The sequence below is a fragment of the Janthinobacterium sp. BCJ23 genome (assembly GCF_059617945.1).
Genome location: NZ_JCAQAW010000003.1, coordinates 281,349 through 396,691, shown reverse-complemented (window position 1 = coordinate 396,691; position 115,343 = coordinate 281,349). Strand labels below are relative to the sequence as shown.

At 60.4% G+C, this 115,343-nt stretch carries 101 protein-coding genes and 1 pseudogene (2 of these 102 cut by a window edge); 61 read left to right on the top strand and 41 right to left on the bottom strand.

Going from position 1 to position 115,343, the window contains the following annotated elements:
* Both AC54AG_RS13420 and AC54AG_RS13415 read left to right on the top strand, forming a co-directional pair.
* Positions 1–399 carry the 3' portion of a tyrosine-type recombinase/integrase gene (locus AC54AG_RS13420; protein WP_496630615.1) on the top strand. The gene continues 924 nt to the left of window position 1, outside the view, so the window shows 399 of its 1,323 coding nt (coding positions 925–1,323); its start codon lies off the left edge, out of view; its stop codon occupies positions 397–399.
* 11 nt (positions 400–410) lie between these two features.
* Positions 411–1,034 (top strand): Arm DNA-binding domain-containing protein, encoded by a 624-nt coding sequence (locus AC54AG_RS13415; RefSeq protein ID WP_065307303.1) that lies wholly within the window; start codon positions 411–413, stop codon positions 1,032–1,034.
* Positions 1,035–1,073: 39 nt separating this feature from the next.
* Here AC54AG_RS13415 and AC54AG_RS13410 read toward each other — a convergent pair whose 3' ends face one another.
* Positions 1,074–1,391: a helix-turn-helix transcriptional regulator gene (locus AC54AG_RS13410; RefSeq protein WP_496630614.1), complete on the bottom strand. Its 318-nt coding sequence runs from the start codon at positions 1,389–1,391 to the stop codon at positions 1,074–1,076.
* Positions 1,392–2,378: 987 nt separating this feature from the next.
* Positions 2,379–2,540: a hypothetical protein gene (locus tag AC54AG_RS13405; RefSeq protein ID WP_496630712.1), complete on the bottom strand. Its 162-nt coding sequence runs from the start codon at positions 2,538–2,540 to the stop codon at positions 2,379–2,381.
* A gap of 519 nt (positions 2,541–3,059) precedes the next feature.
* Between AC54AG_RS13405 and AC54AG_RS13400 the strand changes: the two genes are divergently transcribed.
* From AC54AG_RS13400 to AC54AG_RS13380, 5 genes are all read left to right on the top strand, one after another.
* Entirely contained in the window at positions 3,060–5,864 is a 2,805-nt protein-coding gene (locus AC54AG_RS13400; protein WP_496630613.1) for a metallophosphoesterase family protein, read from the top strand.
* Between the two features lie 296 nt (positions 5,865–6,160).
* Positions 6,161–7,513, top strand: a complete 1,353-nt coding sequence (locus AC54AG_RS13395; protein WP_496630612.1) for a DnaB-like helicase C-terminal domain-containing protein — start codon at positions 6,161–6,163, stop codon at positions 7,511–7,513.
* Between the two features lie 967 nt (positions 7,514–8,480).
* The gene (locus AC54AG_RS13390; RefSeq protein ID WP_496630611.1) at positions 8,481–9,278 is read left to right on the top strand and encodes a phosphoribosyltransferase-like protein; all 798 of its coding nucleotides are present in this window, start codon (positions 8,481–8,483) and stop codon (positions 9,276–9,278) included.
* Complete coding sequence (locus AC54AG_RS13385; RefSeq protein ID WP_496630610.1) at positions 9,275–9,643, top strand: hypothetical protein; 369 nt, start codon at positions 9,275–9,277, stop codon at positions 9,641–9,643. Before AC54AG_RS13390 ends, AC54AG_RS13385 begins: the two co-directional genes overlap by 4 nt.
* Before the next feature lie 218 nt (positions 9,644–9,861).
* Positions 9,862–10,911 carry a reverse transcriptase domain-containing protein gene (locus AC54AG_RS13380; protein WP_496630609.1) on the top strand — a complete coding sequence of 350 codons (1,050 nt, stop codon included), beginning with the start codon at positions 9,862–9,864 and terminating at the stop codon, positions 10,909–10,911.
* A gap of 649 nt (positions 10,912–11,560) precedes the next feature.
* On the opposite strand, the gene AC54AG_RS13375 is transcribed toward AC54AG_RS13380, so the two are convergent.
* The 5 genes from AC54AG_RS13375 to AC54AG_RS13355 form a co-directional block, all read right to left on the bottom strand.
* Positions 11,561–13,294 carry an MAG1210 family protein gene (locus AC54AG_RS13375; protein ID WP_496630608.1) on the bottom strand — a complete coding sequence of 578 codons (1,734 nt, stop codon included), beginning with the start codon at positions 13,292–13,294 and terminating at the stop codon, positions 11,561–11,563.
* Positions 13,291–14,028 (bottom strand): LemA family protein, encoded by a 738-nt coding sequence (locus AC54AG_RS13370; RefSeq protein ID WP_046685382.1) that lies wholly within the window; start codon positions 14,026–14,028, stop codon positions 13,291–13,293. The genes AC54AG_RS13375 and AC54AG_RS13370 overlap by 4 nt, the downstream gene beginning before the upstream one ends.
* A gap of 717 nt (positions 14,029–14,745) precedes the next feature.
* Positions 14,746–16,326, bottom strand: coding sequence for an isocitrate lyase (locus AC54AG_RS13365; protein WP_034760061.1), 1,581 nt, complete (start codon positions 16,324–16,326; stop codon positions 14,746–14,748).
* A gap of 425 nt (positions 16,327–16,751) precedes the next feature.
* Positions 16,752–17,315 (bottom strand): cysteine hydrolase family protein, encoded by a 564-nt coding sequence (locus tag AC54AG_RS13360; protein ID WP_496630607.1) that lies wholly within the window; start codon positions 17,313–17,315, stop codon positions 16,752–16,754.
* Between the two features lie 83 nt (positions 17,316–17,398).
* Entirely contained in the window at positions 17,399–18,703 is a 1,305-nt protein-coding gene (locus tag AC54AG_RS13355; RefSeq protein ID WP_139090201.1) for an MFS transporter, read from the bottom strand.
* 163 nt (positions 18,704–18,866) lie between these two features.
* On the opposite strand from AC54AG_RS13355, the gene AC54AG_RS13350 reads away from it, so the two are divergent.
* A complete protein-coding gene (locus AC54AG_RS13350; protein ID WP_496630606.1) occupies positions 18,867–19,583 on the top strand; it encodes an SDR family oxidoreductase in 717 nt (238 codons plus the stop codon).
* Between the two features lie 66 nt (positions 19,584–19,649).
* On the opposite strand, the pseudogene AC54AG_RS13345 reads toward AC54AG_RS13350, so the two are convergent.
* Positions 19,650–19,826 (bottom strand): annotated as a pseudogene (locus tag AC54AG_RS13345) (DUF1993 family protein); the annotation flags it as partial.
* 172 nt (positions 19,827–19,998) lie between these two features.
* On the opposite strand from AC54AG_RS13345, the gene AC54AG_RS13340 reads away from it, so the two are divergent.
* From AC54AG_RS13340 to AC54AG_RS13305, 8 genes are all read left to right on the top strand, one after another.
* Positions 19,999–20,421: a hypothetical protein gene (locus tag AC54AG_RS13340; protein ID WP_496630605.1), complete on the top strand. Its 423-nt coding sequence runs from the start codon at positions 19,999–20,001 to the stop codon at positions 20,419–20,421.
* A gap of 74 nt (positions 20,422–20,495) precedes the next feature.
* Complete coding sequence (locus tag AC54AG_RS13335; protein ID WP_496630604.1) at positions 20,496–21,452, top strand: bifunctional helix-turn-helix transcriptional regulator/GNAT family N-acetyltransferase; 957 nt, start codon at positions 20,496–20,498, stop codon at positions 21,450–21,452.
* 94 nt (positions 21,453–21,546) lie between these two features.
* A complete protein-coding gene (locus AC54AG_RS13330; protein WP_034760036.1) occupies positions 21,547–22,185 on the top strand; it encodes a TetR/AcrR family transcriptional regulator in 639 nt (212 codons plus the stop codon).
* A gap of 116 nt (positions 22,186–22,301) precedes the next feature.
* Positions 22,302–23,123 (top strand): alpha/beta fold hydrolase, encoded by an 822-nt coding sequence (locus AC54AG_RS13325; RefSeq protein WP_496630603.1) that lies wholly within the window; start codon positions 22,302–22,304, stop codon positions 23,121–23,123.
* Between the two features lie 148 nt (positions 23,124–23,271).
* Entirely contained in the window at positions 23,272–25,482 is a 2,211-nt protein-coding gene (locus tag AC54AG_RS13320; RefSeq protein ID WP_496630602.1) for a TonB-dependent receptor, read from the top strand.
* A gap of 84 nt (positions 25,483–25,566) precedes the next feature.
* Complete coding sequence (locus AC54AG_RS13315; RefSeq protein WP_319992389.1) at positions 25,567–26,562, top strand: extracellular catalytic domain type 1 short-chain-length polyhydroxyalkanoate depolymerase; 996 nt, start codon at positions 25,567–25,569, stop codon at positions 26,560–26,562.
* A 200-nt stretch (positions 26,563–26,762) separates the two neighbouring features.
* Positions 26,763–27,437, top strand: coding sequence for a hypothetical protein (locus AC54AG_RS13310; protein ID WP_496630601.1), 675 nt, complete (start codon positions 26,763–26,765; stop codon positions 27,435–27,437).
* A 39-nt stretch (positions 27,438–27,476) separates the two neighbouring features.
* Complete coding sequence (locus tag AC54AG_RS13305) at positions 27,477–27,911, top strand: DUF695 domain-containing protein (protein ID WP_051992096.1); 435 nt, start codon at positions 27,477–27,479, stop codon at positions 27,909–27,911.
* On the opposite strand, the gene bla is transcribed toward AC54AG_RS13305, so the two are convergent.
* Entirely contained in the window at positions 27,912–28,805 is an 894-nt protein-coding gene (gene bla, locus AC54AG_RS13300; protein WP_496630600.1) for a class A beta-lactamase, read from the bottom strand.
* Positions 28,798–31,473, bottom strand: coding sequence for a hybrid sensor histidine kinase/response regulator (locus AC54AG_RS13295; protein ID WP_496630599.1), 2,676 nt, complete (start codon positions 31,471–31,473; stop codon positions 28,798–28,800). Before AC54AG_RS13295 ends, bla begins: the two co-directional genes overlap by 8 nt.
* A gap of 510 nt (positions 31,474–31,983) precedes the next feature.
* On the opposite strand from AC54AG_RS13295, the gene AC54AG_RS13290 reads away from it, so the two are divergent.
* Positions 31,984–34,215: a TonB-dependent receptor gene (locus tag AC54AG_RS13290; RefSeq protein WP_496630598.1), complete on the top strand. Its 2,232-nt coding sequence runs from the start codon at positions 31,984–31,986 to the stop codon at positions 34,213–34,215.
* 78 nt (positions 34,216–34,293) lie between these two features.
* Here the strand turns inward: AC54AG_RS13290 and gluQRS are convergent, their stop codons facing one another.
* Both gluQRS and AC54AG_RS13280 read right to left on the bottom strand, forming a co-directional pair.
* Positions 34,294–35,271, bottom strand: a complete 978-nt coding sequence (gene gluQRS, locus AC54AG_RS13285) for a tRNA glutamyl-Q(34) synthetase GluQRS (protein ID WP_496630596.1) — start codon at positions 35,269–35,271, stop codon at positions 34,294–34,296.
* A gap of 166 nt (positions 35,272–35,437) precedes the next feature.
* Complete coding sequence (locus tag AC54AG_RS13280) at positions 35,438–36,301, bottom strand: outer envelope protein (RefSeq protein ID WP_496630595.1); 864 nt, start codon at positions 36,299–36,301, stop codon at positions 35,438–35,440.
* Positions 36,302–36,689: 388 nt separating this feature from the next.
* Between AC54AG_RS13280 and AC54AG_RS13275 the strand changes: the two genes are divergently transcribed.
* The 6 genes from AC54AG_RS13275 to AC54AG_RS13250 all read left to right on the top strand — a co-directional run bounded on the left by AC54AG_RS13275 (position 36,690) and on the right by AC54AG_RS13250 (position 44,005).
* The gene (locus AC54AG_RS13275) at positions 36,690–38,204 is read left to right on the top strand and encodes an ABC transporter ATP-binding protein (protein ID WP_331777519.1); all 1,515 of its coding nucleotides are present in this window, start codon (positions 36,690–36,692) and stop codon (positions 38,202–38,204) included.
* Positions 38,197–39,273: an ABC transporter permease gene (locus AC54AG_RS13270; protein ID WP_331777518.1), complete on the top strand. Its 1,077-nt coding sequence runs from the start codon at positions 38,197–38,199 to the stop codon at positions 39,271–39,273. The genes AC54AG_RS13275 and AC54AG_RS13270 overlap by 8 nt, the downstream gene beginning before the upstream one ends.
* Positions 39,266–40,195: an ABC transporter permease gene (locus AC54AG_RS13265; RefSeq protein WP_070303295.1), complete on the top strand. Its 930-nt coding sequence runs from the start codon at positions 39,266–39,268 to the stop codon at positions 40,193–40,195. Before AC54AG_RS13270 ends, AC54AG_RS13265 begins: the two co-directional genes overlap by 8 nt.
* Before the next feature lie 21 nt (positions 40,196–40,216).
* Positions 40,217–41,302 carry a BMP family ABC transporter substrate-binding protein gene (locus tag AC54AG_RS13260; protein ID WP_331777517.1) on the top strand — a complete coding sequence of 362 codons (1,086 nt, stop codon included), beginning with the start codon at positions 40,217–40,219 and terminating at the stop codon, positions 41,300–41,302.
* Positions 41,303–41,417: 115 nt separating this feature from the next.
* On the top strand, positions 41,418–42,254 hold the full coding sequence (locus AC54AG_RS13255; protein WP_128140386.1) for an HDOD domain-containing protein: 837 nt from the start codon (positions 41,418–41,420) through the stop codon (positions 42,252–42,254).
* Positions 42,255–42,391: 137 nt separating this feature from the next.
* Positions 42,392–44,005, top strand: a complete 1,614-nt coding sequence (locus AC54AG_RS13250; protein WP_496630594.1) for a M28 family peptidase — start codon at positions 42,392–42,394, stop codon at positions 44,003–44,005.
* Between the two features lie 144 nt (positions 44,006–44,149).
* Here AC54AG_RS13250 and AC54AG_RS13245 read toward each other — a convergent pair whose 3' ends face one another.
* Positions 44,150–45,364, bottom strand: a complete 1,215-nt coding sequence (locus AC54AG_RS13245) for an MFS transporter (protein WP_496630592.1) — start codon at positions 45,362–45,364, stop codon at positions 44,150–44,152.
* Positions 45,365–45,514: 150 nt separating this feature from the next.
* On the bottom strand, positions 45,515–46,513 hold the full coding sequence (locus tag AC54AG_RS13240) for an LLM class flavin-dependent oxidoreductase (protein WP_319992400.1): 999 nt from the start codon (positions 46,511–46,513) through the stop codon (positions 45,515–45,517).
* A gap of 260 nt (positions 46,514–46,773) precedes the next feature.
* On the opposite strand from AC54AG_RS13240, the gene galT reads away from it, so the two are divergent.
* The 5 genes from galT to AC54AG_RS13215 all read left to right on the top strand — a co-directional run bounded on the left by galT (position 46,774) and on the right by AC54AG_RS13215 (position 55,853).
* Positions 46,774–47,877, top strand: a complete 1,104-nt coding sequence (galT, locus tag AC54AG_RS13235) for a galactose-1-phosphate uridylyltransferase (RefSeq protein WP_331777514.1) — start codon at positions 46,774–46,776, stop codon at positions 47,875–47,877.
* Positions 47,874–48,980, top strand: coding sequence for a peptidase M24 (locus AC54AG_RS13230; RefSeq protein WP_331777513.1), 1,107 nt, complete (start codon positions 47,874–47,876; stop codon positions 48,978–48,980). The genes galT and AC54AG_RS13230 overlap by 4 nt, the downstream gene beginning before the upstream one ends.
* Positions 48,977–50,044 (top strand): galactokinase, encoded by a 1,068-nt coding sequence (gene galK, locus AC54AG_RS13225; RefSeq protein WP_319992402.1) that lies wholly within the window; start codon positions 48,977–48,979, stop codon positions 50,042–50,044. Before AC54AG_RS13230 ends, galK begins: the two co-directional genes overlap by 4 nt.
* A gap of 177 nt (positions 50,045–50,221) precedes the next feature.
* Positions 50,222–51,961, top strand: a complete 1,740-nt coding sequence (locus AC54AG_RS13220; protein ID WP_496630710.1) for a glycoside hydrolase family 2 protein — start codon at positions 50,222–50,224, stop codon at positions 51,959–51,961.
* Between the two features lie 55 nt (positions 51,962–52,016).
* Positions 52,017–55,853 (top strand): NAD(P)-binding protein, encoded by a 3,837-nt coding sequence (locus AC54AG_RS13215; RefSeq protein WP_331777511.1) that lies wholly within the window; start codon positions 52,017–52,019, stop codon positions 55,851–55,853.
* A 345-nt stretch (positions 55,854–56,198) separates the two neighbouring features.
* Here the strand turns inward: AC54AG_RS13215 and AC54AG_RS13210 are convergent, their stop codons facing one another.
* Entirely contained in the window at positions 56,199–56,729 is a 531-nt protein-coding gene (locus AC54AG_RS13210; RefSeq protein WP_161781531.1) for a hypothetical protein, read from the bottom strand.
* Between the two features lie 262 nt (positions 56,730–56,991).
* Between AC54AG_RS13210 and AC54AG_RS13205 the strand changes: the two genes are divergently transcribed.
* Positions 56,992–57,291 (top strand): hypothetical protein, encoded by a 300-nt coding sequence (locus tag AC54AG_RS13205; protein ID WP_331777510.1) that lies wholly within the window; start codon positions 56,992–56,994, stop codon positions 57,289–57,291.
* On the opposite strand, the gene AC54AG_RS13200 is transcribed toward AC54AG_RS13205, so the two are convergent.
* From AC54AG_RS13200 to AC54AG_RS13180, 5 genes are all read right to left on the bottom strand, one after another.
* Positions 57,292–57,705, bottom strand: a complete 414-nt coding sequence (locus tag AC54AG_RS13200; RefSeq protein WP_070303285.1) for a VanZ family protein — start codon at positions 57,703–57,705, stop codon at positions 57,292–57,294.
* Positions 57,706–58,253: 548 nt separating this feature from the next.
* Positions 58,254–59,018 carry an SDR family NAD(P)-dependent oxidoreductase gene (locus AC54AG_RS13195; protein WP_331777509.1) on the bottom strand — a complete coding sequence of 255 codons (765 nt, stop codon included), beginning with the start codon at positions 59,016–59,018 and terminating at the stop codon, positions 58,254–58,256.
* A gap of 85 nt (positions 59,019–59,103) precedes the next feature.
* A complete protein-coding gene (locus AC54AG_RS13190) occupies positions 59,104–59,625 on the bottom strand; it encodes a TPM domain-containing protein (RefSeq protein ID WP_070303283.1) in 522 nt (173 codons plus the stop codon).
* Positions 59,625–60,455: a TPM domain-containing protein gene (locus AC54AG_RS13185; protein WP_331777508.1), complete on the bottom strand. Its 831-nt coding sequence runs from the start codon at positions 60,453–60,455 to the stop codon at positions 59,625–59,627. The genes AC54AG_RS13190 and AC54AG_RS13185 overlap by 1 nt, the downstream gene beginning before the upstream one ends.
* 1 nt (position 60,456) lies before the next feature.
* A complete protein-coding gene (locus AC54AG_RS13180) occupies positions 60,457–61,071 on the bottom strand; it encodes a LemA family protein (RefSeq protein WP_331777507.1) in 615 nt (204 codons plus the stop codon).
* 157 nt (positions 61,072–61,228) lie between these two features.
* Between AC54AG_RS13180 and pyrF the strand changes: the two genes are divergently transcribed.
* Positions 61,229–62,053, top strand: coding sequence for an orotidine-5'-phosphate decarboxylase (gene pyrF, locus AC54AG_RS13175; RefSeq protein ID WP_496630590.1), 825 nt, complete (start codon positions 61,229–61,231; stop codon positions 62,051–62,053).
* Between the two features lie 133 nt (positions 62,054–62,186).
* On the opposite strand, the gene sbcB is transcribed toward pyrF, so the two are convergent.
* The gene (gene sbcB / locus AC54AG_RS13170) at positions 62,187–63,635 is read right to left on the bottom strand and encodes an exodeoxyribonuclease I (protein WP_072454351.1); all 1,449 of its coding nucleotides are present in this window, start codon (positions 63,633–63,635) and stop codon (positions 62,187–62,189) included.
* 153 nt (positions 63,636–63,788) lie between these two features.
* Here sbcB and AC54AG_RS13165 point away from each other — a divergent pair, with 153 nt between their 5' ends.
* Positions 63,789–64,418: a DUF5610 domain-containing protein gene (locus AC54AG_RS13165; RefSeq protein ID WP_496630589.1), complete on the top strand. Its 630-nt coding sequence runs from the start codon at positions 63,789–63,791 to the stop codon at positions 64,416–64,418.
* Between the two features lies 1 nt (position 64,419).
* On the opposite strand, the gene AC54AG_RS13160 is transcribed toward AC54AG_RS13165, so the two are convergent.
* The 5 genes from AC54AG_RS13160 to AC54AG_RS13140 all read right to left on the bottom strand — a co-directional run bounded on the left by AC54AG_RS13160 (position 64,420) and on the right by AC54AG_RS13140 (position 69,296).
* On the bottom strand, positions 64,420–65,385 hold the full coding sequence (locus AC54AG_RS13160) for a GGDEF domain-containing protein (protein ID WP_496630588.1): 966 nt from the start codon (positions 65,383–65,385) through the stop codon (positions 64,420–64,422).
* A gap of 261 nt (positions 65,386–65,646) precedes the next feature.
* Positions 65,647–66,024 (bottom strand): HPF/RaiA family ribosome-associated protein, encoded by a 378-nt coding sequence (locus AC54AG_RS13155; RefSeq protein WP_070221366.1) that lies wholly within the window; start codon positions 66,022–66,024, stop codon positions 65,647–65,649.
* A 185-nt stretch (positions 66,025–66,209) separates the two neighbouring features.
* On the bottom strand, positions 66,210–66,875 hold the full coding sequence (locus AC54AG_RS13150; protein WP_034760363.1) for a DUF1345 domain-containing protein: 666 nt from the start codon (positions 66,873–66,875) through the stop codon (positions 66,210–66,212).
* A gap of 40 nt (positions 66,876–66,915) precedes the next feature.
* The gene (locus AC54AG_RS13145; protein WP_496630587.1) at positions 66,916–68,187 is read right to left on the bottom strand and encodes an MFS transporter; all 1,272 of its coding nucleotides are present in this window, start codon (positions 68,185–68,187) and stop codon (positions 66,916–66,918) included.
* 83 nt (positions 68,188–68,270) lie between these two features.
* Positions 68,271–69,296, bottom strand: a complete 1,026-nt coding sequence (locus AC54AG_RS13140; RefSeq protein WP_496630585.1) for a CDP-6-deoxy-delta-3,4-glucoseen reductase — start codon at positions 69,294–69,296, stop codon at positions 68,271–68,273.
* Positions 69,297–69,308: 12 nt separating this feature from the next.
* Between AC54AG_RS13140 and AC54AG_RS13135 the strand changes: the two genes are divergently transcribed.
* The 4 genes from AC54AG_RS13135 (at position 69,309) to AC54AG_RS13120 (ending at position 71,509) form a co-directional block, all read left to right on the top strand.
* Positions 69,309–70,226, top strand: coding sequence for an SDR family oxidoreductase (locus AC54AG_RS13135; protein ID WP_072454354.1), 918 nt, complete (start codon positions 69,309–69,311; stop codon positions 70,224–70,226).
* Positions 70,227–70,309: 83 nt separating this feature from the next.
* Positions 70,310–70,570: a hypothetical protein gene (locus AC54AG_RS13130; RefSeq protein WP_034759943.1), complete on the top strand. Its 261-nt coding sequence runs from the start codon at positions 70,310–70,312 to the stop codon at positions 70,568–70,570.
* Positions 70,571–70,757: 187 nt separating this feature from the next.
* The gene (locus AC54AG_RS13125; protein ID WP_139248363.1) at positions 70,758–71,027 is read left to right on the top strand and encodes a hypothetical protein; all 270 of its coding nucleotides are present in this window, start codon (positions 70,758–70,760) and stop codon (positions 71,025–71,027) included.
* A gap of 242 nt (positions 71,028–71,269) precedes the next feature.
* On the top strand, positions 71,270–71,509 hold the full coding sequence (locus tag AC54AG_RS13120) for a hypothetical protein (RefSeq protein ID WP_029496207.1): 240 nt from the start codon (positions 71,270–71,272) through the stop codon (positions 71,507–71,509).
* An 87-nt stretch (positions 71,510–71,596) separates the two neighbouring features.
* Here AC54AG_RS13120 and AC54AG_RS13115 read toward each other — a convergent pair whose 3' ends face one another.
* The 3 genes from AC54AG_RS13115 to AC54AG_RS13105 all read right to left on the bottom strand — a co-directional run bounded on the left by AC54AG_RS13115 (position 71,597) and on the right by AC54AG_RS13105 (position 76,312).
* Positions 71,597–72,409 carry a glycine-rich domain-containing protein gene (locus AC54AG_RS13115; protein WP_307788916.1) on the bottom strand — a complete coding sequence of 271 codons (813 nt, stop codon included), beginning with the start codon at positions 72,407–72,409 and terminating at the stop codon, positions 71,597–71,599.
* Between the two features lie 89 nt (positions 72,410–72,498).
* A complete protein-coding gene (locus AC54AG_RS13110) occupies positions 72,499–74,346 on the bottom strand; it encodes a CHASE domain-containing protein (RefSeq protein WP_496630584.1) in 1,848 nt (615 codons plus the stop codon).
* Between the two features lie 199 nt (positions 74,347–74,545).
* Complete coding sequence (locus AC54AG_RS13105) at positions 74,546–76,312, bottom strand: glutamine--tRNA ligase/YqeY domain fusion protein (RefSeq protein WP_496630582.1); 1,767 nt, start codon at positions 76,310–76,312, stop codon at positions 74,546–74,548.
* Positions 76,313–76,473: 161 nt separating this feature from the next.
* Here AC54AG_RS13105 and AC54AG_RS13100 point away from each other — a divergent pair, with 161 nt between their 5' ends.
* From AC54AG_RS13100 to AC54AG_RS13085, 4 genes are all read left to right on the top strand, one after another.
* On the top strand, positions 76,474–76,767 hold the full coding sequence (locus tag AC54AG_RS13100; protein ID WP_010395442.1) for a DnaJ domain-containing protein: 294 nt from the start codon (positions 76,474–76,476) through the stop codon (positions 76,765–76,767).
* Between the two features lie 93 nt (positions 76,768–76,860).
* Positions 76,861–77,373: a hypothetical protein gene (locus AC54AG_RS13095; RefSeq protein WP_034759931.1), complete on the top strand. Its 513-nt coding sequence runs from the start codon at positions 76,861–76,863 to the stop codon at positions 77,371–77,373.
* Complete coding sequence (locus AC54AG_RS13090; protein WP_046685338.1) at positions 77,363–78,151, top strand: hypothetical protein; 789 nt, start codon at positions 77,363–77,365, stop codon at positions 78,149–78,151. The genes AC54AG_RS13095 and AC54AG_RS13090 overlap by 11 nt, the downstream gene beginning before the upstream one ends.
* Before the next feature lie 19 nt (positions 78,152–78,170).
* Positions 78,171–79,043 carry a hypothetical protein gene (locus AC54AG_RS13085; protein ID WP_034759925.1) on the top strand — a complete coding sequence of 291 codons (873 nt, stop codon included), beginning with the start codon at positions 78,171–78,173 and terminating at the stop codon, positions 79,041–79,043.
* A gap of 119 nt (positions 79,044–79,162) precedes the next feature.
* Here AC54AG_RS13085 and AC54AG_RS13080 read toward each other — a convergent pair whose 3' ends face one another.
* Positions 79,163–80,065 (bottom strand): LysR substrate-binding domain-containing protein, encoded by a 903-nt coding sequence (locus AC54AG_RS13080; RefSeq protein ID WP_496630581.1) that lies wholly within the window; start codon positions 80,063–80,065, stop codon positions 79,163–79,165.
* A 103-nt stretch (positions 80,066–80,168) separates the two neighbouring features.
* Here AC54AG_RS13080 and AC54AG_RS13075 point away from each other — a divergent pair, with 103 nt between their 5' ends.
* A complete protein-coding gene (locus tag AC54AG_RS13075; protein ID WP_319992415.1) occupies positions 80,169–81,443 on the top strand; it encodes an MFS transporter in 1,275 nt (424 codons plus the stop codon).
* Positions 81,444–81,449: 6 nt separating this feature from the next.
* Here the strand turns inward: AC54AG_RS13075 and AC54AG_RS13070 are convergent, their stop codons facing one another.
* Complete coding sequence (locus tag AC54AG_RS13070; protein ID WP_496630580.1) at positions 81,450–82,100, bottom strand: hypothetical protein; 651 nt, start codon at positions 82,098–82,100, stop codon at positions 81,450–81,452.
* A gap of 164 nt (positions 82,101–82,264) precedes the next feature.
* Here AC54AG_RS13070 and AC54AG_RS13065 point away from each other — a divergent pair, with 164 nt between their 5' ends.
* On the top strand, positions 82,265–82,591 hold the full coding sequence (locus AC54AG_RS13065; protein ID WP_034759909.1) for a hypothetical protein: 327 nt from the start codon (positions 82,265–82,267) through the stop codon (positions 82,589–82,591).
* 19 nt (positions 82,592–82,610) lie between these two features.
* Here the strand turns inward: AC54AG_RS13065 and AC54AG_RS13060 are convergent, their stop codons facing one another.
* Both AC54AG_RS13060 and AC54AG_RS13055 read right to left on the bottom strand, forming a co-directional pair.
* Positions 82,611–83,534 (bottom strand): LytR/AlgR family response regulator transcription factor, encoded by a 924-nt coding sequence (locus tag AC54AG_RS13060; RefSeq protein WP_496630578.1) that lies wholly within the window; start codon positions 83,532–83,534, stop codon positions 82,611–82,613.
* On the bottom strand, positions 83,531–84,646 hold the full coding sequence (locus AC54AG_RS13055; RefSeq protein ID WP_338681008.1) for a sensor histidine kinase: 1,116 nt from the start codon (positions 84,644–84,646) through the stop codon (positions 83,531–83,533). The genes AC54AG_RS13060 and AC54AG_RS13055 overlap by 4 nt, the downstream gene beginning before the upstream one ends.
* A gap of 197 nt (positions 84,647–84,843) precedes the next feature.
* On the opposite strand from AC54AG_RS13055, the gene ugpQ reads away from it, so the two are divergent.
* Positions 84,844–85,587 (top strand): glycerophosphodiester phosphodiesterase, encoded by a 744-nt coding sequence (gene ugpQ / locus AC54AG_RS13050; protein ID WP_072454362.1) that lies wholly within the window; start codon positions 84,844–84,846, stop codon positions 85,585–85,587.
* Positions 85,588–85,690: 103 nt separating this feature from the next.
* On the opposite strand, the gene AC54AG_RS13045 is transcribed toward ugpQ, so the two are convergent.
* A complete protein-coding gene (locus AC54AG_RS13045) occupies positions 85,691–87,748 on the bottom strand; it encodes a TonB-dependent receptor domain-containing protein (protein WP_496630576.1) in 2,058 nt (685 codons plus the stop codon).
* Between the two features lie 157 nt (positions 87,749–87,905).
* Here AC54AG_RS13045 and AC54AG_RS13040 point away from each other — a divergent pair, with 157 nt between their 5' ends.
* The 6 genes from AC54AG_RS13040 to AC54AG_RS13015 all read left to right on the top strand — a co-directional run bounded on the left by AC54AG_RS13040 (position 87,906) and on the right by AC54AG_RS13015 (position 95,450).
* Positions 87,906–88,361 carry a Fur family transcriptional regulator gene (locus AC54AG_RS13040; protein ID WP_034759891.1) on the top strand — a complete coding sequence of 152 codons (456 nt, stop codon included), beginning with the start codon at positions 87,906–87,908 and terminating at the stop codon, positions 88,359–88,361.
* Positions 88,362–88,482: 121 nt separating this feature from the next.
* On the top strand, positions 88,483–91,095 hold the full coding sequence (alaS, locus tag AC54AG_RS13035; RefSeq protein ID WP_496630575.1) for an alanine--tRNA ligase: 2,613 nt from the start codon (positions 88,483–88,485) through the stop codon (positions 91,093–91,095).
* Positions 91,096–91,332: 237 nt separating this feature from the next.
* A complete protein-coding gene (locus AC54AG_RS13030) occupies positions 91,333–91,560 on the top strand; it encodes a sulfurtransferase TusA family protein (protein ID WP_010395510.1) in 228 nt (75 codons plus the stop codon).
* A 243-nt stretch (positions 91,561–91,803) separates the two neighbouring features.
* The gene (locus AC54AG_RS13025) at positions 91,804–92,553 is read left to right on the top strand and encodes an electron transfer flavoprotein subunit beta/FixA family protein (RefSeq protein WP_034759884.1); all 750 of its coding nucleotides are present in this window, start codon (positions 91,804–91,806) and stop codon (positions 92,551–92,553) included.
* A gap of 81 nt (positions 92,554–92,634) precedes the next feature.
* Positions 92,635–93,567 (top strand): electron transfer flavoprotein subunit alpha/FixB family protein, encoded by a 933-nt coding sequence (locus tag AC54AG_RS13020; protein WP_034759881.1) that lies wholly within the window; start codon positions 92,635–92,637, stop codon positions 93,565–93,567.
* 92 nt (positions 93,568–93,659) lie between these two features.
* Positions 93,660–95,450, top strand: a complete 1,791-nt coding sequence (locus AC54AG_RS13015) for an acyl-CoA dehydrogenase (protein WP_034759877.1) — start codon at positions 93,660–93,662, stop codon at positions 95,448–95,450.
* Positions 95,451–95,586: 136 nt separating this feature from the next.
* On the opposite strand, the gene AC54AG_RS13010 is transcribed toward AC54AG_RS13015, so the two are convergent.
* Together AC54AG_RS13010 and AC54AG_RS13005 are read right to left on the bottom strand one after the other, a co-directional pair.
* Positions 95,587–96,210, bottom strand: coding sequence for a glycine zipper 2TM domain-containing protein (locus AC54AG_RS13010; protein WP_070303695.1), 624 nt, complete (start codon positions 96,208–96,210; stop codon positions 95,587–95,589).
* 136 nt (positions 96,211–96,346) lie between these two features.
* Positions 96,347–96,781, bottom strand: coding sequence for an NINE protein (locus AC54AG_RS13005; RefSeq protein WP_034759870.1), 435 nt, complete (start codon positions 96,779–96,781; stop codon positions 96,347–96,349).
* A 278-nt stretch (positions 96,782–97,059) separates the two neighbouring features.
* Between AC54AG_RS13005 and rpsP the strand changes: the two genes are divergently transcribed.
* The 10 genes from rpsP to AC54AG_RS12955 all read left to right on the top strand — a co-directional run bounded on the left by rpsP (position 97,060) and on the right by AC54AG_RS12955 (position 104,554).
* On the top strand, positions 97,060–97,311 hold the full coding sequence (rpsP, locus tag AC54AG_RS13000; RefSeq protein WP_010395524.1) for a 30S ribosomal protein S16: 252 nt from the start codon (positions 97,060–97,062) through the stop codon (positions 97,309–97,311).
* Between the two features lie 13 nt (positions 97,312–97,324).
* Positions 97,325–97,882: a ribosome maturation factor RimM gene (gene rimM, locus AC54AG_RS12995; RefSeq protein ID WP_034759867.1), complete on the top strand. Its 558-nt coding sequence runs from the start codon at positions 97,325–97,327 to the stop codon at positions 97,880–97,882.
* A 50-nt stretch (positions 97,883–97,932) separates the two neighbouring features.
* Positions 97,933–98,679, top strand: a complete 747-nt coding sequence (trmD, locus tag AC54AG_RS12990; protein WP_046685326.1) for a tRNA (guanosine(37)-N1)-methyltransferase TrmD — start codon at positions 97,933–97,935, stop codon at positions 98,677–98,679.
* A gap of 131 nt (positions 98,680–98,810) precedes the next feature.
* Entirely contained in the window at positions 98,811–99,194 is a 384-nt protein-coding gene (rplS, locus tag AC54AG_RS12985) for a 50S ribosomal protein L19 (protein WP_010395528.1), read from the top strand.
* Positions 99,195–99,389: 195 nt separating this feature from the next.
* Complete coding sequence (locus tag AC54AG_RS12980; protein ID WP_128140350.1) at positions 99,390–100,049, top strand: CoA pyrophosphatase; 660 nt, start codon at positions 99,390–99,392, stop codon at positions 100,047–100,049.
* A 97-nt stretch (positions 100,050–100,146) separates the two neighbouring features.
* Entirely contained in the window at positions 100,147–101,106 is a 960-nt protein-coding gene (locus tag AC54AG_RS12975; protein ID WP_034759859.1) for a CobD/CbiB family protein, read from the top strand.
* Positions 101,107–101,331: 225 nt separating this feature from the next.
* Positions 101,332–101,667 carry a DUF3579 domain-containing protein gene (locus tag AC54AG_RS12970; protein WP_029496213.1) on the top strand — a complete coding sequence of 112 codons (336 nt, stop codon included), beginning with the start codon at positions 101,332–101,334 and terminating at the stop codon, positions 101,665–101,667.
* An 80-nt stretch (positions 101,668–101,747) separates the two neighbouring features.
* Positions 101,748–102,197 (top strand): CBS domain-containing protein, encoded by a 450-nt coding sequence (locus AC54AG_RS12965; RefSeq protein WP_070303693.1) that lies wholly within the window; start codon positions 101,748–101,750, stop codon positions 102,195–102,197.
* Between the two features lie 78 nt (positions 102,198–102,275).
* Positions 102,276–103,094, top strand: a complete 819-nt coding sequence (locus AC54AG_RS12960; RefSeq protein WP_496630572.1) for a GyrI-like domain-containing protein — start codon at positions 102,276–102,278, stop codon at positions 103,092–103,094.
* Positions 103,091–104,554 carry a nitrilase-related carbon-nitrogen hydrolase gene (locus AC54AG_RS12955; RefSeq protein ID WP_496630571.1) on the top strand — a complete coding sequence of 488 codons (1,464 nt, stop codon included), beginning with the start codon at positions 103,091–103,093 and terminating at the stop codon, positions 104,552–104,554. Before AC54AG_RS12960 ends, AC54AG_RS12955 begins: the two co-directional genes overlap by 4 nt.
* A 192-nt stretch (positions 104,555–104,746) precedes the next feature.
* Here AC54AG_RS12955 and AC54AG_RS12950 read toward each other — a convergent pair whose 3' ends face one another.
* Positions 104,747–105,487, bottom strand: a complete 741-nt coding sequence (locus AC54AG_RS12950) for a GntR family transcriptional regulator (protein WP_034759852.1) — start codon at positions 105,485–105,487, stop codon at positions 104,747–104,749.
* A 459-nt stretch (positions 105,488–105,946) separates the two neighbouring features.
* On the opposite strand from AC54AG_RS12950, the gene AC54AG_RS12945 reads away from it, so the two are divergent.
* The 3 genes from AC54AG_RS12945 (at position 105,947) to AC54AG_RS12935 (ending at position 111,144) form a co-directional block, all read left to right on the top strand.
* Entirely contained in the window at positions 105,947–108,598 is a 2,652-nt protein-coding gene (locus AC54AG_RS12945) for a TonB-dependent receptor (protein WP_219329558.1), read from the top strand.
* A 123-nt stretch (positions 108,599–108,721) separates the two neighbouring features.
* Positions 108,722–110,035: a glycoside hydrolase family 18 protein gene (locus AC54AG_RS12940; RefSeq protein WP_496630570.1), complete on the top strand. Its 1,314-nt coding sequence runs from the start codon at positions 108,722–108,724 to the stop codon at positions 110,033–110,035.
* Positions 110,032–111,144, top strand: a complete 1,113-nt coding sequence (locus AC54AG_RS12935) for an acyltransferase family protein (RefSeq protein WP_496630569.1) — start codon at positions 110,032–110,034, stop codon at positions 111,142–111,144. The genes AC54AG_RS12940 and AC54AG_RS12935 overlap by 4 nt, the downstream gene beginning before the upstream one ends.
* Here the strand turns inward: AC54AG_RS12935 and AC54AG_RS12930 are convergent.
* From AC54AG_RS12930 to AC54AG_RS12915, 4 genes are all read right to left on the bottom strand, one after another.
* Positions 111,141–112,331, bottom strand: coding sequence for a DUF5009 domain-containing protein (locus AC54AG_RS12930; protein WP_496630568.1), 1,191 nt, complete (start codon positions 112,329–112,331; stop codon positions 111,141–111,143). The genes AC54AG_RS12935 and AC54AG_RS12930 overlap by 4 nt on opposite strands.
* An 80-nt stretch (positions 112,332–112,411) precedes the next feature.
* Positions 112,412–113,719: a tetratricopeptide repeat protein gene (locus AC54AG_RS12925; RefSeq protein ID WP_070303687.1), complete on the bottom strand. Its 1,308-nt coding sequence runs from the start codon at positions 113,717–113,719 to the stop codon at positions 112,412–112,414.
* Between the two features lie 160 nt (positions 113,720–113,879).
* The gene (locus AC54AG_RS12920) at positions 113,880–115,013 is read right to left on the bottom strand and encodes an ABC transporter ATP-binding protein (protein ID WP_496630567.1); all 1,134 of its coding nucleotides are present in this window, start codon (positions 115,011–115,013) and stop codon (positions 113,880–113,882) included.
* A gap of 14 nt (positions 115,014–115,027) precedes the next feature.
* Positions 115,028–115,343 carry the 3' portion of an MFS transporter gene (locus tag AC54AG_RS12915; RefSeq protein ID WP_496630566.1) on the bottom strand. 1,013 nt of this gene lie beyond the right edge of the window, so only the last 316 of its 1,329 coding nucleotides appear in the window; the start codon falls outside the window, past its right edge — the gene reads right to left on this strand; it ends in the stop codon at positions 115,028–115,030.

The window sequence follows — 115,343 nt, the reverse complement described above, 5'->3', positions numbered from 1 at the left end:
CTGGCCTTGCTGCGCCAGCTGCACACCATTACGGGCCATGGTATTTATCTGTTTCCAAACCAGCGCGACCACGACAAGCCTCTGAGCAACAACACGCTGCTGGTGGCGCTGGCCCGCATGGGGTACAAGGGCCGCATGACCGGCCACGGCTTCCGCGCACTGGCCATGAGCACCATCAAGGAGCGCCTGGGCTACCGCCATGAAGTGGTGGACCGCCAACTGGCGCATGCGCCGAAGGACAAGGTCGCCAGCGCCTACGACCGCGCCCAATTCCTGACGGAGCGCCGCAAGATGATGCAGGAGTGGGCCGACTACCTGGAAGCGGTAGAGCGCGGTGATACGCCGCAGCCAGGCCATCATGGATCGCTGGAGCTGGTCTGGCCAGCGCCGCATCGTTAAGGGAGGCCGCCATGGCAAAACTGATTGCTTGTCTTACCGAACAACAAGTGGCCGAGGCGGAGCCTCGAAGCAAGTCTCACAAATTGTTCGATGGTTCAGGGCTGTATCTTCAAGTCATGCCAACCGGAACAAAGGTGTGGCGGATGAAATTTCGTCAGCTAAATAACAAGGAACAGACGTTGACCTTCGGCCACTACCCGGAAGTTTCTCTGGCGCTTGCGCGGAGCCGCCGCTCAGTTGCTCGCAAGATGCTTGAGGAGGGAAAGGACCCACGCCCAGAGTTCAAGGTCGTGCATACGTGCCCGCCAAAGCGGCTTCGGCAAAATCGCCCGTTGCCTCCTGCCATGAATGCCAGAAAAGTGGAGCGCTGCGCAACCCACATTGGTACGCAGGCGGTGGAGTGGATGTGGGCGCTGGTCTTCCCTGCACTGAGCCGCGTCTCCGCGGACGAAAGAGTGCGAAGCGACATGCTTGCCATGGTGGAGAAAATCCAGAAAGAGCGTGCCAACGAGGTGATTGAAATGCTGTATGGCTACTGCGCCGACATCATCTTCAGTTGCCTCGAATTTGGAATGGATGAAGATGCATTAATCGAAGCCATGACGGACGCCAGGGTGATGCAACGGCGCAGGTGAGCGTATCTATGCCGCAGGTATCCGGGTATTTTCCCGGCTTCATTCGGCTCGGGTTCCTTTGTTGCCGATGTGCCTGCTGCCCGAAGAATGCTCGATTGCTGAGGATGCCGTGCTTGTTGGTCTGCTCGCCTCGATACACGCTTGCATCCAACGTAGCACTTCGCTTCTGAGCCAAGCAGAGGAACGTCCCTGCAGCTTGACAGGGGCGGGGAAGGTGCCTTCCTTGATGCCCGCATAGACACTGCTGCGCGATTTGCCGCAAGTCGCCAGCACTTCGCCCAAGCGGATGAAGCGTTCCTCACCTATGCGAGGTTCAACGCGGCGCTCTTTCAGGTATTCAACTATTGCTGGTTTCATGGCGTCCCCTCCTGAATCAAAAATGCCAGCGGCAACACCGAGGCGAATAGCACAGACTGCAGGCCTTGCCCTGCCGCCGATTCGTCCATCGTTCGATCAAGCTCGCAATCATTATTTCGAAAACACGAGTCCAGTATCGAATGCTGGAATCACTGGCGCAACAGGAATCAACCTGCTATGCCAGCTGGATCAAGCGTGCCGCGCACTATGTGTGAGATCAATGGTGTACACAGGAGCGGTTCCGTGGAAGCTTTAGCGGCTAAAAAATGGGCGTATCTGGCAGGGCATCAGACCTGCCAAATCTGCTCTCGTACCGGCTAAAAAAGGGGTTCAGTCGAAGTTCTTGCCGACGATTTAATGGCTCAGTCGCTGAAAAATGCAGGGCAGGATAGGTGAAGTTAGCTAACCTTCGGTTAGCTAACTTCACACCTGCTTATTCGCACTTTGTGCTCAACGGTAACCAAAGAGCACAAGCCCAGTGAGCAATCACCTGGACAGTGGTATGGTGGATAATCCCCCAGCAAATGGTGACCTTTGATCCATTTGCAAAATCAGAACTAAACAATTTCTTCGAACAGTTGTTGACGAAGTTGATTGCTGAGGGGCGAGGCCAGCTGAAGGCTGAACTGACGAACAACGCTACTGAGGCCGCGTTGATGTAGTGCCATGGCCTAAGGGCTGTGTTTTTTATGTAATCTCGATCCCGCGTTCGCTATTGTTCTAGCACTTCAAGCTAGAGTGGACAAATGAGAAAAGCATCGGGATCTACCTTCCGAACGATAAGGTAGCCGGTATTCGTCATGCCGAAATAGTAACCTGGACTGGGCAAGCACTTGTATGTCCTCGCTAGTTCGTTTGCTCGCAGAAGTGACCCACTCTGTTTGCCCCGTCTTCCACTGCCTGGCAAACGCTGCCACACGGTTGTATGACCCTGCGTAGCATAGCTCTTTCAGATCCTCATGGATATGCTTGAAATTGCGCCGCTGCTTACGCGCCTTTAGTCGTATCGGCCTTGATCCACCCAGATAGCGGCACTGAGTATTTGTCTAATCCGCTAACTGATCGCCGCTCCGCGTAGGAGGGCTCAGTGGTTTCCGATCGTAGGTAACGTTGGACGGTATTGCGTGAGATGTCCAGTCGTCTAGCGATTTCTCGTATTGGAATCTGGTCACGAAGGTGCCATCGTCAAATGATGCCGAGTAGAGCCACGTGGATCACTCCGGTTTCCTGCCGAAAAGACAGGTGGAATTGTGCTACTAACGTGGGTCATATTCCGTTGCAAAGTCGTGGGGCAAGTGGGTCAATTTTCAACGCAACTTAACAGCCCCCACTGTGGACGCAATCACAGGTAGGTCAGAAGGTTTGAATGCCGCTGATGCGAGAGAAATCACTGACCGTAAAAGGCCCAACTCCACTAATTCAAAATGTTTGAGGTGTCAAGCTATTTTATAAATTTATATTAATGAATAAACATGCATTCTCAGCGGCGCTTAGCCGGCAACATTTCGCCTCTCCAATGTGAGAATCTGAGTATATTCCGTTATGACAACATGTTATGCTGTACTGTTAAGTTCCTTTTATTTTCAGTCTCATTATCCATTCAAGGAAATATTGTTCAGTTAGTAATTTCACCGCATAAATTTTCAAAAAAATTTAATAAAATATAATATGAATAGAAAAATTAATTGGCTGCACCTATCAGATTTTCATTTTGGAAAGAGTTTATATGATCAGCAATTTTCCGCAAGAAAACTGATTGAGCATATTGAACAGAAAAAAAATGCCGGAATTTATCCCGACTTTATTTTTATTACTGGAGATATTGCAAATTCTGGGCGTTTGTCAGAATATGATTTATTTGATAGCTTAGTGGTAAAGAAACTGTTGCAAATTTTCGGGGACGATTTTATTAATCGAATTTTTACTGTTCCAGGTAATCATGATTTAGACAGAGAAATTAATCCTGGATTTAGTAAAGAAAAATTCTTGAGGGATGATGCTGGGGCATTTTTACCAACGTCGGAATCTTTTAGAAAAAGAAAAATGCTTGCAGATCGTTTTGAAAATTATATCTTTGGCGTAGGCAACGATAATTTAGTCAGTTTCGGAAACGAAGAGGGTGGTTATATACAGGAATTTTTAATAGACGGTATGGAAATTAGTGTTGTTGGGATAAATACTGCTTGGCTATGTGATGGCGAGGGTGATTTTGGAAATGTTACACCTGGGCTGCAAATTCTTCGTGATAATTTGGCGAAAACAAAAACATCCTCAACAAAAATCGTTCTTGGCCATCATCCGCTATCATGGTTTCATGAACGTATAATTCAACCAATAGAAGTCATATTTGGTGAGCATAATGTTATTTATCTTCACGGCCATATGCATAAATCCTGGGCTAAGCCCGCATTAAGCGCGACTGGAGATTTTATTTGTATTCAGAGTGGTGCCGCTTGGCAAGCACCTGAGGGTAGCAAATGGAAAAATGGATTTCTCTGGGCAGAATTATCAGATGACCGCAAAAATATTGATTTAGAACCTTTTACATGGAGTTTTAGCAACCAGTGCTGGACATTAAGCGGCGAGACATTTCATGAAAATAATCGTATTGGTGGAATATGGAGATTTTTAGCCCCTACAAATAAAATAAAAGTTGATTACACTCCCAGAAAGAGGGTGGATCCACCAACAGGTTGGATAGTAAAAAGTCTTGAGGAGTTAGAAAAATGCAGAATATTTCTTGAGAAGGACCAAGCATTGCGTTATTTCGACGGGGCGACACCTACTTGGAATACGGTTCTTTCTGAGTCAATACCCCGTCGGGAAATTGTTGCAAAAATAACTAACCAGTTCTCATCAATTACTAATGATCCGATAGTTTCTGCTTTAGTCGGTGCAGGATGTGAGGGAAAAACTACAGCTTTATTTCAGGCATGTTTAGAAATTTTGCAAATTGATCAAGAGAAAAAAGCGCTTATTAGAACTAATCATGTTCGTCCATTTTCTGTAAATGATTTACTACCGATTTTGAAAACTCATCATAGCTGGTTGATGGTGATCGATGAGGCTGACCAATCTGCAAAAGAAATACTTCGGTTTATCGATAACGGTTTCGACGGTTACGATGGAAAAATTAGTTTTATCTTAGCCAGTCGCGATTCGGATTGGTTTTCTTCTGGAGCAAGTGGGCTAGCATGGGACTACACCGCTAAGTATAAAGAAATAATATTAAAGGACCTAAGTACCCGTGACGCGGAATTTATTGTTGCGGCGTGGGCCGCTCATGGGGAAGATGGGCTTGGTACCGAATTATCTGAGTTAGATGAGTCAAAACGTGCCGACAAACTTAAATATTATGCAAAGAAGGAGGCGAAAGGTAATTATGGAGCTTTCTTTGGTGCTCTTCTTGTCGCACGACACGGAAACGATTTACTTGAGCACGCTGAAAAGATGCTTGCTAGACTTGAAGGACATAATTTAAATAGTGATCAAAGTCTGATGGACGCATTAGGCTATATCGCTGCTATGCATTCAGAAGGGTTTGATAAGCTTAGTTTTGCGACGTTAGCTGCTGTTTTGGACCTTCCAATCTCCAAGATGGTAGCAAAAGTAATACGTCCACTTGGTCGAGAAGCTGCTGCCGCGACAACTGCCAATTTTATTTTTACCCGACATAAATATATTGCAAACGCGATTGTAGAAGTATTGGAAAGTCGTTTTAATAAAGATGTGGCACGATATTTTATTGAATTAGCATTATCTGAACAACGGAGATCAGAAACTGAACAAGTTCTAAATAAAAATTTTTGGTCTTTTGAACTATCGGAAGGTCTTTTTAAATCCGGTAAAACTGGTTTGGCTATTGATGTGGCAAGAAATTTATACGAGAACGACGAGGGAAATTTCTATTTGTTGACGAAACTTGCATCTTTGTATCGTCGAGAAAATAATGCGGCGGAGTCGATAAGACTATTTCGAGAGGCATCCTATTATCCGGCTCATCGCGGATTTTATTTCGAATGGGGTGTGTGTGAAGGAAAGGAAAGGAATTTTACTGAGAACGCACTACTAATAGCATATGCAATGAGCGATGATATCGAGAAAACTGCAATCACTCTGGAATCATGCTGTAAAATGCTTAATGCATTATCGCAATGTTATAATCAACTTTATAATCGTTACGTCGATCCAATATTTGAACAAGCTTCGCATGCTGCCAGTTCACTACTTTCTATTTTTGAAATTAAAATATCAATAAAAGAAAGGTCAGGATATAATACAAATGAGTTTTTAAAATTGGTAGCTAAAAAAAGAGCAACACTCTTTAAAAGTAAAGATGCCATTAGTAAAATAAAAGCTGCCACTGGCCGGTTGAAAAATTACGGAGTAAGTGACAACGTGTCATCATCATTGAATATGTCTTTCGAGGATTATTCAGGGGTTCAGCAACTTGCTGAGAATATTCAATCATAAAATTTTTACTATATATTCATTGAATTTTTTATTTATAGCGCCACGTGTAATTTTTTAATTATTAATTGCGCTATAAAATTTATAATATATTTAATGGGCGCAGCTTGGTGGCTGAGAAAAATATTTACTTATTTTTTCTTGCGTTAAAGAATATTCAATTATTTTCAATTTTTTTTGACGAAATTTTTCTATTGTTAGCTCGTTCATATAAAATGCATAATCTTTGAAAGAATTTCTGCATCTTTGAGATAAATATCAAGTAAATAATAAATTAAAAATTATTCCAGACTAAAAACATGAGCTCTAAAAAATCAAAAATCCGAGTATTTTATAGTTATTCTCATAAAGATGAAATTTTCCGTGAACAATTGGAAGAGCACTTGACAATTTTTCATCGCACTGGATTGATTCAGGAATGGAGTGATCGAAAGATATTGCCAGGAAGCGATTGGAAAAATGAAATAAACGAAAATTTACTGGCAGCGGATCTGATTTTGCTTTTAATTAGTAGTAGCTTTATCGCTTCAGACTATTGTTTCGAGAAAGAAATGAGTATAGCGATATCTCTACATGAATCAGGAAAAGCTCGAGTTGTTCCAATATTTATAAGGCCTTCAGATTTTAGCGGTGCCCCTTTTGCTGGATTACAGGGATTGCCTAAAGATGCAGTTTCAGTTTCCGAATGGGGCAATGTGGATCTTGCTTGGAAAAATGTAGCGATCAATCTTCGAAATTTATTAGAAGAAATCCAAGAACAAAAAGAACGTGCATTTGAATTATCTTCAATGAAGACAATAAGAGAAACACTGGTTGAGGAGGTGACTCGAATAGATGAAATTTATGGAAGGGAGAGTTTATCACAGTCAGATGGCATTCCTACCGGTTTGATAGATCTGGATAGATTGATAAATGGATTAGGCACCGAAGATTTAGTTGTTATCGCATCGCGTCCGTCGATGGGCAAAACAAACCTATCTCTACAAATAGCTGCTGAAGTCGTTTGTCTAGATTTGCCGGTGTTGATTTTTAGCTTGAAATCTAAAGCGTCGGAAATTTCAAATAGAATATTGGCATCACGTGCTCGCATTGATTTTTGGAATTTAGGAACCGGCCACCTTGTGGCAGAAGATTGGACTCGACTTACTGCGACAATTACAGATCTAATAGATAGGCCATTACTAATAGACGATAGCCCAACTTTAACCTTTGAATCGTTGCGAACAAAATGCCTCAAAGAGAAAGTGGCTTTCGGGAAATTGGCTCTAATAGTAATCGATTCTCTAGACTACGTAGAATTCGAAAAAGAATTATCTAACATGGGGCGTGCATTAAAGTCATTGGCACGCGAGCTCAATGCCAATATTTTGGTGACCGCAAATTTACCACGAGTTATTGAGACTCGCCCCAGCAAACGTCCTGTACTTAGTGATTTAAAAAGGCCGGATGATTTAGCAGACGAAGCCGACCATGTTTTTTTTCTTTACAATGACTCTCATTATAATCCTGATTCACTAGATTTAGGCACGGTTGAGCTTATCCTTGCAAAAAATAGTCGCGGTCCTATAGGTACAGTTAGGTTACTACATTTGGCTAAATATGGAATTTTAGAAAACTATGCGTTCTTACCAGAGAAAAAATTCTATAACTGACTACGTTGAGGTTTTCGGCGCTCGAATTGGCGGTGTCAGAGGCGGTTTAATAACTTAGCGGAAATTTAAGTAAATCACTCTACTAATTGCAGTCACTCTGCAAGGAGAGGTAGGCTGAGTCTCTTCGCATCGTACTCACCTGATCGCATAAACAGCAAACCCTCGGCTTTGAGCACCGAGATGCCAGAATGAGGATTGTTGAGTGGCCTGCACAACGTAGGCGATAACGGATCGAAAAGGAGAATCTTGGTAACGGTTTTGTCCGCTTTTGGGTGAGAGGAGTGTTGTTGCGCAGTCATGATTGCAGACCAGTCTTAAATAGACTAGAAACAATTCTAAAGGCGTGGAGTTTGAGGAATATGCATCGATGTGCAGAGATGAAATGAAACCCCTTCTAAACGTCTTAAAATCGATTTCTAGGAGTACTAAATTTTTCTAGGATCGTGATCGAAAGAAATATTTACGATGTTTGTCTGATTTTTTAGATAGCCAAGTTACGTGCTTGATATTTGCTTCTCTATGTCGTGCCAATATATTATTATCTTCCCAGTTTTCCGGTATTCGCTGACGTAACCCTAACTTATTCAGCTTGAAATCTTCCTCTTTTTTGTCTGTAACCCTAACAAGCATACGGTATAAAATTTTAGAAATTACTTCTTCAGTAAATCTATATTTTTAAAGGATACTGTATATTTCTAAGCTTGGAACTGTATGTTCAATAATTATGCCAGACTTTAATGAAAAATTGCCATATGATAAAGATTGTGAAAGCGCCTTAAAATATCTACAGCGAACACATGGAAGGTTATTCTAGATTTAAAAAAAGTGATCGTGTACTGAATATCGGTAAATGAAAAGTAATGTATTTCTGGCCTGAGCTTCGAGTATGCTTTTCATACTATTATAGAAGTAAAAATTTGGATAATTATGGCTGCCAAAAAATATTGACGCAAAACTGTTTCGAGCGGTGTTTAAGTTGGTATCGTCGCGACCATGGCTTGCGCAAAGAGATGAAGAGGTCATCGAAATATTGAACGATTGCGAGACAGAGCGGCAACAAAACTTAATCCTAGACTTATTGAAGCGATTTAAGTTTTCGAACAGTTCTGATCTTGGCACAAGTGCGAAATTGATTTCTGATCAAATAACTATTGGGTGGGCGATGGCACCTGAGACAACTGCAATTGTAGCCATTGCGGATAAAAATGAGTCTGACGGCTCTCATTTTTTATTAAAAGCGATGGGGCAGAAATTTTCTAGGGAACAAGGTTGGGGCGATGCTAATTTCTTCGGACACATCACTAGCGTCGCTGATTTAAACGATAGTTACAAAAATATAGTTTTGGTGGATGACTTTATAGGAACTGGGAAGAAGATTTCAAGAAAAATTAAGTGGGTTAGAGACACCTTAAAAGCGAAATCCATTAATGTGAAATTATATATATGCAGCATGGCAAGCTTAAATCTCTCTAAACCTCGACTAGATGAGCTTAATGTTGATTATTTTTCCCCAACTTGGCTTCATAAGGGAATTAGCGATTTCTATGTTGGCGACCAGTTGATTGATGCAATCGTGGATATGAATGCGCTTGAGAAAACCTTGAAGGAACTGAGTTCTGATTATCGATTTGGTTATAAAAAGAGCGAAGCTTTATATTATCATGAACCTTATAACGTTTCAAATAATGTATTCCCGTTATTTTGGTGGGGTAAATCCGAGCAAAGAAGATTTAGGAAAGTATTACTCAGTCGGGGTGCGGCATGAGCTGGGGTGTTGCCGATCGTGAGATATTGCTTTTATTATTCGAGTCATATGATGAAGTAGATATTTATAGATTTTATAAAAAATATAATTTGCTGCCTGCTAAAATACTTACATCGATTCGTAAACTTCAAGCGATAGGTGTAGTGGATTTTAATCCAGAGACAATGCTTATTTCTCTTACGATTTTTGGGCGAATCTGGGTCGTTGAAAATAGGCGAGAAATATTCATGCGCAAGGTTGACATGGCGTGGAGAAACCCACCTTGTAGCTATGTACGTTCGCGAGAGCCAGTTTTAGATCCATATGTACCGAAGCGTCGCTATATATCAAAGAATTTTTTCGATAAACTTGTACCAAAAAACTGAAAAATGTATTAGTATCCTAAATGGAGCGTGTTGGAGACTAGTACGTTGAGGTGTATTCGCCTCACTGATTAAAGCTAGCGTTAGCCCTTGAATCCCTGACGGGATTTCGTGTGACGCTCTGAAGCGTTACACGAAAACGTCAGGGCCCAAGGGCCCCGCATTTTCGGAGTCAAATGAAGGAATGGTAGTCTCCTCACCTCCACCTAATTTTAGTTCTTATGCTAAATACTGATATAAAAATAGACCGATGGGTTGCTGCGCTCAGAGAGCGTATAAGAAACCAGTCAACCTTAGCTGCAGCAACTATCTATGTTACTGATTTTATAGCAAGAAATCTTCCTCCTATTTTTGACTTTGAACACTTTTCATCATTGGTTGGAATAGAACGTTCTTTGCTAGCGAAAATTCTTGAGTCTCCTGATGATTACTATCATGAATTTTCCATGCCAAAGAATTCTGGTGGAGTAAGAATTATTCTTGCGCCACAGCCTTCCCTGATGGTTGTTCAGCAATGGATAAAGAAAAATATCTTAGATAACATTCCATTGAGTCCTGCTGCTCACGGTTTTGTTAGAAATAGATCTGTGGTGACATTTGCGAAAGAGCATGTTGGTAAGTGTTCGCTATTACATCTTGATATTAAGAATTTTTTTCCATCAATAACACTTAAAAACATCTACGGCGTATTCAGAAAAATTGGTTATCCGCCAAATATTAGCTTGTACCTTGCAAAAATATGTAGTTATAGTGCTAAACTTCCTCAAGGTGCTCCAACGAGTCCAGGGCTGAGTAATATTATTTCTCTAGGTTTTGATAAAAGATTTTTGAGTTTGGCTAGCGCAAATAATGTGAAATATTCACGTTACGCTGATAATTTAGTGTTTTCTGGTGATTATGTTGCATTCTCATTGGTAGAAACTATTGAGAATATTTTAAAATCGTATGGGTTTGATTTAAATTCTGAAAAAACTTATTTAAGTACTAGAAAGCGCAAGAGAGTAATAGTTGGAGTTTCTGTGGTCGAATCGGAAATAAAGCTGCCAAGAGATAAGAAGAGAGAAATCCGAAAAGAAGTACATTATTTATTAAAAAATGGTTTTTTTACGCATACGGAGAAGATCGGAAAGCGCGATCCGCTGTATATGGAGCGGTTATATGGTCGCCTTCAATTTTGGCGACACTTAGAGCCCAATAATGATTTTGTATTAAAGTCACTAGATTCCGTAAGGCGATTGCAAAGTTCTTCAGCATGGTCGGCTGACAGCTAGATCTAGTTATTTGGTCTCGCCCGCTGCAGTGGCCATCACAGCTCGGTGAAATCGGCCATTGTATTTTCGACCACAGAAACCACGCTGCAACGTTGCCAATAGCGGTGAAACCCGCTTAAAATGCAGGCTTCTCGGGTGTAGCTCAATGGTAGAGCAGAAGCTTCCAAGCGGCTGATATATGTCAGAAGGGGATGTTTGGGGTTACATGAAAATTTCAAATTGCCATAATCTAGGATATATGCGGGTTCTGACCTAGGGTGTGAATCCCCCTCTCGAAAAAACATAAAGCTACCCTCGGGTAGCTTTTTTTTCATCTGTACGTGGAGAGAAGCACTTCGTTCCGCTGGCGCAGGGCGATGCTCTGCGAATTCTCTGCTTCACCTTGCGCGCTCTGCGCGGGAGATTCGAAGGATCAGGCCTACCGGCCCTTTCCGAATCGACCAACTGCTACCGCTGCGCGGCAGCCTCGCGCGCCTGTGGCGCGCGTTCGTGGTTCTAATCAGCTTTGTGAGTGAGCATGTTTTTACGGCACCTAGCGCAACAGTTCGTGTCCAAATGGCGGACCTGACCCCGCGTCTATGTCGGCACACAGCTTTATGATTTCATACTAAAGCGGTCAACTTCTGCCACTGCAATCCGCGAAGCTGCCCTAACCAGCCAAAACCGCCGAAACAATCGAGCGGCGAAGCACGGTCTTCCCGGCATCGATGCCACGCTGTGAAAACGCCGGCGGCAACGCGACTTCATCCGCAGCAGTGTTGCCTGGCGAAGCCGTTTCCTTTACCAGCATGTTGGCGCTATTCTCGACCTCGAAGTACTCGTCCCAATGCACTGGAACTTGATGGGAGCGGCCATCTCCGCCTCTCACCGAGACGTAGTGGGTTCGCGCGATGCTGCGGAAGCCGCTGGCCGTTACCTGCACTTTCTGCGATCCGTCGGCCTCCTGTTGCATGGATGTCTTCAGGATACTTCGCGTGACGCACTCGGGATGCTTGAACATCGCCTCGCCGTGGTAATTGGCAATCGCTTCATGCTCCCAGAAACAGGGTTTGTGCGAATACGTGTCTTTATAGATGTCCGAGTGCGGTCGATGCTGTTGGTACAAGGGGATGGCAAGCAGCGGGGCGATCCCGAAGTAGAACGACTTGAAGAAATCGTTGTGATAGGCGTTGAAAAACATGCGCGCCTGGGCGAGTTCGTAGGCAAGAAATTTCTCCGGTGCGCCACTGATATCGGTAGCGCGCATGTGTCCCGATTCCAGGACGTTGATCATGCGGGTTTTTTCGAATACGAAGGTGTCGCCAAAACCTGTTTGACTATCCTTGAGCAGCTTGAGCATTTCCTGTTGCGCCAATGGCGTGAACAACAGCCGGAACTGGACTTCATGGTTGCGGTCCGTGGCATCGAACAAGGCGTCGAATTCGCGGTTGGCCATCACCGTAAAAGTATGCCCCTCGTCGACATCGCGGGACTTTTCTTCCAGTCTCTTGATGGCGCGATTCTTCCGCCATTTGTCGAGGAAGCCGTCTTCCAGGTCGGAGAGTTTTGACGGGTGGCGGCTGAACACGAGATCCGGCGCCGCTTCGTTGCCGTAGACGATAAACGTCTGGTTTTCATACTCGGGCATCGGACGCTCGATCGATGCCCGCAGAGTTTCGTGACGGGTTCTGGTTTCCGATTTGCCTTGCGAATTGCGGTACTGTTCCGTCCAGCTGATAGCCAGCGAGCCATGGTATGTCTTGCTGCCCATCGAGTGTGACAAGGTGCGTGCAAGAATGAACGGGTTGCCGTTCAGTACGCCGCTGTGCGAGAACTCGATCGAGTGGTTCTCACCAAGATTGCCATACCAGCCAAAGCTGTTGCGCAGCTCTTCCATGCGGCCGTTGCTGAAATACGGGTCGAATGCGATGCGAGGCACTGTTTGTTGCATCAGCTTCGCCACGATATCCCAGTCGTACAGGCGGTTCAGCGGCACCATCTGGCCCCAGGCCACGGCACGCTTTTCGTCGCAGGCATCCTGCAGCCGCTTTAACTGCGCGTCGGAATCGTTGATGATGCGGTTGAGCGTATGAATCGCAGCGGCAAGCGCAATCGCCGGGACCATGAGCCATGGCCATGCGTGATAGGCGTAGATATAGAGTGCCGCCAGTAACGCGGCCACGATGCTGGCGCCGCGCAGGATACGCCACCATTTGTTGCTGGAACCGGCGCCAGCGGCCTGCTTTTCGAGCACGCGTAGTTCCTGCACCGTCGTGATGTTGGCGTTCTCGTCCACGCCGGATTGGCGCACGAGGTCTTCGAAAAAGTCCGACGTATTGCTGGCGTGAGCATTTTTGAAATGGGAAGAATACTGCTCCAATGGTTCATGGACGTCGTTGATCAAAAGAAGACGCTCCGGGCGGCAGCCTTGGTTTCGGCGGAGGCAGTGAAAGGAATGCGGGTGGTATAACCTTGCCGCGCCGCAACGATCTGCTTGGTCGGCCAGGCAAAGACGTCCTGGTTCCACATGCCGACGGTATCGTTATACAGCGTGCGCGCGGCGGTCACTTCCTTTTGCAGATAACTGTTTTGGCGCATGGCGTCGGCGATGACGGCTTGTGCCTTCAGATCCGGATAGGCTTCGCACGCCAGGCTGATGCGGGAAAAAATCCCGTCGATTTTCTGGGATGCCTGATTGCGTTCGGCATCGGGGTTCTGTCCGCTCCGGTAAGCTGCTACCGACTTCATCACGTCCTTGTCGAGGTCGATCGCTTTTGCGACCAGGCCAACCACGTTGTTCAGGACGACGACGCGCTGTTCCAGGTAATTGTCGATCTGTGAAGCATCGGCCTGGATTTTCTGCTGCAGCTTGCGCAGATACGCCAGGGCGGAGATCTTCATGAACAGGAAGACCAGGCCTGGCAGTGCCCCCAGCACCAGGAGTGCCAAGCTGTACGTTTGCGGCAACGCACCGGTCAGCAGCGCCAAGCCTCCGATCAGCGGAAGGACGGTCCATAGGGCGATTTCAAATATGAGCGACCCGGTGCCGACTTGGACGGAAATCTGCTTGCTGATGACGTTGATGTCGCGCCCCTGCTCATTTATCGGGCCAGTTACTTCGTCTAAATCATTTGCCATGCTTGAAAATCCTTTGTATTGAGTGTTTCTTATTGAGCGTCTCTCGCTCGGTTGCAAAATATTTCGCTTTAGCTTTTTAAGTGCGGGAGCGAAATGTCGGTGTATTGTGTATATTTCCAAAAATCAATTTTTTTGTCATCATATCTTGAAGGATGAGACCCTATCAAGGGCGGTCAAGCCGATATTTCACATAAAGTTTCGGGGAAAATCCTCGATACTTTCCGGTCCGGCCAATTTTCAGCCAGCCGCTTGCATAAACCCGGCAGCAGGGAGGCGGGCACTGGATAAGGGACACCCGCTTCCAGCCGGCCATGGCGTCCCAATCAATTCCTTCTGGACCGGCAGGCAATCCCGCGCTCCACCGTATCTTCGGCTTCGCCAGACCAGACCTTGCGGAGAAATAAATGATCAATAATTTTTTAAGGCTTTGTCATCGGCAAATAGAGGAAATGCAGGAAGGGGCTGCAATGCAGCGGTGAAATAACACTGTCGAGCTGGATGAACGGCAGTATTAATTAATTTTTACGAATTTAATGACAGGAATGGCAGTACGGCCGGATAGAACGATATCGATATCGATTGCCGTTAGCATCGGCGCTATCGATTCGCGGTATGCCTATCAAGCATTAACATTCATCAGCAAGAGGGATTGCCGTTCGGTTAACGAAAAAAGCCCGCCGAAGCGGGCTTTTGTCACTGTACAGTCAAACCAAAAGCTCAGAACTGGTTCATGGTGTTGTCTTTGCCAGCCGCCTTCAGCGCCGCTTCGCCGCTGAAGTAATCCTTGTGATCGTCGCCGATGTCCGAGCCGGACATGTTTTGATGTTTCACGCAGGCGATGCCCTGGCGGATTTCCTTGCGCTGCACGCCGGCCACGTAGCCCAGCATGCCCTGGTCGCCGAAGTATTCCTTGGCCAGGTTGTCCGTCGACAAGGCTGCCGTGTGGTAGGTCGGCAGGGTGATCAGGTGGTGGAAGATGCCGGCTTCGCGGGCCGAGTCGGCCTGGAAGGTGCGGATCTTCTCGTCGGCGGCGATCGCCAGTTCCGTCTGGTCGTATTCCACGCTCATCAGCTGGGCACGGTCGTAGGCGGACACGTCCTTGCCTGCCGCTTTCATGCCGTCGAAGATTTGCTGGCGGAAGTTCAGGGTCCAGTTGAACGACGGGCTGTTGTTGTACACCAGCTTGGCGTTCGGGATGACCTTGCGGATTTCGCTGACCATGCCGCCGATTTGCGCGATATGCGGTTTTTCCGTTTCGATCCACAGCAGGTCGGCGCCGTTTTGCAAGGAGGTGATGCAGTCGAGCACGCAACGCTCTTCGCCGGAACCGGCGCGGAATTGGAACAGGTTGCTCGGCAGGCGTTTAGGACGCAGCAGCTTGCCTTCGCGCTTGATGATGACGTCGCCATTGCCCAGCGCGTCGGCCGACACTTCTTCGCAGTCGAGGAAGGAATTGTATTGGTCGCCCAGGTCGCCTGGTTCATTGGTGACGGCGATCTGCTTGGTCAGGCCGGCGCCCAGCGAATCGGTGCGGGCGACGATGATGCCGTCGTCCACGCCCAGTTCCAGGAAGGCGTAGCGGATGGCGCGGATCTTGGCCAGGAAGTCTTCGTGCGGCACCGTGACTTTACCGTCCTGGTGGCCGCATTGTTTCTCGTCGGATACCTGGTTTTCGATCTGGATGCAGCAGGCGCCCGCTTCGATGAACTGTTTCGCCAGCAGATAGGTTGCTTCGGCATTGCCGAAACCGGCGTCGATGTCGGCGATGATGGGCACGACGTGGGTGACGTGGCCGTCGATCTTGGCTTGGATAGCTTGTTTCTCAGCACCTTGGGCAGCGTCCAGCTGGCGGAACAGGCCGCCCAGTTCGCGGGCATCGGCCTGGCGCAGGAAGGTGTACAGCTCGCGGATCAAGCTGGTGACGGCGGTTTTTTCATGCATCGACTGGTCTGGCAACGGGCCGAACTCGGAGCGCAGGGCGGCGACCATCCAGCCGGACAGGTAGAGGTAGCGGCGGTCGGTGCTGTTGAAGTGCTTCTTGATCGAGATCATCTTCTGTTGACCGATGAAACCGTGCCAGCAGCCGAGCGACTGGGTGTACTTGGATGGGTCCGCATCGTAGGCGGCCATGTCGTTGCGCATGATCTTCGCCGTGTACTTGGCGATGTCCAGGCCGGTCTTGAACTTGTTCTGGGCGCGCATGCGGGCGGCGGACTCCGGATTGATGGCGTTCCACGCGCTACCTTGTTGGTCTTTCAAACCGGCAACAGCCTTGATGTCGTCTTGATATTGGGACATGTGTATCTCCTAAAGAAAAACTAAGTTTGAGAAAATCGTCGAGTGCGCCGCTGTGTCGATGCGAACTGCATGACTAAATAGTAGGCTTATCCGTATTGATTTTCAAGTCTTATATAAGACATATAACTTAAATTAAGTCTTTGTTTTTAAAGTGATTAATTATTATTTTTCATGATATGAAATGAATTTTCAAAAAGTGAGAGCATTTCTGGCTGAGTCTGTTGTCTGAAATTCCGCGATGTGAAACGCCTTTTCAGAATTTGGTGCAGCGCGACAAATCGGGGCGAAAAAAAGCCACCCGAAGGTGGCGCAAGCTTGTGCATGTCTGCAGGGAATGGGCGGGAGGCCTTGCGGGGAAGGCTGTTTCAGCGTGAATGTCGTGTGCCGGCAACAGCCTGGCGGGCAAGATGGGGCTCTGGCGCTGGTCAAGAGCGGGACAGCGCATCGATCGCGTCCGCGGCTGTCACCACTTGCGCATACTCGCCGTGCAAATTGGCCAGCGCCATCGCATGCACCTCGTCCGCCGTTCTCGGCGTGCCCGCATAATCGACTTGCGCAAATGCAAAACACGCATCGGCGACGACTTGCGTGGCAAAGCCCAGATTGCCCGCCGTGCGCGCGCTCGACTCCACGGAATTGTTGGTGCTGACGCCCACGATGACGAGCTTGCTGATGCTGCGTACGCGCAGCCAGCGTTCCAGTCCCGAGTGTATGAAAGCATCGGGCACATTTTTCTCCACGACATGCTCTTCCTGCAAAGGCGCCAGCGCTGGCTGAAATTCTACGCCGGGCTGACCGGGCCAGAAGGGCGAGCCTGGCGTTCTGGAAATGTGGCGCACATGCACGACGGTGGCGTGCGCCGCGCGCCAGGCTTGCAGCAGGGCGGCAATCTGGTGTTCCGCAGCGGGATTGTTGCGGCTTTCGGCAGCGGGGTTGGCCATGCCTTGTTGCATGTCGATGATGATCAGTGCGGGATGGTGGGCATGCATGCTGGTAGCCTGGAATGGATGGCAGGCGCACTTGGCGCCTGCCTGGGGAATAGAGCTGGAGTGATTGCCGGAAGCGAGCGGATCTAGCGCCCCACGGTCTGCCGTTGATCCTTGATGAACAGCGCCGTCAGCATGCCCACCACGCACACGCCGATTACATAATAGGCGGGGCCCAGCACGTTGTTCTTCAGCATCAGGGTCACGACCACGGGCGTCAGGCCGCCAAAAATCGCATACGACAAGTTGTAGGAGAACGACAGTCCCGAGAAGCGCACCTGGGCCGGGAACGCTTGCACCAGCACGTAGGGCACGGCGCCGACGACGCCGACGAACAGGCCCGTCATTGCGTACAGGGGCAGCAGCAGGTCGGGGCGGGTGCCGACGGTGGTGTAGAAGATATACGTACTGATGGCCAGCAGCACGGAGCCGACGAAGATCACGCGCTTGCCGCCCAGGCGGTCGGCCAGCATGCCGGCGATGATGCAACCGAAGGCCAGGCACAGGGTCGCCACGGTATTGGCGACCAGGGTGGTGCGCGGCGCGATGTGGTGGATCTTTTGCAGCAGGGCAGGCGTCATCAGAATGACGACGACGATGCCGGCCGACAGCATCCACGTCAGCAGCATCGAGACGACGACGGCGCCGCGGTGGCTGCGCAGCACGGATTTCAAGGGCATTTCCGTGGCCAGCGCCTTGCGCTGCTGCATTTCCGCAAACACCGGCGTTTCATGCAGCCAGCGGCGCAGATACATGGCGCCGAAACCGAAGATGCCGCCCAGCAGGAATGGATAGCGCCAGGCGCCATCGGTGATTTCTGCCGGCGTGTAGACGGTGTTCAAGCCCGTCGCGACGAGCGAACCGAGCAGGATGCCGACAGTCAGGCCGGCCGTCAGCACGCCGCAGGCAAAGCCCGTGAAACGGCTCGGTACGTGTTCGGACACAAACACCCAGGCGCCCGGTACTTCACCACCCACGGCCGCGCCCTGGAAGATGCGCATCAAGAGCAGCAGCAGCGGGGCGGCCAGGCCGATGGTGGCATACGTCGGCAGCAGGCCGATCAGCAATGTCGGCACGGCCATCATCAGGATAGAGAGAGTAAACATGCGCTTGCGGCCGAGCAAGTCGCCGAAGTGGGCCATGACGATGCCGCCCAGCGGACGCACGACGTAGCCGGCGGCAAAGATGCCGAAGGTTTGCAGCAAGCGCAGCCATTCTGGCATTTCCGGCGGGAAGAACAGCTGGCCGATGGCGTTGGCAAAGAAGACGAAGATGATGAAATCGTAGAATTCCAGCGCGCCGCCGAGGGCGGCCAGCGACAGGGTTTTGTAGTCTTGTTGGGTGAGGGGACGGCTTGCGGCGTTGATGGCGGCGGTGTTGGAAGTAGGCATGTGTCTCGTTCTTGTGTGTTATCGGAGATTGCCAGATCTAGCATACGCATTTCCGCCGCATGAGTAAATGCTGTGACAGGCGCGCGGGTAGGGGGAGCAGCCTCAGCTGTGCTTAATACAACGCCGCTATCATCAGCGTTGACTTCATTGGAAAGGGTACTGCATGAACATCATGATCGTGGGCGCCAGCCGGGGCCTGGGACGCGCGCTGGTGGATGGTCTGCTCGCTGACGGCCATGCCGTCATCGGCGTATCGCGCCAGCAACCTGCCGACTTGCCTGCCGGCCAGGGCACGCAGCTGCAATGGATCGCGGCGGACCTGGCGGCACCCGCCGAGGCCGTCGAATGCATCGCGCGCGAAGCGCCTGCCGCACTGGACGCCGTGATCTACAACCTCGGCGTGTGGGAAGAAAAGGCGTTCAGCGATGACTACGCTTTTCTCGGCGATGCGGACGACGCCATCGTCGACATGGTCAATACCAACATCACGGCGACGATATTGCTGCTCAAGCGCCTGGTGCCCCGCTTGCTGGCCAGCGACAAGCCGCAGCTGATACTCACGGGCTCGACGTCCGGCCTGCGCCAGAGCGGCCGCCCGGAAGTGACGTTCAGCGCGTCGAAATTCGCCCTGAACGGCATCGCCGACGCCTTGCGCGAAGGTTTCCGCGAACAGGGACTGGCCGTGACGGCGCTGCAGCTGGGCTACCTGAATACCTATGATGGCTTGGCCGTGCCGCTGGCGGACGCTGCCGCGCGGGGCGAGGGCGAACTGATACCCGTGCATGACGTCGTCGCCGTCGTGCGTATGCTGCTGAGCCTGTCGAATGCCTCGTTCGTGCGCGAACTGGTGATGCCGGCGCTGCGTGACGAGCGCTTTTAGGTTTTTCGCCTGAAACAGCGCCCTGGCTTCTCGCATGTTGGCCGGTGCGGCGAGCTGGGGCAGCGCTTGCCGCGTCAGCCGACGCACGGCTTCCTGCGCCTGGGTGCACGTGAATTCCACCTGCCGCGCCAGGGTGTGGATGTCGGGCGCCAGCCGCGCGTCGAGCAGGTTTTGCGGATCGAAACCCAGCGCCTGGGCGCGTTCCTCACCTTTGGCTAACAGCGTCGTCAGGGAGCGCAACATCTGTGCAAAGCAGGGGACAGTGATGGCGTAGACCGACATGGATTTCCTCATTAAAGGGGCGGGAGCGATGCCGGCAGTATGCCCGGGCCAGCCGTGTTTCGGCATGCCGGTTGAACATGCTACAGTCCGCCATTGCCGCCAAGCTGGAGCGGCTCCCTCTGGATCATGCGCTATGCCCACCTGGACTTCCCCGCCCCAACTCGTCGCCCTGGCCGCCTTTTATGCGCAGGCGCAAGCCCATTCGGAAACGATCAGTGATGCTGTCTTCCTGGAAAACGTGAAAGCCGCCCACTGGCCCACCAACTGCTGGAACTATGTGGAAGCATCGTTCGCCATCATCGCGCCCGCCTGCCTGCTGCGTCCGCATTTGACCGCCGAGCTGATCGCCTTGCCCATTGCCGCCATGATCGCCGGCGGCCTGGACGATGCGGAACAAGTCATCGAAATCGGCCTGGCCTGCGCCACGCGCGACGCGCCGTATGTAGCGGCCAGCGAGGAGGGCAAGCGCTGGCTGATGCAGGTGTGGCCGGGACTGGGGGAGATGGTCGAGGTCGTGTTTCAGGTCAGGTTGCAGGAGGCGCTGGCGGAGGACTAAGCAAGCTGGTGCTTGACCGGTAAAGCTGGTTTACGTTAGGGTATACGTAACTACTTACATATATCCTGTTCAACATGTCCTCCACCCTGCAAACCTACGGCTCCCTGATGCTGGCCAGCCGCCTGCGCCGTCTTTCCGATCAACTGTATGCCGGTGTCGATACCAGTTATGTGGCCGCCGGCGTCGAACTGACGTCGCGCTGTTTCCCTTTGTTATTGCTGCTGCGCGACAACGGCCCCACATCGATCACGGCCCTGGCCGCGCAGATCGGGCAGACGCATCCGGTGGTGGTGCAGCTGGGACGCAAGCTGCTCGACGCGGGTATGGTGGCGGAAATGCCGGACGCCAAGGATGAACGGCGGCGCCTGCTGGCGCTGTCCGACGCCGGGCTAGCCTTGCTGCGTGACATGGCGCCCCTGTGGGACGACGTGCGCGCGGCCGTCGACACCGTGTTCGAGCACGGTACGCCGCAACTGATGGCCAGCCTGGACCGGGCGGAAGCGCGCTTGCAGGCGCAAGGTTTCGGCGAGACCATCGCCGCCTGCCGGCGCCAGCGCGAGCGGGCCGCCGTGGAGATCATCGATTATGCGGCGCCCTATGCTGCCGACTTCAAGCGCCTGAATATCGCCTGGCTGGAACGCTATTTCTATGTCGAGGCGCTGGACGACAAGGTGCTGTCCGATCCGCAGAGTTCGATCCTTGACGCTGGCGGGCAGATTTTTCTCGCGCGCCTCGATGGCAGGATCGTCGGCACTTGCGCCCTGATCCGCGCCGATGGCGCCAGCATCGAGCTGTCGAAAATGGCCGTCACGCCAGAGTGCCAAGGGCTGGGCATCGCGCGCCGGCTGATCGAACGGGCTTTCGATGCCTTCGAGGCCAGCGGCGCGCAACTGCTGTTCCTGGAGTCGAACAGCAAGCTGGCGCCCGCCATCCGCCTGTACGAAAGCAGCGGTTTTAACCACGTGGCGCGGCCGGCCGGCGACGCCCATTACCAGCGCGCCGACGTCTACATGGAGTGGCAGGGCAGGTAGTACATTTGAACGCACCCATCGGCCGTCTCCCGCGTTACAATACGCGCACCCATAACGGAACCACGGTTCCACTATCGAGAGACGCCGACGCCGCATGCCTTCCTTTCCGATGCCCTTCCCGCAGATGATCGTTCCCCCCGAGCCCACCCAGGCGCGCAGCAAGCAGGCGTTCGAGCGCCTGCTGCAGGTCGGTGAACAGTTGCTCGCGGAAAACCGTTTCGATGAAATCGGCGTGGCCGACCTGGCCAGACTGGCGGAAACCTCGGTGGGCACGTTTTACCGTTTATTGGGCGACAAGGACACCCTGAGCCGTTTGTTGCTGCAGCGCTTTTTTTCCGACATGGTGGAAAAGGTCGAGACGCTGACGGAGCTGCGCCAGTGGGAAGGGCGCAGCCTGGAAGAGTTCATCCGCGCCATGGTGGCCATGTTCGTGGCCGTGAATGGCGGGCGCAGCGGCGTCTTGCGGGCCCTGATCACACGCGCGTCGCAGGATGCGCAATTTCGCGACAGGGTGCACCAGATCAATCATTTGATCTCGCAACGCACGGTGGCCGTGCTGGCCAGCAAGTCATCGAGCATCGGCCACCCAAACCCCACGCAGGCGATGATGGTGGTGCCGCCCGTGCTGCTGGGCATCCTGAACCAGCACACCCTGACGGGCTCGCTGTCCTTTTTGTCGGGTGCGGCGCTCGAGGATGAACTGGTGCGTGTTGCTTTAAATTACCTGACTTGAACTATTTAGCGATTTAACTTGAAATCGGAATTCGGATTCCGTATTATGTTTTCCAACAGCGGGAAAACATATTCCTGCACCTGAACACAAAGCATGTTCAACAGCAAGGAGACAGAATGCGGCGTCACACGACATCCGATGTTCCATTGCATTACCTCGACCTGGGTCTCGGCACTGAGACGGGGCAAGGCGAGCCTGCGCAGTCAGAGCCCGTTTTCTTGCTGCACGGCCTCGGTTCCTGCGCCGAAGACTGGCGCCCGCAAATCGACGCCCTCGGCAGCACCTTTCGCCTGATCGTGCCCGACCTGCGCGGCCATGGCCGCAGTCCCGCGCCCATCGGCGACTGGCAGATCGGCGACTTCGCCAACGACCTTTTCAACTTGATGGACCAGCTCGACGTGCCGCGCGTGCACATCGTCGGCTTTTCCCTGGGCGGCATGGTGGGTCTGGAAATGGCCAACCGCGCGCCGGGCAGGGTGGCCAGTTTGTGCCTGATCAATTCTCAACCGTTCCAGGGCAGCAAGCCGGCGGCGCTGCTGTTCGCGTACTGGCTGCGCCGCACCGTGATCGCCACTTTCGGCCTGAAAACCATGGGCAAGATCATCGGCAAGAAGCTGTTTCCAGATGCTGCCCAGCAAGCGCTCGTCGAGCGTTTCGCCACGCAGATGGCGGGCATGGACAAGCGCGCCTACCTGGCCGCGCTGGACGCCATTTTCCACTGGGATATCGACATTCACTTCCAGGCCCTGGCCATGCCAGTTTTCATCATGGCGGCGGACCAGGATTACACGCCCGTCGCCAGCAAGCGGGCCTTTGCCGCACAGTTTCAGCAATGCGAGATCGAGATCATCGCGAACTCGCGCCACGCCACGCCCCTGGACCAGGCGCAGCGTGTGAATACCTTGTTGCAGTCCTTCCTTACCATAAATTCAAAATAAACAGGCCACTCGCCGCACGGGCCGAGGGCCGGGAAACAGTCATCGCAGGGCAGGTGCTCGCATTGCGCGCGCGGGTACCGTTACGTCCTGCGATTCTGACATCCGGCCGTCTTCCCTGGTGGCAGGCAAGCCTGACATTGGAGACGCTATGAAACTTGCTTTGAAATTGATGCCCGCCGCCCTCGCCGTTGCCGGCGCGTTTGCCACCCAGGCCCAGGCGCAGGAAGCCAGCCCCGCTGCTGCCAACGCCGCCACTGCCCAGGAAGCCAGCGAGGCGAAAGAACGCATGGAAACCGTGACGGTCTCCGCCCGCCGCCGCGAAGAGCGCCTGCAGGACGTGCCGCTGGCCGTCACGGCGTTTTCCGCCAAGGCCCTGGAACGGGCGAATATCCAGAACCTGGCCGACTTGCAGGAGCGCGTGCCGAACCTGACCGTGTACGCGTCGCGCGGCACGAATACGACATTGACGGCGTTCATTCGCGGCGTGGGCCAGGCCGACCCCGTCTGGGGCGTGGACCCGGGTGTGGGCATATATTTTGACGATGTCTACATGGCCCGTCCGCAAGGCGCGCTGCTCGACGTGTTCGACGTGCAACGCATCGAAGTGCTGCGCGGTCCGCAAGGCACCCTGTACGGCAAGAACACCATCGGCGGCGCCATCAAATATATCTCGCGTCCGCTGGCGAAGGAAAACGGCGCATCGGCGGAAGTGGGTATCGGCAACTACAACCAGCGCAACTTCAAGGCCGCCTTCAATCTGGCCAACGAGAGCGGCACCTGGCGCGCGCGCCTGGCGGCTGCCAAGCTGGACCGCGACGGTTTCGGCCGCAACACTTTCAATGGCGAACAGGTCAGCGACCAGGACAGCACGGCCGCGCGCCTGTCCGTCGGCTATTTTCCGCAAGACATCCCTTTGACGGTCGTGCTGAGCCTGGACGCCACCGACGACAAGTCCGGCGTGCGCGGCTTCCAGCGCATGGGCGTGAGCGCTTTCGACCCGCTCAGGCGGCCGGCCAGCACGGATGCGTACGATATCCAGAGCGGCATGCCGGGCCATAACTTCACGCACAACCGGGGCGGCTCGCTGGTGGCCAACTACACGCTCTCGAACGACTGGTCCGTGAAAGTGATCGGCGCCAAGCGGCGCAGCACGTCCGAGCAAACCATCGATTTCGACGGCCTGCCGCAGCCGATTGCCGACGTGTTCGGCGACTCGCGCGACGAGCAGAAGAGCCTGGAGTTGCAGGCCTCGTACAGCGGCGACTACGGCGCCGGCGTGATCGGCCTGTACCGCTTCGAAGGCACGGCCGGCGGCGGCATCTACAACAATTTCCTGGGACGCCAGTTCACGGCCGCCGTCAGCACGGTCGAGACGGACAGCACGGCGCTGTACACGGACTGGACCTGGCCGCTGGGCAAGGTGTGGAGCATCAATGCGGGCTTGCGCCACACGCGCGAGGAAAAGCGCGCCATCGTGCTCAACCGCGCTTTTGCGGACGTGGGCTTTACGCGGCCCATCCAGACGGCGGCCGACTTCGACAAGTCGCTATCCGTCAGCAATACTTCGCCGAAATTGTCCGTGCGTTATGAAGCGTCGAAGACGACGAATTTCTACAGCAACCTGTCGCGCGGCTTCAAGTCGGGCGGCTACAACGTGCGCGCCAACAACCTGGTGGTACCCGACTCGGCGCGGCCGTACAAGGATGAAAAACTCGACGCGCTGGAAGTGGGCATGAAATACGCGGCGCCGGACGACACGTTCGACGCCAACGTGGCCCTGTTCTACAACCGCTACAAGGATATCCAGTTGTCCGTGTTTACCAGCTATGTGCAGCCGGGCGGCGTGCCGGGCTTCTATGGCGACTTCACGAATGCGGGCAAGGCGACCGTGAAAGGCGCCGAGTTCGAATTTTCGTGGCGGCCGAACCGCCAGTGGGAAGTCAACGGTTTCCTCGCCTTGCTGAACGCCAGCTATGACGAGTTCATGAGCGGTGGCAAGAATATCGCGGATACGCAAAAGTTCAGCAATACGCCCGCCCGGCAAGTGGGCTTGAACCTGACGCGCACGGACCGCGACGTCTTCGGCGGCGCCTTGCGCAGCATGGTCGGCTATGGCTACCGCAGCAAGGTGTATCCGACCACGGACTTGAGCGAAACGCTGGCGCAGGGCGGCTACAGCATCTGGACGGCTGGCGTCGTGTGGGAAGCGCCGAAGAACTGGACCTTCAGCCTGCACGGCAGCAACCTGGGCAACAAACGCTACCGCACGGATGGCTACAACATTCCGGCCGTGTTCATCCTCGACGGTTTCTACGGTCCGCCGCGCCAGATCATCGCCAAGGTTGGCTACAAGTTCTAAAAGGTTGTTGAAGTGCCAGCCTGGTTAGCGCCAGGCTGGTTTGTTGTCGCTGTTTTCGTCCTTAATAACAATCAGGAGACTGGCATGGCACATCTGCATCACCAACTACGTCACTTCGTATCCGCACTCATCGCCGCCTGCGGCTTGCTGGCCGCGTTGCCGGCTGCCGCCGGGCAGTGGGACTTCGGCCTGTACGCGAGCCTGTGGGGATCGCGCGAATACCAGGTCTGGCTACCGAGCAATTACAATCCGAACACGCCGCTGCCCGTGGTGCTGATGCTGCACGGCTGTGGTTCCGAGCCCAACAGCATGGCCGCCGTCAGCCGCTACAACCAACTGGCGGACAGCGAAAACTTCATTGTCGTTTATCCGCGCCAGAACGTCACGGCCAATCCCATGCGCTGCTGGAACTTCATGTTGCCGCTGAACCAGGAGCGGGGCACGGGCGAGCCGGCCGTGCTGATGGGCATCTTGAACAAGGTCAAGAACCAATATGCGGTGCAGGATAGCCGCGTGTATGTGACGGGCATCTCGGCGGGCGGCGCCATGGCTTCCATCATGGCCGCCTGTTACTCGGACGTGTTCGCCGCCGTGATGGTGCATTCGGGCGGCATGTACAAGGGCGCCACCGGCCTGGTCACGGCCGCCGACTCGCTGTTCAACGGCAGCTCGTTCGACCCGAAAGTGCGGGGCAAGGATGCGTGGCGCTGCTCCGGCTCGCCGCGCCGGTTGATGCCGACGATGGTATTCCACGGCACGTCCGACATCGTCGTCAATCCCGTCAACGGCGAGCAAACCATCGAGCAATTCCTGCAGACCAGCGACTACGGCGACGATGGCCTCGACAATGACAGCGTGCGCTACCGTGCCGACAGCATCGTGCGCCAGACGGTGCCCTACGGCCGCAGCTACTCCATCGACACGTATCTGCGCAACGGCGCCGTCATCGCGCAAAAATACACGGTCGAAGGCATGAACCACGCGTGGAGCGGCGGCCCTCCCGGCTGGCCCTTCAGCGATGAACTGGGCCCGGACGCCACCGTGATCAGCTGGAATTTCTTCAAGAATTACCAGCGCTGATGGCGTGAGGCTTGCAGCTTGGACCATGGGGCGCAGCGATGGCGCCCCATTTTTTATACTGGAACATGCGCCATGCCCCGTCGCGCCCATGGATGTCAACGTTCGCACGTCCTGACGCCGCGTCCGCCTTTCATTTCCTGCTAACTATATAATCTGCGCTTGGGCGATACCCGCCCTTGAACGTCGATTGAAGGAATGCCATGCCAGGATACATGCCTGCTTATTTCGTGCGCCCCTTGGCGCTGTGTGTCGTGTCGGCTCTGTGCCTCCCTGCCAGTGCCGCCGAGGCGGTGGCGGTCGATGCGCAGCAGCGCGCGTCCTTGCTGGAGTTTTATGCGCAGCAATATCCGGGCGAGCCCGCAGCGCGTACCGTGTTCGAGAGCGTGCCCGTGGTGGGCGGACGCGGCAGCGAAGTGGTGGGCAGCGTGGAAACGTCGCCGTATCGCGGCCATGGCGCGCTGTGCCGGACGCAGCGCACCAAGTTCGTGCTGCACGGCGAGGGCAAGCAGGCGCGCTGGCAGGAGGCGGGGATGGAGTATTACGCCTGGCTCGACCGTGGCACCTGCCGGCCTGTGGCTGAACCTGTGCGCATGCTGCAGCGTGTCCCTGATGGGGAACTGGAAGGCGTGTTGCTGTATCAAAAGTCGCTGCTGGAACGGGCGCGCTTGCTGATGGCTGGCAATACGGCCTGCGCCCCGTTGCGGGCGCTGAAGTTCTCGCTGGCGGCCGTCGATGTGGGCGCCGCCGCACCGCGTGCCGAAGAGCGCTATGCGCTCGTGTTCAAGAGCGACCGCGACAGCTACGCCCGTGTCTGGCTGCGCAAGAGCGGTGCCCAGTATGATGCGTGGAATGTGACTTGCCCGCCAGTGCTGTAAGCTGCGCACCCTCGATTTATTTTTTTGACTGTTGCAACCATGAACGAAAATTCCACTTCCGCCCGCAGCTGGGGCACCATCGTCACGCATAGCGACGAGATGGCCATCATCTACCGTTACGTCGACGCCTTCCATGACGACTGGGACCTGTCATCGCAGCCGGACCGCATCATCATCGCCTGGCGTTACGAGGACGAGACGGGCATGCCCGCGCCGAACGAGCGCGAGCACATGGAAGAGCTGGAAGCGGCGCTGGCGCCCGTGGTGGAAGAAGACGGCTTCGCCACCCTGGCGCTGGTGTCCACCGGTGAAAACTTGCGCGAATGGATTTATTACACGCAGTCGGGCGAAGAATTCTTCAATCGCCTGAACACGGCGCTGGCACCGCGTCCAAAGTTCCCGATCGAAATCCGCAGCGCGGCCGACCCCGCCTGGTCGACGTATGCGGGGTTCATGGCGGCACTGCCGAAGTAATTACACCAGCGCGGCCGTCACGATGCGCGTGGCGGCCGTGATGATGTCCTGGTTCGTGTCCGCATTTTTCTGTTCGCGCGTGTAGTACACGGCGATCACCAGCGGTGCGCCGCTGGCCGGGTAGGCGACGCCGATATCGTTGACGCTGCCATAGGCGCCCGAGCCGGTTTTATCGGCCACTTGCCAGCCGGCCGGCACGCCGGCGCGGATGCGCTTGTCGCCCGTCGTGTTGCCGCGCATCCAGGTGCCCAGTTGCTGGCGCTGTGGTGCCGGCAAGCTATTTCCCAATAATAATTGCTGCAAGCTGTGCGCCATCGACGCGGGGCTGGCCGTATCGCGCACTTCGCCGGGGATGGCGCTGTTCAATTCCGTTTCCCAGCGTTCCAGCTGGAACACCGTATTGCCGATGCTACGTGCAAACGCCGTCACGGCTTGCGGCCCGCCCAAGAGTGTCATCAGGAAATTGGCCGCGCTATTGTCGCTGTATTGCAAGGTGGCGGCGCACAGATCGGCCACGTTCATGCCGTCGGCCAGGTGCTTTTCCGTGATGGGCGAGTAGGTGACCAGTTCTTTTTTCTCGTAACGCACGTGCTGGTCCAGCAAGCCCGGCTGGCTGGCGCTGCGGGCCAGCACGGCACCCGCCAGCATGGCCTTGAAAGTGCTGGCCAAGGGAAAGCGTTCGTCGGCGCGATAGGCAACGCGCAGCTCGCTGCCCTGGCGCCAGGCGGCAACGCCGAGGCGTCCGCCTGCGGCTTGTTCCAGCGCGGCCAGTTGCGTCTGGGCGGTGGCGATGCTGGTGGCGGGCGCGGCAAACAGCAACGGTGCCGGGCACAGCAGGGTAGCGCCGCCAGCCAGCAGGAGGTTGCGGCGGACGTGGTTCAGGGATTCAGTCATGGTCTGTCAGTGTTTTTGGAGTGGAAAGAGTGGCCAGCAGTTCGCCGATGGCGAGCAGGTTGGCCGGTTTGGTCAGATGGTGGTCGAAGCCGGCCGCGCTCGATTGGCTGCGGTCGTTTTCGGCGCCCCAGCCCGTCAATGCGACGAGCACGACGCTGGCGCCGGCCGGTATCCGGCGCAGCGCGCGCGCTACTTCGTAGCCGTTCATGCCGGGCAAGCCGATGTCGAGGAAGATGACGTCCGGTAAAAACTGCGGCGCCACGGCCAGGGCCTGTGCGCCATCATGGGCCACTTGCGTGGCATGGCCCATCATGTCGAGCACGGCGGCGAGGGTAACGGCCGCGTCGACATTGTCGTCGACCACCAGCACGCGGAAGCGTGGGCCATCGGCGGCGCTGGCGGACACGGCAGGTGTGATGGGGGCGGCTGGCTGCGCCGCCAGCAGGGGCAGGCGTACGCTGAAGGTACTGCCCAGGCCGGCGCCGGGACTGGCCACCGCGGCACTGCCGCCATGCAACTCGGCCAGGCGACGCACGAGCGACAGGCCGATGCCCAGGCCGCCCTGAGCCCTGCCCATGTTTTGCCCCACCTGTGTGAACATGTCAAACACGGTCGTGATCGATTCAGCGGGTATGCCCACGCCGCTGTCCTGGACTTCGATCAATGCCTCGTGGCCATCGCGTAATGCGCGCAAGCTGATGTGGCCGCCGGCCGGCGTGTACTTGGCGGCGTTGTTGAGCAAATTGCCCAGCACTTGCGCCAGGCGCGTGGGGTCGGCCTCGAGCGGCAGCGCCTGTTCGTCGAGTTCTACACGCAACTGGTGACGGCCCGCTTCGATCAGCGGCATGCTCGTCTCCACGGCGCAAGCGATGATGGCTTTCAAGTCCGTGCGTTCGAGCTTGAGTTCGATCTGGCCCCGCGTGATGCGAGCCACGTCGAGTAAATCATTGACCAGATGCACCATCTGATTGACCTGCCGCTCCATCACGTCGCGCACGCGCGCCACGGTGGCGGGCTTGTCGGCGGCCAGGCGCATGATCTGCAAGCCATTGCGGATGGGCGCGAGCGGGTTGCGCAGTTCGTGCGCCAGGGTAGCGAGGAATTCCGTCTTGCGCCGGTCCATTTCGGACAGGTTGTCGGCCAGCTGGCGCAATTGCTGCTCCGAGCGCTTGCGCTCGCTGATGTCGCTGAACAGCACCGTCAGCAGGCGGCTGCCGGGGCCGCCCAGGCGCGCGGCGAAGACTTCGAACCAGCGCTCCATGGCCACGGCTTCGTTTTCATAGCGCACGGGCTCGCCCGTCTTGACGACCTGGTCGTACAGGTCGAACCAGTGCTGGTCGTGGTCGGGCACGAAGCTGCGGATGGTCTTGCCGATGGCATTTTCCAGTCCCGACTGCTTGACGAAGGAGCGATTGCCTTCGAGGTAGCGGAAATCCACGGGGCGGCCTTGCTCGTCGTACAGCATTTCGATCACGCAAAAGGCCTGGTCCATCAGTTCGATCAGGGTGCGGTAGCGCTCCTCGCTGCGGCGCAGCGCATCTTCCACCTGCTTCTGGCGCGTGATGTCGAGCAGGACACCGGGCAATTGCAGGGGCGTGCCATCGGGCGCGTATTCCGCGCGGCCCCGCGCGATGACCGAGCGGTACTGGCCATCGCCGGCGCCGACGCGGTAACTGGCCTCGAACGGCGTGTGTGCGTGCAGCGCCTCGGTAATCTGCGCGCTGACCTGTTCTCGGTCATCGGGATGGATGATGTCCATGTAACGCGCCAGTGGCGCCGCCGTGGCCGCATCGGTATTGACGGGGAACAAACGCGCCATATTGCTGTCGGCCGTGACCCGGTCGGCAATGATGTCCCAGTTCCAGGTGGCCACTTCGCCTGCCGCCAGGGTCAGGCGCAGGGTTTCCTCGTTCTGCTTGCTGGCCGTCAGGTCGAGCGAGATGCCGGACAGCGCGATCACGTTGCCGGCGCCATCGCTGGCGCAGGTGCCACGCATGTGCGCCCAGTGCAGCGAACCATCGGGCCAGCGCACGCGGATGTCGATTTCGAAATCGCCGGCGCTGGCGATGGCCGCGTGCACGACCGCTTGCCAGTGCTGCAGGTCGCCGTCGAGCATGGCGCCCGTCAGCTGCGCGTAATCGATGTGGCTGTCAGGCGGCAGGCCCAGATTGGCCTTGAACGCATCGGAGCCGGCCATGCTGCCGCTGCCCAGGTCGATCTCCCACGTACCCATGCGGCCACCTTGCATGGCCAGGCGCAGCCGTTGTTCCGTCTGCCGTTGCTGCGTCACGTCGCAATGCGAACCGAGCCATTCAACGATGCTGCCATCGGGCGCCAATACCGGCAGCATGCGCACGAGCATATTGCGGTAGGCGCCGCTGACGTGGCGTAGCCGGTATTCCGCTTCAAACACACTGGTCAGGTGCGAGGGCACGACGTAAGGCAAGTTGCGGTCGTCCGGATGCAGGGCATTGACCCAGCCGCGGCCCAGCAGTTCAGCCTCGGTCTGACCCGTGAAGGCGCGCCAGGTGGGCTGGTCGGCATCGAACTGGCCGAAGGTTTTCGTGCTCCAGACGATGTCGCAATGGGCGCTCAGCAGTAAATGCGCCGCCTGGGCGGCGACGGTGGAGGACGGGACGGCGTTGCTGGGCTGGCTGGGTTCTGGCATGGCGGCGATTAACGATGGTGCATGGAGCCGCGGCCGCACTGGAATGGGGCGGCATGGCAGCGCAAGTCTGGCGATATTACAACTATTTTTACCGTCGGGGCTGTCTTGCAGGATGCCAATTTGGCTTTCGTCTGGCCAGGCGAAAAACGGGTGCCATGCGGCAAGTCATCAGGCCAAATAGCAAGGCAAGGGCGTTATTGTGGCTGAATAACCACTAGTCGGCCCTTTATGTTGATGAATGAATATTTTACATAACAATATTCTTGCAGCGCATAAGGCGCTTGAATTAAATTGGCGCCTTACTCAAAAGTTGGTGTTCATCAGACATCCCGGAGATGCGGCCGCTACCGCTGTCAGCTAGCACGACAGCCAGGGCAGAGCCAGTGACACCAGGAGCGGAGAGACATCCGCTCGCGCTGCTGCACCGTGATGGTGCACACGATCATCCAGCGCCGTACATAAGCCGGAGACAGGTTTCGCAATTCTTTTTTTAAACTTCTGGGAAACAACATGATCAAGATGTCCAAGATGCACAAGCGGTTGTGCGCCAAAAGCGCCGCCATGCTGGCACTGTCCGCTGCCCTGCCTATCGGCTCGGCTTATGCAGATGAAGTCGCTGCTGATACGGCGCCCGCCGCCAGCCAGCTGGAAACCGTGACCGTGACGGCGCAGCGCCGCAAGGAAAATATCCGCGACGTGCCCGTCTCCGTGTCGCTGCTGCGCGATGAAAAGCTCGACGTGCTGGTCTCCAGCGGTCAGGATATCCGCGTGCTGGCTGGCAAAGTGCCGAGCCTGAACGTGGAATCGTCGAACGGCCGCACCTTCCCCCGCTTCTACATCCGCGGCTACGGCAACACCGACTTCAACATCTTTGCATCGCAACCTGTTTCCCTGATTTACGACGATGTCGTGCAAGAAAATCCTATCCTCAAGGGCTATCCGATTTTCGACGTGGCTGGCGTGGAAGTATTGCGCGGCCCGCAAGGTACATTGTTCGGCCGCAATACGCCTGCCGGCGTGGTCAAGTTCGAATCCGTCAAGCCGAACCTGGACAAGGTTGAAGGCTATTACAACGTTTCCGCCGCCACGCACAACACGACCAACTTCGACGGCGCCGTCAACGTGCCGCTGAGCAAAGAATGGGCGCTGCGCTTCTCGACCCTGCGCCAGCACCGCGACGACTACGTCGACAACACGTTTACAGGCCAGAAAAACGCACTGGACGGCTACGACGAACACGCCGAACGCGTGCAACTGCTGTACGCACCGAACACCATGTTCAACGCCCTGTTCAATGTGCACCAGCGCAGTACCACGGGTAGCGCGCGCATCTTCTACGCCAACATGATCAAGCAGGGCACGAACGATATCGTTGACGGTTTCGACCCGAACAAGTCGTTCACGAATGCACCGAATTTCCAGCGCCTGCGCACCAACGGCGCCAGCGCCCGCCTGAGCTGGGACCTGGACGGTATTAAACTGTACTCGGTCACCGGCTTTGAACAGGTCGGCAATTATGTGTCGCATGGTGACATCGATGGCGGCACGCCAACGGGTCCTGGCTTCATTCCTTTCCAGGTTGAAACGGCCGGCGGCATCACCAGCGTGAAGCAATACTCGCAAGAATTCCGCGCCGAATCGAAGAATGCCGGTCCGCTCAACTGGCAGGCTGGCGTGTACTACTTCAACGAAGATGCCAACGGTTTCACCGACAACTTCGATACCAACACGCATGCGCTGACCACGCACCTGGCCAGCCGCCAGAAGAACTCGGCCTGGGCAACGTTTGGTTCCGTCAACTACGCCGTCAACGATGACTTCATGCTGCGCGCCGGTTTGCGCTACACCAAGGACAAGAAGGATTTCAACACGGTGGAAGCGACCAACATCGTGCAGGTCAGCCCGACCAGCGCCGATGTCAGCAAAGCCAAGGTCAACTGGGACTTGAGCGGCACCTATAAATACAACAAGGACGTGAACTTCTACGGCCGTGTCGCCACCGGTTTCCGCGCGCCAAGTATCGCTCCGGCCAGCACCAGCGTGCCCGTCACCGTGGCCGATGCGGAAACGATCACCTCGTTCGAAGCCGGCATCAAGGCCGATCTGTTCGAGCGCCGCGCCCGCGTGGCCTTCAGCCTGTACAACTACCAGGTGAAGAACCAGCAATTGACGGTCGTTGGCGGCACCTCGAACGTGACGCGTTTGATCAATGCAGCGAAGACGAACGGCCGCGGCGCGGAACTGGAACTGGAAGGTTTTGTCACGCCGAGCCTGAAGATGTCCCTGGGCGGCAGCTACAACTTCACGGAAATCAAGGATCCAAGCCTGTCGATCGCTACCTGCGCCCAAACGCGTTGCACCGTGACCGATTCGCTGACCACCGGCAACCGTGCCATCATCGACGGCAATCCATTGCCGCAAGCGCCGAAGTGGACGATCACCGCCACGGGCCGTTATTCGATCCCGATGGAAAACGGCGAATTCTTCGTCTTCACGGACTGGGCTTACCGCAGCAAGATCAACTTCTTCCTGTATGAAGCGACCGAGTTCACCGGCAAGGCAATGGTCGAAGGCGGCTTGCGCGTGGGCTACACCTGGGATGCTGGCAAGTATGAAATGGCCGTTTTTGGCCGCAACATCACCGATACCCAGCGCATCACGGGCGCCATCGACTTCAACAACCGTACGGGTTTCATCAATGAGCCACGTCAGTTTGGTGTGCAGTTCAAAGGCAACTTCTAATTGCCTGATACCAGGCGCCGGCCCTAGCGGCTGGCGCCTGCATTGCTACCCGCCCGGTTCGCGCCGCGGCGGGTTTTTTTATGTGCGCTCGGGAAGTCGCGCCAGCCGCTGCGCCCAGGTGGGAATGGCTTGCCGCCAGAAATCTTCCACATTGTCGGCACGCACGTCGAGGCCGAGGAAGCGGGTGGCCGGCAGCAGCGCCGACGTCAGCAGTTCGGCTTGTGTGCCTGTATCGAAGGCGAGGGCGCCCGTCTGCTTGGACAGCTTTTCGCCGCTGTCGTTCGTAACGACAGGCACGTGCAGGAAGCCGGGGTGCGGCAAGCCCAGCACATCCTGCAGATACAGCTGGCGCGGCGTGGAGTCGAGCAAGTCCGCGCCGCGCACCACCTGCGTAATCCCCTGCGCGCCATCGTCGACCACGACGGCCAGCTGATACGCCCAGTAGCCATCGCCGCGCAGCACGATGAAGTCGCCCACCTCGCTGGCCAGGTCCTGCCGCTGCGGACCCGCCCAGCGGTCGGTAAAAGCGTACACCGCATCGGCCCCCTGCGGCACCCGCAGCCGCAAGGCCCGCGCCGCCTTGCCCGGCGCCAAACCGTGGCGGCACGTGCCCGGATACACGGCGGCCCCATTTTTCGGCGCGCCGGCCTGCAAATTCGAATCCTGGATTTCCTTGCGCGAACAGCCGCACGCATACACGAGCCCATCGTCCTGCAACTGCTTCAGCGCCGCCTCGTACAGCGGCAGCCGCCGGCTCTGCCACGTCGCCTCGCCATCCCAATGCATGCCGCAGCGCTGCAGGCTGGCCAGGATGCCGACGTCGGCGCCCTCGACATTGCGGTCATAGTCCAGGTCCTCGATACGCAACAGCCACGTGCCGCGATGCACCTTCGCATCAAGATAACTGGCCATGGCGGCAACGAGCGAGCCCATGTGCAGGGGACCGGAGGGGGAGGGGGCGAAGCGGCCGATGTAGGGGGAGGAGGAGAGAAGACTGTTCATGCGTGCTGGCAAAGCGGCGACGGCGCTTGTTAACCGGAGTGGAGCAAGCGTCAAGTATCGTGGAGGGAATCAGACGTGTCAAATGCGGAAAGCACACGGGCGTGTGCAATCAGCTCCGTTTGCCTTTGTCATACTGTAGTGGCTGTCCACGAACGTAGTCTCTCCAGCACAAAGTTTCCATGCCGGCATTCGCTACGTTCGTGGGTATTGATTGCTGCAATTAGAAATGATACTCCGCACGTATCATCGGCGTCTTCGCCGTCTGGCCCACGTTGCCCGTGGTGGCGGGCGAGTTGCCGAACTTGTTCTTCCAGTACTGGTATTCCAGGCCCACGCGGAAGGTGTTCTTGGCGCTGCCCAGGGCCGCGCCCACGTCGAACATCACCTGCATGTCGATGTTCGTTTCCACCGCCGTGTCACGGCCCACTTCATCCTTGCCTTTCGAATCGATGAGGTTAAAGAAGCCTTCGAACGAGAACAGCGGCGACAGGGGGATGCCCCAGGCGCCCGTCAGCATGGCGTGCGTTTTATACGTGTAGCGGCCTGTTACTTGCGAGATGGGCTGGAAGGCGCCGCTGGGGGCGTTGCTTTCGCGCAGCAACAGCAGGCTGGTGTTGAAGAAGCCGGGCACGTCCCACATCAGGGTAGGGCCGGCTACCAGCATGCGCTTGCGCGAGTTGTAGCCGACGTCGTTCTTGGTGTTGACGTCGAAACCGAGGGTGACGCCGACGCCGCGCACGGGGCCGAACTTGATGTCGCTGCCGCGCACCTTGCCGATGTCGATGGTGTTGCGGTACACGAGGTACGCTTCCTGCGCGCCGGACGTTTTACCGAGCGCGCCAGGGTCCTTGCTGTCGGACATGAGGAAATCGAGGTTGACGAAATTGCTGCCGTATTTGTAGCCGCTGGCGTGCGTGATGGCGAAGATGTTTTTCTTGATGTCGTCCGGATTGAACGGCTCGCGGTAGTCGTTGCCGGCGCGCCAGCTCAGCGCGGTATCGCTCCATTCGGCAGCCTGGGCGGTCGCGCCCGCGCCGAGGGTGGTAGTGAGGCAAAGCAACAGACACGGTAGGGTTTTTGGCACTTTCGGCTCCTGATGATGTGATAAAACGGGAACGGGGGATAGCAGGGTGCGTAGTGCGCACGAAGCGCTGCGATGAGGAAAATTGCGCACCGTTCAATCCATGATGCGAGAAGCGCCGCGTCGGGCGATATGTCTTGTCTGCATACTTACTATCAGTTCCTGCATATAATCATCGCACCTTCCCGCCCTTGCGGGGCAAGGCAGCCGCTGCAAAGCTGATAATTTTTTTCAAAATTGTATACAGGTGTTGTTTTTTTGCGGAAATAGAAATGCGCGCCGCCGCGCCCGCTCCCCAAGCGCCGCGGATGCCGATACGATAGAGACAGAGTGTTGATTTTTTTCACCGATCAACATCCCGCATACCACGCAGCGAGGCACGAAAAAAACAATGACGGCACGCCTGGAACTCCTCGATATCAGCAAGCGCTATCCGGCCGTGGTGGCCAACGACGGCATCTGTCTCAACGTCGCGCCCGGACAGATCCATGCCGTGCTCGGTGAAAACGGTGCCGGCAAATCGACCCTGATGAAAATCATTTACGGCGCCGTGCAGCCCGATGGCGGCCGCATCCTGTGGAATGGCCGCGAAGTCGAGATCGCCAACCCGTCGGCCGCGCGGGCGCTCGGCATCGCCATGGTGTTCCAGCACTTTTCCCTGTTCGACACATTGACCGTGACGGAAAACATCGCCCTCGGTTTGCCCGCTGGCACCAATATGGCGGAGCTGGCTCAGCGCATCGAAGACACGGCGCGCCAGTACGGCCTGGACCTGGAACCGCAGCGCCACGTCCACACCTTGTCTGTCGGCGAATGCCAGCGCGTGGAAATCGTGCGCGCCTTGCTGGCCAAGCCGCAACTGTTGATCCTCGACGAGCCGACGTCCGTGCTGACGCCGGGCGCCGTCGAAAAACTGTTTACCACTTTGCGCCAATTGGCGGCCGAAGGCTGCAGCATCCTCTACATCAGCCACAAGCTCGACGAGATCCGCGCCCTGTGCCATACGTGCACGGTGGTGCGCGCCGGCAAGAACGCGGGGGTATGCGACCCGTCACAAGAGTCGGCGGCCAGCCTGTCGCGCATGATGATCGGCGCCGAACCGCCGGCCGTCACGCGCGTGACGCGCACGCCCGGTGCGGCCATGCTGAGTGTCAGGGGCCTGAACTTGCCGAAGAGCCACCCGTTTGCCACGCAATTGATCGATATCCATTTCGACGTGCGTGCGGGCGAGATCGTCGGCATCGCGGGCGTGTCCGGCAATGGCCAGCAGGAATTGCTGGCGGCCCTGTCGGGCGAGGACATGCGCGCCCCCGCCGCCAGCATCGTGCTGAATGGCACGCCAGCGGGACGCTTGCCGCCGGGACGCCGGCGCGCCCTGGGCTTCGGTTTCGTGCCCGAGGAAAGGCTGGGACGCGGCGCCGTGCCCGACATGGCGCTGGCGGACAACGTTTTGTTGAGCCTGCAGACACCGGCCACCATCCGCCACGGCTTCGTGCGCCACAAGGTTATCGCGCAGCGGGCGGCCGCCATCATCGCCCGTTTCCAGGTCAAGGCAGGCGGGCCGCAGGCGCTGGCGCGCAGCCTGTCGGGCGGCAACTTGCAGAAATATATAGTCGGACGCGAAGTCATGCGCGAACCCACGGTGCTGGTCGTGGCGCAGCCGACCTGGGGCGTGGACGTGGGCGCGGCCGCGCAAATCCGCGCCGAATTGCTGGCGCTGCGCGACGCCGGTTGCGCGCTGCTGGTCGTATCGGAGGAACTCGATGAATTGTTCGACATCAGCGACCGCTTGCTGGTGATGGCGAAGGGAAAAATCTCGCCGTCGCTCGACGTGGGCGAGGCCAGCGTGGCGCAGGTGGGGCAATGGATGAGCGGGTTGTGGCCGCAGGAGGCAGCCCATGGCTAAGTTTGCCTTGCGCCTGGAAGCCCGTCCGTCCCCGTCGCGGCTGATGTCGTGGCTGTCGCCGGTGCTGGCCGTCTTGCTCACCGTGCTGTGCGGGGCGCTGCTGTTTATTGCGCTGGGACACGATCCGCTGGCGGGACTGGCCGTCTTCTTTGTCGAACCCTTGCGCGACGCGCACGGCTGGTCCGAGCTGGGTCTCAAGGTGGCGCCTTTGCTCTTGATCGCCGTCGGCCTGGCCATCTGCTTTCGCGCCAACATCTACAACATCGGCGCCGAAGGGCAGTTGACCCTGGGCGCCATCTGCGGCGGCGCGGCCGCGCTGTACCTCGACGATGGCGTCGGCGGCGCGGCCATCATCGGCGTGTCCCTGGTGGCCGGCATGGCGGGCGGCATGGCGTGGGCGGGATTGGTGGCGTGGCTGCGCGACCGCTACAACGCCAGCGAAATCCTCGTCTCGCTGATGCTCGTCTACATCGCCCAATTGCTGCTCAGCTATCTTGTGTATGGCGTGCTGCGCGACCCGGAAGGTTTCAATTTTCCGCAGTCGAAACTGCTGTCGGACGGCTTGCTGCTGCCGATGGTGATCAGCGATACGCGCTTGCACGTAGGTATCGTCTTCGCCTTGCTGGCCTCGCTGGGCGGCTGGCTGTATTTATCCCGCAGCATTGCCGGCTTCCGCCTGCGCGTGGGCGGCATGGCGCCGGCCGCCGCCCGCTATGCGGGATTTTCTTCGCGCAAGACCTTGTGGTCGTCCTTGCTGATCTGCGGCGCCCTGTCCGGCCTGGCGGGCGCCTGCGAAGTGCTGGGGCCGATGGGACAGTTGACGCCCACGGTCTCGCCCGGCTACGGCTTTGCCGCCATCATCGTCGCCTTCGTGGGACGCTTGCATCCCGTGGGCGTGATTTTTTCCAGCTTCGTCATGGCCCTGTTTTATATCGGCGGCGAACTGGCGCAGTCGCGCCTCGGATTGCCCAGTGCGATTACCGGCGTGTTCCAGGGCATCTTGCTGTTTGCCTTGCTCGCCTGCGACGTGCTGATCCAATACAAATTGCGCTGGAGAAAACATGGATAACCTGGCCCTGACCATCGCGCCATTGATTGCGGCCAGCATCAATGCGGGCACGCCGCTGATGCTGGCCGCGCTCGGTTTATTGGTGAATGAAAAAGCGGGCGTGGTCAACCTGGGCGCGGAAGGCATGATGCTGGTCTCGGCCATCACGGGCTTTGCCGTGGCCGTCAACACGGGCAGTCCCACCCTGGGCTTCCTGGCAGGGGCGGGCGCCAGCATGGTGCTGTCCGGCTTCTTTGCCTGGCTGACCGTGTGGCTGGGCACGAACCAGTATGCGACGGGTCTGGCTTTGTCGCTGTTTGGCGCGGGCGCGTCCACGTATATCGGCTTGAAGTACGTGGGCAACAGCTTGCAGAACGGCCGCTTCGGCATCCCCTTCCTGGAAGATATTCCCGTGCTGGGGCCGGCCCTGTTCCGCCAGCATCCGATGGTGTATCTGTCCTTGCTGCTGTGCCTGGCCATCGCCTGGTTTTTGTACCGCACGCGGGCAGGATTGGTGCTGCGCGCCGTGGGCGAGTCGCCCGCGTCCGCGCATGCGCTCGGCTATCCCGTGCGCCGCATCCGCCTGGCGGCCGTGCTGTTCGGCGGCGCCTGCTGCGGCCTGGCCGGCGCCTTCCTGTCGCTCGTCTACACGCCGCTGTGGGTCGAGGGCATGGTGGCGGGGCGGGGCTGGATCGCGCTGGCACTGACGACCTTTGCCACCTGGCGCCCGGCGCGCGTGGTGGGCGGCGCCTATTTGTTCGGCGGCATCACGATATTGACGTTCCACGCGCAGGCGCTGGGCGTACCGATTGCGTCGCAATTGCTGTCGATGCTGCCCTACGTGGCGGCCATCGTCGTGCTCGTGCTCATTTCCAGCAACGCCAATTACATCAAGCTCAACATGCCCGCTTCGCTGGGGAAAAATTTCAATCCCGGAAATTAATCACTGACCACAAGGAAAACCATGTCCAAGAAACTGTTGTGCGCCGCCGTTTGCGGTGCTGCGCTGATGTCCTCCATGCCCGCCATGGCCGCCGCGCCCGCTGCCGCTCCGCTGAATGTGGGCTTCGTGTATATCAGCCCCATTGGCGACGCGGGCTGGACCACCCAGCACGATCAGGCCCGCAAGGAAATGGAAAAGGCGCTGGGCGGCAAGATCACCACCAAGTACGTGGAAAACGTGCCGGAGAGCGCCGATGCGGAACGGGTGATCCGCGACCTGGCGCAGACGGGCAGCAAGCTGGTCATTACGACCTCGTTCGGCTACATGAATCCCACCTTGAAGGTGGCGAAACAATTTCCTAATGTGAAGTTCATTCATTTGACGGGCTACAAGACGGCCGTCAATGTGGCCAACACGAATGCCCGTTTCTACGAGGGCCGCTACCTGGCCGGCGTGTTGGCGGGAAAGATGAGCAAGACCCACGTCGCCGGTTATGTGGCGGCATTCCCCATCCCGGAAGTGTTGCAGGGAGTTAACGCTTTTACGCGCGGCATGCGCAGTGTCGACCCGAAGGCGGAAGTGAAAGTGGTGTGGGTCAATAGCTGGTTCGACCCGGGCAAGGAGCGCGACGCGGCCATCACCCTGATCGGCCAGGGCGCCGACGTGGTCACCCATCACACGGACTCGACCGCCGTGGTGCAGGCGGCCGAAGAGAAGGGCAAGTATGCGATCGCCTACCACTCGGACATGAAAAAATACGGACCGAAAGCGCAGCTGGCCGCCGTCACCCACCACTGGGGCGATTACTACACGAAGCAGGCGCAAGCCGTGCTGGACGGTACGTGGAAGTCCAGCAGCACCTGGGGCGGCATCAAGGATGGCATGGTCAAGCTGGAAGGCATCAATGCCGCCGTGCCGGCCGACGTGAAACAGTTTGTATTGGCGCGCGAGAAAGACTTGGTAGCTGGCAAGCTCAATCCGTTCAGCGCACCGATCAAGGATAACGATGGCAAGGTACGCCTGGACAAAGGCGTGCTGGACGATGCGGCGCTGACGAAGATGGATTATTTTGTCGAAGGCGTGGCCGGGAAAGTTTCCGGAAAGTAATAGGTTTGAGTATAAACTTGCTGTAATATTGCCGGAAACGGGAGCAGGGCCGGGAGCGCATTCCCGGCCCACCCACACAGCAAAGCCTGAACAGGCCCGTACCGGAGATTGCCCCATGGACAGATTGGAAGTATTCAAGATTATCGCGCTGCAAGCGAGCAAGGGCGAGCTGACGTTCCCCGCCAACGTCAAGGCCACCTTGAAGCTGCAGGAAGCGCTGGACGACCCCGATTGCCATATCGAAGCGGCCGCTCGCATGGTCATGGCCGAGCCGCTGCTGTCGGCCCGGGTCGTGGCATTGGCCAACTCGGCCGCCTACAACCGTTCCGGCAATGAAATCGCCAATGTGCGCGCGGCCGTTTCGCGCCTGGGCTTTGCCACCCTGAAATCGATGGTGGCGTCCGTCATCGTGCGCCAGCTGGGCAGCCAGATCACGGACCCGCAATTGCGCGCCAAGGCGGCCCGGCTGTGGGAACACACGGCCCATGTGGCCGCGCTGAGCCAGGTGATCGCCAAGAAAGTCACGCACGTGGACGTGGAAACGGCCATGTTCGCCGCCATCGTGCACGAAGTGGGCGGCTTTTATCTGCTGTCGCGCGCCGAGGAATATCCGGGTTTGCTGGACGACAATACCGAAGACTGGATCGAATACGGCGAAAAGCTGATCGGCCGCGGCGTGCTGCGCCAGCTGCAAGTGCCGGACCTGGTCTTGCAAGCCGTGGAAGGCATGTGGCACGGCGGCAGCACGTTCCCGCCCCGCACCTTGGGCGCGACCCTGGTGCTGGCCAACGATCTGTCGCCCGTCGGCTCGCCTTTGCATCCGCCGGAAAGCGCCGCGCGGCGCCAGGCGGCGGCGAAGATCGATTTCGGCATCGGCGGCAGCACCCTGCACACCATCCTCGAGGAATCGGCGGAAGAGATCGAATCCCTGGCGGCCGCCCTGCTGGTCTGAGCGTTCTTCCTGAAACATCCCCGCCCTTGCCGCGGGGATTTTTTTCGTCCGCATTTTGATGCGCCTTTCCCCATGGCATACAATCGCCGGCTTGGCTATCCGCCGTACCGCTTTCCTCCTCTTACCCAAAGGATCTTATGCAGAAGCTGTTTTCTTCCCTGACCTTGACCGCGCTGGCGTTTTCCGCCCACGCCGCGACCGGTTTGCCCGTGGTGCAGGAAGCGCCCTTGCGCGCCCACCTGGCCTTCCTGTCCAACGATTTACTGGAAGGCCGCGGCACGGGCCAGCGCGGTGCTGACCTGACGGTGGCGTACCTGGAAACCCAGGCGCAGATGGCCGGCTTGAAACCCGTGCGCGGCAACAGCTACCGCCAGAGCGTGCAAATCGCCGGCGTGAAGTCCTTGCCGCAAGATAGCAGCCTGCAGGCGATGGCGGACGGCAAGGCCGTGCCGCTGGCCTTCGGTCCGGACTGGGTCTGGGCCACGGGCGACTCCGTTGCCGCGCACACGTTCGACGCGCCACTGGTATTTGTCGGCTACGGCATCACGGCGCCGGAAGAGGGCTGGAACGATTTCAAGGGTGTCGATGTCAAAAACAAGATCGTCGTCATGATGGTCAACGACCCGCAGCCGACCATTGCCGAGCCGGATCGTTTCGCCGGCAAGGCGCTCACGTATTACGGCCGCTGGACCTACAAATTCGAGGAAGCCAGGCGCCAGGGCGCGGCTGGCGTCTTGCTGATCCACACGAAACCGTCGGCCTCGTACGACTGGAGCGTAGTACAGAATAGCTGGAGTGGCAGCGAACGTTTTCAATTGGCGGACCGCACGGCCGGTACGCCGTTGCAGGGCTGGATCGCGGAAGACGCGGCGCGCCGCCTGTTTGCGGCCGGCGGCCAGGACCTGGACGCCTTGCGCGCGCAGGCGGAAAGCAAGGACTTCAAGGCCGTCGCCTTGAATGCCAAGCTGTCGGGCGAAATGAAGTCCATCGTGCGCAAGGTGGAACAGTTCAACATCGCCGGCATGGTGCCGGGTACCGACCCGGCATTGAAGGATGAAGCCGTCATTTACAGTGGCCACTGGGATCACCTGGGCAAGCAGGGAGATACTGGCGATACCATCTACAACGGCGCCGTCGACAATGCCTCGGGCACGGCCGGCTTGCTGGCCATGGCGCAGGAAGCCGTGAAAAAGCCTGCGAAGCGCACGCAGATTTTCCTGTGGGTAGCGGCCGAGGAGCAGGGCTTGCTGGGCAGCGCCGCGTATGCGGCCGACCCGCTATGGCCGTTGAACAAGACGGCGGCCGCGCTGAATCTGGACAGCCTGAACTTTGTTGGCGCCACGCACGACATCGGCGCGCAAGGCAGCGAGCGCACGGAGCTGGGCGCCATGGCGGCGGCAACCGCCAAAGCCATGGGCATGCACATCGCGCAAGCGCGTCCCGACCTGGCCGGCGGCTATTTCCGCAGCGACCATTTCAGCTTTGCCAAGGCGGGTGTGCCCGCGTTTTCCATCAATGGCGGACGCGAGTACATCAAGGACGTGGAAAAGTCGAAAGCCAAGGCCGCCGCCTATGGCCCCCGCTATCATCAAGTCACCGATGAGTACGACGCCAGCTGGGATTTGTCGGGCATGACGCAGCAAGCGCAATTTACCTTGAACCTGGGTCTAGCGGTGGCCAACGCGGCGAAGATGCCGGCGTGGAAGGCGGGCGATGCGTTCGGCAAGGCGCGCGAGCAGGCTGCAAAGTAAGGCGTGGTTTGTGCCAACAATGTTGTCGGCTTACGCGCTGGCGCGCTAACCCGACCTACGTGGCTTGTTTCACCAGCATCAGGCGTAGGTCGGATTAGCTCGTAGAGCGTAATCCGACAACATGGCTGGCGCCGCAGCGTCGGATCAGGCTGCCCGTTCCAGCCGCCGCTGCGTGTGCCGGTACTTGCTCCACACGATCAGCATCAGCAGCGGCATGGCGCCGCCCACCATGCACAGGGCGGGCCAGCCGCCGGCCGTATAGCTGGCGCTGGCCAGGGCCGAGCCAGCGGAGGCGCCGATGAAGCCGCCCGCGATGAACACGGTGGTCACCCTTGCGCGCGCATGCGGCGCCAGTTTATAGATGATGGACTGGTGCGTGACTTGCAGGCCCATCACGCCCATGTCCAGCAGCACGATACCGATCAGCAATAGTACGAGCGAATGGGCGCCAAAGCCGATCAGAGCCCAGCCTGCGATCGAGGCGACGGCCAGCAGCCAGGTGGCCTGGCGCGCGTAGCCGCGGTCGGCCATGCGGCCCGCCGTGTTGGCGGCAAAGGCGCCCGTGGCGCCGGCCAGGCCGAACAGGCCGATCTGCATTTCCGAATAGTGATAGGGTTCGCCGCTGAGCAAAAAGGTCAGGCCCGTCCAGAACACGCTGAAGGTGCCCAGGCCCAGGCCCGAGAACAGGGCGCGCTGGCGCAGCAATGGTTCCTGGCGGATGATGTCGGCCAGGGAAGCCAGCAATTTTCCGTATTGCAGCTTGCCGCGTGGCGCCTCGTTTGGCAGGATGCGGCGCAGCATGACGAGCAGGGCCGCGACGACGATGGCGGCCAGGACGTAGACGGTGCGCCAGCCGCCGCTGATCTGCGACACCGTGCCGGAGACGGTGCGCGCCAGCAAGATACCCAGCAACAAGCCCGTCATGACGGTGCCCACCATGCGTCCCCGGCTGTGATCGGGCGCGTACGAGGCCACCATGGCCGTCACTACCATCAAGGCGCTGGACGTGATCCCCATCAAGACGCTGGCGATGGCAAAGACGATGATGTTCTGGCTGGTGGCGGCCAGCAGCAGGGCGGCTATCTTGGCGATCAGCATCCACGTCAGCAACTGGCGGCGGTTCAGCACGTCACTGAGGGGGACCAGGAAGACGATGCCCAGCACATAGCCGATTTGCGTGGCCGTGACCAGATAACCGGCTTGCGGCACGCTGACGCCAAACGAGGCGGCCAGCATGGAGGTGAGCGGCTGCACATAGTAGAGGCTGGCGACGAGCACGCCGGCGGACAGGGCGAACAGCAGGATGCGGGTCGACGTCAGCAGGGCGCTGGCATCGACGGTAGAGGGTGCGGATTTCATGCGGTTACAACTTTCTTCGAGTGATGCTTTTGGATAAGCATGATAGCGGGGCTGCGCATTTCTTGCCGAGCAGGCAAAAAAATCCCGGCGATCGTTGCCGACGGCCGGGAAAAGGGTATATGGGGATATATACCGAGGGAGAGTTAAAACTTACTGCGCGCTTGCCAGCTCCGCATGCACCTGCGCCGTGATTTCATACGAGCGCAGCCGGTGCTGGTGCTCGAAGATCTGCGAAGTGATCATCAGCTCGTCGGCGCCCGTTTCGGCGATAAAGGCGGCCATCTTCGCCTTCACGGTGTCCGGCGCGCCGATGGCCGTGCAGGACAGGACGGAGTCGAGCATGGCGCGTTCCTGCGGGCCCAATTGCTCGAGGTAGCCGGGCACGGGCGGCTGCAGACGCGACGGGCGGCCCGTGCGCAGGTTGACGAACGCCTGCTGCATCGACGTGGCGCGCAAGTGCGCCTCGGCATCCGTATCGGCGGCAAACACGTTAAAGCCCAGCATCACGTACGGTTTGGCCAATTGCTTGGACGGCTTGAAATGCTCGCGGTAATAGGCCACGGCTTGCATCATCATCTGCGGCGCGAAGTGCGAGGCGAATGCATACGGCAAGCCCAGGTGGGCGGCCAGCTGGGCGCCGAACAGGCTCGAGCCCAGTATCCACACGGGCACTTTCGCGCCCTTGCCGGGTACGGCCAGCACGCGCTGGCGCGGCTCGTCGGACATATAGTCGATCAATTCCAGCACGTCCTGCGGAAATTGTTCCGCATCGGACTGCAAGTCGCGGCGCAGCGCGCGCGCCGTCGTCTGGTCGGAGCCGGGCGCGCGGCCCAGGCCCAGGTCGATGCGGCCCGGATGCAGCGCTTCCAGGGTGCCGAACTGTTCCGCGATGACGAGCGGCGAGTGGTTCGGCAGCATCACGCCGCCTGCACCCACACGGATGGTTGTCGTGCCGGCCGCCACATGGGCGATGACGACGGCCGTGGCGGCGCTGGCGATACCGGGCATGCCGTGGTGTTCGGCCAGCCAGTAGCGGTTGTAGCCCCAGCGTTCGCCGTGCTGCGCCAGGTCGAGCGTGTTCTTGAACGATTGGCTGGCGTCGCTGCCTTCGGCGATGGGGGCCAGGTCGAGTATGGAAAATGGAATCATGGTAGCGATATCGGGACGTGGTGGAAAATCACAATGGACGATTTGTCTATCCCCTGACGACAATAGGGTCGGCCTTGAAAGCGGCAGGAATGACAGGCTGTGCACATGATAATGCGAATCGGGAATTTGCGTACTGATCGGTAAAAAACTCGTGCCGGTCGGGATCGGTGCTGCTTGAACTGGCGGAGTTGCCGCAAACTCTGGAACTTTCCTTGCCAGCCCCAGTCTTAAGAATTCGTGCCTTAAGATTGTGAAACATCATGTATTGCGAGCAACTCGTCAAGCCCGACGGGCGCCAGCTGACCCTTTACAGTAGGCGTCCCATCGTCGTCGCTGGCGTTGCACCGAGCCCTTTCCCCTTGCCGCAGGAAGCCAATCCGCACTTGCGCTGGCATCCTTTGCGCGGCGAGTGGGTCGCGTACGCGGCCTATCGCCAGGGCCGCACCTTCCTCCCTCCGCCAGAGTACAACCCGCTGGCGCCCACGCGCGATCCCGCCCATCCGACGGAATTGCCGGCCGGCGACTACGATATCGCCGTCTTCGACAACCGCTTTCCCACCCTGGCGCTGGACGCCCATGACCCGCCCGACCTGACGGTGGCCACGGCGCCGGCCGCCGGCCAGTGCGAAGTGGTGGTGTTCGCCCAGGATGCCGGCGCCTCGCTGGGCACCTTGCCCGTCAGTCACATCGTCTTGCTGCTGCAAGCGTGGACCGCGCGCACGCAAGAACTCGCCAAGCGGCCCGGCATCGCTTATGTGCTGCCGTTCGAAAACCGTGGCGCGGAAGTGGGCGTGACGCTGCACCATCCGCATGGCCAGATCTACGCCTATCCCTTTGTTCCTCCGGTGCCGGCGCGCATGCTGGAGCAGGAGCACGCGTATTTCGCCGAGCATGGCCAGGCCTTGCTGGTGGATATGGCGCGGCGCGAAGCCGATGGCGGCACGCGATTGCTGTACCTGGGGCCGGAGGCCGTCGCTTTTGTTCCCGCCTGTGCCCGCTACCCGTATGAAGCGTGGCTGATGCCGCGGCGGCAGACGGACAGCTTTGCGGCCCTGTCGGCGGCGCAGCGCGAGGATCTGGCGCGCGCCCTGAAAACCGTCCTGCTGAAATACGACGGCCTGTGGCAACGCGAAATGCCTTACCTGATGGCCTGGTACCAGGCGCCGACAGACGGCCGCGCGCATCCGGAAACGCAGCTGCACGCACAGTTTTATCCGCCGTACCGCACGCGCGAACGGCTCAAATACCTGGCCGGCACGGAGCTGGCCGCCGGCATGTACGCCATGGATGCTTTGCCCGAGGAGTCGGCGCGGCAGCTGCAGCAAGTGCGCGTGACATGGGAAATGTCAGAGGAAATCGCATGAACTGGAATGTGGAATTGGAAATTGCACATAAGCTGGCGCAGATGCGCGGCTGGCTGGAACAGGAAAGGGCTGGCGCGGTGCGCTTGCGCGGCGTGGACTGGTTCGCCTGGGCCACGGCGGGGGCGTCGGGCAGCGCCGGCCACTCAGCCGAGTGTGGCTGTGCCGAGGTGCTCGTCACGCGCGATGCGGCCTACATCCTGACGGATGCGGCCGAGGCGCAGCGGCTGCGTCAGGAAGAAGTGCGCGGCAGCTGGACCTGGCAAGTGACGCCGTGGATGCAGCCGCGGCTGGCCGAATTGCGCGAGCATTTCGTGCAGCATGCGGCGGAAGGGCGGCCCGTGCTGTGCGACCGGCCCGGCCTGCAAGAACGCTGTCTGCCCGTTGCCCTGCGCGAGGAGCGCCTGCCCCTGCTGGCGCCGGAACAGGCGCGCTACCGCGAAGTGGGGCGCCTGGCCGCCGCGGCCGCCAGCGAAGCGCTGCGCGCCGCGCGTCCCGACTGGAGCGAGCAGGACCTGGCCGGCGCCTGCGCCCGTGCCCTGTGGTCGCGCGGCCTGCACGCCGTGTACGTGCTGGCGGCGGGTGCCGAGCGCTTCGAGCGCTACCGGCGCGCGCCACCGGCCGCGTCGCCGCTGGGCGAGCGGGCCGTGCTGGCGCTGTGCGCGCAAGCTTACGGCCTGTGCGCCAGCCTGAGCCGCCAGCGCCGCTTCCGTCCCGCGCGCGACGGCATCGGTGAAGCGGACGCGGCCATCCTGGCGCTGGAAGCGGTGGCGCTCGACGCCTGCGTGGCGGGGCATGCGCTGAGCATGGTATATCACGCGCTCGACAGCGCCTATGCGTATGCGGGCCAGCCCGATACGGTGCAGGAATTCCGGCAGGGCGGCATCGCCGGCTACCGCGCGCCCGAGGTGACCGCAGGCGCGCACACGGAAATCACCCTGAAGGACGGCATGGCCCTGGCTTTCCATCCCAGTTTGCCCGGCAGCATGGTGGAAGACACTTTCCTGCTCAGCGGCGGGCGCCTGCACAACCTGACTTGCGACCCGGACTGGCCAGTCACCTCGGTGGAGGGACGGCTGCGTCCGCTGACCCTGGAGTTGCCATGATCACCCCCGACGCGTATTTCGGCGCCGTCCCCGTGGTGGCGGCCTCGGCGCCCGGGAGGGTCAACCTGCTGGGCGAGCATACGGACTACAACGATGGCTACATGCTGCCGTGCGCCACGCCGCAACGCACGCGCGTGATGCTGGCGCTTGCCGCCGACGGCCACCATCAGTTCTATTCGGCGACCCTTGACGAACTCGTGCGTTTCGAGCGCCAGTGCGCCGCGCCGCCCGGTTTCGGCCGCTACCTGGAAGGCTGCATCCGTCTGCTCGAGGAGCGCGGCGTGGCCGTACCGGCCGTGCGCGGCCATATCGATTCGGACGTGCCGCCGGGCGCCGGCCTGTCGAGCAGCGCGGCGCTGGAAATCGCCATGCTGCGCGCGCTGCGCCAGCTGCTGGGGCTGCAGATTGACGACGTGTCGCTGGCGCTGATGGGGCAGCAGGCGGAAATCCGCTACGCGCAAGTCAATTGCGGCGTGATGGACCAGATGGCGTCCAGCCTGGCCGACGAGCGCCATATGCTGCTGCTTGATGCGCGCACCCTGCGCCATGAACTGCTGGCGCTGCCGCACGACAGCGAGGTGCTGGTCATCGACAGCGGCGTGCCGCGCACCCTGGCAGGCAGCGCGTACAACGTGCGGCGCGCCGAGTGCGAACAGGCGGCGCGCCTGCTGGGCGTGGCGGCGTTGCGCGACGTGCGCGAGCCGTCCGTGGTGGAAGGCTTGCCTGAGCCGTATCGCCGCCGCGCGCGCCACGTGGTCAGCGAAAACCTGCGCGTGCTGCAAGCGTGCGGCCAGCATGGTCCCGTGCTGTTCGGCCAGTTGATGACGCTGTCGCACGCCAGCCTGCGCGACGACTACGAGGTGTCGCTGCCGGTGCTCGATACCTTGGTGGCGCTGCTGTCGGCGCAGTCCGCCGTGTATGGCGCGCGCCTGACGGGGGCCGGTTTTGGCGGCGCCTGCGTGGCCCTGTGCCGCAAGCAGTGCGCGGCCAGTACGGGGCGCACGGTGGTGCAGCGCTTTAACGCCGAAGGACACAGCGCACGCATGGTGGTTCCCCTGAATTGAGCGTGGTTTGATCTTGCTCATGCGTGACAAAGCAAGCCTCTTTCTTTGGAACTTGCTCAGTGCCGCATGCCTCCAACAGGCATGCTCAATGACCATCTCTCCCCACCCGATACGAATGATGCCCAGGCCGGGACAGCCCAGCCTGGCGAGGGCGGTTTCGCGTATCCCCGCCCGCAGATGGTGCGTGAAAACTGGCAATCGTTGAACGGCGCCTGGCGTTTTACCTTCGACAATGAGCGGCGCTACCGGCTGCCCGATGGCGGCATCGACTGGACGCACGACATCATCGTGCCGTTTCCGCCGGAATCGCAGGCCAGTGGCGTGGGCGACCGTGGTTTTCACCGCGTCTGCTGGTACCAGCGCGAATTTTTTCTGCAGCCGGGCGGCCCGTGCGTGCTGCTGCATTTCGGCGCCGTCGACTACCATGCCAAGGTATGGCTGAACGGACACGTGGTGGCCGACCACGAAGGCGGGCATACGCCGTTTGTCGCCAACATCAGCCATGCGCTGCTGTCCGACGGGCCGCAAGTGCTGACGGTGCGCGTCGAGGACGATCCGCACGACCTGGCCAAGCCGCGCGGCAAGCAGGACTGGCAGCTGCTGCCGCATTCCATCTGGTATCCGCGCACCACGGGCATCTGGCAAAGCGTGTGGATCGAGCGCGTGGCGGCCACCTATATCGGCAAGCTGCGCTGGACGCCCGTGTTCGAGGGCTACGAGATCGGCTGTGACGTCTTCGCCACGGGCGACTTGCAGGATGACCTCACGGTGGCCGTGCGTATCTGGCATGGCGACAACCTGCTGGCCGACGACCAATACAAGCTGATCGAAAACGAAGCGAGCCGCAAGATCGCTTTGTCCGACCCCGGCATCGACGATTCGCGCAACGAACTGCTGTGGAGTCCGGAACGGCCCATCCTGCTCGATGCCGAAGTGACCTTGTGGCATGGCGACGAGCTGCTCGATACGGTCAAATCGTACACGGCGCTGCGCTCGGTGGCCATCAACCGCGACCGCTTCATGCTCAATGGCCGGCCGTATCCGCTGCGCCTCGTGCTCGACCAGGGCTACTGGCCCGACACCCTGCTGGCCGCGCCTTCCGACGACGCCCTGCGGCGCGACGTGGAGCTGGCCAAGGCCTTGGGTTTCAACGGCGTGCGCAAGCACCAGAAGATCGAGGACCCGCGCTACCTGTACTGGGCCGACCGCCTGGGCTTGCTGGTGTGGGAAGAAATGCCATCGACGTACCGCTTTTCCAGCAAGGCCATCACGCGCATGGTGCGCGAATGGACGGACGTGATCGAGCGCGACTACAGCCATCCATGCATCCTCGTATGGGTGCCGTTCAATGAATCGTGGGGCGTGCCCAACCTGACGGCCATCCAGGCCCACCGCAACGCCGTCGAGGCACTGTATCACCTGACGCGCACGCTCGACCCCACGCGGCCCGTGATCGGCAACGATGGCTGGGAAGCGTCGGCCACGGACATCCTCGGCATCCACGATTACGACTGCGATCCGGAACGGCTGCAGGCGCGCTATGCGATCAGCGATTCGGCCCGCACCACCTTGTTCGACCAGCGCCGCCCGGGCGGACGCATCCTCACGCTCGACGGCTTTCCGCACCGGGGCCAGCCCATCGTCCTCACGGAATTTGGCGGCATTGCCTTTGACAGGGAACAGAGCGAATCGGCGGAAACCTGGGGCTATGCGCGCGTGGGCAACGAGGCGGCCTTCCTTGATATCTACCGGCGCCTGATGAGCGTCGTCAACACGGCGCAGATGTTCAGCGGTTTTTGCTACACGCAGTTCGCCGACACGTTCCAGGAAACCAATGGTCTGCTGACGGCGGACCGAACGCCGAAGGCCGCGCTGGAGCTGCTCAGCGCGGCCACCCGCAATATCCGGCTCAATTGAACGGGAGCCGGGCCCGGCACGTTTCATCTGGTTCATCACATCAAGAGGAGCAGGCATGGCCGATACCGATGGCGCGGCAGCGCCGTTCCTGACTTACTGGCAGGCGGGCTACGAGGGCGCCGACCACGTCACCCATGGCGGCCAGGCGCTGGACATGAACCGCGCCACGGGTCACCTGGACCGGGTGCGCGAAGACTATTTGCTGCTGCGCCAGTTCGGCATCCGCAGCGTGCGCGAAAGCATAGGCTGGCGCCTGGCCGAGCGCGATGGCCAGTTCGATTTTTCCGGCATCGAGGAGCGCGCCGCCGTGGCGCAGGAGCTGGGACTGCAAATCAACTGGACCTTCTGCCACTACGGCTGGCCGTCTGAACTCGACCTGTTCTCGCCCGACTTCGTGCCGCGCTTTGCCCGCTATTGCCGGGCGGCGGCGCAGTTCCTCGCGCCATATGCGGGTTGCGCGCCCGTGTATTCGCCCATCAATGAAATCTCGTTTACCAGTTGGGGCTTGTCGGTGCACATGTTTCAGTGCCTGAATATGTACCGGCCCGATGCCGGCCACGAAGGCAAGCGGCAGCTGGTGCGCGCCACCGTGGCCGGCTGCGACGCCATCCGCGCCGTCAGCCCGCAGGCGCGCTTTCTGCAATGTGATCCCCTGATCCACGTGACCGCGCCGCCCGGACGCACGGACTGGGTTGCACAGGCGGCCGCCTGGCGCGCCTCGCAGTTCGAAGCGTGGGACATGCTGTGCGGCCGGCAAGCGCCGGAACTGGGCGGCGCGCCGCGCTACCTGGACTTGATCGGCTTGAACTATTACCACAGCAACCAGTGGGAAAGCGGCAGCAATTTGCGCCTGTGGTGGCACCTGGGCGAACCGCGCCGCATGCCCCTGCACCAGTTGCTGCTGGAAGTGCAGGCCCGCTACCAGCGGCCGCTGCTGCTGGCCGAAACGAGCCACGTGGGCAGCGGGCGCGGTGCGTGGATACGCGACGTGGCCGCCGAGGCGGCGCTGGCCGTCCAGCATGGCGCCGCGCTGCGCGGCATCTGCATCTATCCCATCATCGACCGGCCCGACTGGGATGATGCCAGCCACTGGCACCACAGCGGCCTGTGGGATGTCGGCCTGGAAGGCGAGGGGGGGGAGCGGCTGCGGCGCATCCTCGTGCCCCCTTACGCGGCGGCACTACGGCAGGCACAGCGCCTGACCGGACAACTTTGTTCAACGTTTGCCCTGGCGGGGCAGAAAGGAACTGGCATGCGAACCATCATCGTTTTTTCCCATTTGCGCTGGAATTTCGTGTATCAGCGTCCGCAGCAGCTGCTGTCGCGGCTGGCGCAGTTCTACCGCGTGGTCTTCGTCGAGGAACCTGTCTGGCACGATGGGCCCGGTACGCTGGAACTGTCCACGCCGGCACCGAACGTGACCGTGTGCCAGCCCCGTACGGCCGTGCAGGCGCCCGGCTTTCACGACGACCAGCTGGCCGTGCTGCAGCCCTTGCTGAGCCAGATCACGCCTGCCGACGATCCCATTGTGTGGTTCTATACGCCGATGGCGCTGCCGCTGCTGCCGGCGCTGCACGCGGATCTGGTCGTGTATGACTGCATGGATGAACTGGCTGCATTCAAGAATGCGCCTCGGCAACTGCTGCAGCGCGAAACGGCCTTGCTGGCGCGCGCCGACCTCGTGTTCGCGGGCGGCCCCAGCCTGTTCGAGGCGAAGCGCACGCGCCACGCGAACGTCCATTGCTTCGCCAGCAGCGTCGATACCGTGCACTTCGAACAGGCGCTGGACCGCCACAATGGCCATCCCGCGCAAGCGGAGATCGGCCGGCCCAGGCTCGGCTATTACGGTGTGATCGACGAGCGTTTCGAGCCGGCCCTGGTAGCGGCGCTGGCCGACGCCCATCCCGACTGGCAAATCGTGCTGGTCGGTCCCATCCTCAAGATCGACCCGGCCAGCTTGCCGCAGCGGCAGAATATCCATTACCTGGGCCAGCAGCCTTACCAGGCGCTGCCGCACTTCCTGGCCGGCTGGGACGTGTGTCTGCTGCCCTTCGCCAGAAATGAAGCGACCCGCTTCATCAGTCCGACCAAGGTGCTCGAATACATGGCGGCACAGCTGCCCATCGTCAGCACCTCGATCACCGATGTGGCCGTGCCGTATGGCGACATCGTGGCCATTGCCGATACGCCGGAAGCCTTTGTTGCCGCTTGCGAGGCGGCGCTGGCCGCGACGCCGGAACAGCGCGCGGCGATGGCCGCCAGCATGCGCGCCATCGCCGAGGCTACCTCCTGGGATGCCACGGTGGACCAGATGCGCACCTTGCTCGACACGACACCGCCGGGGCAGGGCGCACGCCAGCAGGTGCCCGCCGCCAGCACGGCGCAGGCCGCCGCACCGGGCGCCGGCGCCGATGTCAACCTGCTGCATCCCCCCGGTGCGCCGCACGCCGTGGCCTGCGCCATCATCGGCGCCGGCCCGACGGGACTGAGCGCCGCCTATCACCTGGGCGCCGATACCTTGCTGCTGGATAAAAATGCCGCCGTGGGCGGCTGGTGCCGCTCCATCCAGGACCGGGGTTTTACCTTCGATCACGCGGGCCATATCATGTTTTCCAACGACGACTATGTGCTCGAGATGTATCGCACCTTGCTGGGCGCCAACCTGCACTGGCAAAACCGCGAAGCCTGGGTCTACAGCAAGCAGGTCTACACGCGCTATCCATTCCAGGGAGCGTTGTACGGCTTGCCTCCGGCCGTCATCAAGGAATGCATCGTCGGCGCCATCGAGGCGCGCTACGGCAAGGCGCCGGCGGCCCCCGGCAATGCAGCGACAGCGGCCTGCGCCGTGGAAGACTGCTGCGCCGACGGCGGCACGGGGCTGGAGCAGGTGCACGATGCCGTAGCGGCGCCGGCCCAAGCCCAAGCCCAGAGCGCGCCCAATTTCGAGCAATTCATCCATCAGGTGTGGGGCAGTGGCATCGCCCGCCATTTCGCCATTCCCTACAACAAGAAATTGTGGACCGTGCCCCTGGCCGAGATGGAAACGTCGTGGCTGGGCGGGCGGGTGCCCTTGCCGAACCTGGAAGAAATCATCGAGGGCGCGCTGGAACCGGTGGCCAGGCCGATGGGCCCGAATGCGCGCTTCGGCTATCCCTTGCGTGGCGGTTTCCAGGCCTTGATGTCGGGCTTCCTGCCGCACCTGCAAGGCAAGCTGGAACTCAATGCCGATGTGGTGCAGGTCTTGCCGCGCCAGCATGTGGTCGTGCTGGGCGACGGCCGCCGCTTCCGTTACCAGCACTTGCTCAGCACCATGCCCTTGCCGCAACTGGTGCGCCTGATTGGCGAGCAGGCGCCGCCGCAGGTACAGGCGGCGGCGCGCGCCTTGCGGCATATTTCCGTACGCTGCGTCAACTTGGGCGTGGCACGCGAAAACATCAGCGAGAAACACTGGATTTACTATCCGGAAGAGACGATATTCCACCGTATCTTCCTGCAAGGGAATGCCAGCCCCCACTGCAATGCGCCGGGCGGTTTCGGCCTCACGTGCGAGATCAGTTATTCGCCCTGGAAACCGTTGCCGCTCGATGGACAGGCCCTGATCGACCGCTGCGTGGCCGATTGCATCGCGGTGGGCTTGTTGCGCGACGATGACCGGCTGCTGGCCGCCAACCAGGTGGACATGCCGTACGCCTATGTGGTGTACGACCACGCGCGGGCCGCCAACGTGGCGCTGGTGAAAGCATGGCTGTCCACGCAGGACATCGTGCTGGCCGGACGCTACAGTGAGTGGGAATACTACAATTCCGACCACGCCTTCCTGGCCGGGAAAAAAGCGGCGGAACTGATCACAGGGCTGGCGGCAAGCCAGCGCAAGATAGGCATGGTGGAGTAGGCGCTTGCGCCGGGAGCACGGGAACGGCGCTCCCGGCGCGAGGTAGACACGATGAGCACGACGGACATGAGGGAGACGATGAAGAGGAGGGACTAGCAGTAGGCACAACAGTCACCAAGGGCGACCGACAAGAGGCAAGAGGCAAGAGGCAAGAGGCAAGAGGCAAGAGGCAAGAGGCAAGAGGCAAGAGGCAAGAGGCAAGGCAGATGGAATCCTGCCTTGCCTCTTGTTTGTTGCCCGGGCATTGGCGGCGCGGCAGACCACTGGCGTTCAGTACCCCGAACGCCAGTGGTCAGGCGTAATCAGTGCATGCCGCGCTGATCCCTGTGCTGATCCCCGGTATCGCTAATAGCGCTGCAGCAAGCCGTTGACCACCTTGACCCTATCGCCGATCTGGTAGCCGGGCTGGGAGTTTTGCATGATGGCCCGCGTGCTGCCGTCGTCCAGGCGCAGAGTGACCCGGTATTGCATGTTGCCCGAGGTGGTGCCCGCCGTGCCGGAACTGCCCGATTGCATGTCGCTGCTGCCCTGATCCATGCCGCGCGGCACCGGCTCGATCGATTGCACCGTGGCGGAGGCGATGCTCACACCCGATTGGCTGCCGTCCATGTTCATGGCGTTGTTGGCCGTGGAGGTGCGCGCGTCGGCGCTGCCGGTGCCTGCGGTGCCGCTGCTGCCCGTGCCGGTGTCGCTCATGGTGCTGCTGGTGCCGGTGCCGGCCGACGTGCTGCCAGCACTGCCCGTCCCGGCCGTATTGCTGTAGCTTTCACCGCTGCGGCCATTCGTGCTGCTCATGCTGGTGCGGTTCGGATCCGAACTGCAGGCGGCCAACGTACACAGCAGGCCGGCCAGCGCCATGGTTTTTTTTACTCTCATCTTGTTCTCCTCTTGGTCTGACAAAGTGTTAACCCGGTTTCCAGGGTGTGGCGGAGGTCAGCGTCAATGGCGCATGCCAGGCATGGCCGCAACTGCTGCTAGTAAGAGAGCAGGGCGGGAAAGATGTTCAGTACTTGTTATTTCACATTGAGGTACATCAAGCGCTTCAATTGTCGAGCTTGGTATAAAAGACATTCTTGCGCAGGGCGGGCACGGCGTTCGCCCATTGCCTTGTTCCCCGTTGCTTATTTCAGGAGAATAAATGTCTGCCGATTTCCATAGCGTCAAGCTGATCAATGAGTTGGTGATTGCCGTGTACGGCGCCCCGGGCGCAGCGAACGGTGCGCGCGCCCGCTATGCGCTGACCCAGGCCCTGCATGCCTTGACGAGGCTGTCACGGTCGGAACAGTTGATGGAGATGCAGCGCGATGCGGCGCGTGCGGCGGGAGCAGCCAGCCGGCGCGAGATGCGCACGGTGCTGCGCCGCATCGCCGGCAGGGCGGCAGCGGGCCAGGGCCAGTTGCCGCTGGCGCTCGGTGCCGGCGATGACACCGCGCTGTGATCAGCCCTGCTGTTTCTTCAGCGCGGCGGCGGCCATGCCGGGCCAGCAAAAGTAGAGCGGCAGCACCACGGCCACGGCGGCCGTGATATCGACCACCCAGTCGCTGACGGCGCCACGGCGGTAAGGCAGGAAACTCTGGATGAATTCGTCCAGCGCGCCCATGGCCGCCACCATCAGCACCGACAGCAGCGCCCGGCGCGCCATGCCGCCTGCCGTGCCGCTGAACAGGATCAGTGCCAGCACGCCATAGCCGACGGAATGCAGCACGCCGCCCGACGCATATTGGCCCACGTCCGCGCGCACGCCGGGGATGTCGCCGATCAGGATCACCAGGGCATACAGCAGCAGCGCGGTGCGGTAGCGCAGGCTTTCATAGCGGTCGGAAAAACAGAGTTCGGGCAAGGGTGCGGGCATGATGCGTCAGGACGGTTGGAAAGGCAGTCACAATATCATGTGCGTGGCGGGCCACCGTGTTTTTGCGCAAGAGCTTGCCGTACGGGCAAAAAAAGGCCCGCGGGGGCGCGGGCCAAAAACCCAAATGAAATGGGTCAAGAGTTGAGAGTTGCTCGGTACTCACCATGTCGCGCGCCTTGCCGGCGCCCGCCATGGTCATGAAAGGGGAGTGGTGTGCCATCGCGGCACACCTGTCTGTAGTCAGGCATATCGGTTGCCTGTACAGCAGATGAAGCAAGTATAGGGGGCGAAAATGACGGCCTGATGACACGCCGCAACATTTTTTTTGCGGCAGGCAGAATAATCGGGAAGATTGTGCGTCATGGCATGAATGGCCATGTTTCAGCATTGAGGGCAAAAAAAAGCCCGCTGGTGAAAGCGGGCTTAAAACTATTTTCTTGGAGGAGAATAGTGGAGACAGGTGCATTATGCTGCGTCGCACGATATGTGTCTAATGGTCTTTTCAGATAACCATTATCGTTTTTTGATATAACTGCCTCGTCTTGCCCTCATTCCTTCACGGCCACCGTGTAGTTGAGCGCCATGCGCCCGCCATCGACATAGATGGTCTGGCCCGTCATGTAGGTGGCGTCGTCGCTGGCCAGGAAGGCTGCGATGCCCGCCACTTCCTCCGGCTCGCCGCAGCGGCCCAGCGGCGTGCGCGACAATATCGTGTGGCGCGCCTCCGGGCTAGACAGCACCGCCTGCTTGGCCAGTTCCGTCAGGATGGTGCCCGGTCCGATGCCGTTCACGCGCACGCCGTGCGGCGCCAGGTTCAGGGCCATGACCTTCGTCAGCTGGTTGATGGCGCCCTTCGATACCACGTACGGCACCTGGTTCGGGATCGCCAGTTCCGCATTCACGCTGGACATATTGATGATGCAGCCACTGTTGCGCTTGACCATCTCGCGCGCCACGGCCTGGCCGCACAGGAACATCGATTTCAGGTTGATGCGCATGACCCGGTCGAAATCGTCTTCGCACACGTCGAGGAAATCGGCCGCGTGCGTGACGCCCGCATTGTTGACGAGGATATCGATGTGGCCGAACTGGGCCAAGGTTTCCTTCAGCATGGCATCGACGTCCGCCTTCTGGCTGACGTCGGCGCAAAAGAAGCGCGCCTGCTGTCCGAGGGCGGTGGCCGCCTGCGCGCCTTCTTCCTTGATGTCGACCAGCATCACTTGCGCCCCTTCGGCGATCAGGCGGGTGGCGCAAGCCAGGCCGATGCCTTGCGTGGCGCCCGTGACGATGGCGGTTTTATTGATCAGTTTCATGTGTGCTCCTCGGCGGGTAATAGAGAGCGCTGCCCAGGCCACAGGCTTGCGCGGCAATGGGCAGATTTTAATCCCTGGGCAGGAATCAGAGGAGAATGGGTTCGTTCGGCAACTGGTTGCCGCGCGTACCGTCAGCGGGGAAGTGGCTTTGCAGCAAAGTATTCAACTGCTGCAAGGCATCGAGCGTGCTGTCGTGGTAATTGCCATCCTTGAAACCCTTGGTCATCGTGCGGCATACGGCTTGCCACTGTTCCGGCGTGACGCGGCGGCCCACGTTGCGGTCGGCCACGATATCGACCTGGTGCTCGGCCAGGTTGATGTAGATCAGCACGCCAACGTTGTCTTCCGTATCCCACACGCCATACTGGGCGAACAGTTCGCGCGCCCGCTCGCGGTTGCTCACGCCCTGGTAGGCCATGCCTGGCGTCAGGGCCGCTTCGACGATCAGGCGCACTTCCGCCCGGTGCATCGTTTCACCGTCGGCGATGGCCGTCTCGATGGCTTTCAGGGTGCGTTCCGGAAACGCCTGGCGCGCCGTCGCGGGCGTGCCCCGCAAATGTTTCAAGGCGCGTCCGCAGCGCTGTCCGAATGTCAGTTGTTTCGTCATTACCAATCTCCCGAGGCGCCGCCGCCGTCAAATCCGCCGCCGCCGCCACCGAAACCACCGCCGCCACCGCCAAAACCACCTCCGCCGCCGAAGCCGCCACCGCCGCCCCGGTTGTTCAGCGCCTGGCTGAGGATGCTGCCCAGCACGACGCCGGTGGCGCCGCTGGACCAGTTGCTGCCGCGCTGCAGGCGGTTAGGCCCGCCGCGCGAACGGAACAGGGTCAGCACGACGAGAAAGCCGAAGAACAGCAGCGGCAGCCAGAAGGTCATGCCGCCCGCGTCCACCGTGGCCGGCGCTTTCTGCTGGGCCGGGGCGGGGAATTGCTCCTGGTTCAGCAGGGTGGCAATCGATCCCACGCCGGCGACCAGGCCGCCGTAATAATCATTCTGCTTGAAATGGGGGGCGATCACGTCCTGCAGGATGCGTTTCGATTGCGCATCCGTCAGCACGCCCTGCACGCCGCGGCCCGCCTCGATGCGCAGGCGGCGCAGCGACGACGGGTTGTCCTTCGCCACCATCAGCAGCACGCCGTCATCGACGCCCTTGCGGCCCAGCTTCCAGGCATCCGTCACGCGGATGCTGTATTGCTCGATGGCTTCCGGTTCCGTGCTCTTGACCAGCAGCACGGCGATCTGGCTGCCCGTCTTGGCTTCGTAATCGGCCAGCACGCCTTCCAGCGCCGCTTTCTGCTTGGCGTCGAGCATGCCGGCGTTGTCCGTCACGCGCGCCGCCAGCGGCGGCACGGGCACAAGACCCTGCGCGCTGGCGGACAGGCTGGTGCACAGCAGCAGCGCCGTCGCCAGCGCCGCCAGATAAGACCAGGCTTTCATCTTATTTGCCAAAGTTGACGGTCGGCGCGGTCGAGATGGCTTTTTCGTTTTCCACCGTGAACGATGGCTTGACCTTGTAGCCGAAGACCATGGCCGTCAGGTTGTTCGGGAAGCTGCGCGCATGCACGTTGTAATCCTGCACGGCGGTGATGTAACGCTGGCGCGCCACGGTGATGCGGTTTTCCGTGCCTTCCAGCTGCGACTGCAAATCGCGGAAGCTCGTATCGGCCTTCAGGTCAGGGTATTTCTCGGACACCACCATCAGGCGCGACAGGGCCGACGACAACTGGCCTTGTACTTGCTGGAATTTCTCGAACGCGGCCGGATCGTTCAGCACTTCGGGCGTGATCTGGAAGCTGGTGGCGGCGGCGCGCGCCTTGGTCACCGCTTCCAGGGTTTCGCGTTCGTGCGTGGCATAGCCCTTGACAGTGTTGACCAGGTTGGGAATCAGGTCGGCGCGGCGCTGGTACTGGTTGACCACTTCGCCCCAGGCGGCCTTGGTGGCTTCGTCCTTGCTCTGGAAGTCGTTGTAGCCGCAGCCCGTCAGGATGCCGGCCAGGACGGTGACGCTCAGGGCCAGGCGCAGCCATTTTATGAATTGATTGGTGATTTGCATGATGGGTTCCGTGCAGAGTAAAGGAGGTGAGGCAAATATACCTGAAACAGCCCGCAATGTCGGTTTAATAAGCGCCGGACGCGGCCCCTGGCTGCCTTCACGGGTCCATGCCGCGTTACAATACGGGGTTTGCAACTGAATATAGAGAAGGTGTGCCGTGAATTTCATCGATAAATTATCCGCCGCGTGGACGGCCAATAATTCCCTGCTGTGCGTGGGCCTGGACCCGGACCTGGCGAAACTGCCGGCCGAACTGCGCGACTTGCCTGATGGAATCACCACCTTTTGCACGCGCATCATCGACGCCACGGCCGACCTGGCTTGCGCCTTCAAGCCGCAGATCGCCTATTTTGCAGCGCTGGGCGCGGAAAAGCAGCTGGAAGACATCTGCCGCTATGTGCGCGAGAACTACCCGCACATCCCGCTGATCCTCGACGCGAAACGGGGCGACATCGGCGCGACGGCCACGCAATACGCGCGCGAAGCGTTCGAGCGCTACGGCGCCGACGCCGTCACCGTGAATCCCTACATGGGCGAAGATTCGCTCGACCCCTACCTGGCGTGGAAAGACCGCGGCGTGATCATCCTGTGCCGCACTTCGAACCCGGGCGGCTCGGACCTGCAATTTCTGAATACGGACGGCGAACCGCTGTACCAGCGCGTGGCGCGCCTGGTGGCCGACAAATGGAACAAGAACGGCCAGTGCGCGCTCGTCGTCGGCGCCACCTTCCCTGAAGAACTGGCGCAGGTGCGCGCCATCGTCGGCGACATGCCGCTGCTGGTGCCCGGCATCGGCGCCCAGGGCGGCGACATCGCCGCCACCGTCGGCGCAGGCCAGACGGCCAAGGGCATGGGCATGATGATCAGCTCGTCGCGCGCCATCATCTACGCCACGCCGCAAGCGGGCGAAGATTTTGCCGACGCGGCCCGCCGCGTGGCGATTGAAACGCGCGATGCGATCAATCAGCATCGTTCGGTTTAAGCACCATCCATCAAAAATGTAGGTCGGGTTAGGCCAGCGGCCGTAACCCGACAACACAGGTAACGTCAACAATCTTGTCGGATTACGCGGGCCTTCGGCCCGCTAATCCGACCTACCCGGCTCGCGCCCTCTTTCAGTCGCGCATGGGCGCCACCATCTCCGCGTAATCGTAGAGTTCTCCCAGAATTTCCTCGCCCCGCTCATCCACCGATTCCGACAGTACGTCGATCTCCGTAAACAGCATTTCGATGGTGCGGGCGCCGCCGTCGCCGTCGAACAGGCGGGCGGCGCGGTGCTGTTCCCAGCGCAGGCTTTCCGCTTCGCTCAGCGTTTGCGGGAAATTGCGGGCGCGGTAGCGGAACAGCAATTCCTGCAGGCGCTCGTCGGCAAACGAGGGGCGGGCCGTGGCCAGCTTGGCCGGCGTTTCGCGGCGCAAGGATTCGAGCAGGCGGCGGTCGTCGTTGCTGACAAAACCGTTATACAGATCCTCATCCACGTCCAGCGCCACATTCGCCCCCGGGCGCTGGAATACTTCGGCCCAGATGGCATCCATGTTCGGCGCCGTCGCGGCCAGCTGCGCGTTGACCTTCGCGGCGTCCACGTCGATGCCCCATTGCGCGGCCATGGCCGGCGACAAGGTTTTCAGGTTGCCGACCAGCATGGGCGACTTGTTCAGATGCACGCTTTTCACGGGCAGGCGCGTCATGCCTTCGGGCATGGCTTCCTTGCGCGTGAACAGCCGCGTGCGTATGGTGTCGGCGTCCAGTTCGAACAGTTCACGCGGGTCGTAGGCGCAATCCCAGACGAGGATCTCGTTCTTGTTGCTCGGGTGCGTGGCCAGCGGCCAGACGACGCCCACGCAGCCCCGTTCGGCGGGGAACATGCCCGACACGTGCAGGAAAGGCTGGCGCTCGCCGGCGGCCAGGTGCATGCCCATTTCGCTGGCGACCCGGTCCTTCTTGTGCAGCGCCAGGCAGAATTCGAACAGTTTCGGCTGTTTCTGCTTGATCAGGCGCGCCAGGGCAATGGTGGCGCGCACGTCGGACAACGCATCGTGCGCCGCTTCGTGGGCTAGGCCGTTGGCCTTGCTCAAGTGTTCCAATTTAAAACTGGTCTGGCCATCGTCGCGCTTCGGCCATTGAATGCCTTCCGGGCGCAGCGCGTGCGTCATGCGCACCACGTCGAGGATGTCCCAGCGGCCGCAATGGTTCTTCCATTCGCGCGCGTACGGGTCGATCAGGTTGCGCCAGAACAGGAAACGCGTGACTTCATCGTCGAAACGGATGGTGTTGTAGCCCACGCCGATGGTGCCCGGCTCCGAAAAGGCCGCTTCGATGGTGGCGGCGAACTGGTGTTCGGGCACGCCCAGTTGCAGACACTGCTGTGGCGTAATGCCCGTGATCAGGCACGATTGCGGGTCGGGCAGGAAATCATTGGCAGGCTGGCAATACAGCATGATCGGCTCGCCGATCTCGTTGAGTTCGGCATCCGTGCGGATGGCGGCAAACTGGGCCGGGCGGTCGCGGCGCGGCTGTGCGCCAAAGGTTTCGTAGTCGTGCCAAAGAAAGGTCTGGTTAGTCATTGATGGTCATTACTTGGTTACTTGATTGGTTATCCGGGCCGTAAACGCGCCGCTGCTACAGTTTTCTGAAAACCTGCCGATACTACACGAGAGGATGGTCATCATCGCGTTTCCCGCATGGTGGCATACATTGCCCGTTCAAGGAGGTCTATCGTGTCAATTCCCATCGCCGCAGGCGGCAATTCCAACCCTTCCGTGACTTCCGTCAGTACGGGCGTTGCCGGCAAGGACGATAAAGTCCAGCAAAAGGACGGCGTCAACGCTGAAATGAGCGTCAACGACCGCACGAAGCTGCAATTGAACGCCTCCATCATGCAGGCGTCGCTGAACGTGTCGATCGGTTCCGAGAACGAGCCGCTGGCGCTGCTGTACAAGACGGCCATCACCAACATCAATGAAGCGCTGAAGGGCCAGTACGGCGACGATGCGATCCAGAACGCGGCGTCGCAGGACAATAGCGCCGAAGCGACGGCGAGCCGCATTGTATCGCTGTCGACGGGTTTTTTTGACGCCTTCAAGAAACAGAACCCCGACCTGGATGACGATACGGCCCTGACCAAGTTCATGGATACCATCAGCGGCGGCATGGAAAAAGGCTTCAAGGAAGCGCGCGATATCCTGGAAGGCTTGAAAGTGCTGGGTGGTGATATCGCCGGCAATATCGACAAGACGTATGAACTGGTGCAGAAGGGTTATGCGGATTTCATCGCCGCGCACAGCAGCAAGAAGGATGACGCTGCCAAGCCGGATGCGACCAAGCCGGCCGACAGCAAGGCCGCCTGATCTACAGCATGACCCGGTTGCGTCCGCCTGCCTTCGCGCGGTAGAGCGCCGCGTCGGCCGTCGCGATCAGCGCATGGTCATCCTGTTCGGCCGCCAGGCTGGACACGCCGAACGAGCCCGTGATGTGCGGCAGCGCGCTGCGCATGTCGGCGAAGATGACGGCTTGCTGCATGCGTTCGCACAGGCGTTCGGCGACCCGCAGGGCCACGTGTTCGTTGGTATCGGGCAAGATCACCATCATTTCCTCGCCACCGTAGCGCACGGCAAAATCCGTGGGCCGCAGGGCCGCGCCCAGCACTTGCGCGGCGATGCGCAGCGCCTGGTCGCCCGCCTGGTGGCCGTGCGTGTCGTTGAAGCGCTTGAAATGGTCGAGGTCTATCATCACCAGCGACAGAGGCGAGCCGCTGGCGTGGGCCGTGACGATCATGTTCGGCAGTAAATCCGTCAGCCAGGCGCGGTTGTACAGGCCCGTCAGGCTGTCGACCATCGACAGCTGGCGGTAGAACTCGCCCAGTTTCTGCCGGCGGCGCAGCAAGGCGTTGGCGGCGCGGATGCGGAAGGACAGCAGGCGCAGCAGGTTGCGCGCCAGGCCGTTCGATTGCTCGATCAATTCCCAGACGACGGCCGCGTCGATCACCAGCAAGTCGGTTTCTTCCAGGGCGGAAATGGCGGCCAGGTTGCTCGCTTCATCGAGCACCGATTGTTCGCCCACGCTTTCGCCGGGCAAGACCTTGCTGACGGTGCCGTCATCCATGCCCGTATGGATGTCGGCGGCCACGGCCAGCGAACCGCGCAGGACGATGTACAGGCAAGTACCCTGTGTGTCGGCAATGGCTTCGCCCGCTTCGAGGCGCATGACGGGGCAGGGCGCCAGCATGGCGGCCGTCTGGCTATCCGCCCCATCGCGAAATAGCTGTAAATCGCCGATGTTGCAGCCTGAAGCGTCGAAGTTGCCGATCTGTTCCACAATCACACTTTCAAAAAGCCGGCGCGCGCGAGCAGAGGGCCGGTAGCTTCATGATAGCGTAAAGCGGCCTTGGCTGTAACGCCAAAGGCTTGCTTGATGTCACTTACTGTGAGAAATACGACAATTATTTCATTGCGGTGTTAATACGCCGGAATGCTTGCTGTTCTGCTATGGATATTGTCGCGCAGGAAGGCGGGTCCAGATGTGCAAAGGCAGCCTTGAACGGCTGCCTCAGTCTCTGGAAATCCTGCAGGTGGGGAATTACTCGGCGGTTTCTTCCGCTTCGGCCGTATCGATCACGGCATTCTTGCCGGTGGCGTGGCGCTTGCTGTCTTGCAGGCGGCCCAGGGCGCTATCGATGGCGCGTTTCAGTTTGTCGGTGGCGCCGGCAACGGATTGATGCACGGTGGCGTTCTGTTCGGTCACGGCGATCGGTTGGTAGCCAGCAACGCGTGCTTCCATGACGCAGCGAATATCGTCGGCGCCGCCTTTCGGGCCATTCGTATCGCTGATGTGGACTTCGATGCGGGTCAGGTTGTCGCGGAAGCGGCTCAGTGCGCTTTCAAGTACGGATTGCACATGTTCGTTCAGTCCAGCGGTGTTGGCGATGGTGCTGTCGGTATGAATATTGATTTGCATATGCTTACTCCTGTCAATTCAAAAAAAACCCATCTCAGGCGTGCTGCGGCCTGGTTGCTGCCCCATGCACATGACCTCTGTGCATGGAACTTATCTTACTCCTCTTTCCAGTATTTCAAGAGGGTGCGCACGATTAAGATGAGCTTAACCCTTCAGCCAGGTCAAGTTTCCACCACGAAATTATTTCAACCATTGATCAGACCGGCGGCGATATTGATCGACAGCCCCAGCACGACCAGGTTGAAGAAAAAGCTCAGCACGGACTGCCCCAGCACGATCTGGCGCATCATGCGCGTCTGCACGGAAACGTCCGACGTCTGCACGGCCACGGCGATGGTGAAGGCGAAATACAGAAAATCCCAGTAATCGGGGTTTTGCTCGTCGTCGGGAAATTTCAACGGGCGCAGTGCGGGATCGGCCTGGTAATACAGGTGGGCGTAGTGGAAGCAGAACAGGGTGCCGACGAGGAACCAGGAGCCGACCAGGGTGAGGATCGTCAAGCCGTAGTGCAGTGCGCGCTCGTCCGGCGCCAGGTCTTTCATTGAAGACAGCTGCGAGACGATGGCCACCAGGCTCATCACGGATGCGACGGACAGGGCCGACAAGACTGTTGCCGCCCGCTCGTCCTGGCGCGCCGCCATCATTTTCACACGGTGGTGGTTGGCGCGCATCATCATCCAGGCCATCGTCGCCAGGTAGAACCAGACGGCCACGTTCCACGCCGTCAGCAACCGCGTCATCTGTTGCCACGATGCGGGCAGCAGCAGGCCGGCTGCCACGCCGATGGCCGTGGCCAGGCTCAGGTGGGGGCGGCTGCGGATGAAGCTGCGGAACGGAAGCGTGATTTTCATGGTGCCAGGATGCATCTGTTGGGATAGCGCATCTTAGCGCTTAAGTTGCCGCCGTGGTGGCCGTCCTGGCGGCCGCTTCCTTCTCGTGGTGGGGGAAGCGATCCATGCGCGACAGCACGGGGAACAGCACGGCCCAGATGCCCGTCACGGCCAGGGTGGCGGCGCCGCCGAAGAGCACGGCGCGCACGAGGCCGAACCAGCCGGCCGTGAGGCCCGATTCGAATTCGCCCAGCTCGTTCGAGGCGCCAATGAAGACGGCGTTCACGGCGCTGACCCGGCCGCGGATTTCGTCGGGCGTCTCGAATTGCACCAGCAGGTGGCGGATGTAGACGCTGACCATGTCGCCGGCGCCCATCAGGAACAGCGCCGCCAGCGCCAGCGGGAAATAGCTGGTGCTGCCCAGCACCAGCGTGCCCAGGCCGAAGACGGCCACGCCGCCGAACATCCATGGGCCCACCCTGCGCGTGATGGGGAAGATGGCCAGCGCGATCGAGCACAGGGCCGCGCCGGCGCCGGGCGCCGTGCGCAGCAGGCCCAGTCCGCTGGGGCCGATATGCAGCACGTCGTGCGCGAGCGCCGGCAGCAGGGCCGTGGCGCCGCCGAACAGCACGGCAAACAGGTCGAGTGAAATGGCGCCTAGCACGATGGGTTTCGACCAGACGAAACGCAAGCCTTCGAGCAGGGTATGCCAGCTGACGGGTTCGCGTTTGACCACCTGCGGCGCGGGCGTGGTGGCGCGCATCAGCAGGACGGACACGACCAGCAGCGCGGACGAGATCAAATACACGACCTTGGGGCCGAAGTAATACAGCAAGCCGCCCAGGGTAGGCCCCAGGATGATGGCCACGTGCGAGCTCGACGAGCTGAGCGCGACGGCGCGGCTGAAGTGTTGCGTGGGTACCATGTTCACCAGCACGGCTTGCGTAGCCGGCATCATGAAGGCGCGCGCGCTGCCGAACAGCACCAGCACGGCAAACACGGGCCAGACGATGGAAAGTCCTCTCAGGGTGAACGCCAGCAGGGCCAGCGCGCAAGCGAGCTGCGCCGCCAGGCACCAGGCGATGATGTTGCGGCGGTTGTAGCGGTCGGCCACGTGGCCGGCCGGCAAAATCAAGACGAGGAAGGGGGCGAACTGCGCCAGGCCGATCAAGCCCAGGTCGAACAGGCTGCCCGTGATCTGGTACACCTGCCAGCCGATGGCCACGCTTTGCATCTGCACGGCCACCGTGCCTAGCACGCGGGCGGAAAGATAAAAGGCGAAGTTGCGGTGACGCAGGATGCTGAAGCCGTTGCCGGCAGAGGCGAGAGACATGAAATTTCCAGGAAGCAGCGGGATAGAGCGGTGGTGGCAGCGGGCGTCGCACCAGCCGCGCCCCGCTGTCTGGACGGTGACGCTTACTTGGCCAGGTCGGCTTCCGTGGTGAAGGCGTCCGCGTAGAACTCGTCGGCTGGCAACTGGCACAGTTGCACGAAATCGCGGTTGGCCGACTCGACGACGATCGGCGCGCCGCAGGCATACACTTGATACGCGGACATGTCGGGCAAATCGGCGATAACGGCCTGGTGCACGAAGCCCGTGCGGCCGCTCCACGCGTCTTCCGGCAGGGCGTCCGACACGACGGGCACATAGGTGAACTGCGGCAAGTCGGCGGCCCACTGGCGGCACAGCGCGTCCATGTACAGGTCGTGCGGACGGCGCCCGCCCCAGTACAGGGTGATCGGACGCGGGGATTGCTCGTTGATCATGTGCTCGGCGATGGCTTTCAGCGGGGCAAAGCCCGTGCCCGAGGCCAGCAGCACGACGGGCTTGTCGGAATCTTCGCGCAGGAAGAAGGTGCCCATCGGGCCTTCGAAGCGCAGGATATCGCGCTCCTTCATGGTGCCAAATACCTGGTCCGTGAACAGGCCGCCCGGCATGTGGCGGATGTGCAGGCTCACGGGACCGCCGTCGACGGGCGCGCTGGCCATGCTGTAGCTGCGGCGTTTGTTGTCGCGCAACATGATTTCGATATACTGTCCGGCGCGGTAGTTGAGGCGCTCGCTGGCTGGCAACTGCAGGGTCAGCACGACGACGTCGGGCGCGACTTTTTCGATGGTGGTCACGCGCGACGGCATTTTCTTGATCGGGTAATCGCTGCTGCCCGCCACTTCGCGCGCCTGCAGCACGAGGTCGCCCTGGGGCACGGCGCAGCACAGCAGCGAGTAGCCGGCTGCCGCTTCATCTTCCGTCAGGGAGCGGGGCTGATATGGCTTATGCTGTACATTGCCGGACACGATCTTGCCCTTGCAGGAGCTGCAGGCGCCACTCTTGCAGCTGTATGGCAGGCCGACGCCGGCGCGTATCGCCGCCGACAGGACGGTTTCGTCCGCTTCACAGCTGAATTGGTGGCCGCTGGGCTGAACAGTAATTTGAAAAGTCATACAATCCTTGAGATGAAAAATATGTTAATGCACACTTTGCGCAAGCCGTCAGGCTTGCCGCGCCTGCTGATCCTGGGCTGCGGCGACGTCGGCATGCGCTTGCTGCCCCTGCTGCGCGCGCGCTTTCGCGTCTTTGCCGTCACCAGCCAGCCGGCGCGCTGCGCGCAGTTGCGGGAAGCCGGCGCCGTGCCCATCGTGGCTAACCTCGACGACCGCGCCAGCCTGAAACGGCTGGCGGGACTGGCGACGATGATCGTGCACCTGGCGCCGCCCCTATCGTCGGGCTTGCTGGACCGGCGCACGCGCAATCTGGCCGCCATTTTACCCGAGCATGCACGCATGGTGTATGTGAGCACCAGCGGCGTGTATGGCGATTGCGCTGGCGCCTGGGTCGATGAAACGCGCACGACGGCGCCGGCGAATGCGCGCGCGAAGCGGCGCGTGGACGCCGAACAGGTCTTGCGCGGCTGGGGCGCGCGACGCGGCGCCAAGGTGGCTATCCTGCGCGTGCCCGGCATCTATGCGGACGACCGCTTGCCCTTGAAACGCTTGCGCGAAGGAACGCCGGCTCTGGCCGCGGATGACGATGTGTACACCAACCATATCCATGCCGACGACCTGGCGCGCATCATCGAACGGGCCTTGTGGCGCGGCAAGCCGGGACGCGTGTATCACGCCAGCGATGACAGCGAACTCAAAATGGCCGAGTATTTCGATGCCGTGGCCGACACGTTCGGCCTGCCGCGCCCGCCGCGCCTGCCTCGTGCCGAGCTGCGGCAAGTGGTCACGCCGATGCTGCTGTCGTTCATGTCCGAATCGCGCCGATTGCACAATACGCGCATCAAGCGCGAGCTGGGCGTGCGCCTGCGCTACGCGCGCGTGGCCGATGCCTTGCGGGCGCTGTCCGCCGATGGCGCCGGCATCGGGTAAAATGGCCGGTTATCTGCGCACTTTGCTGGGCCGGCGCGCAGCGCGCCGTTCCTGCTCTGCGCCACTCACTTAAGGAATACAGCATGAGCACCCTCACTTACGAAGAATACCTGGACGAGGTCACCACCGTCCTGACGGAACTGTACGACCTCGACGACGAAGCCGCCATCAAGCTGGTCGTGGCGGCGCAGGACGCCGAATTTTTCGTCCCGCACGATGCACATGAAGAAATGCGTACTGTCGAGCAAGCCAAGAAAGATGCGGTCACCCTGTTCGAGCGCAAGCAGAACCGCCAGCAAACGCAGGAAAAACAGCAACAGCGCGTGCGCCAGCAAAAGAAATAAGACGGAACCAGGCCGTGGGGCAGTACGGGTTCCGGCGCAACACCGGGGCCGTGCCATTTGATGCACCGCAAACGCGTCATGGCGCGCTGGCGATATGGTGAGCAATGTCGTCACGCGTCTGGGCTCTTGTGACGGGCTCTGCATCTACAACCAGCGTGACGTTGTTTTCCGTCAGCAGGAGCGAGTCATGCGAGCAACGAGTCACCCCAGCAAGGAGCAAGTGCGCGCCTATATGCGGCGGCGCGAACATGCGCTGCAGCCACCACCACCGCCCGATGAAATTCGCCGGCAACTGGCCTGGTGCCGCGCGGACGATTCCCCATGCATTTGCCCACTTGCCACCCCGGCCGGCGTGGCCGTGCAAGGCTGGCATTTATCTACGGAAATGGCCCGCCTGGGCACCCTCATGGCCATAGCCTGGCTCATGCATAGCGGTGTTGCTCATCGTAAAAATTGATGACGTGCAGCAAATTTTTCCGATTTGAGTTATCCTCTAGCACATTCCAAGTGCGTCAATTCTCTTCAATTATCACAATTTTGCTCTAAGTTACGCAAAAATCAACAATAGCGTGTATTATATTGTTTGTGGCGTAAAAGCCGCATAAGTGATGGCGCTTTTTAGTGTGTTTACCCTGAATTAGTGCGGAAGAGACATTCTGTCTTTTATTGCCCTAATACAACAAGTACGGATTTTTGATCATGTCTCTCAAACAAATTACCTCTTTGCCTACCTACAACCCGAATCGCGTCCTCGATGCGATCATCGACAAGCTGCAACTGAAAAACGATGCCGCCTTGTCGCGAGCTCTGGAAGTGGCGCCACCTGTTATCAGCAAGATTCGCCACAACACCTTGCCGATCGGCGCCACGATCCTCATCCGTATGCATGAAATCAGCGATTTCAGCATTCGTGAACTGCGCGAGTTGATGGCTGCCTAAGAGCGCCTGACAGACGGCAAACTGAGAGGTGCCGTCTGGGTAAGTCAGGCTTGCCGCGTGCGGCAGCCACATCTGTTTTCCGCTTTTCTATTGCGGATCGCGGTTCAATACCGGACGATCGACATAGAAGCGCCCCATTTCCAGGCCAGTCGAGGACGATTTGACCACCGCTGCGGTAAGTGAGGCAGGCGCGCTGGAAAATGCGGTGCTGGCAGCCCCGGTCGCGCGGCCCGAATACGCCGTCGCCTGCACCGCCGCACTGGAAAACGCCGTTTGCACAGCCCGGCCCGAGTAGGCCGTTGCCTGTACCGCCGCACTGGAAAATGCTGTTTGGACAGCCCGTCCCGAATACGCAGCCTGCACAGCCCGTCCCGAATACGCCGCCTGTACGGCGCGACCCGAATACGCCGTCTCCGCGCGGATATAGTCTTCCCCGAACGTTTGCTCATACAGCTGCTTCATGCGCTCGCCCACGCGATGGTGCGCCGCTTCGTCGTCTTCGCCGCGCAAGCCGATGTAGGGGAAGTGATGGAGGAAGTAACCGAATACCTGTTCGCAGTCGGCCGCATATTTCAGGGTGTCGAGAATGTGGTAGTGCCAGAAGGTATCGACGTCCATCAGTGGCGCCGTTTCTTCTTCCGGAAACTGTTTCATCAGGATCAGGAAGCGGCGGTATTCGAATTCCACCGCATTTGCCTTTTCCAGGCTCCATCCTTCGCCTGACTCGCGGTGCATCAGCTTGACCTTGATCGCGTCCAAATTCAAATCGGCAATTGCCTTGAAACTGTCGTTCGTATCCATGAATGTCCTTTTGTAAAGAGCGTTGTGGGAAATACGGTGAAACAAGGGAAAGCGGCGGGTGCGTACTCCTGGCAAGTAGTCGAGGAATGCCTGGCCCATGGCGGGCGGGCGCTGAGTTGTTCCACATCAATATTGCATCTAATTACGAAATATGCAAGCTGAGCTTGCTTCATGCGGGCGCGCGCCTGTCAGTTGCTGGCCCGGCTTTCTTCCTGGTAGGGAAACGCGGTGGCGTCCGCGCCCAGTGGTACGCTGACGTGCACGCTCATGCCGGCGCCGGGACTGCTTTCGATGTAAAAAGTGCCGCCTAGCAACTTAATGCGCTCCTCAATGCCTACGAGGCCAAACGAGCCCAGCTTGTTGCGCCCGTCGATGGCCGCGCCCACGCCGTTGTCGCTGATGCTCATCGACACCGTATCGCGGCACTTTTCCAGCTTGACTTGCACGCGGCTGGCATGGGCATGCTGGGAAATGTTGCTGAGCGACTCTTGCAGGATGCGGAACAGGGCCGTCGCGCACTGGTCGCTGAGGCAAATGTCGTCATGGCTTTCGCTCACTTCACAGGCAATGCCCGTGCGCTGGCGAAATTGCGCCACCTGCCATTCGACGGCCGCATTCACGCCCAGGTCCAGTACGGTAGGGCGCAAGTCGTTGATGATCTGCCGCACGCTCTTGATGGTGGCGTCGATCTGTTCCAGGGTCGAGCGGGCGCGGGCATTCAGGCGCGGGTGGCGGCGATGCGTGCGCGAGGCCAGCATGTCGGCGTCGATGCGCAGCACCAGCAGGTTCTGTCCCAGGTCGTCATGGATTTCGCGCGCGATGCGCTTGCGCTCTTCTTCCTTGATCTGGTCGGCGTGGGCCGCCAGGCGGCGCAGTTTCTGGTGCGACAGCTGCAGACGGATCTGGCTGGCGCGCAATTCCTCCGTCATGCCGTTCGCCATCTGGATGGCGCGCCGGCGCGACGACGCCAGGGTGTGGAACAGCATGTACAGCAGCATGGTGCTGGCAAAACCGATCAGCAGGGCCAGCCAGGGTAAAAAGACGTCGAAGCGCGTATACAGGTCGCTCTTGCGCACGCTGAACAGTGCTTGCCACACGCGGCTATTGTGCTCGATCAGCATCGTGCTGCTCAGGTAGCGGCCGGAATTGCCGGGCAGCCACCATGGCGCATGCATGCCCGCCGTCGTGCTGTCGAAGATGGGGCGCATGTCGTGCGGTAAGTCTAGCGGTGCGCGCGCCTGCGGGCCGATATCGAACAGAGTCAGGCGAACGTTGCGTACCGGCATGTCCGCCAGCGCGCTGCGCATCATCGTCACCAGGTCGTAGCCGATGCCGACGGAACCCTGGTACGCCGCGCGCCGCTGCTCCACCGTATCGACCGGCATGCCAAAACGGTACACGGGCAGGCGCATGGCCATGCCCGTCAATTGGGGGCGGCCTTGCATCGGCACGGGCACGCCGGAATTGCTGATGTGGCCAGAATCGCGCGACTGCGCCAGCATTTCGGCGATCAGGGGGCGCGAGGCGATGTCATAGCCATATTTTTCAGGGGCGCTGGCAATCGGTTCGATATACACCAGCACGGAATAGTGCGCGCGCGGGGCGGGCGGATGGATGGCAAACGCCGGATAGCCGTCGCGCCCAGGCGGATAGTCGCGCTGCATGGCCGCTTCGACGGCGGCGCGCTGCGTCTCGTCCAGTTCCTGGCTGTAATTGAGGTTCATCACCCCCGGATAGTTCTGTTGCAGGGCGATGTTCGCCACGTAGCGATGAAATTGCTCACGGCTCACGTGTTCGTTGGCGTGGAACAGGCTGGCCGTGCCGCGCAGCAGGTTGGCATACGACTTGACGCGCGATTCGATGTTTTTCTGGGTATTGCGGGCCAGATTGTTGAATAGCTCGCTGGCATCGTTTTCGATCGACAGCGAGGCGGCCATATAGAACAGCAGGCCCACCATCGTCGACATCACGAAGCCGAGCAGCCACAGTGGTCTTTTTTCAGCAGATAAGGGGTGTTCGCCGGCAGTAGAAGACATCGCCATCCGCATCAGGAAGAGGAATCGGGTGCCGCCTGGGCGGCGGAGGCTAGGCTGCGTTGTACAAGCGCTATTAAAATTGCAAATTGCTCAATAGCTGCCTAATATACAAAATTATCGTTATTATAGTCAACAGGCAATATTTCTCGCTGAAACGAAAAAAACCGCCGCAGCGGTTTTTTTCGTGTGCCATCAGCCTTTATTTGGCGGGCTGCCAGCTGTCTTTCAGGGTGACGATGCGATTGAAGACGGGCTTGCCAGGCTGGCTGTCGACGCGGTCGGCCGCAAAATAACCGTGGCGCTCGAACTGGAAGCGCTCTTCCGGCTGGGCCAGTTCAGCACCCGGTTCCAGCCACGCTTGCACCACTTCCTTGGCCAGCGGATTCAGGGCCAGCTTGAAGTCCTTGCCGCCCGCATCGGGCTGCGGGTCCGTAAACAGGCGGTCGTACAGGCGTACTTCGGCGGCAATGGCCGTCGGCGCACTGACCCAGTGCATATTGCCCTTGACCTTGTAGTTGGAGCTGCCTTCCGTGCCCGACTTGCTGTCCGGGAAGTAGGTGCAATGCACGGCGATGACCTTGCCGTTGTCATCCTTGTCGTAGCCCGTGCACTCGATCACGTAGCCGTAGCGCAGGCGCACGCGGCTGCCCGGCTTGTCGTCGATCGGCGGATACAGACGGAAATAGCCCTTGTTCGGCACTTCCATGAAGTCGTCTTCCTCGATCCACAGCTCGCGCGAGATGGGGAAGGTGCGCAAGCCGCGCTCGGGGAAGTGCGGGTGCACGGGCGCCGTGCATTCCACGCTTTCGCCTTCGGGGAAATTGTCGATGATCAGTTTCAAAGAACGCAGCACGGCTACCGAGCGCGGCGCTTTCGGGTCCAAGTCTTCGCGCAAACAGCCTTCGAGCACGCTGTAGTCGATCCAGCCGTCCGATTTCGTCACGCCCGTGCGTTCGCACATCAGCTGGATCGCTTCCGGCGTGTAGCCGCGGCGGCGCATGCCCACCAGGGTCGGCATGCGCGGGTCGTCCCAGCCGTCGACGATGTTTTCTTCCACCAGCTGGCGCAGCTTGCGCTTGCTGGTGACGATGTACGTCAGGTTCAGGCGCGAGAATTCGTACTGGTGCGGCACGGGCTTGGCGAAGAAGCCGCCGGCCGACAGGGTTTCCAGCAGCCAGTCGTAGAACGGGCGGTGATCCTGGAATTCCAGGGTGCAGATCGAATGCGTGATGTTTTCCAGCGCGTCCGAGATCGGGTGCGTGTAGTCGTACATCGGATAGATGCACCAGGCGTCGCCCGTGCGGTGGTGGTGCGCATGGCGGATGCGGTAGATGGCCGGGTCGCGCAAGTTCATGTTCGGCGAACTCATGGCATCTTCGCTCATCTTCGCGCGCAGGATGTGCTCGCCGTCCTTGAATTCGCCCGCCTTCATGGCGCGGAACAGGGCCAGCGATTCGTCGCGCGGACGGTCGCGGAACGGCGAATTCTTGCCGGCCTGGCCGAAATTGCCGCGGTTGGCGGCCATGTCTTCGGCGCTCTGGCTGTCGACGTAGGCAAAGCCGGCCGTGATCAGGTACTCGGCCATCGCGTACAGCTGGTCGAAATAGTCGCTCGCGTAGTGCAGGTGGCTCTGGCCATCGGCCTGCTTCGGCTCCCAGTCAAAGCCCAGCCATTTCACGCTGTCCATGATGGTGTCGACGTATTCCTGCTCTTCCTTGGCCGGATTGGTGTCGTCGAAGCGCAGGTTGCACTGGCCGGCGTAATCGCGCGCCAGGCCGAAGTTGACGCAGATCGACTTGGCATGGCCCACGTGCAGGTAGCCGTTCGGCTCCGGCGGGAAACGCGTGATCACCTGGGGCAGGCCGGGACGCACGTGGGCGCCGGCAGCCAGGTCGGCTTCGATGATGTTACGCAAGAAATTGGGCGCCAGCGCTGGCGCGGCGGTATTCGGTTTATCGTTGCTCATTGATCAATGCGGAAGAGTGACAGTAAAAAGCATTTTACCGTACCGCAAGCGCTTTATAAGCACGTATTTACCCCCATTTCCCGGCATGCAAGCGACGCCGACGCCGTTCTATAGGATAATTCGCCTTTAATTAGTAGAAAAACGTGACCCCGGAGTCTTTTATGGAAAATTTATATAACGTCCTCGGTGTCGCGCCCAATGCCAGCGACGATGAAATCAAGAAGGTTTACCGTTCGCTGGCCATGCGCTTCCACCCCGACCGCAACCAGGCCCCCGGCGCCGAGGCGCGCTTCAAGAGCGTCACCAAGGCGTATGAAATCCTGGCCGACCCGGCCAAGCGCGCCGAATACGACCAGAGCGTGAACCACCGCATCATCATCGATCCGGAAGCGGAAGCGTATGCCCTGTGGTGCGGCGTGTTTCGTTTACATGGCACAGTATTACCTGCCGACTAAAACGATGCGGCCCGCATCAGCCAGCCCGAATTACTTGAAAACAACAACAACGGCGCTTTTATCAGCGCCGCGCATTACATTGGAAAGCACAGCATGAGAAGAGTACACCCTGAATTCGCGTACCAGTCGCGCGAGCTGGAAGGCCAGATCGAAGGCATCCTCGGCGACCCGCCGAACCGCAAGAACTACAAGAGCATGGTCGATGCATTGGTCGGCGAATACGCGAGCGGCGGCGGCATCGAAGACGTGAACATGCTGGCCTTCGCGCTGGTCGACCACATCACCTTCAGCGACCCGAAAGGCTTGCTGGCCGAAAGCGAAGACTACGAGTTCGGCGACCCGGCCCGCGTGTTTTCCATGGCCGCGTGCGCCGCGCCGGAAGCGGCGAAGATGTACGCCGCCATCGAAGAGAGCTTCCCCGACCTGGCGCGCCAGGCCATCATCACGGCTTTCCTGCACAAGAATCCGCGCCTGTGGGACGACGACGACCAGTCGCTCGACCAACTGGCTGCCAATGACGACGGCGACGACGATCACGACGAAGACGAAGCCACCGACGATTTCGCCCAGATGTTTGACCAGGATGGAGATGACCATGGCCGATAACACGGAACAAAAGAGCAATCTTCCCGCGCTGACGAAACAGGTCACGGAATTGGTGCTGTCCGGTTCGCTGGGCCACGCCGAGCAGGCGTTTGCCGACGCGGCCGACCAGTATGGCGACCTGGCCGTGGTGGAAGTGCTGAGCGCGATCCCGCCACAGGTAACGGCGCTGCACCTGGCTGGCTTTGACGGCGGCAAGATGTCGCTGGCAACCCTGCTGGTGCCGCCGAAGGCGTGGGCCGACAGCCTGGCCTTCATCGCCGCCACGTGGAGCGACGACCAGATCGAGGACGATCCGGAACGCATCGCCGAAGCCCTGTTCGCGCATATCCACGGCGTAGTGTTTTCCACCGACGATGCCGAGCGCCGCCGCGAGCTGCTGCTCGAAGCGTCCGCCACCGACTGGGGCGCCACGGCGTTCGCCATCCTGTTCTCGATGGCGCCGAAGGAAATCCTCGAAGTGGCCGGCGAAATCGTCATCAAGGGACCGTACGTGACGGGCGTGACCTCGTCCGACAACGACGTCGTGCCGCTGGCCATCGAGCTGGCGCAAGCGAATGAAGACGGCTGGGACCGCTCGTTGTTCGAACTGTTCCCCGACTTCCGCCACAGCGCCGACCTGGCCGACGCGGAATACTCGGACGACCCGGACGAAGAGCCGACCATGTTGCAGCGGAGCACCAAGGAATTGCTGTACCGCCTGCGCAAGCAAGTGCCGAGCACGCGCAGCGCGCCGCGTTCCAGCACGCGCCGGAGCCTGGGCACGGGCATTTTCTCGTAATGAAAGCAGGGAACGTCTAATGCTGCCAGCAATTGTTGTAGAGAATCTTCCGCGCCTCGTGCGCGCCATCAAACTGTTGCCGGGCGACCCGCGCGAGGACGCGGCCCTGAACCTGGCCGACGAATTGACGGGTATCACGGCCATGGTGGCCGAGAAGTTTACGAATGAACGCACGGCCGACGGCATCCAGAAAGCGCTGTACCTGACGGTGGGCGGCGTGTCCTTGGGCCTGGAGCAGGCCGTCACGCATGAGGGCGACCAAGCCGCGCTCGATTTCCTCGTCGAGCACGGCGCCGAGCACGCGTTCCAGGTGGGCTTTCGTCTGATCAAGGAATTGTCGCAGCTGCCCGAAGACGCCCTCGTCGGCGAATACGACCAGGACCCCGTCTACCTGCAGCGGCGCTTGCGCGAGCTGTTCATCGATATTTGCCAGGCCGACCCGAACCAGAACTGGGCCGGCTATGAAAAGTATGCAGTGCAGTTACAACAGCGCAAGGAAGTGCAAGCCGTCGTGCGCCTGGCAAGCTGGCTGCGCCGCCACCATGACAACGGCCCCGTCAGCGACAGCGACTTGAATGCCGAGGGCGTCATCGCCCTGGCCATTATCTTCGCCATCGAAGGCGGCGGGCGCATCATCGCGCGCACGGGTCAAAAGGAGTTTGAACGCTTCGTGCGTTCCGTGCGCAAGAACAAGCCCGACTTCGAGGAAGGCTGGGCCGCCCTGGTGGCCAAGGTTCCCGTGCAGCACCATCCGGTCTTGCTCGACCGCATCGAGTCGTACCGCCGCAGCTGCACCGTCGTGCATAAAATCCTCACGCGGGCCAGCATGAAGAGCCTGTTCGAGGACCTGGAAAATTATGCGGGTTCGGAGCTGGACGCGGATTACTCGTGACCGCTGGTGTCGGATTACGCCCTTTGGGCTAATCCGACCTGCGACTTGACGCATGCGATTGTCGGATTACGGCCTGCGGCCTAATCCGACCTACGCCGACCTACGCCGGCCTCATCGGCCTATTCTTTCTCTTCCATGGCCGCTTCCTCGGCCAGTTTCACAAACGCCGCCACCAGCGGCGACGTCTCTTCTTCTCTTTGCGCCAGTAACAGGCTGGTGGTCGCCTGCGGGTCGGCGATGGGGCGGTAGCACACGCCATCCATGCGGATGCGGTCGAATGAGGCGGGCAGCACGGAAATACCGCAGCCGGCGGCGACCAGGCCGATGATGGTCGATGCCTCGCCCGCTTCCTGCGCCACCTGGGGCACGAAGCCGGCCGCCTTGCACAGGCGGAAGATCTGCGGATAAATCCCCGTGCCCGCATCCTTGGGATACATGACAAAGCCTTCGCCCGCCATGTCGGCAATGGCGATCGCGTCCTTGGCCGCCAGCGCGTGGGCGACGGGCAAGACGAGGAACAGCGGATCCTGGCGCAGTTGCGTCAGCTTGATATCGGATGGATATGTCGTTTCCGGCGGGCGCACGAAGCCCAGATCCATCGTCCTGCCCGAGATCGCTTCCAGTTGATGCAAGGTCGCCATTTCGTGCAAGGTCAAGGTGACGTGCGGGAACTGCTGGCGGTAGCGGTTGATGACGGTGGCGAAATACGGCGTGAACGGCGTGGAAAAGGTAAAGCCGATGCGCAATTCGCCCGCTTCGCCCCGCTGGGCCCGGCGCGCCGTCACGGCTGCCTGTTCCGACAGGGCCAGGATGCGCCGCGCATCGTCGAGGAAAAGACGGCCTGCTTGCGTCAGCCGCACTGAGCGCTTGTTGCGCTCGAACAACTGCGCGCCCAATTCCGCTTCCAGCGCCTGGATTTGCTGGCTCAGCGGCGGCTGGCCGATGTGCAGGCGCTCGGCCGCGCGCGTGAAGTGCAGCTCCTCGGCGACGGCGACAAAGTAACGGAGGTGGCGCAGTTCCATGTTCAGTAATCGTTTTAAAGTATGAGTTGGGCCTTGAATATATATTGGACGATATGAGTTGGCAATCCTAAGATGAAGACTCGCTCCTCTTTGAAACATGGCCATGTCTGATTCATCGCTTGCTTTTGCCCCCGCTGCCTCATCCGCCATTCCGGTTTCCGCTCCCGCTCCCCGCACGGCCATCGCCAAGGGTTCCATCGAATTCAAGCGCAGCAACCGCGCCCTGTTCTTTGGCGGCTTTTCCACCTTCAGCTTGCTGTACTGCATCCAGCCCCTGTTCCCCTTGCTGTCGCACCAGTTCCATCTGACGCCGGCGCAAAGCAGCTGGTCGCTCTCCGTGTCGAGCGGCTTGCTGGCCATCTCGCTGGTGCTGCTGAGCGCCGTGTCGGACCGTGTCGGCCGCAAGCCCTTGATGGTGGCGTCGATGTTTTCCGCCGCGATACTCACGATTTTGTCCGCCTTCGCGCAGGATTATGCGCAGCTGCTGGCCATCCGCGCCGCGCTGGGCGTAGCCCTGGGCGGCATGCCGGCCGTGGCCATGGCTTACCTGGGCGAGGAAATCGAGGGTCCTTCCCTGGGCCTGTCGATGGGGCTGTATATTGCCGGCAGCGCGTTTGGCGGCATGTCGGGACGGCTGGTGGCGTCCATGCTCAGCGATTTCCTGTCGTGGCGCTGGGCTCTGGGCGTGCTGGGCGTGGCCGGCGTGCTGGCGGCGGCGGAATTCTGGCGCAGCCTGCCCGCATCGAAAAATTTCGTGCCCAGTACAAAAGGCTGGAACGCCTTGCCGCACGCCATCCGCCAGCATTTTTCCGACCGGGGCTTGCCGTGGCTGTTTTGCCTCGCCTTCGTGCTGATGGGCTGTTTCGTCAGCCTGTATAACTATATCGGCTACCGCCTGCTGGCCGCGCCATTTGGCTTGCGCCAGAGCACGGTCGGCTTGCTGGCCTTTTTGTATCTGATCGGCATTTTCAGCTCCGTCTGGGCGGGGCGCCTGGTGGACCGCCTGGGGCGCCGGGGGGTGCTGTGGATCATGCTGTTGCTGATGCTGTCCGGCATTTTATTGACGCTGTTCGACTCGCTGCCGCTGATCGTCATCGGCATGGCGCTGGCCACCTTCGGCTTCTTTGCCTCGCACTCGATCGCCAGCAGCTGGGTCAGCCGCCGGGCCCGCGCGCCACAGGCGCTGGCCTCGGCCTTCTACCTGCTGTTCTATTACCTGGGATCGAGCCTGATCGGTTCCGCCTCGGGCATGATGTGGGGCTTCGACGGCTGGACGGGCGTGGTCATCATGCTGGGCCTGTGCCTCGGTGGCGGCGTGCTGATCGCCTTGCGCCTGCGCCATCTGCAGCCGCTGGGCGCGCGCGAAGCGGTGGGCTGAGTCCGGCTATTTGGGGCACATGCCGATCATCGTTTCCCCCTGCTTGCCCGCGCGCGTGGTCACGCACAAGCTGCCCAGCGCGCTTGTGATTTTATACGTGCGGCTGCCCCTGGCCTCATTGGCACCGATTTCCTCGATCTTTGACGCCTCGTACCATTTCGGCGGCACGGCCGCGTAGGCTTCGGCAAAGCCCTGCTGCATGCGCTTGTAGCCCGTGTCGTCGAATTTCTCGCCGCCCCGCTGCGGGAATTCCTTGCGTAAATCCTTGTCGATCTTGCCCACGTCGCGCTTGGCTTGCGCCAGGATATCGGCCGCGCTTGGTGCCGGAACGAGCGTGATCGCTTCCGGCGTTGCTGGCGCTGGCGGCTGCTCGATGGCGGGAGCGGGCAGGGGGCGGCTGATGGACGTTGGCACTGGCAGGCGCTGCGTGTGCACGGCTGGTTTTTGGCCCGGCAACGGTGCGGGTACGGGCTTGGGCGGCGCCGGGGCGGTGTAGCGCAGCCAGGTGATGGCCGGGCCCTGCGGCAGGTTCTCGTCCGTGACGGTGCGGGACCGTGACTGCAAGACGACGTATGCCAGGCCCAGGTGCAGCAGGACGATCAGCAGCAGGCCGGGAGCGCGGCGGGGCAGGGGCGGCAACGAGATCATGGGCGGCATGGGGGTTCAGGTACGCCAATGTATCTGAAGGATTTGATCATTATCTAAAATGTCACAAGCGCTTACAAAAAAGTGCCGCATGGAAATTTCGACCTTGTCGCGGCCAGCGGGGAACCCTGTGCCGGCTTGACGATCCAACTCCCTACACTGTGGGAGGACACATCATGATGCAGGTAAAGGAAGTGGCACGGCGCTTTGGCGCCATCGAACACGCGATCGGCCAGGCGGCCCAGCTGTGCGGCCAGCAGCAGGGCATGCCGATGGACTTGAAGGATTGCATCAACCAGCTGGACCAGCAAAAGAGCGCCGTGCGGCAAGCCATCGACACGCAAGACGATGCGCGTATCCGGCAAGCGGTCGACCAGATGGAATCGCTGGGCGACCGCGCCAAGCGGGCGTGCGGCACGGCGACCAGCGTGACGCCGGAAATGAAGAGCGCCGTGCTCAAGGTGCACGATGAGTTGTCTGACTTGAAGCACCAGATGCACTAGGCATTGGCTCTTGAACGTTTTACATCTGGCGGAACAGATGCGCATATAAAGGGCTGACGCGCAGTTGCGCGGGGTGCTGGCGCAGGGTCAGCGACAGCTTGCCGGCCTCGTCACGCACGGCCGTGGCGATGGCGCTGGCGTTGACGATGGTGCCCCGGTGGATTTGCCAGAATTGTTGCGGGTCCAGCTGGGGCAGCAGCTCCTTCAGGCTCGTGCGTATCAGCGCTTCGCTGTCCTGGCACACGACATTGATGTATTTGTCCAGCGCTTCAAAATAGACGATGTCGGCCAAGGCGATCATGCGCACGCTGTTGCCCACGGCCGCCCGTATCATTTGCAGGCGCGGCGCGGGCGGCAGCATGGCTTGCAGTTGGCTCAGCAGGCGGGCCATGTTGTCATCGCTGGCGGTTCCGGCTGCCGGCGCTGCCGTGGCGGTCGTCGCTGGCGCTGAGGTCGATGTTGATGTTGATGTTGATGTTGATGTTGATGTTGCTGTTGCTGTTGCTGTTGCTGTAGCGGTGCCGTTGCCAACGCCTTTGCCAACGCTGCTGTCGCGCAAGCGCTGCTGCAAACGTTCCACCGTCTTGCCCAGGCGCGCATCGTTGACGGGTTTCAAGACGTAGTCGGCGGCCGCATGCTCGAAGGCGGCCAGCGCGTATTCGTCGTAGGCGGTCACAAACACGATGTGGGGAAACGGGACGCCGTCCGGCCACTGTTCCGCCAGCTCCTCGGCCGCTTCCAGGCCCGTCTTGCCTGGCATTTTGATGTCGAGAAACAGAATGTCGGGCTGCAGCGCCAGGCCTTGCCGCAAGGCTTCCACGCCGTTGGGGCAGGTGGCAACGATGTCGAGTTCCGGCCACAGCCGCTGCAAGGCGTGCGTGAGGGCGGCGGCGAGTATGGGTTCGTCTTCGGCGATCAGGGCGCGCGGGGTGAGGCTGGTCATGGCGTGGGGCTCGCGGTGGTGGAGTGAATCGGTAATTGAAGGCGGGCGATGACGCCTGCCGGCGTGTCGGCGTCCAGTGACAGGCTGGCGGTATCGCCATGCATGCCGCGCAGGCGTTCGCGGATATTCGCCACGCCCAGCTGCGTGCCTTTGGTCTGGCCCGGATGGTCGAGGCCCAGGCCATCGTCGCTGACGGTGAGCAGCAGCACGCCGCCATCCGTGGACGCCTGCACGTGAATGTGGCCGCCTTCGATCTTTGGTTCCAGGCCATGCTGGATGGCGTTTTCCACCAGCGGCTGCAACAGCATGGGCGGCACCTTGATTTGGCGCAAGGCTGCGGGCAAGTCCAGCGTAAAGCGCAGGCGCGCGCCCATGCGTATCGACATCAGGCCCAGGTAGGCTTGCATCAGGGAAAACTCCTGTTCCAGGGTGGTGGACTCGGCGCGCGAGGAAGAGAGGGTGGCGCGCAAGTACTGGATCAGCTGGTCGAGCAGCAACTGGGCGCGGTCGGGGTCAAAGCTGATCAGGCCCTGCAGGTTGGCCAAGGTGTTGAACAGCATGTGCGGTTCGATCTGCGCCTGCAGCAATTGTAGTTGCGCCTGCATGGCCTGGCGCGCCACGGATTCGGCGCGGGCTTTTTCCTCGGCAGCCGCCATTTGCAGGCGGGCAATCTTTTCGCGGCTGGAGAAAAACAGCACGGCGCCGCCCGTGGCCAGCAGGGTGAATACGAGTGTGCCCATCATTTGCGTGGGCAGCAGGTTTTCGAAGCCGCCCACGTCCACGCCCGTCAGCCAGCCGAACAGAAGCAAACCCAGCATTTGTGCCACGGGCACGGACAGCAGGATGATGAGCATGAAGGGCAGGAATCTGGGCCGCTGGCCTGCACCCCATAACGTCAGGCGCATGCCGTCGATCAGCAGGAAGGCGATCGTGCCGATGCACATCGAGGCGACCAGGTTTTGTCCAAAATGGCTGCCTGGATTGAGCATGAACGTAATGACCAGCGCGCAGATCACGTTCAGCACCACCGCGTAGCGCGCGTCGAGCAGCATGCGGTAGTAGGGGAAGCGGCGCCTGGCGGGGGCTTCGGCGAAAGGGACGTCGGATTTCATGGAAGTGTCTGCTGGTAGCGATGGGGCATTGTGTGCCAGCGCAGGCCAGCGCGCAACCGGGCTGCGACGAAACGGGGCTGGCGGGGCGCCAATCGCTGCGGCGGGCCGTCAAACGGCGGCCGCTTTACTTTTCAGCATCGGCACGCGATAGTATGGCAAGACAGTCTTGCCTCCATAGAATTGCTTAAAGGAATCCCATGTGGCCCTATCCACGCACTCTCGCGCACCGCGGCGGCGGCACCATGGCGCCTGAAAACACCTTGGCCGCCCTGCGCTGCGGCCTGGCCCACGGCTACCGTGCCGTGGAATTCGACGTCATGCTGGCGTCCGACGGTGTGCCCGTCGTCGTGCACGACCCCGAGCTGGGCCGCACCGTGGCCGGCAGCGGCCGTATCAATGACTACACGGCCGCGCAGCTGGGGACGATGGAGGCGGGTGCATGGTTCGGCCCCGCATTCGCGGGCGAAGGCGTGCCTACTTTTGACGCCGTGGTGGCGTATTGCAAGGCGCAGCGCATCTGGATGAATATCGAAATCAAACCGGCGCCCGGCTTTGACGTGCCCACGGGCGAGACGGTGGCGCGCGCCACGCGCGATTACTTTGCACAGGAAATCGCGGCTGGCGAATTACTGCCGCTGCTGTCGTCGTTCAGCATCGACGCGCTGGAAGCGGCGCACCAGGCGGCCCCGCAACTGGCGCGCGGCTGGCTGGTCGAACAGATACCTTCTGATTGGGCGAAAAAGGCAAAGGAACTGGGCGTGGTGGCGATCCATTGCGACCACCAGCAACTGACGCGCGAACTGGCGCGAGAGGTCAAGGAGGCGGGGTACTGGCTGTTCTGCTACACCGTCAACAACTCGGAGCGGGCCAGCGAATTGCTGGCCTGGGGCGTGGATGGGTTTTGCACGGACAGGATAGATATTATTCCATCCATGGCGTAGGTCGGATTAGGCGCGCAGCGCCGTAATCCGACAACATTGTTGGCGCCGCTGGTGTTGTCGGCTTACGCGCTTGCGCGCTAAGCCGACCTACGTTTCAAACAGCTTAGAACGTTACACGCATGCCTACCGTCAAGTTACGCCCCGTCAACGGCGCCGCATTCTTGATGAACGAAGTGTGGCTGTACGCCAGTTCATTCGTCAGGTTGTTCGCCTTGATGTAGAACTGGGCCGGCGTCGTGCCGATGCGCGTGTCGTAGTTGGCGGAGAGGTTGAGCATGTTGTAGCCCGGTGTTGCCGTTTCGAACGCGGCCACTTTATCCTGCTTGCCCACGCGGTAGAACTCGGCCACGCCGCTCCACGCTTGCCAGTTGGCGTCGAACTTCACGCCGAAACGCTGGGCCGGGATGCGCGGCAAGTTGCCCCCACCGTCGGCCAGCTTGGCCCGCACGTAGTCACCGAACACGCTGGCGCCGAACATGGGGTTCAGCTGCTGGCGGATATGGCCTTCCACGCCCGTAAAGGTAGCGTCGCGCTGGGCGTACTGGATCAGCTGGAAGCCTTCGTGGCTGTCCAGAGTGGAGCCGAAGATGTAATTATCGACCTTGTTGCGGTAGGCGCTGGCCGAGAACGTCGTGGCGCCCGCATATTTGCGCAAGGTCAAGTCGATATTGTTCGACGTTTCCTTGCCCAGGTTTTCATTGCCCAGCTCATACGTGGCCGTGGCCATGTGCACGCCGTGCGCATACAGCTCCTCGGCGCTGGGCAAACGGTGCGTGCGGGAAATGGTCGAGCCGAGCGAATACTGGGGCGCGAATTTCCACACGGCGCCCAGCGAGACCGACGTGCCCTTGGCGCTGCGGTCTTGCAAGGTGGCGCTGTCGACCGTGATGTCTTGCCATTCGTGGCGCAAGCCCGCTTCGAAGCGCCATTGGTCGAGTTTGTATTCCTCGACCAGGAAAGCCGCGTGTTTCTTCGTGACTGTCGGCGCCACGTACGCTTCTTCGCCCAGGGCGGAGAAATCGCGCTTCGACGTTTGCAGGCCGACCACGCCGCGCCAGCCGAAGACGGGATGGTGTTCCATTTCCAGGCGCGCGTCGTGGCCCTTGTTCTTGAAGGTGGTGGCGATTTCCGTGCCTTCGATTTCATCGTGCTTGTAATCGGTAAACGAAGCGCGCAGGCGCAGCTTGGCGAAGCCGGGTACGGGATCGCGCAATTCGCCGCGCACGTCCCAGCGTTCGCTCTTCAGTTTCACGTAGGGAACGGCACCATCTTCGTGGTCGTGGTCATGTTCCTCTTCATCACCGTGATCGTGGCCTTCGTGGCCGCCGCAATGCAGGTGCGTGCCGTGCGGGTGGCAGCTTTCGAATTCGTGGTTGTGGCCGGGCAAGCCGTATTCCGCGTGCTGGCTGGTGAAGGCCAGGCCCAGGAAGCCGCGCTCGCCCACCCACGACACGCCCACGCTGCCCGTGTCCGTCTTGTTGTAGCTGCCGGCCACTTTCGAACCGCCTTCCCAGCCGCTGCCGACCTTGTATTCTTTTGCGTCGCGCTTGACGCCTTCCGCGTGGAAGGCGATGTTGCCGGAGCCGCCAGTCACTTCAAAGGCGCCCGCCTTTTCGCGCGCGGCCGAGTTGGCGCGCACTTCCGCGCTGCCTTCAAAACCTTTTGCGGGCACGCGCGTGGGGATTTTCTTGTCGATCACATTGACGACACCGCCGACGGCACCGCCGCCGTAGGCCAGCGCGGATGGGCCGCGCAAGACTTCAATCTGTTCCGACAGCATCGGTTCGGCCGCGACAGCATGGTCGGGGCTGATGGTCGACGCATCCTGCACTTCGGCGCCATCGGACAGCACCTTGACGCGCGGGCCATCCATGCCGCGGATGATGGGACGGCTGGCGCCGGCGCCGAAATGGCTGGACGTGATACCGGGTTGGCCGGCCAGGGTTTCGCCGAGGGTCGCCGCCCTTGCCAGCACCAGTGCGTCGCCTTCGAGTACGGTAACGGGCGTGCTCATGTCGTCGCTGCCCAGGGCCAGGGCGCTGGCCGAGACGGTCACAGCGGGCAAGGTTGTCGCCTGCTGCGCCAGTGCGCTGGCGGGAGCGGCAAAGGCCAGCATGATGGCCAGCGCGAGGGGAGTGGGTTGGTGAGGACGGACGGACATGGGCAAAAGTTCCTTATTCGCTATCGGTATTGGCAGGGTTGGGGCAGCGCGTGACAGGTAAATGCCTGCCCTAAGTTGATAATGATAACCCATTATCATTACTGTGTGACAGTTTTTCCGGGCGGTAGATGCAGGCGGATGGTGTATTCTGTCGGCTATGGAACGCACAACACGTCAAAAAACCGCAATTCAAGCCGCCATCGAGTCGGCCCAGCGCCCCTTGTCGGCGCAGGAAATCCTCGAACAGGCCAGCTTGCAAGTGACGCAGCTGGGCATCGCCACCGTTTACCGCAACCTGAAGTCCCTGGTGCTGGAAGAAAAGGTACACGTGGTGACCTTGCCGGGCGAAAACCCGCGCTACGAGTCGAACACGGCGGCCAATCACCACCACCACCATTTCCAGTGCACCACGTGCCAGCGCGTGTTCGACGTGCATGATTGCCCGGGCGACTTGAAGCGCATGGCGCCGCAAGGCTTTGTCGTCGAGCGCCATGAACTGACCCTGTACGGCCGCTGCGCCGACTGCAACGCCGCCGCGGGCGTCACGGGGGCCGCAGCCGCCAAGGCCAAGCCCGCGCCACACGCCTGCGCCAGCCACCACGACCCGGCCTGAGCGGGCGGGGCGGCATGCGTGGGCAGGCTTGCAACAATGCTGGCTGCCCGGCGCCAATTCCCGTACCTAGATCACGTATAATCTTCCCTTTAAAGCTGCCGCCACTCTTTGCCAAAAAAACATGAAATCAACTGAAATCCGCGACAAGTTCCTCAAATTTTTCGAGTCCAAGGGCCATTCCATCGTCCGTTCCAGCTCCCTGGTGCCAGGCAACGATCCGACCTTGCTGTTGACGAACAGCGGCATGGTGCAATTCAAGGATGTGTTTACAGGCACGGACAGCCGTCCCTACACGCGCGCCACCTCGGTGCAGCGCTGCGTGCGCGCCGGCGGCAAGCACAACGATCTGGAAAACGTCGGCTACACGGCGCGCCACCATACCTTCTTTGAAATGCTGGGCAACTTCAGCTTCGGCGACTATTTCAAGCGCGACGCGATTCAATACGCGTGGGAACTGCTGACCAAAGTCTATGGCTTGCCGGCTGACAAGCTGACCGTTACCGTCTACATCGAAGATGACGAAGCCTACGATATCTGGGCAAAGGAAATCGGCGTGCCCGTCGAGCGCATCATCCGCATCGGCGACAACAAGGGTGCGCGTTACGCCTCAGACAATTTCTGGCAGATGGCGGACACGGGCCCATGCGGTCCGTGCACGGAAATCTTCTACGACCACGGCGCCGACATTCCTGGCGGCCCACCGGGCTCGCCTGATGAAGACGGCGACCGCTTCATTGAAATCTGGAACCTCGTGTTCATGCAGTTCAACCGCGACGAAGCGGGCGTCATGCACAAGCTGCCGAAGCCATGCGTCGACACGGGCATGGGCATGGAGCGCCTGGCCGCCGTGCTGCAGCACGTGCATTCGAACTATGAAATCGACCTGTTCCAGCACCTGATCCGCGCCGCCGCGCGCGAAACGGGCGCCACGGACCTGGAAAACAAGTCGCTGCGCGTGATCGCCGACCACATCCGCGCCGCCGCCTTCATGATCGTCGACGGCATCATTCCAGGCAGCGAAGGCCGCGCGTATGTACTGCGCCGCATCATCCGCCGCGCCTTGCGCCACGGTCACAAGCTGGGCCAGACGAAACCGTTCTTCTACAAGCTGGTGGCCGATCTCGCCATCGAGATGGGCGGCGCCTATCCCGAGCTGGAAGAAGCGAAAGACAACGTCGCCAATATGCTGAAGGCCGAGGAAGAGCGTTTCGGCGAAACCCTGGAAACGGGCATGAAAGTGCTGGAAGCGCAGTTGGCCAAGGATGCCACGGGCATCGACGGCGCCACCGCTTTTACCTTGTACGAAACCTACGGCTTCCCGCCGGACTTGACGGCCGACATCTGCCGCGAACGCAATATCACGTTCGACCAGGCCGGCTACGACGCGGCCCTGAAGGAAAGCCAGGAACTGTCGCGCAAGGGCGGCAAGACGCACAAGGACAGCAAGGTCGAGTACACGGGCGAGAAAAATAAATTCGTCGGCTACGATCAATTGACGTTCAGCGGCAAGGTCGTCGCGCTGTACGCGGCCGGCACGCAGGTAGCTGAACTGACAGCGGGTCAGGATGGCATCGTCGTGCTCGACACGACGCCGTTCTATGCCGAATCGGGCGGCCAGGTGGGCGACCAGGGCGTGATCGCCTCGGGCGCCGGCAGCTTTGCCGTCAGCGATACCCTGAAAATCCAGGCGGACGTGTTCGGCCACCACGGCGTGCTCGAGTCGGGCGTGCTGAAGGTGGGCGACGCCGTCTCGGCGCAAGTCGATACGGCCAAGCGCGCGCGCACGATCCGCAACCACTCGGCCACGCACTTGATGCACAAGGCCTTGCGCGAAGTGCTGGGCAGCCACGTGGCGCAAAAAGGTTCGCTGGTCGACCCGGACAAGACCCGTTTCGACTTCAGCCACAATGCGCCGATGACGGCCGAGCAGATCGCCGCCGTGGAAACCATCGTCAATAAAGAGATCCTGGAAAACCGCGCCACGCAGGCGCACCTGATGTCGTTTGACGATGCCGTCAAGCATGGTGCGATGGCCCTGTTCGGCGAGAAATACGGCGATGAAGTGCGCGTGCTCGACATCGGCAGCTCGAAAGAGCTGTGCGGCGGCGTCCACGTGCAGCGCACGGGCGACATCGGCCTGTTCAAGATCATCGGCGAAAGCGGCGTTGCCGCCGGTATCCGCCGCGTGGAAGCTGTGACGGGCGAGGGCGCGCTGGCGCTGGTGCAAACCATCAACCGCCGCCTGGTCGAAGCGGCCAACGCCCTGAAGGCGCAGCCGGAAGAACTGACTGCCCGCATCGGCCAGGTGCAGGACCACGTGAAGGCGCTGGAGAAGGAACTGGCCGCGCTGAAATCGAAACTGGCCTCGGGCCAGGGCGATGAACTGGTCACGCAAGCCGTCGACGTCAACGGCATCAAGGTGCTGGCGGCCGTGCTGGACGGCGCCGACGTGGCCCGCTTGCGCGAAACCATGGACAAGCTGAAGGACAAGCTGAAAACGGCCGCCATCGTGCTGGCCAGCGTGGCGGACGGCAAGGTCAGCCTGATCGCCGGCGTGACGGCGGACGCGACTTCCAAGGTCAAAGCGGGCGAGCTGGTGAACTTCGTTGCACAGCAAGTGGGCGGAAAAGGCGGCGGACGCCCCGATATGGCGCAGGCTGGCGGTACCGATCCGAGCGGTCTGGCGAACGCCCTGGCTGGCGTGCCGGCCTGGGTCGGCGAGCGCGCAAAATAAAGCGTAAGCTAGCAGGCATGCGGGGTTTTCGCCCCACAGCCTCTTGAAAACGGCCCGCAGACGGTGTTTGCGGGCCGTTTTGCCGTGTGGAATCTCGTTGTGACACCACAACAGCCGATGAACTATTTTGGTGCAGCGCGTCAATGCCCCTGATTTAGAGTAGTATGTCGAAAATCAGTACAACAAAACAATGGTGGGATATTGATGATGAGCGACACACTACTTGATACCGAGATTATGGAATTTCACAAAGAACTCGACGCGCGGGGCTTGAATTGCCCGTTGCCGATTCTGAAGGCGAAAAAGGCTTTGTCAGAGCTGCAGAGCGGGGAAGTGCTGCGCATCATGGCAACCGATCCCGGTTCCGTGCGCGACTTCCAGGCTTTCGCCAAGCAAACGGGCAATGCCCTGCTGTCGCATGTGCAGACGGGTACCGAATTCGTCTTCCTGATGCAACGCAAATAATTCTGCCAGCCGGGGCCGCCGTGGCGCGGCCTGGTTTTCCTTCCCGAGCCAGCCCTTTTGCTGCCCTGCAGCGTAGCGGCGGATACCCTTGAAATCCCCGAAGCTGGACAGTTTAGATGGATTGCTCTAACAAAAAATCGCACGATCGTGCTTAAATTCGGTTCAAGATTCAAATTTCTCTTATAATCGAACGCACAATCAGCACTTGATCCGTCATTTTTATAATTTCCCAAAGGCATAGCTATGAAAGTCTTGGTACCCGTCAAACGCGTGGTCGACTATAACGTCAAAGTCCGCGTCAAGAGTGACGGCACTGGCGTCGATACCGCCAACGTCAAAATGTCGATGAACCCTTTCGATGAGATCGCGCTGGAAGAAGCGATGCGCCTGAAAGAAGCCGGCAAGGTCACTGAAGTGGTCGCCATCTCCTGCGGCGTGACGCAGTGCCAGGAAACCCTGCGCACGGCCATGGCCATTGGCGCCGACCGCGGCATCCTGGTGGAAACGACGACCGAACTGGAACCGCTGGCCGTGGCCAAGCTGGTGAAGTCCCTGGCCGAGAAAGAACAGCCGCAACTGATCATCCTGGGCAAGCAAGCGATCGATGACGACAGCAACCAGACCGGCCAGATGCTGGCTGCGCTGCTGGGTTGGCCGCAAGCCACGTTCGCCTCGAAAGTCGTGCTGGAAGACGGCAAAGTCACCGTCACCCGCGAAGTCGACGGCGGCCTGGAAACCCTGGCATTGACCTTGCCAGCGATCATCACCACCGACCTGCGTTTGAACGAGCCACGCTATGTGACCTTGCCGAACATCATGAAGGCAAAGAAAAAGCCGCTCGAGACCGTCAAGCCGGAAGACCTGGGCGTCGACGTTGCGCCACGCCTGAAGACCCTGAAAGTTGTCGAGCCAGCCAAGCGCTCGGCCGGCATCAAGGTCCCGGACGTCGCTACCCTGGTCGCCAAGCTGCGTACCGAAGCCAAGGTTATCTGAGCGGTTTGCCGCCAAAACATAAAATCTGGGGTCAGACCCGGCGGGTCTGACCCCGGCACTTGCTAACTATTAGGAATAATCATGGTCGCATTAGTTATTGCTGAACACGACAACGCTACCTTAAAGGGCAGCACCCACCACACCGTGACCGCGGCTGCCCAGTGCGGCGGCGACGTGCACGTACTGGTCGCAGGTTCGAACGCATCGGCCGCTGCCGCTGCCGCCGCGCAAATCGCCGGCGTGACGAAAGTCATCGTGGCCGACGCGCCGTACTTTGCCGACGGCCTGGCCGAAAACGTGGCCGAGCAAGTGCTGGCCATCGCCGGCAACTACAGCCACATCCTGGCGCCAGCCACCGCCTACGGCAAGAACATCCTGCCGCGCGTGGCCGCCAAGCTGGACGTGGCGCAAATCTCGGAAATCACCAAGGTCGATTCCCCTGACACCTTCGAGCGCCCGATCTACGCCGGTAACGCGATTGCTACCGTGCAATCTGGTGACAAGATCAAGGTCATCACCGTGCGCACGACCGGTTTCGACGCCGCTGCCGCCACCGGCGGTTCGGCTGCCACGGAAACCGTCGCCGCCGTTGCCGATGCCGGCAAATCGGCTTTCGTGGGCCGCGAACTGGCCAAGTCCGACCGTCCTGAACTGACCGCCGCGAAAATCATCGTGTCGGGCGGCCGTGGCATGGGTTCGGCCGAGAACTTCCATATCCTGGAGCCGCTGGCCGACAAGCTGGGCGCCGCCATGGGTGCTTCGCGTGCCGCCGTCGATGCCGGCTTTGTGCCGAATGACTGGCAAGTGGGGCAGACGGGCAAGATCGTCGCGCCATCGCTGTACATTGCCGTCGGTATCTCGGGCGCGATCCAGCATCTGGCCGGCATGAAAGACTCGAAAACCATCGTCGCCATCAACAAGGATCCGGAAGCGCCGATCTTTGCCGTGGCCGACTACGGCATCGTGGGCGATCTGTTCGAGATCGTGCCGCAACTGGTCAAAGAACTGGGTTAAGTCACACCCCTTCCGGTTTTGTTACTGACAAAGCCACGCCGGCCCGCCCCACACGGCGAGCCGCGCGTGGCTTTTTTCTTGGAGAAAAGAAGATGAGCTATCAAGCCCCGCTGAAAGACATGTTGTTCGTGATGAACGAACTGGCCGGCCTGGCCGAAATCCACACCTTGCCGGGCTGCGAAGACGCCACGCCCGACACGGCCGAAGCCGTGCTGGAAGAGAACGCCAAGTTCTGCGGCGGCGTGGTGGCCCCTTTGAACGGCCCCAGCGACAAGGAGCCGAGCTTCTGGCACGACGGGCAAGTGACGACCTCGAAAGGCTTCAAGGAAGCGTTCAAGGCCTATGGCGAAGCGGGCTGGCAGGGCGTGCAGCATCCGACCGAGTTCGGCGGCCAGGGCTTGCCCAAGCTCCTGGCCACGCCGTGCATCGAAATGCTCAACTCGGCCAGCATCTCGTTCGCCCTCGTTGCCCTGCTGTCGGACGGCGCCATCGAAGCGCTGCTGACGGCCGGCAGTGACGAACAGAAAGCTGTCTACCTGGAAAACCTGGTCTCCGGCAAGTGGACGGGCACCATGAATCTGACAGAGCCGCAGGCCGGCTCCGACCTGGCCGCCGTGCGCACGCGCGCCGTGCCGCAGGACGACGGCACCTATAAAGTGTTCGGCACGAAGATTTTCATCACGTACGGCGAACACGACATGGCGGAAAACATCGTCCACCTGGTGCTGGCCCGCACGCCGGACGCGCCCGCCGGCGTGAAAGGCATCTCGCTGTTCATCGTGCCGAAGTTCCTCGTCAACGCGGACGGCAGCCTGGGCGCGCGCAACGACGCGCACTGCGTCTCGATCGAGCACAAGCTGGGCATCAAGGCCAGCCCGACGGCCGTGCTGCAATTCGGCGATCACGGCGGCGCCATCGGCACCCTGGTGGGCGAGGAAAACCGCGGCCTCGAATACATGTTCATCATGATGAACGCGGCCCGCTTCGGCGTGGGCTTGCAAGGCATCGGCCTGGCCGAGCGCGCCTACCAGCAGGCCGTGGCGTTCGCCAAGGACCGCGTGCAGTCGCGCGACCTGGCCGGTTCGCCTGGTCCCGTCTCCATCATCCACCACCCGGACGTGCGCCGCATGCTGATGTCCATGCGTTCGCAAACGGAGGCGGCGCGCGCGCTGGCCTACGTGGGCGCGGCCATCAGCGACGTGGCGCACCACCATCCCGATGCGGATGTGCGCGCGGAAAGCCTGGCCACCTATGAATACCTGGTGCCTGTCATCAAGGGCTGGGCCACGGAAATGTCGCAGGACGTCACGCGCGACGGCGTGCAAGTGCATGGCGGCATGGGTTTCATCGAAGAAACGGGTGCCGCCCAGCATTACCGCGACGCCAAGATTCTCACCATCTACGAAGGTACGACGGCCATCCAGGCGAACGACCTCGTGGGCCGCAAGACCGTGCGCGACGGCGGCGCCGTGGCGAAAGCCATCATCGCCCAGGTGCGTGCCACGGAAGCCCAGTTGGGCGAGCTGACGGGCGCCGACTTCCAGGCCATGCAGCGTCACCTGGCCGAAGGCAGTGCCGCGCTGGAAGCCGTGGTCGAGTATGTGGTGGCGAACATGAAGACGGACATCAAGGCCGTGTTTGCGGGCAGCGTGCCGTACCTGAAGCTGGCCGGCATCGTGCTGGGCGGCTGGCAGATGGCGCGCGCGGCCGTGGTGGCGCAGCAAAAGCTGGGTGAGGGCAGCGGCGACGCGGCGTTCTACAAGGCAAAAATCGCCACGGCCCGCTTCTTTGCCGATCACATCCTGTCGCAAGCGCCAGGACTGCGCGCCACCATCATCGACGGCAGCGCCGGCGTGATGGCCTTGTCGGAAGAGCAGTTTTAAGTTGCATCCTTGCCGGTAACTGCCGGCTGAATGCAAAAAAGCGCTGGAGATCACTCTCCAGCGCTTTTTTTAACCCCAAAAGCAAATTCTGGGGTCGTACCCTCAGGGTACGACCCCGGCCTTTCTTGGGTTCAGCTTACCTTCTGGCAATGCCATTACCCGAATTGCGCACCAAGTCGCCAGCAGCCAGCCCGGGATCCTGATCAAACGCAAAGTCAGCCTTGGCGCCCGTCTCGTATTGCACGGTGACGGTCCACGTCTTGGCGTTCTTCATGTGGCCTTCGACTTGCTTGCCGGCATACGCGCCGCCAGCGGCGCCGGCCAGGGTAGCCAGGTCCTTGCCGCGTCCGCCGCCGACCTGGCGGCCCAGCAGGGCGCCGGCCACGCCGCCGCCGATCATACCCAGGGCGCCGCCTTCTCCAGCTTTTTCAGTGACGTTGACTGCCAGCACCTTGCCGCACTCGGCGCAGATCTGCTGGGCTGGCTTGCTGTTCTGGCCTGCATACGAGTTGCCGGCCTTTTGCGCGGCCTTGGCGTTGATGATGGCCTGGTCGTATTCACCCTTGGCGTCGCGCAGGCATTGCATGCGGGCTTTCGAGCTGGTTTCTTCCGCGCACAATTTCTTGTCGTCCGCGTAGCGGGTGCTGGCTTGCTTCGTGTCGTACGCGTATTGCGCCTTCGGCGACAGGTTTTGCGCGAAGGCGGAGGTGCTGAACAGGGCCGTGACGGCGACTGCGAGGATGAGTGGGCGACGAATCATGATCTTCTCCTAGGGGGTGTTAAATGAACCAGTAATGTCGGCATTGTGAATGCAGTATAGAGGAAAATCATGATTGCTTACCAACACTTACATGTGCGGGTGGCGCGCCTTGATGGAGGTGGTTGCCGCATGGAAATTAACCGTAGGCGCCGCCTGTGTACAGCAGGTCGAACAGGCGCGCCATGGTGGCGATCAGCACGCCCGCGCCTAGCATCAAGGTAGCGACCAGCACCACGGCCAGGGGCCAGCCCGTGTCCGACGCGCGGCCGGAGGCGGCGTTGTAGCGCGCATCCCATTTGTCGTCCGGCATCAGGCCCAGCACCAGCGCTTCCAGGAAGCCGCCCAGCGCGGACAAGGTCAGCGGCAATATCTGGTAAAACCAGTCCGCCTCGGGAAACAGCTGGCGCAGCAGCAAGCTGGCGGGCAAGGCGGCCAGGTGTAGCCAGCCCCAGCGGTCCTTGGCGCCGTGCAGGTAGAAGCGGTGGGCGCCCAGGCATCCCAGCAAAAAGGCCAGCAGGCTGGTGAATGCCTTGTTCTTGTGCGACTGTTGCAAAATGGTAGCGGTGGTCATGGGACTCCAGAGTTGCTCATCGGTAAAGATTGTCAGTATCGGTCATTCCCTGCCGCAACGATAGCACTTTCGTGCCGTGTTCAGGCGATGCCGTCACCGCCTGGACGTGGCATCGGCGGCACGATAGACGCACGCGCCTATTGCGTCTTCGGTCATGACTGGTCATAATGTTTGATTAGCCCAAATTACACGCCCGTCATCATAACGCTTGCTGCCTGGCGGTAAAGCGCGCTATAATTTGCGGCTTTTTCCGCCTCAGCACACTTTTTGGAAATATTATGGTCGTTATTCGTTTAGCTCGTGGAGGCGCCAAGAAGCGCCCGTTCTTCAACATCGTCGCTACTGATTCGCGCAATCGCCGCGATGGTCGCTTCATTGAGCGTATCGGTTTTTACAACCCGATGGCGCAAGGTGGCGAAGTTCCACTGCGTATCACCGCAGACCGTCTGGCCTACTGGCAAGGCGTTGGCGCACAATTGTCGCCAACCGTTGCTCGCCTGGTAGCTAGCAACAACAAAGCAGCAGCTTAATTAGATCACTGGTTTGACGGTCAAGACTGCATCCGGGGTGAAAGTCCCCGATGACCTGGTACAGGTAGGCTATGTCTCCGGTGCCTATGGCATTGCTGGCGGAGTCAGGATCACTCCTTTCTCCGACGATGCGGATGCATTATTAAGCGTCAAAACCTGGTGGTTTGATAAACCGACCTTGCATGATGTTCAAGTCAGGCAAGCGAAGTTACACGGCGGTGACGTCGTGGCCCAGCTGGTGGGTGTGGTCGGGCGGGATGCCGCAGAAGCGCTGAAAGGCGTCTCTGTGCAAATTCCGCGTAGCCATTTCCCGACGCTGACGGCCGATGAATTTTATTGGTCCGATCTGATCGGACTGACAGTCGAGAATTTGCAAGGCGAGTGCCTCGGCACAGTGCACGACATGATGAGCAATGGTCCGCAGTCGATCTTGCGCGTTACGCCCGTCGCCACTGCTGATGAGACCGTTGAAAAGGCGCCTGAGCGCCTGATCCCGTTTGTTGGCCAGTTTGTCATTAACGTTGACAAGGCTGCCAGCAAGATCACGGTCGACTGGGGCCTCGATTATTAAACCGCCTGCGCTTAACAATGCGCCGGGCAAACTTTGCAGGATGGTGAACGATGCAATTTGATGTCGTGACCCTGTTCCCGGAAATGTTTGCCGCGCTGACGCAGTCGGGTGTGACCCGGCGCGCCTTCGAGCAGGGGAAATGTGGCTTGTCGCTGTGGAATCCCCGTGATTTCACGACCGACAATCACCGTACCGTGGATGACCGCCCTTATGGCGGCGGCCCCGGCATGGTGATGATGGCCCGTCCCCTCGAAGCGACAATTACTGCCGCGAAGCAGCGCCAGACCGCATTGGGACTGGCGGCGCCCCGCGTGGTGTTCATGTCGCCGCAAGGCCGTCCGTTGACGCACGAGCGCGTCACGCAGCTGAAAGCCGAACCTGGTTTGGTGATCCTGTGTGGCCGCTATGAAGCCGTGGACCAGCGTTTGCTGGACCGTTGCGTCGACGAGGAAATCAGCGTCGGCGACTTCGTGTTGTCGGGCGGTGAATTGCCTGCCATGGCGCTGATGGATGCGGTGATCCGTTTGTTGCCGGGTGTCTTGAACACCGAGGCATCGGCCATCGAGGACAGCTTCGTCAATGGCTTGCTCGATTCGCCGCACTACACGCGGCCGGAAACATATGAAGGCATGGCCGTGCCGCCCGTCTTGATGGGTGGCAATCATGCCGAGATCGTCAAATGGCGCCGCCAGCGCATGCTGGAAGCGACTGCGACAAAGCGGCCTGACCTCTTGGTCAGTGCGCGCGCCGCCGGCTTGCTCAGCAAGACCGACGAAAAATTCTTGGCCAGCCTGTAAGCCGTCTCCGGACGGCGGTCAGGATGGCCAGTAGTGCCGGGCATGTTGCCCATATTGTGTTACCCATCCTCTACCGGGCGGATACTTGCTATCCACAGTGCGCCGGCATGATGGTTTTCGGAGTGTTAAAAATGGACTTGATTCAACAATTAGAGCAGGAAGAAATTGCTCGTCTGGGTAAAACCATTCCTGAATTCGCACCAGGCGATACCGTTATCGTCAGCGTCAACGTAGTCGAAGGTACGCGCAAGCGCGCCCAGGCTTACGAAGGCGTCGTTATCTCCCGTCGTAACCGTGGCCTGAACTCGAACTTCATCGTTCGCAAGATCTCGTCCGGCGAAGGCGTTGAGCGTACGTTCCAACTGTACTCGCCGCTGATCGCTTCGATCGAAGTGAAACGCCGTGGTGATGTTCGCCGCGCCAAGCTGTACTATCTGCGTGAGCGTTCGGGTAAATCGGCGCGTATCAAAGAAAAATTGCCAAATCGCCGCGTTGTGGCGAAAGCAAGCGCGTAATATCAGCGTCTGCGTTGGGAAAAGGGTGCCTCAGGGTGCCCTTTTTTTTATGGTGACACCTGGCCAAACCTGCTGCGCGTCGGTATAGGCAGCCTGCGATGCTCACCGTGCTAGAGCACGGTTGCGCGTCTCGGCTACCTCTTCCTTCCGCTCGCGACGGTTTTGCCAAGTGCTTTTAATCATGAGGGAGGGGCAATGGCCACCATCGCATTTGATCCCAAACAACTTGCCATCGATTCGATCGCCGGCGAGGCGGCGCTGGACGCCGTGCGCCTGACGCCGGACTGGCTGCGCCAGCGCCTGGCCGAACAGCCTGACTGGCAGCCCGAGATTACCCAAGATTTCCTTTCCGCCCGCGCCGTGCCCGTGCGCGCCGCCGTTCTCATTCCCCTCGTGCAACGCCCGCAAGGCTTGACCATCTTGCTCACCATGCGCACGGACCACCTGAGCAGCCATGCGGGGCAGGTCAGCTTTCCCGGTGGGCGCAGCGAAGCGTTCGATGCGTCGCCCGTCGCCACGGCCCTGCGCGAAACGGAAGAAGAAGTGGGCCTGGCGCGCGAGCACATCGAAGTGCTCGGTTGCCTGCCCGATTACCTGACGGGCACCGGCTACCAGGTCACGCCTGTGGTGGGCCTGGTGACGCCGCCGTTCGAGCTGCGCGCCGACCCGTCGGAAGTGGCGGAAATCTTCGAAGTGCCGCTGGCTTTCCTCATGGATGGGCTCAACCATCAGCGCCTGTCGGTGGAGTTGCCGGGCGGACGGCGCTCGTTCTACGCCATGCCGTACGAGCGCTTCTACATCTGGGGCGCCACCGCCGGCATGCTGCGCAATCTGTTTCACCTCTTGCGCGCGTAAAATGGCGTCCCGCACGTAATAAGTTTGATTCCAGCACTGCACTGCGCTATCGTAGCGGGCATTGCGGTATTGCTGAAAAAGACAAAAAGGACGTTTGATGACATTTCTCTCCATACTTTGCGCATTGCTGATCGAGCAGCTCAAACCTTTGCGCGCGGACAATCCGATCTACGCCGAAATCAAGAGCCTGGCAATGCGCATGGAGACCTGGTTCAATGCCGGCCATGCCAACCACGGCCGCATGGGCTGGTTCCTCATGATCGGCGTGCTGATGGTGCCGACGGCAGGCATTTACTGGCTGTTGCAGCATTATCAGCTGACCCTGCTGGCCTTTGCCTGGAACGTCCTCATCGTCTACCTGACCCTGGGCTTCCGTCACTACAGCCATTACTTTACGTCCATCCAGCTGGCCCTGAGCGCCGGCGACGAAGCGACCGCCCGCACCTTGCTGGCCGAGTGGACCAAGCTCGACACGGTGGGCATGGAAGCGAGTGAAATCGCCCGCATCGCCGTGGAAAAAGCCCTAGTCACCACGCACCGCAACGTGTTTGGCGTGTTCTTCTGGTTCCTCATGCCGCTGGGCCCTGCCTGCGCCGTGATGTACCGCGTGGCCGAATACCTGGCGCGCGCCTGGAACGAACCCGAGCATATGCGCAATGAAGCATTCGGCCAGTTCGCCGCGCGCGCCTTTTATTGGATCGACTGGATCCCCGTACGCCTGACGGCCGTGGCGTTTGCCGTGGTCGGCAATTTCGAGGATGCCATCTACGCTTGGCGCAATTTCGCCCAGCGCTGGCAGGACGAGGCCATCGGCATCATCCTGACGGCCGGCGGCGGCGCCATGGGCGTACGCCTGGGCACGCCAGCGGAAACGGCGGCCCGCGTGCTCGTCACGCCGGACATGGCCGTCGATGACAGCGACAGCGAAAGCGATATCCTGCCAGGCGAAGAGCCGGGCGCGCGTGCCTTGCAGAGCACGGTGGGCCTCGTCTGGCGCGCCTTGCTGCTGTGGATGCTGCTGCTGTTGCTGATGTCGGGCGCCGTTTTCCTCGGCTGACGCGGGCGCACACGCGCCATCCATGCGCCTGGCGCGTGGAACAAGGTTAAAATAGGGGCTGGCGCGTGATGCGTGCCGGCCCCTGTTTGCATCGTCAGGGCAGATCGAGGTAGAACCCAAGTCTTCTATAAGATATAATACTGGCTTACCGCAGCAAACGTAGTTGAATTACCAGCCCGGCCTACCCGCCGGGGCCATTCACGCAATCCAGTCCCGACAAGCCACATGGCCGAGTTATCTCAAAAAACAGGGGAACTCTCAGACGAGTTCTTCATCCTTGGTCTCACCAGCAATGGCAAGCAATTCCGACCCAGCGATTGGGCCGAGCGCCTTTGTGGAGTGATGTCCTGTTTCAATCCCGAAGGCGGCGGGCGCAATGCGCACCTCCAGTATTCGCCCTACGTGCGCCCGACCGTCGTCAATGGCGTCAAGTCGGTGGTGGTCAACACCAAGCTGCGCGAGATCGAGCCGATGGCGTTTCACTTCGTGCGCGAATTTGCCAAGGATAACGACCTGCAAATCGTCGAAGCCTGCTTCCTGCCGCCCCCCGAAGAAAAATAAGTCGTTTCAATTGATGTGCCTCAAACCCGCCACGGCGGGGTGGCGTAGCGTGGACACTCTGCCTCAAACGGAGTGGCGACATGCGTATCGGCGACATCTGTACCCTGCACACCATTCATTGCCAGCGTGACACCAGCGTGCAGGACGCGGCGCTGCTGATGCGCCAGCACCATGTGGGCGACCTGATCGTGGCCGAACAGCCAAACGGCGAACGCGTGCCCATCGGCATCCTCACCGACCGCGACATCGTCATTTCCGTCATCGCCCTGGGCCTCGACCCCGCCAGCCTGCTGGTGGGCGACATCATGAGCGCGCAGCTGCTCACGGCCAGCGAAGACGAAGACGTCTACGACATCATCGAACGCATGCGCATCAACGGCATCCGCCGCCTGCCTGTGGTCAACAGCCTGGGTGCGCTCTCGGGCGTCGTCAGCATCGACGACCTGCTGGCCTTCCTGGCCGAAGAGATGGCCGAACTGGCGCGCATCAGCAGCGGCCAGCTCGTACATGAAAAGCGCACCAGAAAGTAAGCCTGCATTGCGCAATTCCGGTCAAGTCACGCCTGCCTGAAAATGCTACAGTCGCTGCTCGTTCAACGGGAAGCGTCCATGCACTATCTTGCCAAGGCACTCTGGTATATCGAATCGCATTATGCGCAGAATCTCTCGCTCGGCGATATCGCCCGCGTGGGCGGCGCTTCGCCGTACCAACTGACGCGTGCGTTCGGCCTGGCCACGGGCCACTCCGTGATGCGCTATGTGCGGGCGCGCCGGCTCAGCGAGGCGGCGCACGCGCTGGCCCAAGGCGCGCAAGACATCCTTTCGGTCGCCCTGGAAGCCGGCTACAGTTCCCATGAAGCATTTACGCGGGCCTTTCGCGACCAGTTTCAAGTCACGCCGGAAAAGGTGCGGGCCCAGCGCCACGTCGCCAACCTCGCGCTGGTGGGCGCCATCAAAATGGATGTGGCGCCAGGCGTTCCCCTGGAAGCGCCCCGTTTCGAGCAAGGACCCGCCTTGCTGGTGGCGGGCCTGGTCGAACGGTATCGCGCAGAAACGGCTGCCGGCATCCCAGCCCTGTGGCAGCGCTTCCTGCCCCATGTGGCGCCCGGCCAGCTGGTGTATGGCGTGTGCTGCAACAATGACGACGCGGGCAATTTCGATTACCTGTGCGCCATGCCGGTCAGCGACTTTTCCCAGGCGCCTGAGAACTGGATGCGGTTGCGCATCGCCCCGCAGCGCTATGCCGTGTTTCATCACCGCGGGCATATTTCCACCATCCGCGCCACCTGGCGCACGGTGTGGAACGAGTGGCTGCCCCAGTCGGGGCTGGAAGTGGCCGACGCGCCCGACTTCGAACGCTACGACCGGCATTTCGATCCCGCCAGCGGTGTTGGTGGCGTGGAAATCTGGCTCCCCTTGAAAGCATGAGCATGCTCAATACCTTGTCTGCGCCAGCCTTGTTTGCTGGCAGTACCGCGCTGCGCCAGCGCCTGTTGCAAATTGCCGCCGCGCTGGCGGCCGGCCTGCCTTTGTACTGGGTGCTGGGGCCGCAGCCGCTGGGCCCGCTGGCCTGGTGCGCGCCGCTGCCCCTGCTGTGGCTGGCCCTGCGCTCGTCGCGCCGCGATGCGGTCTGGATGACGTTGCTGGCCGCCGCGCTGGGGCTGTCATCGAACGTCGCCTATTTCCGCCTGCTCATGCCCTTGCCGGCCGTGCTGGCCGCGATCACCGTCAAGGCGCTGCTGTGGCTGCTGGTGGTGCTGGCCACGCGGCGCCTCGTGCTGCGCTACCGGGAGCCCTGGACGGTGCTGGCGTATCCCGTGCTGTGGGTCGCCATCGATACCTTGATGGCGGCCTTGCTGCCGGACGGTAATTGGGGCAGCCTTGCGTATTCGCAGGCGGATAATATTGCCGTGCTGCAGGTGGCAGCCCTGGCGGGCGTGCCTGGACTGCTGTTTCTGCTGTGCCTGGCGCCCTCCGCGCTGGCCTTGTTGCTGGCCGATGGCCGCGCGTATGCGCCAGCGGCGGGTGCGGCCGTGTTGCTGCTGGCGGCCGCGTTTGCGGTCGGCGCCTGGCGCGTGCACGGTGCCCCGTCACCAGGCGGGCAACTGGCGGGGCTGGTGGCCATCGATGACTTCATCGGCCCGGCCACGCCACCGCCGCGCGCGCAAGCCATCTGGGACCAGTACGCGCGCCACGTCGAACAGTTGGCCGGGCAGGGCGCCCAGCTGGTGCTGTTGCCGGAAAAGATAGCGGTGCTGGCCCCTGAGCAGGCGGACGCCGTGCGGCAGCGTTTCCAGGCGCTGGCGCGCAGCACGGGCGCGTGGATTACCGTGGGTGTCGGCGTGCAGGACGCTGCCGGCCGGCGCAACCTGGCCTGGCTGTTCGCGCCCGATGGTGGCGTGCCCGTCAGCTATCAGAAACATCATTTGGCGCCGCCCGAGCGCGAGTTTCTTGCTGGCAGCGCGTTTGCCGTGCAGCCGGTGGCGGGTCTAGCCATGGGCCTGGCCATCTGCAAGGACATGCATTTCGCGCCCCTGGGGCACGCGTATGGCGCGGCCGGGGCGCAAACGATGCTGGTGCCGGCCTGGGATTTCCAGCTCGATGCCTGGATGGGGGCGCGCATGACGGTCGTGCGCGGCGTGGAAAACGGTTATGCGGTGCTGCGCGCGGCACGCGAGGGCGTGCTGACGGTCAGCGATGCGTATGGCCGCGTGCTGGCGGAGCGCGCCAGCAGCGCCATGCCGGGCAGTACCTTGCTGGCGCCGCTGCCGGCGCACCCGCCCATTGCCACCTGGGCTCGATGGCTGGGGCCGCTGTTCGGCTGGCTGTGCGTGGCGCTGGGTGCGATGTTGCTGTGCGTGGGCCGTCGCGCCGCGTCCGCCGTCTGACGGTTAACGCCACGTTTTGCTGCAATGCGCAAAACCGCATTGCGCAGCCTTCTTTTATATTCCGCGCAGGCTGCTACATAATCGCCGCCGATGATTGCACCATTGCCGTGCATATTGAAACGCGATGCCGGCATATATATTGCACCGCAATAAGTGGTGCTATCTGGTATTGCTGAAATGGCGCGGCTGGTATTAATTGGTACTTAATTCAGCCACGAAGTCATACATATCGCCGCGGAAGTAGGAGCGGCAAAATTCCACGGCGCGGCCATCGCGCAAAAAGCCCAGCCTTTCCACCGACAAGCCCGCGTCGCCTTCCTCCGCCTGCAGCAGGCTGGCCTGCTCCCCCGTCAATAAAAGCGCGCTCAGCCGCTGCAAGGCGCGCACGGGCCGGTTGCCCGCCTGTTCCAGCGCGTCGTACATCGATACGTCGACGGCGTCGAGCGCCGGCAGGCAACTGGCGACGATGGTCGCGTATTCGAGGCACATCGGCACCTCGTCCGCATAGCGGATGCGGTGGAAACGGTACACGGGCGCGCCCGGCGACAGCCGCAGGCGCAAGGCCTCTTCCGGCGTCACGGTGCCCTCTGCGCGTTTGAGCCACACGCTGCGCGGCGTGCGTCCGCGCGCGCGCATGTCTTCGGAAAACGAGGTCAGCTTGGCGAAGTTTTTCTCGATGCGCGTATTGATGAAATTGCCCGAGCCGGGACGGCGCACCAGCAAGCCCTCGTTGACGAGGCCATCGATGGCCTTGCGCACGGTGATGCGCGAAACGGCCAGGTCGCTGGCCAGCTGGCGCTCGGCCGGCAGGGCTTCGTCGGGGCCGAGGATGCGCTTGTCGATCGCTTCGCGCAGCGCGCGCTGCAGTTGCTGGTACAGGGGCAGGCTGCTCGTCTGCCCCAGGCCTTGCATGATGTGAGCCAGGGTTGTCATACGCTGAGGGTCTCCGTTACGGCGCGTTGCAGACGCGCTCTGTATCTGTTTTGTGTCGCTGGATAATACCAAAAAAGACCGTTGTAAAACCAATTTCAATTATCAGGCCAGCAATTTATGCGTGGCTCCGCTGGTATTTAACGCGCCCATACGGGCTACAAATTGATTTCGGTGAAGTGGTCTGTGTGATTCAAACAACGTTATAAAAAAAAAGTTGCAACTGGTAGTGTTCTGGTATTGGATAGTAGTATATTGGCGTTGAATTGGTTTTGTAAGTGGTTGTGCCGAAGGGTCTGCAGCATGCCGCGAGAGTAGGCGGGCTGGAAAGAAGACCTACGTTAAAAATGAAAAGGTTCCAATCCTGGGGCCTAAATCAAGGGGGAGTACATGAAACGCAATTTGACAGCTAGCTCTGCAGCACGCAATTTGACGCCTATCGCCGCTGCTGTGGCTATGTTGATGGCAGGTGCGAGTTTCTCGGCGCATGCGCAGGAAGCGGTGACAGCCAAGCCGGCAGCAACGGCTGAAGTTGATGAAGGCCAGACCGTCGTCGTGACGGGTATCCGCGCATCGCTGCAACAATCCTTGAACCAAAAACGCAATTCCGACAGCCTGGTCGAAGTGATCACGGCTGAAGACGTGGGCAAGATGCCTGACAAAAACATCGCCGACTCGCTGCAACGCGTGCCAGGCGTCAGCGTCGCCGCTGCGGGCGGCAACGAAGGCAGCTTTGGCGAGAATGACCGCGTGGCACTGCGCGGCACACCGTTCGGCCTGACCCTGACCACCTTCAATGGCCACTCGGTCAGCAGCGGCGACTGGTTTGCCGACAATATCATCGGCGGCGGCCGCAGCGTCAGCTTCTCGCTGTTCCCATCCGAACTGATCGGCCGCGTCACCGTGCACAAAGGTTCGCAAGCGAACCTGCTGGAAGGCGGCGCGCAAGGCGTGATCGATATCGAATCGCGCAAACCGCTGGACTTCAAGAAACAAATTACGGGCCAGGTCAGCCTGGGCGCCGTGTACTCGTCCAACTCGGGCAAGAAAGATCCGCAAGTAAGCGGCATGCTGAACTGGAAGAACGATGCCAACACCATGGGTGTGATGGTGCAGGGCTTCTATCAGAAGCGCAAACTGAGCCGTGTCGGCCAGGAAAATGGCGTCTGGTATGACGAAGTCAAGCCGGATTCGGCAGTCGCTGGCGCCTTGCCAGGTTCGGCCGGCGGCCGCGTCAACTACATGGGCGGCACCGCCTGGTTCGAACAGGAACGCACCCGCAAGGGCGGCCTGATCGACGTGCAAATCAAGCCGACCAGTGCGCTGACCCTGGACTTCACCCTGTTCCATTCCGAACTCGACGCGCCGAACATCAACCATAACTTCATCCAGACCGTAGGCCTGGAAACGGGCAGCAAGGGTGGTTACCCTGTCGGCAACGTCAGCGGCACCTACAAGGGCGGTATCGTTACGGGTCTGCACACCACCGTGCCAGCCAATTGCGGCGCCGTCTGCGCCGGCTATTCCAGTGCCGTGCAGGAAGAGTTCAGCCGTCCTGTGGCGGAAAGCAAGTCCGACTTCTTTAATATCGATGCCAAATACCGCGTCAACGACCGCCTCACCTTCTCGGGTAAAGTCGGCACGACCAAGGGCGTCGGCAACACGGAAAGCGGCGCGCTGGGCGTTTGGATGCCTTGGACTGGCGGCGGCTACACCCAGAACGGCGCCAGCCATGGCGTGATCTACGATACCCCGGGCGCGAACAAGTTCTCGATCGGCGGCCGTCAGGCAACGCCTTACACCTACGGTTCGCACGTTACCGCGAACGACAAGGAAACCTATGGCCAGATCGACGGTATCCTGAAACTCGACTTGCCAGCGATCTCGTCGGTGGAATTCGGTGCCCGCGTCGCGGAACACAAGCGTGACCTGACCGCCATCGGCATCGTCGCCAAGCCATCGCTGGGCGTCACCGCCAACCTGCCGATGGATGGCCTGACCTCGTTCCCAAGCAACTTCAAGGACCTGGGCGTGAACGGCGCCGGCTACTGGACGTTCTCGCAAGCGAGCGTCAACAAGTGGCTCAAAGATAACGCCACGTACCAGGGCAACCTGCGCCAGTCCGAGTTCAACATCAAGGAGCCGACCCAGTCGGTGTACGCGATGGCGAACTTCGGCACGGAAGGCTTGTCGGGTAACTTCGGCGTACGCTATGTGCACACCAAGGAAGACGTCAACCGCTATGAGCTGAACCCGGCTGCTCAGTACGAAATCAAGAACTACACCAACACGTACAATGATTTCTTGCCTAGCGCCAACTTCCGTCTGGACGTGACGAAGGATATCATCGGCCGTTTCGGCATCAGCCGCACCATGGCCCGTCCTGAACTGGGCATGATGGCAGGCCTCGATCTGCGCGACAACCAGCTCGACGGCAACGCCGGCAATCCTAACCTGCGTCCTATCCGCTCGAACAACGCCGACATCGGCGTGGAATGGTACTTCGCGCCGAAATCGATGGTTTCGGCTGGCATCTTCTACTCGTCGCTCGATGGTTATGTGACCTACGGCAAGGGTGTGACGACGTTCTACAACCAGTTGCAGAACAAGTTCACCCAGTATGAAGTTGGCACGCCAACCAATACGACGGCGGAAGTCAAGGGTCTGGAACTGTCGTATGTACAAGCGTTGCCAGCAGGCTTCGGCGTGAACGCAAACTACACCTATACCGATGGCAAGGAAACGGGCAACGTCAAGGGTTCGCCATGCGGTGATTTCGGCGAATGCACGATGATCGGCACCTCGAAAAACGCGTATAACATTGGCGCGTTCTTCGAGAACGACAAGTTCAGCGCACGCCTGACGTACAGCTACCGTTCGGAATTCCTGAACGGCACCTCGCGCCGCAGCGCCGCCTACCAGGCTGGCATCGGCGGCCTGTCCGCATCGATCGCCTACCAGCTGACGGAGAACTTGGCCATCACCCTGGACGGCAAGGACCTGAACAATCCACTGTCGCGTTCGACCATCAAGACCCCTGGTTCGGATGACATGCCAGGCGCGTTCTACAAGAACGGCCGTCAGATCTACCTGGCATTGCAAGGCAAGATGTAAGACGTTTTATGTAGTTGATGCCTCCCGGCGGACACCCGGGATGGCATGACAATGGCGGAGCGCAGCTGGCTCCGCCATTTTTTTATTGCAAGATGCTTTTCTTTACATGGTGGGATACCTCCGATGACATTACACGCAATGCTGGCTTGCTTCGCCTGCGCGCTGCCACTGGCCGCCTCCGCCGCTCCCGCCGCACCGGTCTTCGCGCCGGAAGTGGTCGCCTATTATCCCGGCTGGAAATCGGCCGATTTTCCCGTAAACGAACACAATATTCGCGCCGGCAATGTCAGCCTGATCCAGTATGCGTTCGCCGACATCTGCTGGGATGGCGAACATGGCAACCCGGCACCCGATGGCGGCGGCGTGAGCGCCTGTCTGGATGCACAGGGCCAGCCGTCCCGGCCGGCCAATGGCAGCATCGTACTGCCGGCGCCGCAAGCCGATGCCGACAACTTGCGCAAGCTCAACGCACTCAAGCAAGGTCATCCACGGCTGCGCGTCCTGCTGTCGGTGGGCGGCTGGATCTGGTCGAACCGCTTCTCGGACGTGGCCGCCACGCCTGCCGCGCGCCAGGCGTTCATCGCTTCCGCACTGGCGCTGGTGCGCCGGCACGGTCTCGATGGCATCGATATCGACTGGGAGCATCCTGCCACAGGGGGAATCCCCTGTATCGAAGGCAGGGTCTGCCACCGTAGCGGCGACAAGGAAAACTATTTGCGCCTGGCTAGCGAACTGCGCAGCGCATTCGACCATGCCGGCAAGCAAGCCGCCGGCCGCCATTACCTGATCACCATCGCCGCCGGCGCGCATGCCAGCCTGAGCGATGACAGTGACGCCGCACCCGGCTGGATGGCCCGCCTGGCGGCGCAGCTGGACTGGATCAATCTGATGACGTATGACTACCGCGGCGTGTGGGATGCCGAAAATGGCCAGCTGGCGCCCCTGTATGCCGACCCGGCCGATCCGCGGCGCGACAAGGCTTTGCATGCGGACGCCACCGTGACGCGCTTCCTGCGCGCCGGCGTGCCTGCTGATAAGCTGGTGCTGGGCGTGCCCTTCTATGGCTATGGCTGGAAACAGTGCGCCGCCGGTCCTCGCGGCGACGGCCTGTACCAGCCTTGCCAGGGCGCGGCCAGCGGTAATGACGGTACGCCGACATTTACTTACCGGCACCTGATTGAACACGGCTACCTGGCCGATGGCAAGGGCGTGCGCGGCTTCCAGCGCCATTGGAATGCCGCGTCGCAAGTACCGTACCTGTATAACCGCGACAGCGGCGTCTTCATCAGCTATGAAGATGCACAATCGATAGGCTATAAAGTGCGCTACATCCGCGACAAGGGTTTGCGTGGTGGCATGTTCTGGGAATTGAGCGGCGATGCGCAGCACGTGCTGGGTACGGCCTTGGCACCCATCCTGAAAGGGACGCAGCCATGAACCAACGCTACCTCGCCCTCGACGTCCTGCGCGGCCTGACCGTCGCCCTGATGATCGTCGTCAATACCCCCGGCGACTGGGGCAGCGTGTATGCGCCGTTCCTGCATGCCGAATGGCATGGCTTTACTCTCACGGACTTCGTCTTTCCCAGCTTTCTGTTTGTCGTCGGCAATGCGCTGGCCTTTGCGCTGAGGAAATATGAACACCTCGGCCATGGCGCCGTGCTGGCCAAGCTGTGCAAGCGCAGTGCGCTGATCTTTTTGCTGGGCTTCCTGTTGTACTGGTTTCCCTTCTTCAAGATCGACGATGCGGGCCAGTTCGCCTGGTCGCCGCTGTCGCACACGCGCATTCCCGGGGTGCTGCAGCGCATCGCCGTGTGCTACCTGGCCGCCGCCCTGGTCCTCCATTGCTGGAAGACGCGGGGCGCGCTCGTCTTCAGCGCCTGCGCCTTGCTCGGCTACTGGGCCATCCTCGCGACGTGGGGCGACTACAGCTTGCACGGCAACGCGCCGGCCAAGCTCGACCTGATCTTGCTGGGCGACAGCCATCTGTACCACGGCGAAGGCATCGCCTTCGATCCGGAAGGCATCCTCGGCACCTTGCCATCGATTGTCAATGTGATTGCCGGCTACCTGGCGGGCAGTTTCCTGCGCCGGACGGCGCCGGCGCAGCTGCGTGCGGCGCTGTATCGGCTGGTGGTGGCCGGCGTCATTTGCGTGGCCGTGGCCCTGTGCTGGAATGAGGTGTTCCCGATCAACAAGAAGCTGTGGACCAGCTCTTACGTGATGCTCGGTATCGGCCTGGACTTGCTGCTGCTGGCGCTGCTGATGTTCGTCATCGACGTGCGCAAGATCACGGGCTGGACCTACTTTTTTGAAGTCTTCGGCAAGAACACGCTGTTCATCTACCTCGTGTCGGAAGTGCTGGTGATCATCGCGTTTACCGTGCGCACCGGTGGCGGCAACCTGTACCAGTGGCTGTATCAGCACTGGTTTACGGGCTGGGCGCCGGCGCGCGTGGGGTCCTTGCTGTTTGCCGTCAGCTTCATGCTGCTGTGCTGGCTGATCGCCTATTTCATGGACAAGCGCAAGATCTACATCAAGGTCTAGAATTTCAATTTCAGGCCGTAGCGCGTGGCCATGGCCGTCAACAGCAGCATCAGGGCGGTGACGGCGGCCGCATTCCACAGGCCGGCCGCGCCGCCCGTTGCCAGATACGGCCACCAGACGGGCGGCAAGTGCAGCACGGCCGCCAGTTGCTGCCACAGGTCGGGCACGATGTAGGCGAACAGGGCATTGGTGCCGGCGGGCAAGAGCACCACGGCCCAGGCGCGCCAGCGCCACACGTCGATGACGACATAAAACACGAGGAACAGGGCCAGGATGAGGGCGCTGCACACGAGCGTGTAGGATTCCGTCGCCGCGATCTTGTTGATGTGGTGATACGGCCGCAGCAGCATGCCGGCCGCGAAGAGGCCCAGCGCGAACCACGCCATGAAACGGATGCGCTGCCCATGGCTCAAGGCGGTGCCGCGCAGGAACAGCTGGCCCACCAGGGTGCCGGCCAGTACGTTGGCCGCCGTCGAACCGAGCACTTGCGGCACGTTGACGAAGGCGTTGATGCCTGCCGGCAGGAAATCGAGGCTGCCCGCCGTGCCGCCCATGTACAGCACGAGCAGCAGGGAAAATACGCCCATCAGCGCCGTGCCGCTGCCCCGGCACGCCAGGTACAGCAGGCTGCACAGCAAATAGGACCAGCCTATCATGCCGAGGATGCCCCACCACGACGGTTGCAGCCAGGTACTGGAAAATTCCGCGTTCAGTTCGCCACGGAACGTCGCCAGCAGGAACAGCATCAGCACGCCGCCGGCGGCCAGCTGCAGCTTGCCCGCGCCCTGGCGCCACAGCAGTATCATTGCCACATAAAACAGCAGGAAGTACATGGCGTGCGGCAGCGGCGCCGCCTGCGCATCATAGCGGTAGGCGTTGGCCAGCACGACGCCGGCCAGCATCAGGCTGGCGGAACGCCACAGCAGGCGTCCCAGCAAGGCTGGCGTGACGTGGCCGCAATGGCGCTGCAAGGCCAGCGGTATGGCCATGCCGACCATGAACAGAAAACCGGGAAAGACCAGGTCGGGTAGTGTGATGCCGTCGGCGCGGGGACCCGCATGTTCGAGCCACCAGGCAATACCGGGCATGCCGGCCAGGTAGTTGACCCAGATCATGATGACGATCACGCAGCCGCGGAAGGCGTCCAGGCTGGTCAATCGTTCGGCGGTGGCGGTGGCTGGCGGCATGGAAGGAGGGCAAAGGTCGAAAAAAAAGCAGCCCCGGCGTGAGCCGGGAACTGCCTTGCGCATGCTGGCGGGAGCGGGAATTACTGTGCCGCTGCTGCCGGTGCCGCCGCTGCCGTGGCAGGACGGTTCAGCCACAGGATCCAGTAGCGGGCCAGATCGCCCACGCCGTCGCCGCCCTTGACCGTTTCCAGGACCTTGATGGCGTCGTCTTTCTTGCCGGCCATGGCGTAGGAATAACCGAGGCGCAGCTTGGCATCTTCTGGACGCTTCAGGCCGCCCTTGGCGATGCCTTTCTCGATCAGGTCGATACCTTTGTCGAACTGGTCCATCGTGACGAAGGCGTAACCGAGGTTGATCAAGCCCGTGCCATCCTTGCTCTTCATGGCCGACGCTTCGCCGCTGGCGATGCTTTTTGCATCATCGGCGGCAGCCTTGTTGGCCTGGTCGCGCAGTTTCTTGTGCTTGGCGGCATTCGCGCCCGTGCCCAGCACGCCTTTGGCAAAGCCCGCGTCGAGGACTTTTTTCGCTTCCGTTGGGAAGGCGTTCTGCAAGGCGATTTCAGCCATGTCGCTGTAATCTTGCGGCGGCATCGTGCCCACGGCCTTGAATTGCAGGCGCAGCACGTCGAGCGCGAAGCGGTCGGAATAGCCGGCCTTGCCTTGCGTGCGGCTCAGCAGATCGCTCCAGTAGTCATCGGACGGGTAGTAGCGCACCAGGTTTTCCATGGCGACCAGGTAGGTGGCTGGATCCTTGCTTTTCGAACCCGTGTTGGCCAGCAATTGCAGTTCTTCGATGGTCGGCGTCTTGCCCGCTTGCTGCTTGGCCGTCAGGTCGGCCATCAATTCCTGTTTCGCGCGTGCGAAATCATTGCTGAAGTAGTAGGCGCGGATGATGTAGGGACGCATGGTGGTCGCGTCGCCCGTTTCCGTTTGGTAACGGGTGAACCACTTGATGGCGTTCGGGTAATCTTTGGCATTGTAGTGGTAGTTGGCCAGTGCCTGGATGAAGTCGCCTTGGGCTTTCTTGTCCAGCTTGCCCGATTCGATGACTGCTTCCAGTGCCGTCATGGCCATAGGCGCATTGTTGGTGGTCGAGGCCAGCGCCACGCGCAGGCGGTTCAGCACGAACGTTTCATACGGCGTCAGGGCCGGGATGGCGGCAGCCTGGTCGATGCGGCTTTGCACGTCGGCGTAGTTTTTCGCATCCATCGATGCCTTCACGGCAACCGGATCGAGCAGCTTGAACACTTCAGGACGTACCGAATCGGCCGGAGCGGCAGCAGCGGCGGCGGCTGGCTTGGCATCCTGCGCGTGCGACAGGGATGGCAGGACATTGAGGCCGATGGCGGCCAGGAGCAGGCTAAGGCGTGCAAGACGGAATTGGGACATGGTCAATCCTTCAATCAATAACAAAAATACGCACCGGCGCTGGCAGCCGCAACATCGTGCAGTGGCATTGCCAGAGGGGCAAGGAAGCTCGAAAAAAACACATTCTGCCAGTCTGCCTGCATAAGTCAAACAGAAGCGGCATGATACAAAGCGGCTATTGTCACATAAACGGCTGAGCGGGTGCGGCAAACGTGCGCGCCAGGGCTTGCCCATTTGCATCGAACAGCAGGCAGCGCTGGGGCGGCAGATGCAGGCGCATGGCGTCGCCCGCGTGGCGCAAGCCATCCTCGGCCGGCAGCTTGACCGCCAGCATCTCGTTTGCGCCCGGCATGCTGGCGTAAACGATGGCCACGTCGCCCAGGTATTCGACATGGCTGACGGCCGCGTCGACGACGTTGTTGTCCGTATTGGCACCGTGCCGCAGGCTGACATGCTCGGCGCGCACGCCCAGGGTCAGCTGGTCGCCCGGCGCCACGCGATCGCCCTGTGCTTCGACGTCGATGACGGCGCCGCCGGGCAGGCGCACAGCCACGGAACCGGGGCCGCAGGCGACGGCCTCGCAAGCGATGAAGTTCATCTTCGGCGCGCCGAGGAAGCCGGCCACGAACAGGTTGCCGGGATTGTTATACAGCTCGTGCGGACTGCCCACCTGCTCGATGCGCCCGCCGTTGAAGACGACGATGCGCTCGCCCAGGGTCATGGCCTCGACCTGGTCGTGCGTGACGTAGATCATGGTTGTCTTCAGTTCCTGGTGCAGGCGCGAGATTTCCACGCGCATCTGCACGCGCAACGATGCATCGAGGTTCGACAGCGGTTCGTCGAAGAGAAAAACCTTGGGTTTGCGCACGATGGCGCGGCCGATGGCCACGCGCTGGCGCTGGCCGCCAGACAGGTCTTTCGGCTTGCGTTTCAACAGCGGCGTGATCTGCAGGATCTCGGCCGCGCGCTCGACGGCGGTGCGCACCTCGGCCTTTTTATGTCCGGCCAGGGAGAGGGCGAAGGCCATGTTCTCGTACACCGTCATGTGCGGGTACAGGGCGTAGCTCTGGAAGACCATGGCCAGGCCCCGCTCGGCCGGCGCGATATCGTTGGCCAGCCGGCCGCCGATATGCAGTTCGCCATCCGTGATGTCTTCCAGCCCTGCGATCATGCGCAGCAGCGTCGATTTGCCACAGCCGGACGGTCCCACGAAGACGACGAATTCGCCGTCGCGGATATCGAGGTCGATGCCGTGGATGACGGGATGCTTGTCGTCGTACAGCTTGACGATATTTTTCAATGCGATATGTGCCATGAAGTGCTTCTATCCTAGCTTGCGCTGGCCGGCGCGGACGTGGCGCCGGCGTCAGATGGGTCGGAGGTATCCTTCGGGCCGATGCGCATGAAGCGCGACAGGATCAATACGGGCACGGCCGACACCAGCACCCACAGGAAGAAAGTCTTGTAGCCGAGCGCCGTCTGGATGTCGCCACTGATCATCTTGAACAGCACGGAACCCAGCTGCATCACGCCGGTGGCGAACGCATAGTGGGCCGTCTGGTACTTGCCGACCGAGACGACCTGCATCATGAACAGGATCAGGCCGACGAAGCCGAAGCCATAGCCGAACATCTCCACGCTGAGC

Bases quoted from the DNA above. Each gene is read 5' to 3' on its own strand.
- AC54AG_RS13415 (WP_065307303.1), top strand. From the start codon at position 411: ATGGCAAAACTGATTGCTTGTCTTACCGAACAACAAGTGGCCGAGGCG.
- AC54AG_RS13410 (WP_496630614.1), bottom strand. From the start codon at position 1,391: ATGAAACCAGCAATAGTTGAATACCTGAAAGAGCGCCGCGTTGAACCT.
- AC54AG_RS13400 (WP_496630613.1), top strand. From the start codon at position 3,060: ATGAATAGAAAAATTAATTGGCTGCACCTATCAGATTTTCATTTTGGA.
- AC54AG_RS13395 (WP_496630612.1), top strand. From the start codon at position 6,161: ATGAGCTCTAAAAAATCAAAAATCCGAGTATTTTATAGTTATTCTCAT.
- AC54AG_RS13385 (WP_496630610.1), top strand. From the start codon at position 9,275: ATGAGCTGGGGTGTTGCCGATCGTGAGATATTGCTTTTATTATTCGAG.
- AC54AG_RS13380 (WP_496630609.1), top strand. From the start codon at position 9,862: ATGCTAAATACTGATATAAAAATAGACCGATGGGTTGCTGCGCTCAGA.
- AC54AG_RS13370 (WP_046685382.1), bottom strand. From the start codon at position 14,028: ATGGCAAATGATTTAGACGAAGTAACTGGCCCGATAAATGAGCAGGGG.
- AC54AG_RS13365 (WP_034760061.1), bottom strand. From the start codon at position 16,326: ATGTCCCAATATCAAGACGACATCAAGGCTGTTGCCGGTTTGAAAGAC.
- AC54AG_RS13360 (WP_496630607.1), bottom strand. From the start codon at position 17,315: ATGCATGCCCACCATCCCGCACTGATCATCATCGACATGCAACAAGGC.
- AC54AG_RS13355 (WP_139090201.1), bottom strand. From the start codon at position 18,703: ATGCCTACTTCCAACACCGCCGCCATCAACGCCGCAAGCCGTCCCCTC.
- AC54AG_RS13350 (WP_496630606.1), top strand. From the start codon at position 18,867: ATGAACATCATGATCGTGGGCGCCAGCCGGGGCCTGGGACGCGCGCTG.
- AC54AG_RS13340 (WP_496630605.1), top strand. From the start codon at position 19,999: ATGCCCACCTGGACTTCCCCGCCCCAACTCGTCGCCCTGGCCGCCTTT.
- AC54AG_RS13335 (WP_496630604.1), top strand. From the start codon at position 20,496: ATGTCCTCCACCCTGCAAACCTACGGCTCCCTGATGCTGGCCAGCCGC.
- AC54AG_RS13330 (WP_034760036.1), top strand. From the start codon at position 21,547: ATGCCTTCCTTTCCGATGCCCTTCCCGCAGATGATCGTTCCCCCCGAG.
- AC54AG_RS13325 (WP_496630603.1), top strand. From the start codon at position 22,302: ATGCGGCGTCACACGACATCCGATGTTCCATTGCATTACCTCGACCTG.
- AC54AG_RS13320 (WP_496630602.1), top strand. From the start codon at position 23,272: ATGAAACTTGCTTTGAAATTGATGCCCGCCGCCCTCGCCGTTGCCGGC.
- AC54AG_RS13315 (WP_319992389.1), top strand. From the start codon at position 25,567: ATGGCACATCTGCATCACCAACTACGTCACTTCGTATCCGCACTCATC.
- AC54AG_RS13310 (WP_496630601.1), top strand. From the start codon at position 26,763: ATGCCAGGATACATGCCTGCTTATTTCGTGCGCCCCTTGGCGCTGTGT.
- AC54AG_RS13305 (WP_051992096.1), top strand. From the start codon at position 27,477: ATGAACGAAAATTCCACTTCCGCCCGCAGCTGGGGCACCATCGTCACG.
- bla (WP_496630600.1), bottom strand. From the start codon at position 28,805: ATGACTGAATCCCTGAACCACGTCCGCCGCAACCTCCTGCTGGCTGGC.
- AC54AG_RS13295 (WP_496630599.1), bottom strand. From the start codon at position 31,473: ATGCCAGAACCCAGCCAGCCCAGCAACGCCGTCCCGTCCTCCACCGTC.
- AC54AG_RS13290 (WP_496630598.1), top strand. From the start codon at position 31,984: ATGATCAAGATGTCCAAGATGCACAAGCGGTTGTGCGCCAAAAGCGCC.
- AC54AG_RS13275 (WP_331777519.1), top strand. From the start codon at position 36,690: ATGACGGCACGCCTGGAACTCCTCGATATCAGCAAGCGCTATCCGGCC.
- AC54AG_RS13270 (WP_331777518.1), top strand. From the start codon at position 38,197: ATGGCTAAGTTTGCCTTGCGCCTGGAAGCCCGTCCGTCCCCGTCGCGG.
- AC54AG_RS13265 (WP_070303295.1), top strand. From the start codon at position 39,266: ATGGATAACCTGGCCCTGACCATCGCGCCATTGATTGCGGCCAGCATC.
- AC54AG_RS13260 (WP_331777517.1), top strand. From the start codon at position 40,217: ATGTCCAAGAAACTGTTGTGCGCCGCCGTTTGCGGTGCTGCGCTGATG.
- AC54AG_RS13255 (WP_128140386.1), top strand. From the start codon at position 41,418: ATGGACAGATTGGAAGTATTCAAGATTATCGCGCTGCAAGCGAGCAAG.
- AC54AG_RS13250 (WP_496630594.1), top strand. From the start codon at position 42,392: ATGCAGAAGCTGTTTTCTTCCCTGACCTTGACCGCGCTGGCGTTTTCC.
- AC54AG_RS13245 (WP_496630592.1), bottom strand. From the start codon at position 45,364: ATGAAATCCGCACCCTCTACCGTCGATGCCAGCGCCCTGCTGACGTCG.
- AC54AG_RS13240 (WP_319992400.1), bottom strand. From the start codon at position 46,513: ATGATTCCATTTTCCATACTCGACCTGGCCCCCATCGCCGAAGGCAGC.
- galT (WP_331777514.1), top strand. From the start codon at position 46,774: ATGTATTGCGAGCAACTCGTCAAGCCCGACGGGCGCCAGCTGACCCTT.
- AC54AG_RS13230 (WP_331777513.1), top strand. From the start codon at position 47,874: ATGAACTGGAATGTGGAATTGGAAATTGCACATAAGCTGGCGCAGATG.
- galK (WP_319992402.1), top strand. From the start codon at position 48,977: ATGATCACCCCCGACGCGTATTTCGGCGCCGTCCCCGTGGTGGCGGCC.
- AC54AG_RS13220 (WP_496630710.1), top strand. From the start codon at position 50,222: ATGGTGCGTGAAAACTGGCAATCGTTGAACGGCGCCTGGCGTTTTACC.
- AC54AG_RS13215 (WP_331777511.1), top strand. From the start codon at position 52,017: ATGGCCGATACCGATGGCGCGGCAGCGCCGTTCCTGACTTACTGGCAG.
- AC54AG_RS13210 (WP_161781531.1), bottom strand. From the start codon at position 56,729: ATGAGAGTAAAAAAAACCATGGCGCTGGCCGGCCTGCTGTGTACGTTG.
- AC54AG_RS13205 (WP_331777510.1), top strand. From the start codon at position 56,992: ATGTCTGCCGATTTCCATAGCGTCAAGCTGATCAATGAGTTGGTGATT.
- AC54AG_RS13200 (WP_070303285.1), bottom strand. From the start codon at position 57,705: ATGCCCGCACCCTTGCCCGAACTCTGTTTTTCCGACCGCTATGAAAGC.
- AC54AG_RS13195 (WP_331777509.1), bottom strand. From the start codon at position 59,018: ATGAAACTGATCAATAAAACCGCCATCGTCACGGGCGCCACGCAAGGC.
- AC54AG_RS13190 (WP_070303283.1), bottom strand. From the start codon at position 59,625: ATGACGAAACAACTGACATTCGGACAGCGCTGCGGACGCGCCTTGAAA.
- AC54AG_RS13185 (WP_331777508.1), bottom strand. From the start codon at position 60,455: ATGAAAGCCTGGTCTTATCTGGCGGCGCTGGCGACGGCGCTGCTGCTG.
- AC54AG_RS13180 (WP_331777507.1), bottom strand. From the start codon at position 61,071: ATGCAAATCACCAATCAATTCATAAAATGGCTGCGCCTGGCCCTGAGC.
- sbcB (WP_072454351.1), bottom strand. From the start codon at position 63,635: ATGACTAACCAGACCTTTCTTTGGCACGACTACGAAACCTTTGGCGCA.
- AC54AG_RS13155 (WP_070221366.1), bottom strand. From the start codon at position 66,024: ATGCAAATCAATATTCATACCGACAGCACCATCGCCAACACCGCTGGA.
- AC54AG_RS13150 (WP_034760363.1), bottom strand. From the start codon at position 66,875: ATGAAAATCACGCTTCCGTTCCGCAGCTTCATCCGCAGCCGCCCCCAC.
- AC54AG_RS13145 (WP_496630587.1), bottom strand. From the start codon at position 68,187: ATGTCTCTCGCCTCTGCCGGCAACGGCTTCAGCATCCTGCGTCACCGC.
- AC54AG_RS13140 (WP_496630585.1), bottom strand. From the start codon at position 69,296: ATGACTTTTCAAATTACTGTTCAGCCCAGCGGCCACCAATTCAGCTGT.
- AC54AG_RS13135 (WP_072454354.1), top strand. From the start codon at position 69,309: ATGAAAAATATGTTAATGCACACTTTGCGCAAGCCGTCAGGCTTGCCG.
- AC54AG_RS13130 (WP_034759943.1), top strand. From the start codon at position 70,310: ATGAGCACCCTCACTTACGAAGAATACCTGGACGAGGTCACCACCGTC.
- AC54AG_RS13125 (WP_139248363.1), top strand. From the start codon at position 70,758: ATGCGAGCAACGAGTCACCCCAGCAAGGAGCAAGTGCGCGCCTATATG.
- AC54AG_RS13120 (WP_029496207.1), top strand. From the start codon at position 71,270: ATGTCTCTCAAACAAATTACCTCTTTGCCTACCTACAACCCGAATCGC.
- AC54AG_RS13115 (WP_307788916.1), bottom strand. From the start codon at position 72,409: ATGGGCCAGGCATTCCTCGACTACTTGCCAGGAGTACGCACCCGCCGC.
- AC54AG_RS13110 (WP_496630584.1), bottom strand. From the start codon at position 74,346: ATGTCTTCTACTGCCGGCGAACACCCCTTATCTGCTGAAAAAAGACCA.
- AC54AG_RS13105 (WP_496630582.1), bottom strand. From the start codon at position 76,312: ATGAGCAACGATAAACCGAATACCGCCGCGCCAGCGCTGGCGCCCAAT.
- AC54AG_RS13100 (WP_010395442.1), top strand. From the start codon at position 76,474: ATGGAAAATTTATATAACGTCCTCGGTGTCGCGCCCAATGCCAGCGAC.
- AC54AG_RS13095 (WP_034759931.1), top strand. From the start codon at position 76,861: ATGAGAAGAGTACACCCTGAATTCGCGTACCAGTCGCGCGAGCTGGAA.
- AC54AG_RS13090 (WP_046685338.1), top strand. From the start codon at position 77,363: ATGGCCGATAACACGGAACAAAAGAGCAATCTTCCCGCGCTGACGAAA.
- AC54AG_RS13085 (WP_034759925.1), top strand. From the start codon at position 78,171: ATGCTGCCAGCAATTGTTGTAGAGAATCTTCCGCGCCTCGTGCGCGCC.
- AC54AG_RS13080 (WP_496630581.1), bottom strand. From the start codon at position 80,065: ATGGAACTGCGCCACCTCCGTTACTTTGTCGCCGTCGCCGAGGAGCTG.
- AC54AG_RS13075 (WP_319992415.1), top strand. From the start codon at position 80,169: ATGTCTGATTCATCGCTTGCTTTTGCCCCCGCTGCCTCATCCGCCATT.
- AC54AG_RS13070 (WP_496630580.1), bottom strand. From the start codon at position 82,100: ATGCCGCCCATGATCTCGTTGCCGCCCCTGCCCCGCCGCGCTCCCGGC.
- AC54AG_RS13065 (WP_034759909.1), top strand. From the start codon at position 82,265: ATGATGCAGGTAAAGGAAGTGGCACGGCGCTTTGGCGCCATCGAACAC.
- AC54AG_RS13060 (WP_496630578.1), bottom strand. From the start codon at position 83,534: ATGACCAGCCTCACCCCGCGCGCCCTGATCGCCGAAGACGAACCCATA.
- AC54AG_RS13055 (WP_338681008.1), bottom strand. From the start codon at position 84,646: ATGAAATCCGACGTCCCTTTCGCCGAAGCCCCCGCCAGGCGCCGCTTC.
- ugpQ (WP_072454362.1), top strand. From the start codon at position 84,844: ATGTGGCCCTATCCACGCACTCTCGCGCACCGCGGCGGCGGCACCATG.
- AC54AG_RS13045 (WP_496630576.1), bottom strand. From the start codon at position 87,748: ATGTCCGTCCGTCCTCACCAACCCACTCCCCTCGCGCTGGCCATCATG.
- AC54AG_RS13040 (WP_034759891.1), top strand. From the start codon at position 87,906: ATGGAACGCACAACACGTCAAAAAACCGCAATTCAAGCCGCCATCGAG.
- alaS (WP_496630575.1), top strand. From the start codon at position 88,483: ATGAAATCAACTGAAATCCGCGACAAGTTCCTCAAATTTTTCGAGTCC.
- AC54AG_RS13030 (WP_010395510.1), top strand. From the start codon at position 91,333: ATGGAATTTCACAAAGAACTCGACGCGCGGGGCTTGAATTGCCCGTTG.
- AC54AG_RS13025 (WP_034759884.1), top strand. From the start codon at position 91,804: ATGAAAGTCTTGGTACCCGTCAAACGCGTGGTCGACTATAACGTCAAA.
- AC54AG_RS13020 (WP_034759881.1), top strand. From the start codon at position 92,635: ATGGTCGCATTAGTTATTGCTGAACACGACAACGCTACCTTAAAGGGC.
- AC54AG_RS13015 (WP_034759877.1), top strand. From the start codon at position 93,660: ATGAGCTATCAAGCCCCGCTGAAAGACATGTTGTTCGTGATGAACGAA.
- AC54AG_RS13010 (WP_070303695.1), bottom strand. From the start codon at position 96,210: ATGATTCGTCGCCCACTCATCCTCGCAGTCGCCGTCACGGCCCTGTTC.
- AC54AG_RS13005 (WP_034759870.1), bottom strand. From the start codon at position 96,781: ATGACCACCGCTACCATTTTGCAACAGTCGCACAAGAACAAGGCATTC.
- rpsP (WP_010395524.1), top strand. From the start codon at position 97,060: ATGGTCGTTATTCGTTTAGCTCGTGGAGGCGCCAAGAAGCGCCCGTTC.
- trmD (WP_046685326.1), top strand. From the start codon at position 97,933: ATGCAATTTGATGTCGTGACCCTGTTCCCGGAAATGTTTGCCGCGCTG.
- rplS (WP_010395528.1), top strand. From the start codon at position 98,811: ATGGACTTGATTCAACAATTAGAGCAGGAAGAAATTGCTCGTCTGGGT.
- AC54AG_RS12980 (WP_128140350.1), top strand. From the start codon at position 99,390: ATGGCCACCATCGCATTTGATCCCAAACAACTTGCCATCGATTCGATC.
- AC54AG_RS12975 (WP_034759859.1), top strand. From the start codon at position 100,147: ATGACATTTCTCTCCATACTTTGCGCATTGCTGATCGAGCAGCTCAAA.
- AC54AG_RS12970 (WP_029496213.1), top strand. From the start codon at position 101,332: ATGGCCGAGTTATCTCAAAAAACAGGGGAACTCTCAGACGAGTTCTTC.
- AC54AG_RS12965 (WP_070303693.1), top strand. From the start codon at position 101,748: ATGCGTATCGGCGACATCTGTACCCTGCACACCATTCATTGCCAGCGT.
- AC54AG_RS12960 (WP_496630572.1), top strand. From the start codon at position 102,276: ATGCACTATCTTGCCAAGGCACTCTGGTATATCGAATCGCATTATGCG.
- AC54AG_RS12955 (WP_496630571.1), top strand. From the start codon at position 103,091: ATGAGCATGCTCAATACCTTGTCTGCGCCAGCCTTGTTTGCTGGCAGT.
- AC54AG_RS12950 (WP_034759852.1), bottom strand. From the start codon at position 105,487: ATGACAACCCTGGCTCACATCATGCAAGGCCTGGGGCAGACGAGCAGC.
- AC54AG_RS12945 (WP_219329558.1), top strand. From the start codon at position 105,947: ATGGCAGGTGCGAGTTTCTCGGCGCATGCGCAGGAAGCGGTGACAGCC.
- AC54AG_RS12940 (WP_496630570.1), top strand. From the start codon at position 108,722: ATGACATTACACGCAATGCTGGCTTGCTTCGCCTGCGCGCTGCCACTG.
- AC54AG_RS12935 (WP_496630569.1), top strand. From the start codon at position 110,032: ATGAACCAACGCTACCTCGCCCTCGACGTCCTGCGCGGCCTGACCGTC.
- AC54AG_RS12930 (WP_496630568.1), bottom strand. From the start codon at position 112,331: ATGCCGCCAGCCACCGCCACCGCCGAACGATTGACCAGCCTGGACGCC.
- AC54AG_RS12925 (WP_070303687.1), bottom strand. From the start codon at position 113,719: ATGTCCCAATTCCGTCTTGCACGCCTTAGCCTGCTCCTGGCCGCCATC.
- AC54AG_RS12920 (WP_496630567.1), bottom strand. From the start codon at position 115,013: ATGGCACATATCGCATTGAAAAATATCGTCAAGCTGTACGACGACAAG.